We start from the raw sequence: 115,343 nt of genomic DNA, 5'->3' as shown, positions 1-115,343 counted from the left end.
TCCAGGCTAAGGGCATAGGGAATGCCCAAACTCAGCCAATCATCTGCATCCTGATTATCGGAATTTTTGAAAGGAGTAGTGTAAAGGCTTTTAATATCAGAAGAACTAACTTTGGGAAGCAGAAACTCTGCCCCTGTTTCGTCAAAAAGGCTAAAAGTTTCACCTTGGGCGCTTGAGGGACTGAATAGCAGCATCACAATAGGAACCAGGATGCTTAACAAGGCAATTCCTCCCACATATTTGACCCAGTTTGGCAGATTTTGAATAGAGGGTTTATCGCTCGCTTTCCGCTTGGTAAATTTTCCATCAAGCAATTTCCCTTCAGGCACCTTGAGGCCTTCTTCATCGACTGCCAGTACTTCTGTAGGCGTATTTACATTCTTGAAGCTGAAGAAACCCATGGACTTCAACTGTATCCCGGACTGATTGGTGATCTCATCAGCTACTTTCCTCGAAATCATAACAGAACCCGGAACAGAAAGGCTTTCAACCCGAGACGCCATATTTACTCCATTCCCGATGATATCATCTTCTCTTTCAATGATATCTCCCAAATGAATCCCGATTCTCAGGGGGACATTGGGCTCGGCATGCTGTAAGTCTTTTTGAATGGAAATTGCACACTTAACTGCTTCTACACAGCTATTGAAGATACTCAGACTACCATCTCCATAATACTGTACGATCTTTCCTTTGTGCTTTTTGTGATAGATGTCCATTACCTCCCTGTGCCTGTCTCTGAGGCGAATAGCTGCCGCTTCGTTATCCTGCATCAAAGCAGTATAACCCTGTATATCCGTAAACATGATGGCGGCTAACAGGCGCGTATTACGTTCAGTCATCTAGGAGGCCTTGGGCATTAATTTCTCAAATTACAACAAATCCGTAAAATCTTCTACGATTCTTTGAATGTAATTTCAATCTATTCTTAGGCAGTGCAAATTGCCCAATTTCTACTCAAAATAAAAAGACTTAGGAATGTCAGAATGGAGATAGAGTTTGGTTTCAGTATCATTTTCCTGAGCTATGCCCGGAGTACTCCTTCCATTTTCAATATAAGATTCCATCAAATCAGCCAGTTTCTTTGCGATTTTTGGATGCTGTCGGATTACATTATCTGTTTCCTCGATATCTCCTTCCAGATCGTACAATTGCAAAAGGGGTAAGTCCATTTCTTTTGCTTTTTTGGGAACAGGCTCACTCCAGCCTCCGGAACCCGGGCAAAAGATCATTTTCCACTTGCCCTGCCGAATAGAGAAAGAGCCATTGATGGAGTGATGGACCGTCGCTTCACGGATCGGCTCAGCCTGACTTTCCCCTAATAGTGCAGGAAGAATACTATAACTGTCCTCTGCCTCATTGGGTGCCATAGAATCGGAAGTGATAGCTGCCATGGTCGCCATAAAGTCTGTATGACAAATGACTTCCTGACTACGTGTTGAGGCCTTTATTTTTGCAGGCCATTTTGCGATAAAGGGAACCCGCATCCCTCCTTCAAATATATCTGCCTTGTGTCCCCGGAAAATATAGCTGGGATCATGACCAAAGCTTGCCAATTCTTCAAAATCAGCCATAGGAGAACAGCCATTATCACTAGTGAAAATTATCAGGGTATTTTCCTCCTGCCCGGCCTTTCGGACGGCTTCCACAATTTGCCCTACCACATCATCTACCATCATCACAAAATCGCCATATTCATTGGTTTTACTTTTTCCCTGAAATTCCTCAGTTGGAAGGATAGGAGTATGAGGAGCAGGTAGGGGAAAGTAGAGAAAAAAGGGATTATCTTTTTGAGATTGATCCGCTATATAACTCACTGCCTTTTCTGTGATTTTTGGCAAGACTTCTATATGCTTGAAATCTGAACCTATTGCCCCCTTCCTCCAAAAAGCCTTTCCATCCATTTTCTCTATCGTATCTATTTCCTGGGTGGTGGAACGGTCGTTTTCAATGTAGATGTAGGGAGGGATATCCAGAGAAGCCGTAATTCCAAAAAAGTAATCAAACCCATTTACGTTGGGGCCGTTTTTAACAGGCTTTCTGATATCTACGACTCCTGCAGAGTCCTTTTCCCATCCCAGGCCCAAATGCCATTTACCAATACAGGCAGTATGATAGCCTTTGCCTTTGAGTTTGGAAGCAACTGTGCTTCGCTCCGGGGCGATCAATGGCTCCGACCAACTCCAGGTAACCCCTTCTTTCATGCTTGTTCTCCATGAATATCTCCCGGTCAGAATTCCATAGCGAGTAGGGGTACAAACCGCTGATCCACTATGAGCATCTGTGAAATGCATCCCATTCTGGATCATAGCATCCAAATGTGGCGTATGAATGCGGGAGTCTTCATTTAAAGCAGAGACATCCCCATATCCCATATCATCGGCGAGGATGTAAATAACATTGGGTAGTTTTTCTTTTTTGGCTGGAGCTTCACAGCTTAACAGGCAAAACAGCAGGAGACTTGAACAGATAAAAGCAAGATTTTTCATGAGGAAAGAATAAGAGCATGTCTAGCTAAATTATAAATTCTCAGGAGAAATCACGCATCTGGAACTCTTGCTTTAATAAACTCTTCCCTAATCTGTTCAATCTGTCTGAGGAAATTCGCTGATTATTTCTCCCTGCTCGTCAAAAAACAGAATGCGGGCCACATCCAGAGAGTCTACAAACAGCTTTATCCGTTCCTGGCCCTCCTTGTCTTTCAAACTCAATTGAGGGATTTCATTTTTACTCCCTAAAAACAATCTTTCGGAACCCAGTTTTCCGGCCTTTCTCATCTCCCGAATCTCTGAAACGATCTCTTTTTTTCGCGCTTCCGAAAGATCCTCGTATCTGTATTCATGCATCAAATCCAGGTTTCGCTTAAAACTTCCATCCCCTTCTCTGTCATAAATGCTCAGGCCAGATTTCACCAGACCATGAATATTTTCTTTATGCTCCAGGTTAATGACCTGATTATCGCGATGCCTGTCAAAGGATAAATGTCCGGCTCCAAACTTTCTTCCATCTTCCAGCTCTTTGCTATTATAAATCAATCCTCCTATTTCATCTCCTTCTTCATTGAAAAATATTATTCCGGCGAAATGCTGTCTTTCTATCATCTCCACAGGATAGGCTTTCCCACCAACTCTGGGAGCAGCTATTCGCTGTTTATTTGAAATAGCCATGACTACCGTTCCATCCTCATTTACAATGTTTATTCTTTCTGCCTCTATGAGTGGATCATGCCCTTTATTGGAGAAAGTATAGAAAGTAAATCCTATAATAATAAGGCTTGAAAGGAGGTTGGTAGCGATCAGGAAATGGACAGTAGTTTTGGATATAGTCATAGGGTTTCGTCTTTCCTCGAAAGACGATTCAGCCTGAAAGATGTTACGGTTTGAGCTTGAGGAAGAGATTTGAAAAGAGGATAGTTATTTGAAGAAAAAGACCTGTTGGGATTGAGCGTCCAATTCTACGGATAGTTTCAGGCGACTTCTGCCATCCATTTCAAAGCCTCCCAACAGTTTTTCCTCCTCATATATTTTACAGAAATCTCGGAGGCCAGAATAGTAAAGAGGGACTTCTATCTTTTTGGAGATTCGTTTTTGGGTCGGATTAAATACTACCAGTGCAGCGGCTTCTTCAGCTCCCGGCTTTACCATCAACCAATAATCCAAATCCCTGCCATCCGCTCTGCGAAGGTGAATTAAATCTCCTTCCAGAATTTCTCGATGTTTCTTATACCAATTCACACTCTCCACCACCATATTTTTGGTCTCTTCTGTGTCAAATAGTCGAGGCCCTCGATAACAAGCCTGAACGCCTGCAGATAAATTGGAAAGTATGATGGTCTTATAGTGCTCGATATGTTCATTTAGCGGTTCTATGGTTGCAGCAGCTCCTCCTCCGTGATATTCTGTTAGTGGGACAAACATCCAACCCATGCTCACGCCTTTTGTCCAGGTTCCATCAAATATATTCTGTCGGGTATGAATCAATTGCTGGGCTCGAGGAAGGCTCCAATTTACTTCCCGATACCCCATAGCGCATTTATTGCCACCAGCGAGATAATAATAATCAGGGATATTGAGATAAATCCCATTTGCGCGACACCACTGGTAGAAATCAGCGATTACTTCATATTGTTTCCAGCGAGAATCTCCATAGCCCTGATGGCCGGGATGATCTTCCGACATACAATAATCTCCCGGATAACTCCCATCATGCTCCAGCAAGCTAAAGCCGCTTTTTGCGTAAAAGTTGTATAGTTTTTTGAAATAGCTTTCTCCCCATTCACTGCCGATACAGGGAGAATTCCCGAAAGTAGCTGTTTCTCCTTCCTTCATCACGACATCTATCTCTGGCGAAATTCTGCGTGAAGCAAGCAAAGAATATCCCCCAATCTCTACCCCTTTACTTTTTGCATAGTCAGCATAGGCTTTCATTTTCTCCACATATTCCTCACTGTCATCTTCTATATTAAATCCACTTCCAAAAGTCAGGATTACCATTTCAAAACCGGCTTCTGCAGCCTGATCTATCGCCAGCTTTACCCTTTCCCAATCTGCAAAACGAGCATGCATCATGAGGGGATTCTCGGTGGACCAGGGAGCCAGTGTCCGATACATCCTTCTTTGTGCCAAACCATTTCTTTCCCGATCATAGCTATCAAAAGGAAGGATAAAGGTGCGAAAAGAAGTAAAGGATTCTCCTGCCTGTATTTCCAAATCCGGCCCAATTTCCGGTTTCATCCGAAGCAGACAAGGAGTTCGTCTTAAGTAACTGACCTGCGAACTATAGTCCGGATCTTCTTCCCAATGTACCACATGATGGTTTGCATCTCGGGCCTCCATACTGGCAAAGGCATAATCGGTTTCTACATGAATATTGGGTGGGGGAATGTCATATTCGCGGGTTTCTACTGTTGAAGCATATTCTACAGCCGCCAGAATTTCGGAACTAAAAGAATCGAGGCGAATACTTTGTGAGGATTCATTTCTCAGTTGAATCCATTTGGCCATCAACGGAATCCCATCATATAATTCATAAAAAACCGAAAGACTCCACGCTTCTCCAGATGCATCGGGGAGTGAATAGTTCATTTGGACCTGAACACCTTTAGGGGGCCAGTTTAGCTTTGTATCATGATGCCGGACTCTTTTCCATTCGAAGGGAGCTTCTGCTTTTCTTTGGCTAAATCCTATAAATTCCAGGGCTTCTGGATTTGCCTCCAATTCAGGAAGCCAGGCTTCATCCAGGTAGGCGTAATTTTTCTGTCCTTTTAAGCCACCGACTTCATATTGTTTTCCATTTATGCTAATCTCCGCCTCTGCTTTTATCCCTCTGAGAAGATTCTGATCGCTTGATAGCAAATCCAGTGATACGGTTGCTAGATTTGGTCCCAGGTAAAAGCTACGGGAAAGTAAGCCATTGGAAATGATCAGACGATCTCCTTGTTCATTCCTGAAGAGGCCTGCCTCCAACTCTACTTTTTTTACCAACCAATCCTCATCCAGGCCTTCTTCATAAGCACCTGAAAGTATAGGTAAATCCCTGATGGCTTTATTTTGAGCAAAAACCTGAGCAAACGATAATAAAAAGATCAGGCAGAGCAAGTTTTTCATTTAGTATAGCTTAAAGGCCGAATAATGCGGGCAACCAAAGACTTAGGCCCGGAATAAAAGTTACTGCCAGCAAGGAAATAAGCATGGCGATAAACATCGGCATAATAGGTCGAATCACCCTTTGAATGGTGGTTTCGGCTACTCCTACACCCACGAATAAAACAGATCCGACCGGAGGGGTACAAAGACCTACACAGAGATTGAGGACCATAACAATCCCGAAATGCGTGGGGTCCATGCCCAATTCAGTTACTACGGGCAGAAATATCGGAGTAAAAATGAGTACAGCAGGCGTGATATCCATAAAGACCCCGACAAATAGCAGGATCATATTGATAATAATCAGGATGACTATTTTGTTGTCGCTTATGGAAAGCAAAAGCTCGGTGATATCCTGAGGGATATTTTCGTAAGCCATAATCCAGGACATACTGATAGAAGTCGCAATGAGCAACATCACAATCGCAGTGGTACCAGCAGAACTCAGGAATATGTCCGGTAAATCCTTGAGGGAGATTTCTCGATAATAAAAGGTAAGGGCAAGACAGTACAAGACGGCTACAGCCGAGGCTTCAGTTGCAGTAAATATACCTGCGATGATACCGCCTATAACGATGATCAATAGTAATAGACTCAATGAGGCATTCAGAAAGGTCGTAGCTACTTCTCTCAGTGAGCTTCTTTTTCCTGCCGGAAAGCCTTTTCGTTTGGCCATTACACCTGCTACCAGCATGATCATAAAGCCAGTCAAAATGCCGGGCAAATATCCAGCAACAAATAAAGCGGCAATACTTACTCCGCCACTGGCCAGGGAATAAACAATGAGGACATTGCTGGGAGGAATCACCAAACCGGTGGTCGCAGATGTGATATTTACGGCTGCTGCATAATCCCGGTCATAGCCTTCTTTTTCCATCGCTTTTCCCATGAAGCCTCCGATAGCTGATGCCGCTGCAACCGCAGAACCTGCAATAGCTCCAAATAACATGGCCGCCATAATATTTACATGTGCCAGGCCACCCGGTAGAGCTCCTACCAACGATTTGGCAAAATCGATAAGCCTTCGGGCTATTCCACCTCGATTCATAATCTGGCCAGCAAGGATAAATAAGGGAATCGCAAGCAGTGAAAAACTATCCAGGCCTCCTCCCATACGTTGGGCTACTGTGGTAAAGGCTGGCATAGCGGGAATACTTACCAACATAGTGAATACACTACTCAGGCCAATACTCCATGCAATAGGAACTCCCAGGGCCAGGAGAATCAGGAAAGTGAGAACAAGAATGAGGATTTCCATTTTCTTTGTGTTTAGGCTTGAGGCTGATTAAGACTGAGGATATCTGCGAATTTGAAATAAACAATCAAGAGACCGCTGAGGGGAATGACTGCATAAACAAAATACATGGGGATTCCCATGGCTGGAGAAGCTTGTCCCAGGGTATAGGATATATAGATGAGCCTTCCTCCGCCTAGTACCATTACCAAAACCGCAAAAAGAATAATCAGGCTACTCACCAGGATACTTAATCCCATTTGTCGATTCAAATTTAGTTTGGGTTTCAGCAGTTCAATGGCTGGATGCATCTTTTTGGTGCTGGCATAAGCCGCTCCCAAAATGCCTATCCATATCAGTAAAAACCTGGCCAGTTCTTCGGTCCAGCTTGCCTGATCGGAAAATACAAAGCGGGTAAATACTCCCCAGAGGACATCCAGGGTCATTAAGGCCATCAGGAAGATCAGCAGTACACTCAGGTACTTAGTAATAGTAGTTCTCATTTCAATTCAGATATATACTTAATCTAAAGAAAATTCAGGGGATTTTGATGCATGGAAGCAATTTTCTTAATCCAAAGGAAGTGGCAGTTTGATTCCCCTCTCTTCACTTACTTCTTTCAGATCATTTACCACTGCTTCAAGCAGAGGTATCCCTCCCTTTTTTCTTTTTGCAAGAGCTTCCCGTTCCGGATCTCCATGGATCAATACCTTTTCCTGATCAGGAAGGAGATGCGTGGCTCGCATGACCCGTATCCAATCATCTACCTTCGATTTAAATTCATCAGGATCGGTAAAACTGCCAATGTCCCAGGCACCCATAAAATGACCGATTCCTTTCCCTACTTGCTCTTTTACATTGGGGATGCCGACTGCGAAAGTAGGGACAAAGGGTCCCCAATTGGCCCCACTCAATACTCCACATAACAAATCCACCATAGCCGCCAATCCATATCCCTTATGGCCTCCGCGGGTTTTATCAGAACCCAAAGGAGACAAAGCAGCTCCTTCCATAAAATCCATGGGATTCAAAGCGGATTTTCCATCTGGTCGGATCGCCCAACCTTCGGGCAGGGATTCCTGCTTTCGCAGTTGGATTTCAACTTTACCAAAACTTACTGTGCTAGTCGCAAAATCGATAACAATGGCAGCTTCTTCATTCGCTGGAAATCCGATAGCGATAGGATTGGTACCCAACATCCTCTCGGCACCATATAATGGAGCTACTACTTTGGAAGTATTGGTCATGGAGATACCGATCAGGTCTTGTTCGAGTCCCTGTTCTGCATAATAGCCAGCGGCGCCATAATGATTGGAATTCTGGATAGATACCCAACCACTTCCATGTGCCTGAGCTTTATCCATCGCGATCTCAAAACTGCGGGGAGCAATAACAAGTCCCATCCCATTGTCGCCATCTATACGGGCGACACTGGTTCGGTCATTTATCACCCGCATATTGGGTCTGGGATTGATAGAGCCTTCCGATAAATAGTGGCAATAGGTTTTTAGGCGAGCAATTCCATGAGAATCAATTCCCCGGAGATCACTGTACATCAAAACTTCGGCTGCCAATAGCGCATCTGCCTCCGGCATACGAAAAGACTCAAAAACCTGAGCCATAAAATCCTGCAAAACCTCTGCATCAAAGGAGTATTGGGCTTGTGTAGTAGTTTCAGACATAGGTAAGGATCTATTCCAGGAGATCGGGATGAGCATGTACAATGTCCTGCCAAATGGGTTGATAGTTGAACCAACCTGCAATTGGAAATCCCAATTCATTGTCTCGGGTGTTTCTGGCAACTTCTGCAGAAATCGGGAAGATTTCTGTACCAGTAGCTTCCGCCATCAATTGAGATTGGCAGCATCGTTCCATACAGATAAACCACCAGGCAGCCTCTTCGACCGTATTCCCGACTGTAAGCAATCCATGATTTTTCAGGATAGCCGCTTTCTTATCTTGAAGGGCCTCGGCAATTGCATCTCCCTCACCGAGATCCAAAACTACTCCCTGATAATCATCATACAGGCCATGATCTTCGAAAAAGGCACAAGAATCCTGCGTCAGAGGATCCAACAAACGACCCAAAGCAGAAAATGTCTTGCCATAAATGGAATGAGAATGCGCTGCAGCTATAACATCTGGCCGGGCATGATGTATGCGAGAATGGATCGCAAAGGCTGCCTGATTCAACATCTGGTGTTTCCCTTCGACTATTTTCCCTTCTTCATTCACCAATATCAGATCGGAAACCTTCATGCGGTTGAAAGAGATCCCAAAAGGATTTACCCAGAAATGATCGCTTAATTCAGGATCACGCGCGGTAATGTGTCCCGCAACACCCTCTGAAAAGCCAAATTTTCCAAATACTCGCAAAGCTCCAGCCAATTGTTGTTTACGGTGTTGCCTTTCTTCTTCAAGTGATCCGGTTTTGGGCATCATGCCTACCAGATGGGGAGGATTTTTTATTGCCATGTATGAGTAGTTTAAGTGTCCTATCTTTGAGTTTCATATTAGCAAAATTCGAAGCCATTCGGAATTTTATTTTATCTTAATCCCCTATGCAGAATTTTCTCAAGCGTCCCTTTGCCTACCTCGATCCTATGCCTCACAGGATCCTGTTGGCGCTTTTCTGTTCTGTATTTGCTGCTATCTTCCTCAATATCTTTGAGCCCTTTGATCTCGATAGCTGGACCATCCTGAAAAATTATAAAAGCAGATTCCCAATCCTCCTTTTTTCTCTGACAGGTTTCCTATTCCTGGGATTCACTCAAATTGTTCTGAGAAAACTTTTCAAGATACACAGCTTCAATATTGGAGGTTTTTCGCTTTGGTTTGCTGGGGAGTTGATTCTTTTGAGTATTCTAAATCACAATCTCTTTGGAGATGCACGCGAAGATTTTGGAGAGATGATGTATGAATTTAGTCTGACCTTTAAATACACCTCCCTGGTTCTCCTGATTCCATATTTCATCAGCTTACTCTATTTTTCTTCGAAAAGCATAGAAATCCCCTCAGAAGAAAAAGAGAAAATTTCAAGTCCAGACAAGGAAACGGGCATTAATCAGGTTCACTTTCAGGCGGAAAATGAAAGAGAAGTTCTCTCGATCAAGCTGGATCATCTCCTCTTTCTAAAATCAGAATCCAATTATGTAGCCATTTTCTACCTATATAATGGACAGCTGAAAAAACGTCTGATCCGTAACAGTTTAAAGAAGCTCGAACAAGAGTTGAAACCTCCCACCCTGATCCGGGTACACCGGTCTTATATGCTAAACATTCTCAATGCAGTCAGTGTGACGAGAAACCCCAAATCCTATCAGGTTTTCCTGGAAAAAGCAGAGGAATATCCCATTCCGGTTTCGCCTACTTATATGGAAAATTTTGACGAAAGACTCAAGGAGTTGAATAATTGAGGGTTTTTTCGTGCTTCTTTATCCCAGTATAGGCAGATTCATCCCTTTTAATGGATTATGTCTTTCTATGCGCTTACTTTAGAGAAAAAATCACCATTCCCATGAATAGAACTTCACTACTCAGCGTTATTGCTGCTTTCTTTTTTCTCGCAGCATGTAGCAGCACAGCACAAAAAGCAGATGCTAAATTTGCCCATCAACTAAGCTTCGGTCCCGGAGAAGAAGATGCGATCCGGACAGCTTTGATTTCCTTAAAGGACGATACCGAAATCACCCTCAAAGCAGGCACCTATTCTTTTGAAAAGCTTTCCATTCAAGGCAAGCTCAACAATATTTCTATCAAAGGTGCCGGCCCGGAACAAACCATTATTGATTTCTCAGGACAAGAGAGTGGGGGAGAAGGAATGCGGGTCGATGATGTCTATGATTTTCAGATAGCAGATCTTCAATTGAAAGAATCCGCAGGAGATTTGTTGAAAGTAAAAGACAGCGAGAAAGTACGCTTTATCAATGTACATACCGTTTGGGCGGGAGAGCCTGAGATCACAAATGGAGGATATGGCATTTATCCGGTTTTGTGTAAAGAGGTTCTCATCGATGGTTGCTATGCCAGAGGAGCTTCTGATGCAGGTATTTATGTGGGACAAACGCTGGGAGCGATTGTTCGCAATTCTAAAGTAGAGTATTGTGTAGCGGGGATAGAAATTGAAAATACCCAGGATGCTGATGTTTACGGAAATGTAGCGAACAATAATACGGGAGGTCTGCTGGTATTTGATCACCCGGGCCTGAAATACCATGGAAAGAATATCAAGGTTTATGACAACCACGTTTTTTCCAACAACTACCGCAATTTTGCTCCGGCTGCCAATAGTGCGACGGGGGTAGGTAATCTTCCTCCGGGAACGGGCATCATGGTATTGAGAACCTCCGATGTTGAAGTTTACAACAACAAACTTGAGGACAACAATACCATGTCTGTGGGTATCCTGAGTTATATCTCTGTTGATCCCAACATTATGAAGAACGCGCCTGATTTCGATCCTATTCCCCGCAATATTTATTTCCACGGCAATCAAATCAGCAAGCAGGATGTATTTCCTGAAGCGGTGAAGGAGCATGAATTAGCTTCTATCCTGGTGGGACTCCACGGAGAACTAAAAAAATCAGGTATGTATGAGGCTGCATCTCTTCCACATATCCTCTATGATGGAATTAGTCTGACCGAGGGAGACAACCCCAATAATATATGTATTCAGGAAGCTGAAGGTATTGGTTTCCTCAATATGGATATGGGCAATCAATCTCAAAATCTGAGCTTTGACCCAGCACCTTTTAACTGTGACGGAAAAACAGAAGCCTAAACATGAGATTAAGATCAGTAACTATTTGGTGCAACATATTCTGCCTGCTTTTGATAAGCTGCGGAAAACATGAAATTGCTCAGGAAGATCAGAACCCCTTCTTTGAGAAATTATCTGAGCATAAATTTTTTGTAGGGGAATTAGCAGATTTGAAACCTGCCGAAGGGGTCCTGCCCTACGAACTCAATACCCCATTGTTTACTGATTATGCGCATAAGGAGAGATTTGTTAAGGTAGCCTCCGGCAAAGAGATTCGGATCCAGGGAGAAGAATTGATCTATCCGGAAGGCACCTACCTTATCAAAAACTTCTACTACTGGAAAGATGAGCAGGATAAAACTCAGGGTCGCCAATTGATTGAAAGTCGGGTGCTGCATAAAACCGGAGATCTTTGGGAAGTGGCCAATTATGAATGGGACGCTGAACAAAAGGAAGCCTACAGAAATATTTTAGGGGCAAAAAAAGAAATCGCGTGGACCGATACAAAAGGACAAGCTCGCAAAGTATCCTATGTAATTCCCGACAACAATGATTGTAAAAGTTGCCATAAGTATAATGGTAATGTAAAGTACATCGGCCCTAAACTTCGAAATCTCAACAAAGAGATTGCCTACTCTGAGGGGAGCATGAATCAATTGCAGAAATTTCAGCAAATGGCCTGGCTCCCGGCTTCCTTTAGCCTGGAAAATAGACCTAAACTCCCAAACTGGGAAGATGATAACTATTCTTTAGGTGAAAGAGCGAGAGCTTATCTGGATGTAAATTGCGCACATTGCCACTCTCAACATGGTCCTGCCAGCAATACCGCTTTATTTCTCGAATACGAAGAAGAAGATGCTCATAGACTGGGAATCAATAAGGGACCGGTCTCCGCAGCACAAGGTTCAGGCAACCTTATGTACAACATTACTCCCGGGAAAGCAGATTCCTCTATTCTCGTTTATCGGATGAATTCTGTAGAGACGGGAATAGCCATGCCAGAGATCGGTCGCAATCTAATTCATGAGGAAGGAGTGGCCCTCATGCAAGACTGGATCAATAGTCTCAGGTAAACCCGTTAATAATGACACTTGGCGCATAAGTACTTTTTTCCTCACTATTCCTTAAATAATTTCGATATTAGTTGAGTATTACGCTCAATTTCCCCCCATTCGGCTCAGGAAATTTGAACACAAATCTAAAAAGGCTCCAGCAACAAACTGGATTCACCGGGCTTTCTATGCTGCGCACACTTATACTTATTTGCTCCCTCATCTCTGGACCTTTGCTGTTACTTTCCCAGCAAATCGATCCGGCCAAGAATCTTCATCAAAACCATGAGGTCTTTGAAGTAAACAAGCTTAGTCCCAGGAGCAGCTTTTTTGCTTTTGAAAATGAGAGCCTGGCTACAGAAGATCGTATGGAGAAATCCCAGCGATATTTATCCCTCAATACCTATTGGAAATTTAATTGGGTTAGAAATCCTGAAGATCGACCTAAAGACTTTTATAAAACAGATTTTGATGACAAAGACTGGGACAGATTTCCCGTCCCGGCCAATTGGGAGGTTCATGGATTAGATCATCCTATATATTTAGACGAAAAATATCCCTTCAATACCCAATGGCCCAAAGTTCCTGCAGATTACAATCCGGTAGGTTCATACAGACATGAAATTGAATTGCCCGAGAACTGGAAAGATCAGGAAGTTTTCCTTCATTTTGGCGCTGTAAAATCTGCCCTCTATGTTTGGGTCAATGGACAGGAGGTTGGCTATTCTCAAGGGTCAAAGACACCCGCAGAATTTCATCTTAATCCCTATCTGAAGGAAGGCAAGAATCTCATTGCATTTCAGGTTTTTCGTTGGTCAGATGCCAGCTACATAGAAAGCCAGGATATGCTAAGGCTTTCCGGAGTTGAGCGAGAAGTTTATCTCTATTCTCGGCCCAAAGTATATATCCAGGATTATTTTGTAAAAACGGATTTGGACGAGAACTTCCAACATGGGGATCTGAGTATTGATTTTGAACTGCATAATACCAGCGATCAATACCAAAGGGATCAAAAACTGGAAGTCTGCCTTAGCGCTCCTAATGGAGAAGAATTAGCATCGAAAATGCTTTCATTCAATCTTTCTCCCAATCAAAAGAAAAAGCAAAAACTCAGCTTTCGACTATCCGATATCCAACTTTGGTCTGCAGAAACTCCCAATCTGTATAAACTCCGGATAAAATTGAATGCTCTGGATAAACAAAAAGCTGAATTCATTCAGTTGAAGCAAGGTTTGCGGAAAGTGGAAATTAAAGGAGGTCAATTATTGGTAAATGGCAAAGCTATTTATATCCGGGGCGTTGATCGCCATGAGACCGATCCGCATCGGGGGCATGTGATTGATCGGGAGTTGATGCTCAAGGATATCCGCTTGATGAAGCAAAACAATATCAATGCAGTCAGGACCAGTCATTATCCTAATCACCCGGAATGGTACAAACTCTGTGATCAATATGGTTTGTATGTGGTGGATGAAGCCAATATAGAGAGTCATCCCTTAGCAAATTCTGAAGAAACTCAAATAGGAAATGAGATGAGCTGGCTTCCTGCACATATGGCTCGTACCCAGGCCATGTTTGAGCGAGATAAAAATCATGCTTCTATCATCATTTGGTCTCTGGGTAATGAAGCTGGTCATGGAAAAATCTTTGAGGTCATGTATCAATGGCTCAAGGAACGAGATCCTTCTCGACCCGTACAATACGAACCTGCTGAAAAAGAATCCTATACGGATATTTTCTGTCCCATGTATCCTCGCTTCAACAAACTGATGGACTATGCCAAGAGTAATCCGGATCGTCCGCTCATCATGATTGAGTATTGTCATGCGATGGGAAATAGTGTAGGCAATCTGCAAGATTACTGGAACATCATAGAAGAATATCCGGTCCTTCAAGGAGGCTTTATCTGGGATTGGGTCGATCAATCTCTGGAATACGAAAATGAGCAAGGCCTCAAATACCTGGCATATGGACATGACTACCACCCAGATTTACCCACAGACGGAAATTTTCTCAATAATGGGCTTGTAAATCCCTATCGAGAAGCGCATCCACATCTGGAAGAAGTCAAGAAGGTTTATGCGCCGCTTAAGTTTGCTCCCCTGATTTTGGAAAAAGGAATCTTTCAGGTCCACAACAAATATTTCTTTAAAGGAAATGAGGACTGGGTATTTTCCTGGAAGCTCAGAGAAGAAGGCAAAGTGATACGTAAGGGAAATATAGGCAAACTTCTGGCCGGCCCAGGTGAAAAAAGAAGCTTCCGGGTACCCATCAAAGATTTGGAGATGAAAGAAGGCTCCGAGTATCTGCTGAGTTTATATGCAAAGACCGAAAGTTCCAGTGAACTCATTCCTGCAGATCATATCGTCGCCTGGGATCAGTTTGTCCTGCAAAAGAAAAAACTCCTTTCTCAAAATCATAGAGGCTCCTCTGTTGAAAAGCTAAAATTCAACCAACAGGGTGATGAAATTCAGATCACAGGTAAAGACCTCAAATTGAGGTTCAGGAAAAAAACCGGAGACCTCTTATCCTATAGTTATAAAGACCAGCAATTGATAAAGGCTCCCCTCAAGGTCAACTTCTGGAGACCTCCTACTGATAATGACCTCGGAAATGGTATGCATGAATGGGCAGCCTTCTGGCGGGAGGCGGCTTCACAGCTAAAGTCCAGTCTGTTGAGAATTGAGGAAGTAGGCGAAAATATCCAATTGGAAGTCGGTCTGGAATCAAAAACCCTAGACAAACTCCCGATAAAAATTCTCTATAAAATATATCCCAATGGACAGATGGTTGTAGAATACCGATTCAGTCCCAAAGAAAAAGAGCTCCCATTGATCCCCCGTTTGGGTCTTCAATTGCAAATGGATGAGCGTTTTGAATATATGGAGTGGTATGGTAGAGGACCGCATGAGTCTTATTGGGATAGAAAGACTTCTGCAGAAGTCGGGATTTGGAAAGGGCTCGTTTGGGATCAGATACACCGCTATTCAAGGCCTCAGGAAACTGCAAATAAAACCGATGTCCGTTGGATGAGTTTGAAAGATAGAAGTGGAACAGGACTAAAAATCGAAGCGGTTTCAGAATTTCTCTCTATGAGTGCATGGCAACTAGACCAGGAAGATCTGGATTTTCTGGCGGGGGCCAAAGGAAGCGCATCCGCTTCAGGTCTGGTTCCGCTTACCTCTAAACATGGGGCTGAACTTTCTCCCAAAGATCACATCATCTGGAACGTAGACCTCAAGCAAATGGGAGTAGGAGGGGACAATAGCTGGGGGGCACCCGTTCATCAGGAATACACAATCAGCCCCAAAGAGTATTTTTACAGTTTCAGGATCAGTCCGATAGTTGATAAAGAGTAGAAATCTCTTTACTGCATAAAAAAAACCGGGCACTCTTCAGCACCCGGCCCACCTTATTCAATTAAGAATTAATTTTTTAATCAATATAAATGTACTCGGCTTCCCATAATTTGGGTCCCAGTTCACTGGTGCAGGCATCACTACTACTTCCTCCGCATTTGCAGGAAGCATACTGTGAGGGCCGCTCGCACGGACATTCTGCGACTTGCCAGCATGCAAAATAAAGTTTGGGTTTTACGATTGGATAGAGCTTGTTTTTTACTCTTTTCACTTCAGAGTAAAGCGTGCCCTTTTTTCCTTTTCCTGTTACCTTACGAACAAGATAAAAGTTGCCATCGATGTTGTGGAAATCGATTCCCACAACCCTAAGACCTGTTTTTACTTGTTTATTAATGAGTGATCTGTTGATGTCGGTATAGCTAAAACCATTAGCCGTTTTTTTTACCGTTGCCAGGGCTTTTGCTTCAGGGCTAAAGCCAGACAATCCTAGAATCAACATAAAGCCCAGCAGGCTTGCGATTGAGATTTGTGTTAGTTTGTTCATGAATGAGTGATTTAAAGATGATAGAATTTCAATCTTTTCATCACTTGGTATCCATGCCCAACTAAAATGTAACTTCTACTGGATTTTTTGGTGGGAACTAATCAGCTATTTTTTCTCACAACATAGGTAAATCCGTTTGATTGCCGGAGGCACTCTAGCTTATAATACAGGCTAGATAATTCACGGGCCTCTGCATGATTCAATCGTCTTTTAGCCCGAAGCCCGAGATATCCGATCCAGGATTTTAACCTAAACATCCCTCTGATCGAAGCTGCAACCAGACCTCTCAGGTATTTAAATGGAAGGGGATAAAAGAGGACCATGAGGTGGTAATCTATTCCAAAACGACTTCCTCCCGCCACTTTCTCCAGACTCATATTGTTGATGCTGGAATAATGTTCCAGGGCCTTGAATGAAAGATGGGAATAGGAGATTTCATGAAAACACTCCATAAATGCGACATAGCCAACAAATAGACCTCCGGGTTTTAGCACCCTTGCAACCTCAGCATAGGCTTTCCCTACATCCGGGATATGTTCCAGAACTGCATCCATAATGGCCACATCGAAGGTATTGTCTTCGAAGGGCAAATTTTCGGCATCCGCTACAACTGTGTGTGCTCCTCCTTCAAAAGGTTCAACGCCTACCCATTCCCCTCCGACAGCTTCAACAATTTTTCGATTTCTGCCATATCCACAACCGATATCTACTACCTTCTTGTTTTTGCAAAGCACCTTGAGATCATAAATAGGCTGATTAATAAAAATCTCACAATCCGGAGCCTGATCTTTAAGTCCTAAATATCGAACCCCTTTCCCGGGATCGGGATTTTCTCTATTCATTACGGGAGCTTGGGATTCTTTTGCCATTACAGGTGTAGGATTTTGACTCATGTTTTGCTAGTGTTTGCAATGAAAGTTCAATATGGCAAATAATTCTTTTTGAGAGAACAAATCTGCTGATATAGGTAAGAATTGAATAACATTCATCGAAAAAGCAGCAAAAATCTGCCTTAAAGTAGCGCTTGACCCTTTATGAAACAAAATGCCTGTGTAAGATCGTCTGGAGAATCATCTATTCAACCACATAAGCATGGTACGGCTTACCATTTCCGGTGCATCATGTTGGACAAAATGTCCTGCTCCCGGCACTGTAACCAGGGTTAAATCTTTCTCCAACCATTTCCAGGTATTATTTAGTCCTCCTGGCAGCAATGCCCAATCATCCAGGCCATGAATCATCAAGACCGAACATTTGACTTTGGGGATGGGAGCATTATTGCTTTGATAGGGCTCTTTGGGATAATTGGCTTTATAGAAATTGAGCATGCCTTCGAAACTGGAGCGCTTAAAAGCTTCGATATAATATTTTTTGGCCTCCTCGTCATTTAGCCAAGCTGCCAGTCCTTCAGCCGTCAATTTTTTATGCGCATCTGCCTCCTGAAATTTTCGAGCATATTCGCTGTTTTTCTGTTGTTCAGGATTGTTTGCCAATTCGTTTGCCATGCCCTTAGGGTGGGGGAGGTTACAGATGATAAGTTTTTCAACCAAATCCGGACGATAAATAGCCAAGGACCAGGAGATAGCTCCCCCCCAATCGTGTCCTATGATGATGGCTTTCTTCTTGCCTTCTGCTTTGATTACCGCCTCAATGTCTTTCATGAGATTCACCATTTTGTAGGCTTCCACTCCTTCGGGCTTATCGCTTTTATTATAGCCTCTCAAATCAACAGCTACCACCTTATGTGTTTTGGACAGGGCTTCCATTTGATTTCGCCAGCTGTACCAAAAGTCGGGAAAGCCATGAATCATCACTGCAAGGGGACCTTCTCCCATACTCACATAATGAATCTTTACCCCATCATTATCCGCATAATGGTGGCTCACTTTTTCCATTACTCCCCCTTCCTGGGCGCGTAGATTCAAGCCTAATACTAGCAGGCTCCCTATAAGTACTATATGTTTCATCTTTTTATTGATTTCTTTCAAATACAATCTTCCCATCCACTATCGTCATCTCTACCTCCATATCTAAAATCTCGGCAGGATCAATCTTCATGAGGTTTTTATCGCAAACCACAATATCTGCCAGTTTGCCTGCCTTTATTGAACCTCTGCTGTCTCCATCGAAAGCAGCTTTCGCATTATTAATCGTATAGGCCTTTAATGCTTCTTCCATACTGATCTTTTGCTCGGGGAACCAGCCACCTTCTGGCTGTCCGCTCGTAGTGGTTCGATTGACAGCCGCATGAATGAGATATTTGGGATGCACATGATAATAGGCAGCCATGGTTCCCGGCCAGTCCGAGCCAAAAGAGAGACTTGCCCCATTATCCAATAAACTCTTAAATGCATAGGCCCCTTTGCACCTTTCATGTCCTATCCGTTCTTCCATCCAACGCATATCGTCAGAGAGATGATAGGGATTTATTTCTGCTATAACATTGAGTTCTTTAAAGCGGGGGAAATCATCCGGGCGGATCACCTGGGCATGTATGACTCTATAACCAGAAAGGTCTTTCCCCAAATCCTTCATCAAACGCTCATAGGTATCCAACATCAGACTTACACCTCTTGTCCCAATCGCATGCACATTGGCGACAAAACCCGCTTCCTGAGCAGTAAGGAGATAGCCGTACATCTTCTCCATATTGGGGGTTGCGTAATCCTCATCATCGGAGGTATGATGGCGGTAATGTCCGTAATTATCCGGCTGGTCATCATAGGGCTCAAAAAAGAGGGCACCGTGATTGCCCATAATACCATCTATATAACCTTTAAATGCTCCATATCTTAAATAGGTATCTTCCTTTTTGCTAGCAGGATTTACCCCCATGCTCATACCCGCATCTTTCATCTCCTGCGCACGAGCCAAATCCGGACGCATCCAGATTCGAGCCGTTAATTCTCCGCTTTCATATAGCTCCTGAAATCTTTCGGTCTGATCCGGTCGTGTGATGTCATGAATTTCGACTATGCCACTTTCTCTGAGCACTTTTAATGCGGCTTTATTTTCATCCAGCAATCGACGACTGGATTTCTCTTTGATACTTTCTTTGATTTTTTTGAAGGCAGGTGAATTTGCATAAACCAAGCCCGTTGCTCTGCCTTCTTCATCCGTTTCCATCCCTTCCAGAATTTCCGCCTCCAATCCTGCAGCTTGTAGCGCCATTGAATTTGCCAGGTACAATTGACGATTATAGTTATTGATAAATACCGGATGCTCAGCACTGATTTCATCAATTACTCCTTTATGCGGTTTCCAGGCCTGCTTTTTTGCTCCGGATGCTGTAGCAGAGGCGTCGGCCCATTGCTCATAGGCTCCCCACAAGCCACCGGTAATCCATTCCCCTTTCTCAAGGATGTTTACTACTCGCCCTATTTCTGCTTTCAATCCAGGATCGTCCGATACTTTCAACAAATTGGCATCATTGATCAATTCGCCTGCACGATTGAAATGGGTATGTCCATCAATAAACCCCGGCAAGGCAAATTTCCCCTGCAAGTCGATCATCTGGGTTTCTTTTCCTTGATAAGCAGCCGGATCGGCTGCCTTATCCAAAACTGCAACGATTTTGTTTTCCTTGATTACAATAGCAGTTGCCCAGGGCTGAGCTTCCTCCATCGTATAAATTTCTCCATTAAATAAAATGAGATCAGCCGCTTCCTTTTGGGGTCCACTACAGGAAATACAGCAGAAAAGGATAGGGAGTAAGTAGTAGTAATAGGCTTTCATGAGCAAAACATAAAAATGCTGATGTTCTGTTTAAATGTACAGAGAATTCAAACAGAACACCAGCATCTTTAGCTGAAGCTATTAGGGAGTAACGAGGGTATCTGAAGCCGTCGAATCTATAGAACTATAGTCGATCGCTTTCAATTCCCCGATTTTCGGGATAATCTGAATCAGGAAACGCTGGTTTTTGCTTTCATCCTGTATATCCCTTCCAACGCCACTCTCTCCACTACCAGAGATCATGACTTCATAGCGATCCCGATCAAAGGAAATACCTTCTGCGTCCCAGAGATTGTAGAGAGATAAAGCCCTTTCATAACTCAGCTCATAATTTCGAGTATAGTTATCCGCGGAAGCCATACCTTCTATCACAAGCAGATATTTGATATTGTCATCAGGTTCCAGGCCATCTACAAGCCCCTTGAGGGCCTTTCCTGCCTCGATGAGAAGTTCACGATATTGTCCCTTGATCTCGGACTTTCCTTTGTCAAACTGAACCTGGGAGCGTAAAACGTGTCGCTTGAATTCTGGTTGGTAGACAAAGTAGCGAGAATCCAATTGCTCGATGGCCTTCTGGATTTCCTGCAACTTTTTATATTCGATCTCCATAACCAGGAGGCGGGCTTTCTCATCATTGAGTTGCTGAATCAGGGTACTGGCATACATTTCCTCATCGCTAAGGCGGCGTTTCAATTCTTCCAGTGCCAGACTTTGCTTATCCAGTTCCAGGCTCCTGACCCGAAGTTCTTCTTCGGTCGTTACCAGGGCGTTCTGCCTGTCGAGAAAGAGTTTGTAACTCAAAACGAACAAGGCAAGCGAGATGATGAACATGGCCGTCATCAAGTCTGCATAGCTCACCCAAAAGAGGCGGCTACTGTCTTTTTTGGCTTTTTTGCTCATCCGCCGAAGGTATTAATGAGATATATGACTCCACAGCCGATGCCAGTAAGGAAAGCGGCGACACCAGAGTAAACAAAAAACTGGAAGGCTCCGGAATTCATGAAGCTGCTGTTTTGTGCAGTAGCGACCGAACTCAGTCTACTATCCAGTGTATTCATTTTATCTGTAAGCTCGATAACCGAATGGCGTTCTTTCCCCAAATGCTCCAACAAACGGGTATTTACTTCCAGGCTTTTGTTCTGGAGTAATTCAACATCTCCTCTAATTTTATTGAGGTCTTTATTTAAGGCCTCTGCAAAGGCTTTATTATCCGTATTACCAATAGAAGCCAAATATTGATCCATCTTCACATAGGCTGCCTGGGTACTTCTTTCCAGGGCCTGAATGTTTTCCCCGACTACGGTTTCCATTTTGCGGTTCACCTGACCGAAGTGGGTTCCGAGTTTCTCAGAAAATTCTTCTGCTTTTTTAGAATAGGAATCAATGTAAGCGACTTGTCTGTCAATCAGAGAATCATTGACTTGCAAAAAATTCCCCATGCCATTGAGCCCCTGTTCTATGCTCCGTATCTGGCCAAAGACTCCTTTGAGTTCCTTGAATAACCTCAGGGTTTCTGTCAAGGAATCATTCATATGAGATTGATAACGGGCAAAACCATCATTGAAGGCCGCCAAATTATCTCTTAGGGTGTCTATAGGTTGATCTGCATCTTTTTTGAGGGTAGGTAAAATCTGAGAGCGAAGGAAACTAAAGTAGTCATAGAGTCTTTCATCCCTTACATTTTTACTTTCCTTAAAGCGAAGATTACTCAGGACCGTTAAGCCCAATCCTACGGCACTACCGATCATACCGATCAAAACACCTCCTACAAATGACTGGATAGCATCATTGCTCACCCCTTCAATGGAAATTTTGATCAAACCGATGATTACTCCGGTAAAGGTACAGAGGAGTCCGATATATAAAGGAAGGGCGACATTTGATTCTATCCCTTCTTCTTTGGAATAGGATTTATCCTCGGCCATATCCTTTAACATATCAAAATCTGCCGCTCCCTTATTTCGGGTGAGGTAGGCATTGGTATTTCGAAGGATATTTTGGAAGGTTTGGCTAAAGCCTGGATTTTCTTCTACGAGCTCAATGGTTCCACTGATGAGTGCACCATCTTCTCCGCTTTCACTTACAGGAACATTCTTGCTTTTGAGGGCAGATGCCTTAGGGAAAATAGAGGATAGGCCATTAATAGCTGCTGAGTTTCGGAAAAATACAAAGAATTGAATGACAACAATGACTGCCACAATTCCCATTTCCACTAAAAATAAGGTATCCATAGGGTGTGAGATGTGTTGTTTAACGCGATTATGTTGTGGTTAATCTGATATCGATTAGAAAATATACCTTTGAGGGGGGAAAGACATAATTACGAAAATATAGGCACAAAGTTGAAAAATACGCACATTAATGTCTATAAATTCCCCTTACTCAGATCCTGATTTTGCAGAACGTATATGTATCATCTCCACTTTTTGTACCAAAAACAGTATCAAAAGGAAAGATATCGGATGCAGGATGCCGGCTATAATAAACACTGGCCCATAGCCAAAATTGCTAAGCAGAAGCCCTACAAAGAAACTAAAGACTACTCCCCCCATAGAACCTGCTGCTCCAACCAGGCCTGCGATCGAGCCCACAGAATGAGAAGGATACATATCAGCTGTCAGGGTTTGCATGAGGGTAGAAAATGCCTGGTGTCCAAACATCGCCATGCTAAAGAAGACGATCGCCATACTTAAGGGAACTCCTGTGATGAATAAAGCTATAGGCATTAAACAGGCTGCGATAGCCAGACATATTTTCCGGGAGCGGTCCAGGCTTATATTCTTTTTGATCAAATAAGTGCTCAACCAACCCGCAAGGAAACTTCCTGCTCCAGCAAAGGCGAAAGGAATCCAGGCATAATACCCGATTTCTTTAATATCCAATCCTCGGGCATCAGCCAGGTATTTGGGCAACCAAAAAATGTAGAAATACCAGGCAGCATCTGAGAGAAATTTCGCCAGAACCAATCCCCAGGTCTTTTTAAATTTAAACAGGTCTACCCATTTTACTTTTGGCCCTTCTGTTTCTTCTTGAATTTGGCCCGCTTTTATATAAGCTTTTTCTTCCTCAGAAACCCGTGTACTATTCTCCGGTTTTTGGTACATCCTAAACCAGAAGAAAGCCCAAATGAATCCAAGACTTCCCGTTAGGAAAAATACCCATCGCCAATCCAGCTCCAGAATGATAAAAGCAATCATCGGCGGTGCAATCACGGATCCCAGACTGGAACCTGTATTGAAAATTCCGAATGCCAGAGATCGTTCTTTAGCCGGAAACCATTCAGAAACAACTTTTGCAGAAGCTGGAAAGCCTCCTCCTTCACCCATTCCCAGTAAAAACCTCGCGACGCCCAATCCCATTACTGTGGACATAAGGCCATGGATAAAATTCGCAATAGACCACCACAAAATCATCACCAGATAGCCCAGGCGTGAGCCCATGATATCAATAAGTTTTCCTCCTACCAGGTACATCAGGGAATAGGAAATCAGGAAAAGCATCTGCAAGCGGGAATATGCTACTTCCGATATAGTAATACTTTTTTGAATCTCAGAGATTGCAACTGGTAAGCTCTGCCTATCGAGGTAGTTGAGGGCGGTGGCGAGTGCGAGCAATCCGGCTATCCACCAACGGAAATGGGGAATGCTCTTTTTTAGTGTAGTAGTCATGTATGAGCAAAGTTTTTCGGAGCGTTTATGGACTTATGGGATCATTCTGCTTTAGGTTCCGGATTGACAGCATCTGCCGATTTTATTCCCAGTTCGTTTTCTATGTCTTCTATGATGCCCAGAGAAATGTCATGTCTCCCACCGATGTATTCATTTTCCAGCCAGGTGTCTACGAAATCCAGCAGGTCAAAAATACCGCTCGTTTTTCCCCCCAGGCAAAGGATATTGCTGTCATTGTGCTGTCGGGTCATCTTTGCCTGATAATGGCTGTTGACCAGGGCTGCACGTATGCCTTTGAACTTATTTGCTGCGATACACATGCCAATCCCCGTTGAGCATATAAGGATTCCTCTAGAATATTCTTTTTGCGAAATGGGAGCTGCTACTTTTTTTACATAATTGGGATAACGGACGATTTCTGCACTTTCCGATCCAACATCTATAAGTTCATATCCTTTTTCCGCTAAATGCTCCTTGATTTTAATTTTGGCCTCATAGCCTCCATGATCACAGCCGATCAAAATTCGTTTATCAGTATTTGTATCCATGTTTGGCTTTTTAGGGTTGATTAAAGGATTGGATAAATGGCAGTAAAAATTCTGCGCCTTGTTGAGCTGCGGTTTCCGGATCAGGCTTGGGCAAGATCTCCAAAGACAGCCAGCCTTTGTAGTTCATCTCCTGAAGTGCATCAAAAATTTCCTGAAAGTCTGTATGTCCCTGCCCCGGAGCCAGACGATTGGAATCTGCCAGATGTACATATTCAATATGTTCGGCATGCCTGATCAATTCTGAGGCGATCCCGCGATCTTCAATATTCATGTGAAATACATCTGGCATGAGCTTGAAATTGGAAATACCGGCTTCATGGATGAGTTCAACTCCTTCTTCTACCGAGTTTATGAAATCAATCTCATATCGATTGACCGGCTCCAGGATCAATTTCACTCCCTTTTTACCCGCATAAGCACAAAGATCCTGAAGCATATCTAAAAATAGACCTTTGGCAAGCTCCCTGGATCTGTCCCCAATTTGCCCCCGGGCTCTCCCAATATTTACCAATTGTCCGAAATCAGCTGCCAAATCGATCAATGCGTAAAAGATTTCCTTAATCTTCTTCCTGGCTTCCGGTCTTTCATCCGTAAACATAAAGCCTGTTTCTGCATAAACCTGTCCCGTAGAGATCGCAGAAATTTCCATCCCTTCCTCATTTAGCCAGCCAGATAATAGGCCCGGATCAATCTCATCTGCATGTTTTAGGGCTAACTCAACCCCATCAAAACCGAGTGCGCGGGCTTTGCGGATAGAATCCTCAAATCCTCTGAATACAACAAAAGCACTCGGAAGTGCTTCGGCAGCAGCAATGGCAAGTGATAGGCGCAAGGGTTTAGACATTTTTCAAAATACTGATTATTTCATTGTGGCCAAATTTGGGGCTTTAGCAGAGTAGTATCTTATTTACCCGGATCTCCGAAAGTGGCCAGAACTCCTCCATCAACATAAATGATTTGCCCATTTACAAAATCCGAGGCTGAAGATGCAAGGAATATGGCAGCACCGATCAAATCATCCGGTGTTCCCCAACGGCCTGCAGGTGTTCGGCTGAGAATGTATTCATTTAAAGGATTTCCTTCTGCACGATAAGCAGTATTGATAGGAGTAGCAATGTATCCGGGTCCAATCCCATTCGCCTGAATATTATGCTTTGCCCAATCTGTAGCCATGCTTCTGGTCAACATCTTCAGGCCTCCTTTGGCAGCCGCATAGGCAGCAACTGTATTTCTTCCCAATTCACTCATCAAAGAGCAAATATTGATGATCTTTCCCCCTCCAGCCGGAATCATATGTCTGGCAGCGTATTTCCCCACTAAAAAAGGAGCGGTAAGGTCCGTTTTGATGACGGCTTCCCAATCCTCTTCCTCCAATTCTTCCAAACTGTTGCGCCGGATGATCCCGGCATTGTTTACAACCACATCCAATCGACCTGAATCTTCGACAATTTTCCCTATGCCTTGTTCCACCTCCTCCTTAACAGTGACATCGAAAAGGGCCGGATAAACGATGAGGTTTTCCTTTCGGAATTTTTTTACGGCCTGGGAAAGCTTATCAGGATTGCGTGCGTTTAGGTAGACTCGAGCGCCCGCCTCGGCATAGGCTTTTGCAATCGCTTCCCCAATCCCCTGACTCGCGCCAGTTACCACAACACATTTCCCATTTACATCAAAAAGATTCATAGTAATGATTTATATGATCTTAAAATAGACTTTTCGCTCACTGCTAGCAATATTATCTTTTTGTATCTTTCGAGATAAATTGATCTAACACATAAAACTACTCTCTATGTCCTTCTTCTCCTGCTATAAAGGTGATCATCCCGCTTATTCGATCTATTTTATCATCCTAGTTCTAATAAGTATATGTTTTTCCCCTCTTTCGAGTATAGCCCAGCACCATAGTATGGGGCCAGATTTGGACAAGGAAATGGACCTTCGTACAGAAGCGCTGGGTACATTTTCAATGGAGATTTCTTCTAAGGCAGATCAGGTGCAGGCCTGGTTTGATCAGGGGATACAATTGAAATATGCATTTGCTGTAGACGATGCCGCTCGTTCTTTTCGAGAGGCCTGGAAACGAGATTCAACCTGTGCGATATGTTATTGGGGAGAGGCATGGGCATTGGGAGCCTATCTAAATGGAAAGCTTTCAAAGAAAAAAGCTCCTTTGGCACTCGAAGCCATTCAAAAAGCAGATAAATATGCAAATAAGTACGCTAATCCGGTAGAGAAAGCCCTCATCAAAGCCATGAAGGTTCGCTATATCGAGGATTTTGAACCAGAAACAGCTCCCCTACAGGATACAGCCTATGCGATGGCGATGAAGAAAGTGTATGAGAAATTCCCTTTTGATCTGGATGTTGCAACCATCTATGCCGAAGCATTATTCCTGCTTGAACCCCGGAGAGGTAGCCGAGATATCAATGATCCGGATGTCATGCGCATTCATAAGATTTTGGAAAAAGTTCTGGAAATAGATGTTCAGCATCCTGGAGCTTGTCATCTGTATATACATGCCACCGAGTCCACCCAAAATCCAGAAAGAGCATTGGCATGTGCAGAGTATATCGGAAATGCCATTCCGGGAGCCAGTCATTTAAATCATATGCCTTCTCATACCTATAATGAATTAGGCATGTGGCCCGAAGCAGTCAAAGCCAATTTGCAAGCCTGGCATTCAGATCAAAAAGCGAAGGAGGGCAAAGCATTTGCCATTTATCCCAGTCATAACCTTCATATGCTTCTCTTTGCGGCCAGCTATGATGGGCAAGGAGCAGTGGCTATTCAGGCAGGGAAAGATTTTGCCAAGGTAACCCACAATAATATGTATTACGCATTGACTTTGATGCGTTTTGGGCGCTTCGATGAAATGCTGCATTTGGGGAATCGTCCTGATGGAACGTTTTCGGGCGCAGTCTGGGATTTTGCGATGGGGTATGCACACCTGAAACAAGGCGAAGCTGATTTTGCCCAGGTATATTTGAAGCGCGTAAAAGTTGTAGCAGATACAACCGAGGCTACTTTCAGAGACCATAAGGTTAGCCATTTGTTGAAAATTGCTGCGGGCATTCTGGAGGGCGAAATGGCCTGGCAAGCAGGAGAGAAGGAAGATGCAAAAGCTATATTTCAACAAGCAGTCATACAGGAAGATTCTCTTCGTTGGGATGAACCAGAGCCCATGCCTTTCGATTCCCGTCATTGGTTAGGGGCTTTGCTTATGGATATGGAAGATTTTGCTGGTGCTGAGAAAGTCTATCGCATGGAACTGGAAGATCATCCCAACAATGGCTGGTCCCTCTTTGGTCTGATGAAAGCCCTGGAAGCTCAGGGAAAGGATATCAAAGAAGTGAAGAAGGAATTTGAGAATCGTTGGTCGCGATCAGATATCTGGTTGAAGAGTTCCCGTTTCTAAAAAAAGTATTTATCGAGCATTTGCCTGGGTTTATTATTCAATAATGAACCCCCTGTCCTGTATTGTTCCAAAATTTTCGGCTTCTCAAAGGAATTTTCATGCTTTATCGCCAAATTGTTCGTTATAGACAAGAACAGACACAATTACCTGCATGACTGATTTGCTGAAGAAAATAGGAAAGCATTGCTCTATTTTCCTTTGTTTCTACTTCTTATTTGGTATGGCCTATACCCAAAACAAGCTCCGCTATTATCATCGCGATTATCTGAGTGGCTCCTGTACGGAAGCCGAACTGGAAGAGTGGCTTTCTGACCTGGATGCATGGTCCCCTTTTCCCAAATATGAAGACAGAACGTCCTGGGGAGAACTCAATGATAGCATCAAAACGCATTTAGAAGCAGCCGGAGCAGCACGTGCTGATTACTCATGGCCTTCTATATCTGCCCGTACTTATCTGGATTTTATCAGAGAGGGGAATCGAAATACGTATCAGGAAATTTCTTTTGAGCGCCGATATGCCCTTATGGATTTGGTTTTGGCAGAAATGGTAGAAGGCGAGGGCAAATACCTGGATCAAATCACGAATGGTATCTGGAGTATATGTGAAGAATCCTTTTGGGGAGTACCGGCACATCTTTTCATGCAAAAAGCCGGAACCGATCTAGCGGATGTTGAGGATCCTGTAGTTGATCTTTTTGCAGCCGAAACCGCAGCCTTATTGGCCTGGACTGAATATTTGCTGGGAGCCGAACTGGATTCCATTTCGCCCATGATCAGAAAGCGGATGAGGCAGGAAACAGATCGAAGGATTCTCACCCCATTATTAGAAGTAGATGATTATTGGTGGATGGGTTTCGCTCCCAAGGACAATTACCTCAATAATTGGAATCCCTGGATCAATAGCAATTGGATTACGGCTTTACTGATATTTGAGGAGGATGAATACAGACGGGCCAAAGCCTTGCATAAATCCTTGCGATCCCTGGATGAGTTTTTGAATGAATATGCCAAGGATGGGGGCTGCGATGAAGGTCCCAATTACTGGAGTAGGGCAGGGGCTTCTCTTTTCGATTGTCTGGAACTTCTTTATTCCTCAACGGGAGGAAAACTGGATATCTATCAGAAACCTGTACTGCAAGAAATGGCGCGCTATATTTATCGAGCGCACATAGCAGGTCCTTATTATATAAACTTTGCAGATACCCACGGAAAGATCACCGTCAATTCAGAACTCATCTATCGATTTGGGAAGCGAATCCAGGATGAGGACATGATGGCTTTCGCAGCTTATACCTATCAATTGCAGAAAAGCTTTACCAAAGGATCTATTGGACGGAAATTACATGAGATCTTCAATTTTGAGGAATTAGCTGCTGCAAAGGCGAAGCCCGCTTACCTTCAGGATGTCTGGCTAGACGAAACACAGGTAATGTTGGCGCGTTCGGAGGAGGGTAGTACCCGAGGCTTCTTTCTCGGAGCCATGGGCGCCCACAATGATCAAAGCCATAATCATAATGATGTCGGAAGCTTTATTATATATGTGGATGGGAAACCGGCCATCATAGATTTGGGGGTAGAAACCTACCGCAAGCAAACCTTCTCTAAGGATCGCTATAAAATCTGGACCATGCAATCGGGCTATCATAACCTCCCAACCATCGGAGGAGTGATGCAGGAGTGGGGCTTAAAAAGAAAGGCGACCAACGTCAGGTATAGCCAGGAAGATAGTCTGGTAAACTTATCTATGAATATAGAAGAAGCTTATCCTGATTCAGCAGGTCTCAAAAGCTGGCATCGATCCTTTAGTTTTGATCGGAATGCTGAGAGTATTCAGTTGGCGGAGTCCTACGAACTGGAAAAAAGAGGTCCGGATATTATGCTGAGTTTCATGAGTCCTGGCCCTGTCCGCATCGAGGAATCTTATATCACCATCTATCCCGGAGGGGATTTTTATGCGCCTCGAAAATTGAGAATGAGTTTTGATCCGAAAAAATTTGAAGCAGTAGAGGAGAAAATTGAAGTAGAAGATCCAAGACTTAAAAGCATCTGGGGGGATTCTGTCATCCGTGTCCTTTTAAAACTCAAGCGAGTGAAAACGAAAGATGCATTCTCTTTTACCTTTAGTATATCAGAAACCCAATAATAGAATCGTCATGCAAGAAGTAATTCCTCCTGAAATCTACAAAGAAATAGAAGCCATGATTTACAGTGAGAAGAGTGTGGTAGGTATAGACGCCAAGCATACCCACATTCTCATTTTGTATAAACTCATGGAGATCGAAAAGCGGCTGGATAAATTGGAGAAAGCCCAGGCTAAGGAATAGTTTTCCTGTAATTCCATTCCTGGCAATTGTTCATATTTTGGCTGTGGCGTTCAGGATACGCCGTCTAGAGAGAATCCCGTATTTTGATCAATTGCTGGATGGCCGTCTCCGCAGCCCCATGAACCGTTTGATGATGCCCATTCAGGTTCATCGCTTCGCCTGCAAAGAAGATTTTCTCTTCTATTGGCTGAGCAGCTATTTCCCGTGCATTTCCTATCCCCACTTTACTAAAGGAATAGGCGCCTCTTATGAAAGGATGTTTGCCCCAGTCTACAATATGGGCATCTAGAAAATAGGCACTGGCCTGACCGCCATACATTTCATCCAACTCTCCCAATAAAGCCTCTATGATCTCCTGATCAGATTCCAAGGAACTCAAGTATTCCGCCTGTTTCCCCATCACAAAGGCTAGCAAAATATGATCCTTCCCTTTTTTCGCCCAACTTTCATCCGCATAAGCAGCACAAATTTTACCGCCGGCTATATAGCCCTCATAAAACTTTTGTCCGAATTTTAAGAAGATTTTCATTCCCGCTCCCATACCTATCTTCTCAAAGGCTTCGATTTTATACGCGGGAAGGGGAGGCAGAAAGCTAATATCTCCTTCTTTCAAAACGCTTATAGGAACCGTAAGAATGACTTTGTCTGCCGAATAAGCATTTCCCATTCCGTCCTCAACAAGCATCTTATCCTGTCTGTACTCAATTTTCTTAACAACAGTATTCAGTTGAATGGAATCCTGAATTTTAGCAATGAGATGTTTATCGAATAGATCGAAATAAGTCTCCCGAAATTTGTAATCCTTAAATCCCGCACTGTAGGCTTCTTCTTCCTTTTTTGTCCATTTTGCAGAAAGTTCAGAAGCATCTGCGCCATAGTCCCCTGCCAATTGTTCAATGATATATTTATACTCCTCCCCATAGCCTTTGAGCCTGGCATATTCCAAAAAGGAAACATCAGAAGGATTTTCATCTTCCTCCAATTCATCCTCCAGATAGCGAGGAAGTTTCTTCTTTAACTTTCCTTTGAACCAATAATACTCTTTTGATTTATCTCTTTTGATCTTTGTAGTAGTCTGCTTTACCAGCTCTCCTATGATAGATTTTTTCCCATGCAACCACTCGGCCCCACTATCCAACGAAATATCTGAAAAGCCTTCTACTTTCCCCAGACGTCCTCCAATTTTATCAGAAGCCTCGAGAATCTGAAAATCTATTCCCTCTGCCTGACAAAGATATCCGGCATATAATCCGGCTACTCCTGCTCCGATAATCAGGACCTTGCCAGCAAAAGTTTTGTCAACAAAAATCTTTTCTTGATTCATTAACTCCATAATCTATCCCAGGATCTGATTTTATCCCATTCAGTTGTGGGTCTAAAGTAAGATTCATCTTCTGGATCCAGGTGTTCCTTTATGACTTCTTCATTTAGATCAACTCCCAGACCCGGACTATCGGGAACATGAGCAAAGCCTTTTTCGATCATCCTATGCTCCGTTTTCACCAAATCCTCCCAATAGTCCAAATCTACCGAATGATGCTCAAGGGCCATAAAGTTTTGCGTAGCTGCGGCACAATGAACATTGGCCATAAAGGAAACTGGAGTTCCTGCAAAATGCATAGCCATGGCAATTCCTTTTTCCTCTGCATAATCTCCAATCTTTTTCGTCTCTAATAAACCACCAGCCGTAGCCAAATCCGGATGAACAATGTCAATGGAGTAATTATCAATAAGTTTTATAAACTCCTCTTTTAAGTAAATGTCTTCTCCAGTTGTAGTGGGTGTTTGAATAGCGAGGGAAATTTGCTTCCAATGCTCTGTAAATTTCCAGGGAATCAGATCCTCCAGCCAGGCTAGTCGATATTTTTCTACCGCATGACCTAAACGAATCGCATTGTTGTGATCAAAGTGGCCATAATGATCAGAAGCTAAGGGTATGTCATAGCCAATTTTTGCCCGGACCTTCTCCACCCTTTCCATCATAATATCCAGGCCTTTATCTGTAATCTGTACCTGGGTGAATTGATGTTCAGTCCCCCCATAGGTCATGGGTTCATTTGTCCACTGCCTCCCAATGTCCCAAAAATTATTGTTGACGGTCGCTCCTTCCTTGCCTTTCAGCAATTCGAGACCAAAGTCCATTTTCAGGAAAGTAAAGCCTTGTTCATCCATACGCTTGTTTACCCGGGCATTGAAATCCTCTTCATTCTTTCCCATCGGAGTATCTGCATACAGCCTTACTTTATCCCGATATTTACCTCCCAACAACTGATAAGCCGGCACCTCATATGCCTTTCCAGCCAGATCCCAAAGTGCCATTTCAACCGCACTTACGCCTCCTCCCTGCCGACCATGAAAGCCAAACTGTTTGATACGTTTGAAGATCATTTCCACGCTACAGGGATTCATACCCAAAATTCGACTCTTTAAAAAGAGGGCATATCTCCAACTGGCCTGATCTCGAACTTCTCCCCATCCTGATATCCCCTGATTGGTGTCTATTCGGATGATGGGACAACGGGCATGGCCATTCATAACAACCGCATAGCGCATATCGGTGATTTTCAAATCCGAGGGTGCTGAGTAGCGATTTATTCCAGAAGTGGTATGGGCCAATGTTTCCTCAATCGGGCTAAACATAAAAGCCCCCAAAGCAAGTCCTCCCAGAGAAGCTTGTTTCAGAAAGTTTCTTCGATCTTTTTTTTGAGGATTTTTCTCAGGGATATCAAGTCCCCATTTCTGTAGGAGTTTTTCAGAAGGAGTAGTCATAGATTACAGATTTTATAGCAAGGGAATTCCCTTAACCTAAAATACAGAATCTATCTTCTATTATCCAGCAAACTAGTTGGAAGAGATAGCGAAAAACAATCTGGCGCTGATATAAGGAGATACTCGACTTTGGAAATTGTGCAAAACGAGATTATTGTTATCCCAGGAACGGATTCGATCTCTGATAGGCAAATTTACTCCTGCATCAACTCCAATCCCAATATATTTACTCAACATGCGCTCATAGCCTACATATCCATGCAAGGTGATGCGTTGATATAAAGAATTGGAAAAGAGATTTTCCTCATCCAGAAAATAAGAACCTGTGCTTCCTTTGATTCCTATGATCAGACGATTGCTATTGCTAAAGTTTCGGATCAATTGGGCTCTGACCGGCAGGAGCATATCTACGGTCCAATTATGATTGAGTTTTTCCTTATAGGTAAAGATGGGAATAACGGCTAATCTGAACTGATAATTCAGGTTCAAGCCAAATCCTATGGTTTTATTTCGGTTCGTGCGTTCAAATACAGCCGCTGCTTTATATGCATGTGAGGCAGGATTGTTAGAGAAAAAACGAGTAGAGGAACTACTAAAAGCTGCCTGAACTTTCAAATCCCACAAACGCCCCATATCATGTAATACGATCAGTCCAAATCCGCTTTTCTGCAAGGATAGTCCGGAGCCCCATCCCTGATCCAAACCATCCCACTCTCCATCATCCATCGTATAAAAACCCGATGACATTTCATTTCTATAGGAAAGTTCACCCAGAATCTTAGTCTCTTTCCCGAGGAGAATCGGAAACCTCATCTGGAAATCGATCATTTGGCTGGGTTCATCATCGGGTGCAGACATAGCCTGTCCCTGATCTCCCAGCACCCAACTAGGTTGAGAAAGTGTTTGGTAATTGAGCCTCAGCAAGCGTGGACCAGAAATATCCTGCGCCTTGCAAGGTTTGATACCTGCAAACATAGAGAAGAGACAGCAGCACTTAAGTAAAGACCATAGTCCAAACTTGCGGCTTCGCCGGGGTATGAAAGTAGTTGATCCTTGATTCATTTCGCCTAAGAAAATGCTCCAATCAGATGACGTACAACGTACAGTAAAAACGAAGTAAAAATTCTTATAGTATTTGGGAGTATGTGTTTGCTTTCGACAGGGGGAACCTTTATATAGACTGTGATATGGCAAAAAAAGTTGCACTGGTGTAAGGATTTTTTTCAATTGCCTGAAATTTTCCAAAAACGCCTCTTTTGAGCTGTATTGACAGCTTTTTCATTCGTCCATGATAAGCAGCATTACGTCGAAGAAATCCCATAGTTTCTGGGTTTTAACAAAAATTTATGAGAATAAAATATATTTTTACTAAACCTTAAAGGACTTCAGTCGTATTTCAAGTATCTCACCGAAAGCACAGTCTATCCCCACACCCAGGCCCGTCTAATTGTTTAGGAGCTCAATTTTCAGAGCTTACTCGGAAGTCACGTATTATCCCTTATTCGCGTCATTATTTGCATCACCGAAAGCCTATTAGGAAAAAAATAGGATGGAAATTCTTTGTCGAATTTTCTCTAAGATGTAGAACCCTAAATATTGAACGATTTTATGAAGACTTCTTTGTTAATTATCGGCACCTTGCTTCTCGCTCAACTCTCTTTCGCACAATCTTATAGTGTCGAATTGGCAGAGTTACCTACCACTCCTGGCGAATCTTTGGCCTGGGATGGAGCAAACAATGCACCTGAAATTAAGTTTCTTTCGACTCAAAATGGATTTTGGGGAGGATTGAAAAAAGGGAGAATTTTTGTGGAAGGAGATCACAAATATTCTATTGTCAAGAAAGGTACACGCTATTTCCTTTACAATGATTCTAAAGCTACTCAAATGGTACGTTACACAAATGCATACCTCGCTTTAGACGGCACAGAATTGAAACGCAAAACAAATGTAACCGGTGATCGAATCAGCATTATTCATCCAGACGGAACTGTACTTGCTGAAGGAAAGATCAAATCTAAGTTGCTTGGGAAACATACCCTCGCATTAAATGTCCTGCAGGACTCTCCTTATACGGAGGAAATTACGGCCCTGCTATCTGTGGACCTGGTAGAAACCCTGAAAAACAGATATGATTGGACTCCGGTTGTATACACAGCAGATTCGAATTAAGATTTCATCACACTTATATAAAAGCGTTAGATTAGACCAGCGGCAAACTCGATTAGAGTTTGCCGTTTCTTTTCTGGTCTCGTCAGGTACTTGAAAGGGTTGATGATTATCCTCTGTAAGGCGTTGGTATACGCTTATATATCTTCCGAACTTTGGCTCCATTGGCCTCCCAGACCAAGACCAGTTCTTCGGCTGTATAGGATTCTACTTCATATGGGATTGGAGGATTGACTCCATTCAAATCATATCCATTAGCACTTTTGCAGAGGAATACGATTTTATCTTCTCTTATATCTATGGTCCAAAGTCCTCCCATCTGTTGGCCGTCCTCTACTTCTTCATAACTTCCGTCTGCCCACATACGCAGTTGGTAAACATTTTCTTCCCCAAATCCAGCATCTCCTCCAGCCAGTTCCCAACTCATGATCTTTTCACTTTTGATATCTTCCAGTAGTCCTTCAAGCGCTGTATCAACTTGCCCGGGAGCAAAAGCAGTAGAAAGAACAAAGATGCTCAGGAGACTGATAGTTGGTAAAACCAGTTTCGCCCAGGCAGTAGATTCTCGTTTGATAAAAAGCATAAGGGGTATTGTTTATGATTGAATGTTACTTTCTAAAAATCCAAGAAAAGTGCCAGCTGCCAGAAAATCGGGCAAAACAACTGCTCGTCAGGGGGTTAACAAAATTCATTTAGTACGAAAAACGAAAACATTTTCTCAATTAGAGAAAGTGAGAATCATTTTGGGAAGAAATGCAGACCAAATCCGTAGAGGTAAAAAGGAAATGTCGCATATACGATACTCTACAATTCTAAATTATTTTACCTAGCTTACTATTAGAGACGAATAAGTTGAGCCAATCAAAAACCGGCATATTATTCTTTAGTAGAAATCCTTTTCAGGAATCCCGGCATAAACAAATCCACAAGGATAGAGAAAAGAATTTCAAAGCCCTCCATTTGATGTATGATGGGGTAAAGAAAGCTATTGCTGCTTCTGAAATTCCTGTAATTGAATTGGGCCATGAGTTACAATCCGGAAATTCTTTTGCTGAAAGAATGTGTGAAGGGCTGAAGAGCTTGTTTGCACAGGGTTTTGATCACCTCATCGTTATAGGAAATGACTGTCCACGTCTGGAAGCTGAAGATCTTTTACTGGCGAAAAAGGAATTGCTTTCGGGTAAAAGTGTTTTAGGCTATGACCAGGATGGAGGAGCCTACCTATTCGCTTTTTCAAAAGAGGACTTCAATGAAGCTGCTTTTCTCCAGCTTCCCTGGCAAAGCGAAAATTTAGGAAAAGCCCTATGTGAGCAGCTTTCTTCTGTAAAGGAAGTAGTTGAACTTGAAGACAAAGAGGATATCGATAATGTAGAGGATCTTCTTTGGCTTATTTTGTCTCTTAGGATCTCTCAGGTCCTCTTATTGCTCCGCAAACTTTTCCATACCGTACTCAGGGAAGAAAAGGAGCTACCTGTTCATTTCTCCCGAATACCAGGTCCGGAACAGTCATTACGTGCTCCTCCTTATTTTCTCTCCCTTTAATCTCTTTTTGATACCTAAAAGAGACATACACCTATCAGGATGCCCTGAATAGGTCTATGTGCACATTTGGTTCCCGAATCAGTCTGAATCAAGGCTGATTTGCCGCATGTATTTCACCTAAATTCTACGAACATTTATGACACGCTACAGGGTCCTCTATGGACTTATATTTATATGGAGCATTTTTGCTCCCCAGCAGGCTTTTAGCCAGACCCAAAAAATCTCTGGCATCATAAAAAGTCCTGAAGGCATCATCATTGGTGCCAGTATCCTCAATAAAGAAACTCAGCAAGGAGCTATAAGCGATCAAGAAGGGAAATTTTCTTTAGCTGCCAGCCTCGATGATAATATCCAGATCAATTACCTTGGCTATGAGCCCTATGAATTTGTCGTCAAACAGATCGGATTTTATGAGATCATGCTTAGTGAGGCTAGTCTCGAATTGGATGAAGTCTTTATCACCGCTCTGGGACTGGAAAGAAAAGCAGAAGATCTGGGCTATGTGATTCAGAAAGTTGATGCAGAAGAACTCACAGGCGTCAAGTCAGTCAACTTCCTCGATAATCTCGGGGCGAAAGTAGCAGGTTTGACCGTCAATCAGGGAGCCACAGGCGTAGGTTCATCTACTAAAGTTACGATTCGGGGAGAAGCCTCTTTCACCAATAATAATCCTCTCTTTGTAGTCGATGGAGTAATCATCAACAATAATTCCATCCTTAACTTTACCAATGAGGCGGCAGCAGGATTTCAAGAGGTTGATTTTGGGAATGGAGCCATGTCTGTCAATCCCGATGATATAGCATCTGTATCTGTATTAAAAGGCCCGGCAGCAGCAGCTCTTTATGGAACCCGCGCCTCCAATGGAGTGATCATCATTACGACTAAAGATGGTTCAGAAAAAAAGGGAAGGGGCTTCAGTTTTAGTTCCACCACCTTCCTTGATAAACCCTTTCAGCTTCCGCGTTTCCAAAATGAGTATGGACAAGGAAATAGTGGGGAATTTGCTTTTGTTGATGGATTGGGTGGGGGAATAAATGATAATATCACCTATAGCTATGGTCCTCAGCTGGATGCCGGTTTATTGATTCCACAACATGACAGTCCGGTTACTTTGCCAGATGGAAGCGTAGTCAGGGGAGGGGATGTAGCCGTTCATGGAGGTTTGCCCATTACACCTACTCCTTTTACTTCCAGTCCCGACAATGTCAAAAACTTCTACGAAACAGGAGTTACCACGATCAATAATCTGGCTTTTTCAGGCGCATCTGAAAATGGAAACTACCGTTTGTCCCTGACAGATTTGCGAAGTGAGTCTGTTATTCCCGGAGTTGATCTGGATCGCAAAACGGCTTCAGCTCGGCTGGCCTTTCGCCCAATAGAAGGATTAGAGATCACATCCAACATCAACTATATCCACAGCCAAAGTCGCAACAGACCCGCCAATGGATACGGATCAGAAAATATCAACTACTCTATCGTAGCCTGGTTGGGAAGACAAACAGATCTGGAACCTTTACGAGATTACTGGCAACCTGGTCTAGAAGATGTGCAGCAGTATTCTTTCAACTATACCTTTTTCGACAATCCCTATTTCATCCTGCTCGAAAACCGAAATTCCTTTCAAAGAAATCGGGTATATGGAAATCTGATGGCATCCTATAAGTTCAATGAAAATCTGAGCCTGAGAATAAGAAGCGGCATGGATTATTCTGATGAAGGCCGGAAATTCAGACGAGCCTTTAGTTCCAATAGATTCAGAAATGGAGCCTATGCTGAACATAATGTCTTTTTCAGAGAAATAAATACGGACTTCCTTCTTAACTATAATCGGGAAGTGGGGGACATTGGATTTGACCTTTCTTTAGGAGGAAATCGCATGGATCAAGAGGCTGCTACCGTACAAACGCAAGCGACCTCTTTGGCACAACCCGGAATTTTCACCTTATCCAATGCAGCATCGCCCTTAGAAATATTTGAATTTGCTTCCCAAAAGAGAATCAATAGTTTTTATGGGCTTTTGAAATTGAGCTACAAAGATTTTCTCTATGTGGATGTGACGGGACGAAATGATTGGTCAAGCGCATTAGCCTCTCCCTTTTCAACCGAAAATGTATCCTTCTTTTATCCTTCGATCTCTTCCAGCCTGATTCTATCGAGAATTCTCAACCTTCCTGATTGGTTCAATTTTGCCAAAGTTCGAACTAGCTGGGCACAAGTTGGCAATGACACCAATCCTTTCCAAACGGCAGGTGTATTTCAGGCACAAACCCCTTTCAATTCTCAGCCTACTTTCAGCGATCAAAATAGGATAGCCAATGCCAATCTCTTACCCGAACAAACAAGTTCTGTAGAGCTTGGAGCGGAGTTGCGATTCTTCGGGGATAAACTGATTGTTGATGCGACCTATTATAATGCGCTCACTGAAAATCAGATCATTTCTTTGCCCATAGCGATTTCTTCTGGATACAATGAGCAAGTCGTAAATGGAGGGGCCGTTCGTTCAGAAGGAGTTGAATTGATTCTTGGACTAAGACCGATCTTCAATCGAAATTTCAAATGGCGAATGTTCTTCAACTTTAGTAAGAATGTTGCCAGGGTTGAATCCCTTCCTGTAGAAGCCGATCGACTAACACTGGCCTATACACGGGTATATGATAATGTGAATCAAACCGTCTGGTACCAGGTCAGAGAAGGAGATAGAATTGGAGATATGTGGGGTACGGGCTATTTGCGAAATGAAAATGGAGATTTTGTGGTCAATGAGCAAGGGCGTTTCATCGTAGACAATACCCTCAAAAAATTGGGTAACTATAATCCTGATTTCATCCTGGGTTTCAACAATCAGATTGAGTTTCAAAATTTCAAGCTGGGCTTTGTGGTGGATTGGAGACAAGGAGGAGAACTGATCTCACGTACCCAGGCTTTGGCAGGGGTAGGAGGGCAGTTGGAAGAAACCGCTTTCAGGCCTGAAGGAGGAATTATCATTGATGGTGTGCAGAATATCGGTTCAACAAGCGAACCCAATTATGTTCAGAATACAAGGCCCATTTCTCCTGAGGCCTACTATCGCCAATTCTATGATAGAAATCATGAGGAGAACAATACGTATGATGCGACTTATGTGAAACTGCGGGAATTCAGCCTGGGATATAATTTCCCTATTACTGGCAATATCGAATCTCTGAGAGTATCACTGATCGGTAGGAATCTTTTTGCCATTTCCGACATCCCACATTTCGATCCCGAACAATTAGCTGTCCAAGGCAACAATTTTGTCCTGGGGGTCGAGGATATGTCCTATCCAACTGTCAGAAGCTTTGGTGTCAATCTCGGTATTGAATTTTAGGAATAAATCTCTTTGCAACTTTTTAGAAAGGTTGCGCAAAATCGGAATGGCCCAACCAACTCCAGCGCGCTTATCTGAAATAAAGACTAATTATGAAAATCATACACCTTATATATATAAGCTTAATTGCAATACTGATTTCCTCCTGTACGAATCAGTTTGAGGAAATCAATACAAATCCCAATGCTCCCATAGATGTAGAGTCGAGTTTATTGCTGCGACATGTCCTCTTTGACTATGCGGAGCAGATGTCTTACGAAGGTTTTGTAGCCGGAAATCTGCTGGGGCAGTATTTCACCGCTATAGACTTCAACCTCTTCGATAGACATAGTTTGACCGAAACACAGTTTGGGGGAAATCCCTGGCCCATTCTTTATACAAATCTCAGGGACAATGAAATCATCCTGGAGAAAGCCCGATCAGAAACGGCAGCCGAAGTCTATGAGGGCCCGGCTTTGATCTTAAAAGCTTACCTGACTGCTGCTCTCACCGATATGTATGGAAATGTTCCTTACTCAGAAGCCTTAGCGGGTAAAGATGGGACTATCACTCCGGTCTATGATAATCAAGAGGATATATATCTGGGCGATAATGGAATTCTGGACAATCTGGATAAAGCCATTATTGCCCTTAACAATTATCAGGGAAGTATAGCACTCGATGGAGATATTCTTTTTGAGGGTGATTTGAATGCCTGGTTGCGCTTTGCCAATTCTCTTAAGCTCAAATATCTCATGAGAGCCAGTGAGCAAAGAGACAGCCGGACTTTGGTGCAGGAGATTTATGCAGAAGGAAATTTTATCAGTGAAAATGGGCAGAATGCTACATTCGACTTCACCAATACAGAACCGAACAATTTCCGTCTGGCTACTGCTCGTATCGGAGATTTCAATCTCTTCATCATGTCTGAAACCATGGAGGAAATCCTCAAGGATTTGAATGATCCTCGCATGGCTGTTTTCTTTCGCCCTACCTCCAATAATCCCAATGAATTCAATGGTTTGTTGAATGGGCCGGATGCTTCCCAAACCTCAATCTCTGTGGCCGACTTTTCATTGTCGGGCAGCATATTCAGAGAAAGAACCGGAGACCTGGACGCCAATTATATGACGGCTTGGGAAACTCACTTCCTTTTGGCAGAAGCCGCAGCTCGTGGCTGGATCAATGCTGATGCACAAGCTTTGTATGAAGAAGGAGTCAGGCTGGCTTTTGAGTATTGGCAAACGGAATTACCGGCTGACTACCTCACAACTGGAAATGCTGCCTACGGACAAAACGGAGCCAATCCCCTTGAGCAGATCATTACGCAAAAATGGCTGGCAAATATCGTCAATGGCTATGAAGGCTGGATAGAGTATCGCAGAACGGGCTTTCCCCAACTTAAAACGATCTCTGCCAGTCTGAATAATGACCTGATCCCGGTACGCCTTCCTTATCCTACGGATGAGGCGGCTTTGAATGCAGCGAATTACAATGTTGCAGCTTCTGCTACCGATGGGAATAGCGTTAATTCACCAGTATGGTGGGATGTGGAATAAAGAGAAAATGATTAGAACTACAAAAAAACTGTCATCCCGCAATCTGTCCACACAGATGTCCGGGATCCCTGGCAACTATAAAAAGTTAGCTAGAGGTCCCGGCTCTTGGAGTAAGGAAGGGATGACAGAAATGTTTAATCTAATATTCAGGCATGGATAGCATCAGCCTACAATGGATATTGCTCATCGGCTCAAGCCTGCTGATCTTTTTCATCTCCCCCTGGGCGAAAACGAAGGAAGATTTCTTTCGGGGAAGTAAAAACGATCAGGCTCCAGGCTTCTGGATTTTGACGAGCAGTCTGGTCATCAGTTGGCTATTTGCCAAGTCCATCACCAATGCTGCCAATCTTGGGATGAGCTTTGGGATGGTCGGTGGTGTGGCCTATGCTGCTTATTATCTCTCCTTTTTAGTAGCAGGAATTATTATTTATCGGATGCGTACCAAAGGCGGTTTTACCTCCTTGCATCATTTTCTCGAAAGTAAGTATGGAAGTAGCGCGGTGCTGATCTTTTCTCTATTGATCGGCATCCGCCTACTCAATGAAGTCTGGTCCAACAATTTGGTAATTGGTTCATATTTCGGGCAAAGTGGAAGTAGTCCATTTTATCTCTCCATTATGGTATTTACCCTCCTGACTGTCGCTTATACTCTAAAAGGAGGCTTGAGAAGTTCCCTGCTAACGGATCTTATCCAGATGATCCTTTTTGGGGTTTTGCTTTTCGTGATACTCGCTATCATTCTCCCAAAAGAGAATGGCGATATAGGGAAATTTGTGAGCAGTGGGAGCTGGACGATTGCTGGTGGATTGGACCTCTTTTTTGTTGCTATCATACAAGTCTTCAGTTATCCCTTTCATGATCCAGTACTGACTGATCGAGCATTCATCAGTGATCCTAAAACGACCTTAAGAAGCTTCATTTTTGCGACCCTACTTGGCTCTCTGTGTATCCTGCTCTTTAGCTTTGTAGGAATCTATGCTTCTTTTCAGGGCCTGGAAGGACAGGCTCCCGTGGAAGTTAGCAAACTACTAGGCCTGGTTATGATGCTGGCCATGAATTTCATCATGGTTACTTCGGCAGCTTCAACCCTGGATTCAGCTTTCAATTCCTTCGCAAAACTCTTTGTCATTGATCATCGACTGTTTGCCGACAGGCAAATTTTCTTTGGTAGATGGGTAATTGCAGGAGTAGCGATTCTGGGAAGCATACCTGCGTTTCTGGGAGCTGAAATACTTTCTGCAACGACCATAAGCGGTACCATGGTTCTGGGATTGAGTCCGGTTTTTCTCTTTTGGAATAAAACTTTCCCCCGCATCTCTTATTACCTCAGCATAGGAGTGGGCCTGCTCTTTGGATTCTTACTGGCTGCCGATCTCTATCCGAAAACATGGGTATTCTTTGAGGGGAAATATGCGGTTTTACTCTCGGCCAATATTCTGGCTATCAGCCTTTGCTTCCTCCTTTTTTTCACAGCAGCTCTTTTCACCAAAACTAAAACTTATGAAAGCATCGCATAATATAGGAAGCCTCCAGGGCAAATTATTAATCTTTGGAGGTGTCTATAGCAATCTTCAAGCTTTGGAAGCTTTGTATGAGATTGCCAAAAAAGAGAAAATCCCTCCTGAAAACATCATTTGTACCGGGGATGTAGTCGCCTATTGCGCTCAGCCAAATGAATGTGTCGCACTAATGAAAGATTGGGGCGTACATGTCATTGCGGGAAATGTTGAAGAAAACCTTAGTAATGGGGTAGAAGATTGCGGCTGTAATTTTGCAGAAGGCAGTCGATGTGATATGCTTTCCCAGCAATGGTACCCTTTCGCCCGAAATGAAGTGAATGAATCTTCCCTGAATTGGATCAAGGCTCTTCCCTTTCATCTCGACTTTATTTATGCGGGCAAAAAGTTCGGAGTGGTACATGGCTCCTATGATGTCATCTCCGAATACATTTTTTCCTCTACTCCCTGGGAAGTCAAGCAGGAGTATTTTGATAAAGCTGGCGTGGATGTGATCCTAGCTGGTCATTGTGGATTGCCTTTTTCAGAGGAAAAGGAAGGCAAAGCATGGCTAAACCCGGGAGTCATCGGGATGCCTGCTAATGATGGGACCCCAAGAAGCTGGTACATGATGCTGGAAGAAGAGGAAGAGAGTTTCTCATACAGCCATCATGCCCTAGAATACGATCATGTACAAAGTTCGAAACGCATGCGTCTGAAAGGACTTCCAGATGCTTATGCAGATACACTTATCAATGGCCTATGGGACAATAATGACATCCTGCCCGAGGAAGAAACTTCTCAGCAAGGAGTAAGGATCACCCTGGCCGATCCTCCGGGCTATATAGCCCCTACACCTAATCCTTCACCTTTAAACCAATCAAAAAAGAATATGTCAAATACGTATTATAATCCCAAAGACCTCAACAAATTCGGCGATGTTTCCGAATGGCAACCCGAACTGGGTGAAAAGTATTTTGAGTACTACGGTTCTGTCTTCAAAGACGGAGAACTAAGCGCCAGAGAAAAAGCTTTGATCGCATTGGCCGTATCACACGCCATCCAATGCCCTTACTGCATCGACATGTACACCAAAAATGCAGTAGTTAAAGGTTATGACGAAGGACAAATGATGGAAGCCCTCCATGTAGCAACAGCTATCCAAAGCGGATCTGTGCTCATACATGGCGTCCAAATGATGCAAAAGGCTGAAGAAATCATGATGTAGGTTCCATTCCTACTTTTTGTCAGTAAAAACCGTCAAGTCTTGAAGGTCAACACGCTCAACTGCTAACGGCCAAGACTTCTTTTAAGCATAGAATTTAACAAAACATATAATGGCACTTACAACTAAGTCCCTGAAAAAAAGTAATAACTCCCTGGCTAATCCTGAGCGTCAATGGGAGATCCTGGAACATACCGAAGGCATGTCTTTCAAGCCGTTCAAACAGGAAATGGAAGGACTTGATCTCTTTCCCCTAAAACCCAGCGGCATAGAAATCCTGCAGATCAATGTTGGCAAGATGTGTAATCAAGTCTGTAAACATTGCCATGTGGATGCAGGGCCGGATCGAAAAGAGATCATGACCCGTGAAACCATGCAGCTTTGTCTGGAAGCAATCAAGAACTCGGATATCCATACCGTAGACCTGACGGGGGGAGCACCCGAAATGAATCCGGACTTTCGCTGGTTTGTAGAAGAACTCTCAGCACTAGGCAAGCATATCATAGTCCGTTGCAACCTCACCATCATAGTAGCCAATAAGAAATACTATGATCTGCCTGAATTCTTCAAAAAACATAACATAGAGGTAGTCTCTTCCTTGCCCTATTTTGCAGCCAAAAGAACAGATGCTCAGAGAGGGGAGGGGGTTTTTGAAAAATCCATCCGTGCGCTGAAGATGCTCAATGAGGTAGGCTATGGAAAAGAAGGTTCTGAACTCAAACTAAATCTGGTCTATAATCCATCCGGAGCTTTTCTCCCGGATCATCAGGAGGCCTTGCAAGCCCAATTCAAGAAGAAACTCCAGGAAGGCTATGAAATCGACTTCCACGAACTCTTTGCCATTACCAATCTTCCTATTAGTCGCTTTCTTGAATACCTGATTCGTACCGAGAATTACGAAAGCTATATGGAAGAACTGGCCAATGCCTTCAATCCCATGGCCGCGGAACAGGTCATGTGTAGAAATACCGTTTCGGTAAGTTGGGATGGCTATCTCTACGATTGCGATTTCAATCAGATGCTGGAGCTTAAGTTGGAAGGGAAAGCGCAGCATTTGAAAGACTGGAATACGGAGGAAATCGGCAAGAGAAATATCATCCTGGGTCAACATTGCTATGGATGTACTGCAGGTGCCGGTTCCAGTTGTGGCGGAACAACTGCATAAATGCAGGTAAATCATCTTCTTTTGGGGGCAGATAATTATCTGCCCCCAGGGGAATTTATACCGCTTGAAAAAAATGTTTACCTTTAGTCTATAAGAAACTATCTACTATTTCACGATTCTCATGAGACAGTTAACATTTGCTATTGCCCTATTTTGGGCTTTCTCGATTTCCTGTACACCGACAGAAAAAAATGAAACAGAAAGTCCCCAATCTGATTCTCCTTCTAAATTAAAAGCCCTGATCATAGATGGTCAGAATAATCATGGCGTTTGGCCCAAAACCACCATGATGATGAAAGACTATTTGGAAGAGACTGAGCTTTTCGAGGTTGATATTGAACGAACAGCTTTTACCTATCAGGGTCCTCATTCTGACCCAAGTGTTGGAGGGGAAGAGAATAGAAAACAACTTATTGCCCAGTATCCGATAGAAGGAGGCAAGGCAACAGAAATGACAGAAGAGCCTCAGGCAGATCCGGATTTTAGTCCTGATTTTAATGCGTATGATCTGGTCATTTCAAATCTGGGCTGGAAAGCCAGTGAATGGCCTGATGAAACTAAAGCCGCTTTTGAGACCTATATGGCAGAAGGAGGTGGACTGATAGTTGTGCACGCTGCTAACAATTCCTTCGGAGATTGGGATGCCTATAATGAAATGATTGGCCTTGGCGGTTGGGGAGGAAGAGGCCAACATACAGGGCCTTATGTATATATAGATGACAATCGGGAAATGGTCAGAGATGAAGGGGAAGGGGAGTGCGGTTCTCATGGTTTGCAACATGAATATCAGATCACGATTCAAAATACAGAACACCCGATTACCAAAGGATTGCCTTTGCACTGGCTACACACCAAAGATGAACTCTATGATCGTCTTAGAGGTCCTGCAAAAAATATGACCATTCTCGCTACGGCCTATTCGGATGTAGATAAAAATGCCTCCAACTTCTCCCCCCTAAAAGGAACCAATCGGAATGAACCTATGCTAATGACGATTGATTATGGAGAAGGTCGGGTATTTCATATGGTCATGGGACATACAGATTATTCATTGGAATGTGTGGGTTTCATCACCACCTTTAAACGGGGGGCTGAGTGGGCTGCTACAGGAGAAGTTACCCAAAAGGATATTCCAGAGGATTTTCCCATGCCTAATAAGTCCAGCCAAAGAAAGTGGAAGTAAGTTTATGAAAAATGTCATCATAGCAGGAGCCAGCGGAATGGTAGGTTCGCATGCACTTGAATATTGCTTGGAACACCCGGAAGTAGGAACGCTAACTTCTTTGGTCAGAAAGGCCAGTGGAAAATCTCATCCCAAACTCAAAGAGATCGTTCACGATAATTTCCTGGATTACAGTTCCATTATAGATGCTTTTAAGAATCAGGATCTAGCTTTATTCTGTATTGGAGTCTATACAGGAGATGTTGGCAAGGAAAAATTCAGGGAAATAACGGTCGATATTCCGCAGGCATTTGCAAAAGCGCTGCAATCACAAAATGAACATATCAATTTCTGCTTATTGAGTGGTGCGGGGGCAGATCGGACAGAAAAAAGCCGAACCATGTTTGCCCGGGATAAAGGAGCGATTGAAAATATCCTGGATGCTATGGATTTGGGCGAATTTCATTCCTTTCGTCCCGCCTATATTTATCCGGTAGTTCCGCGAGATGAGCCCAACCTCATGTACAGAGTCTCTCGCTGGCTGTATAAACCTCTGATTTCTAAGTTGGGAAAAAATTCGTCCATCAAATCCACTGATCTTGCAAGGGCGATGGTGAAACTTGGTCTTGAAGGTGGGGGTATGAAGATTTTGGAAAACAAGGACATCCTGGATGTATTGAGCTAGTCTTTCCCCTTAAATTCCGTCCATACTAACTCTCTGATCTTTCGATTGGCTGAGATTTCTTCGCCTGAATTGGAGCATACGACAATCATCAGATCTTCTTTCGGAAAGAAGCTGACAACTGCATTATGTCCCCAACTTTCGCTTCCCCGGGTCCATATTTCTTCCTCCCCGTCATCATGTGTAGAAATAAACCAAGCGAATGCCGTTTCAAGGCCCTCTCTTATTTTCACTTTTTGATTGAGCATATATTGGCTGGAACTTTCAGATAATAATTCAAACTTGAGATAGGCAAGCATTAATTTGGATAAATCCGAAGCAGTAGAATAAATGCCATTTGATCCAATATATCCCCAATTCCTTCTCAAGGTTTTTTTGGAAAGACGCTCAAGGGTTGAAGCCACTTTTGCATATTCGCCTTCCTCAAACTCTCCCCAGAAACGGCTTTGAGACATCCCTGCTTTCTCAAATATATTTTTCCGGATAAAGGTCTCATAGCTTTCCTGACTTACAAGTTCAACAATCATTGCAAGCAGTTGATAATTTACATTACTATAGGACCAGGATTCTCCCGGCTGATATGCTAAAGGGAGGGACAAGAGTTTTTCCAGGGCCTTCTCTCTATCAGTGACCCGGTCAGCGGCATAACTTTGTTTGAATCCGGAAGTATGTGTCAGCAATTGACGAAGGCTAATTTCAGCTTTATCAGCAGGGATATTCTCAAAATATTTATCCAGTTGATCCTCAAAATCCAGCTTCCCCTTTTCGTACAGTTGCATGATGCCTAGAGCAGTTATGGTTTTAGATATAGAAGCTACATTGAAGAGATGAGAACTATCTATCGCAATACGGCCTTCCTTATCAGCATGTCCATAATGAGCATTGAAAACCTGCGAACCTTTCAGATAAACCTCTACTGAGCAGGCATAGCTATCCTTGATTTCATTTTTAATTTCGCGATTCAGCTTTTCTCTGTCAATATTTTGGGCGTAAAGGAGGCTGCAAAGAAACAGAAATACGAATAGTAGTTTTTTCATCTTTCTATGGATTCGGATTAAGGGCCTTTTTCTTTATACGGCATTCTTTCCGTAAATTCTCTAAAGAATGAAAAAAATGTCAGGCGAAGTTTATCCCAAAGTGTATTTGTATCGCAGAGTGGTTCAGGCCAAACTCTACATAGATGCACATTTTTCGGAAAAACTGGACCTGGATGCCATTTCGGATGAAGCTTATTTCTCCAAATATCACTTTCTCCGCCTCTTCAAAAAAATATACGGAAAGACCCCTTACCAGTATTTGATGTCAGTACGTATGGCTCGGGCAAAAGTATTGCTAGAGCAAGGCAATTCGGTATCTGAAGTATGTTTTTTGGTGGGTCATGACAGCCTCACTTCTTTTACCGGCTTATTTAAACGAAAGACCGGCCTTAGCCCCTCACAATTTCAAAAGGAACATAAACTCCTCAAAGCGGATCAGGCAAAAACCCCCCTGAAATATGTTCCCAACTGCTTTGCAGAATTTAACGGCTGGACAGAAAATAGCAATTTTGAAGAAGTTAAAGATTGAATCCCTTGCCATCTTTGGGACATAACAGATTAAACACTTCAATATGATTGCAAAATTATCACACGCCAGTATTTATGTACTGGACCAGGAAAGTGCTTATGATTTCTACGTCAATAAGCTGGGATTCAAGGTTCATACTGATGCACCCATGGGACCGGATATGAGATGGCTGACCGTAACTCCTCCCGAGCAACCTGATTTAGAAATCACCCTTATGCCGATTAAAGCGGGCATGATGTACGATCAGGAAACGGCAGACGCATTGGCTACGCTTGTCAAAAAAGGAACCTTTGGGTTCGGGGTATTTGAATGCAATGACATTTATGCCACCTATGAAGAACTCAAGGCTAAGGGAGTTGAATTTAAGAAAGAGCCGACCAAAGAATTCTATGGAATAGAGGCCTTATTCAAAGATGATTCCGGAAATTGGTTTTCCCTAGGACAAAAGAAAGAAGCCCCTCAATCCTGAAACGCATAAGAACGCTTTTTAAGCATGAGTCTGAGATATTCGCTCTGAGTGTCTCAGGCTTTTTTGTTGGGATAGAGACTTTACACAGGCCTTGTCATTGCGAGCCGAAAACTTCGGCGAAGCAATCTCCTTGGCTACAAAAGACTATCTGGAATCAAGGGGATTGCTTCGCCCTTGATAAGGACTCGCAATGACAAGCATGTTGTCGTTTTATGTCTTAAAACTTAATCAGCTGATACCCCTCTTGCTGCAAGTTCATAATCACAGTCATAGCTGAAAGTGCTACTTCCACCTCAGGCATCAATTTATCTCTGGGAACTGCCCGAGAGTATAAAGACTGTCCGCATTGATAGAATTTTGCTCCGGCAGCAGTAAGTTGCTCAATCAATTTCCGATTGGGATTGGGAACTCCAAATTTTGCTTCATAAGCTTCATCCATCAACAAATCCCAGGAAGCTTTATTATGTACAATACCTACCACATGCAGCTTTTCGGCAGGCACACCCGCTTTCGCATGCATATTCATAAATCTAGCCAGACTGTTCAAGGCTAAATTTAACCGCTCAGGATCATCCGGACTATTATAAATGTCAAACATCACCCGATACTCAATATCTTTAGCAGTCTCAAACTCGGGATTGGGCACATGCCAGACAGCCCCAAAGTCAGGCACCAAAGGCCCGGGAGATTTATGAGGGGCCTGAGCGGAAAGAGAAGTACTCATTGCCAGAAAACTAAATAAAATAAGAAAGCGCATGTCGTTTCGTTAAATGAAGTCCCAAGATAAGCTTTATCGATTTTTTATGCTATCTCTTCATATTTGACTAATGATGTAAGGTTTAGAAAAATTGGGGAGCAATTTGGGTTTTGAATGGGTCAAGAAAGGAGATATTTTAGGCCTCGAAAATAAAAACGCAAGATGAAAAGGAAAGTATGTGTGATCACAGGTACAAGAGCCGAGTACGGCCTGATGTATTGGGTCATGCGGGAATTGGAGCAAAATCCCTCTATCGAATTGCAGATCATAGCTACCGGGATGCATCTGTCCCCGGAATTTGGGCTTACCTATAAGAAGATCGAGGAAGATGGTTTTCCCCTCCATAAAAAGATTGAAATTCTGCTTTCTTCGGATACGCCTGTCGGTATTTCCAAAAGTATTGGCCTGGGCGTGATCAGTTTTGCCGAAGCCTTTGAAGAACTTCAACCCGATATCATAGCCGTTTTAGGTGATCGATTTGAGATTCTGGCGGCGGCTCAGGCAGCCATGATCAGCCGAATCCCAATTGCTCATTTTCATGGAGGAGAAGCAACAGAAGGTCTGATCGATGAACCTATTCGGCATTCGATCAGCAAAATGTCTCACCTGCACTTTACGGCTACAGAAGAATATAAAAACAGGGTGATCCAATTGGGTGAGCAGCCGGATCGCGTTTTTAATGTAGGTGCGCTTGGAATTGAGAATATCAACCGATTGGAGCTCTATAGCAAAGAGCAGTTTGAGGAATCCATAGGTTTCAAACTGAATAAGAGAAACATCCTGATAACCTTTCATCCGGTTACCCTGGAACATGCAACTGCCCGCCAGCAGTTTCAAGCCCTCTTACATGCCCTGGATAAGGTCGAAGATTGTACCTTAATCTTTACCAAGCCTAATGCAGATACAGATGGAAGGATCATTATAGAAATGATTGATCGCTATGTGAGTGAAAATTCCCATAAAGCTGTAGGTTTTACTTCTTTGGGACAAATCAGGTATTTATCTGCGCTCCAGTATATGGATGGGGCCGTGGGGAATTCATCCAGCGGTTTGATAGAAGTGCCGAGCTTTAAAATAGCGACCATTGATATAGGAGATCGACAGAAAGGAAGGATAAAAGCAGATAGTGTCATTTCCTGCGAACCTACGGAAGCCGCTATTTCCTCTGCCCTGGATAAAATGTTTAGCCCGGCTTTCAAAGAAAGCCTAACAGCTGTAAAAAATCCTTATGGCACTGAAAATCCTTCCAAATTCATCGTAGAAAAAATTGCAGAGGTTGAATTGGAGGGAATCCTGAAAAAAGAATTTTACGACCTAAGATAAAAGCATGAGAATAATTTTTATAGGGGCTGTTGAATTTTCATACAAAGCACTGGAAACCATCATCCGGGAAGGCGGAGAAGTAGTAGGGGTGGTAACCAAAGCTGAGTCCAAAGTGAATGCCGATTTCAAGGATTTGGCACCTCTCTGTGAAAAGCACAACATTCCTTATAAACATGTTCGTAGCATCAACCATCCCAACAATATTGCCTGGATGCAGGAGAAAAATCCGGACATTCTCTTTTGCTTTGGATGGAGTTATCTGCTGAAAACGGAAGTATTAAATTTGGCTCCGATGGGAGTTATCGGCTATCATCCTGCAGAGCTTCCCAAGAATAGAGGTCGTCATCCTTTGATCTGGGCTATCGCTTTAGGCCTTCCTTCTTCTGCCTCGACTTTCTTTTTCATGGATGAGGGAGCGGATACCGGAGATATTCTTTCTCAGCAAATATTTAGCATAGAAGAGGAGGAATATGCGAAGGATATCTATGAAAAAATGCAAAAGACCGCTCTGGATCAGATTGCAGCCTTTCTTCCCCAACTAGAAAACGGAACCTATAAAAGAGAAGTACAAGACCACAGTCTGGCCAATAATTGGAGGAAGCGAGGCTTTAAAGATGGTTTGATTGATTTCCGCATGAGTTCGAGGAATATATACAATCTGGTGAGAGCCCTGAGCAAGCCCTATGTAGGGGCAAGTATCATGTATCAGGAAGAGGAGGTGAAGATTTGGCGAATTGAAATCCTCGATTTCGCGCAAGTGAATCTGGAATCGGGCAAGGTTCTGGATCATGAAGGAACTCATTTGCTGGTTAAGACCGGAGATGGAGCTGTCAGGATCACCGAACATACTTTCACTGAATTACCCCCCAAAGGAACATACCTATGAAAAAAGTAATCGTCATTTCTGCCCATCCGGATGATGAAACCCTGGGATGCGGAGGCACCTTATTGAAACATAAAGCTGCAGGAGATGAAATAGCCTGGCTGATTACGACAGGCATGCGGGCAGAATTGGGATTTACGGAGGATAGGATTCAGCAAAGAGATCAGGAGATAGATCAGGTAGCTGAGGCTTATGGGATGACAAAAGTGTATAAACTCAATTACCCTACCACCCAACTCACGTCCAATACTCAGTTGAGCATGATTCCGGATGTATCCAAGGTATTTCAGGAATTCCAACCCGAGATCATTTATGTACTCAATCGATCTGATGCTCATTCGGATCATAAATTCACTTTTGAAGCGGTAGCAGCTTGTACCAAGTCCTTCCGCTATCCTTCGATTCGAAAGGTTTTGATGTACGAATGCATTTCAGAAACCGAATTTGCACCAGCTTTACCCGAAAAAGTCTTTATCCCGAATTACTACGTAGACATTTCGGATCATTTCGAGCAGAAGTGCGAGATCATGAAGATTTTTGAATCCGAATTGGCCGAGCATCCTTTCCCCCGCAGCCTGAGAAATATAGAAGCCCTGGCAACTTTCAGAGGAGCCAGTGTCGGCTTCGAATATGCCGAAGCCTTTCAAGTCGTCAAGATCATTGACGCCTAAAGATTTTTTTGGGAAATTGTAGCAAAGGAAATCCCTTTATTTTTATGCCTGATACCTACGAAATACACCACCGTTTCCGGATCAAAGCTCCAATTGATGAAATTTTACGAGCCATTGGCAGCAAAGAAGGCCTCAATTCCTGGTGGACAGAAGATGCTATAGCAGATCCAAAACTAGGAGCTGAGCATACCTTCTATTTCGCTGAGCATAGTATTGAGTGGAAAGCTGAAGTCAGCAAACTGGATCCTGCTACAGGATTTGAGTGGACCTTTGTACAGGCTGATGAAGACTGGACCGGAACTCAGGTGGGATTTGAATGGGAGAAAAGGGAGGAAATGTACCACATCCATTTTTACCATATTGGCTGGAAAAATCCCAATGAGCATATGTACATCACCAATTATTGTTGGGCTTTGTATTTGCGTTTGTTGAAAAGGTTTGTGGAGAGGGGAGAGGTAACTCCTTATAAAGATAGAACTGACTATTAAAATGAATTTCGAAGAATTTAGTGCAACATTATCTGCTGAGGCTGCACCTGCCTTGTCTCAACATTTAGAAGCCCTTTGGTGGGATGCTAAAGGAGAATGGGATAAAGCCCACCATTTGGCGGATCGAGTTATTCAGGACAGCGATGGCGACTGGATACATGCTTATTTACATAGAAAGGAAGGAGATTCCTTCAATGCCGGTTATTGGTATAATCGTGCTGCCAAGCCCAGATTTCAGGGGAGCCTGGACGAAGAGTGGGAGGAATTGGTGAGGTACTTTTTGCAAAAAGGATGAAGATGCTCAAAACCTGCTTCGTATGCCTCTTCTGCTTGCTAGCTACTAGTCAAATACGGCTTCGATTTCCTCTATAGAAAGCTTAAAAATAGAAAGGCTTAGTTGATTCAACTCCCTGAGCGTTCCCCTAAAGTGGAAGGTTCGATGAAAGTGGGTTAAACAGTCCCCTGCTTCCAAAGATGCTGCTGGCGAAGAACTTTCGATTTCATAAAACGGACCTAATTGATCCCCATTCTCCAAGGGGCCATCATTATAGGCATTGACTGCGTCACCCTTAAAGGGTTCTTCCTGAATTTCCCATAAAGAATTCACATAAGGCGCATTTTTTTTAGAAAGAGAATAGTGGGCAACAGTCAGGACACCATTTTCGGCATCATAGCTTCCGCTTATAGGTAAAGCCCTTTGGGGGGAAATACCAATCTTGCTTCGCTTATTGCCGTCTGCCTTAAAAAACATCACCTCCTCTTTTAGGATAAGGCGATCGGCAGGAACTTTTCCGAAATAATCATCGGTTACAATTTTGCCTAAATCCGATTCACTGCCGGCTTTAAAGGGCACGATAACGGTCGTTGAGGGGGATGGTTTGAACATGCTTAGAATCCAAATTGAGAGCATGCCGGATGCTCCATTCCAGACCTGATCCCCAGTATTCTGAATGCTATTCTCGGTTTCAAATCCAATCCATTTTGTATTTTCTGGAATTTTGACCGATAATAATTCTTCGGTTTTGGATCGATCCATCAATCGAACTACCCGATCGACCTTTAGCTTAAAGTCCGTACCCGAGTAGTTTGTCAATTCCATCGATTTTTTAAAACGAGCTTCTTGTGAGGTTTTTGATACCAACTCAAAAGGCTCCGTATCAATTTCTTTGGGTACGTACCAATTGTCGAATTCAAAGGAAGCCCCCGCTTTGAAGAATATAGAAAACTGCCCACCTTCGGGTCCTAACCAAAATCGCTCTTCCCCTCCCGTAGGATTAAAGTGCTCCTCTATTTCGCCCGATTCAATCAGTTCATAATTGAGCCAGCCAAAACTTTTCCCGCTTTCCCCTTCAGCAGTACTCGTCATTACCCGCCCTTGTAAAGCGGGAGAAACAATTACTTGCGCATCTTCGTCCTGCAAAAGTAAAAGGTCATCGTAGTGTTGCCTAAGAAAATTCAAGTCATAGCCAAAGCTGCCTTTTGAATGATCCGTTTTTTCCTGCCTATTCTGCTTTGCTTGCTCCTGATTTGAATCAGGCGTACAAGCCAATAAGACAAGAAAGGCACAGAGGGATATTAGCTTATTCATCGAATTTCCATTAAATGTTGGCCTTATCATTTTAGGAATAGGGGCAATGCTCCATTCTTAGGGCTCCATCTTTTTCCTATTTCGATCACTTAAAATCTGCACCCCCATGGTCTTGCCCTTCTCATTGATTTGGCCGAGTTTATTCTCCAGGAGATCATCCAATTGATTTAACTCCGTTTCCAATTCAGCTGAAACTGCCTGATACACCTCTTCCGCCTGGTCGGTAGGTTTATAGTCACCTCGCTGCTGGTCAGCCATAAGAAAGGCCAAACGGTTATTGATGCGGATGCCGTAATTGAGGGGATCCTGATAGCTCTGGTTTTTGGTCATATGGATCTTATTCTCAATGATAGACATCTCTTTGTCCAGTTCTTCGGCAAGCTCAAGAATATCTTTAAACTCTTCTTTGCCTCCCAGTTTTTCCTTATAATAATTGAGGTCCTCTCTAATGCTGCGGATGTCCCGGATTGCCTGATTCGCATCGCTTACTCTATCCCGAACTTTCAGCAAGAAAGCCAATTGTTGCTGATAATCTTCCAGAGAAGTCTCCAGGCGAGGGTCCGGAATAATCTCGAACTCGCATCTTGATTCCTCCTCATCTACCTTCAAGATAGCTGTATATTTTCCGGGCGCTGCTTTGGGGCCTCTATTAGGAGAGGAGTAGAGGATCATTCCCTCAAACTCTTCAAAACCCGGATAGCGCATATCCCAGATAAAACGATTCTTGCCCTTTTGCAGCTTCAATCTTTGTTTCATCCCCTTAGCATTTGTGGCAAAAGTTTGAATGCTATTTCCATTCATGTCCTGGATTTCCAGGCTAACACTTTGTTTGTCATAGTCTTTGATAAAGAAATTGAAGAGTACGCCGTTGGGATGATTTTCTCCCTCCAATTTTAGGTTAGGAGCTCCCCATCCGCCCCCTTGTGCCATACGATAAGCTGGCTTGGGCGTATAGAGATGCTGAGATTTCTCCGCTATTTCTTTTCTTAATTGGCGCAAGGGTCCCAAATCATCTATCATCCAGAAACTACGTCCGTGGGTAGCTGCTATCAGGCTTTCATCCCGTACATGTAAATCTCGAATAGAAGTAATGGGCAGATTTAACTGAAAGGGCTGCCAATTTTCGCCATCATCAAAGGATACATACATGCCCCATTCGGTGCCTGCATATAAGAGGCCCTCTCGAACAGGATCGGCACGAACTGCACGGGTATAATGAGTAGGTGCTATGCCTGTGACGATTTTTTCCCAGCTCCGACCATAATTGGTGGTTTTGTAGATGTAGGGCTGATAATCGCCAAACTTATAATGTGTGGCCGCCAGATATGCACTTCCTTTCTCAAAAGGATGCACATCTATACAATTCATCATATTTAATTTGGGCGAGTCTTTTGGCGTAACATTCTGCCAGCTCTTGCCATTGTCCCTACTGATGTGGATGAGGCCGTCATCACTTCCAGTCCAAATAACTCCGGGCTCTAATTTGGATTCAGCAATGGCAAAAATATTGGCATAAAATTCTGCACCTGTATTATCCTGGGTAATGGGTCCCCCTGATGACATAATGGTTTGAGGGTCATTGCGGGTGAGATCAGGGCTGATGACTTGCCAGGATTGCCCTTGATTGGTCGTCATATGCAAAAAGTTAGAACCCGCATACAAACGCTTGGGATCATTGGGGCTAAACATCACAGGGAAATTCCAATTGAAGCGATACTTCATGACCTCTGCTCCGGAACCTGCAGGATTATCTGGATATACATTCACAGATCGGGTTTGTCCCGTGCTATGATCTTGGCGCATCATATAGCCTTTGTAGGTACCTCCGTATACAATGTCCGGATTCTGAGGATCAGGAGCTAAATGCGCACTTTCCCCACCAGCTGAGGGCTCCCAATCTCGTTCTGAAATCGTTCCTCCTGCTGAGCGATGCAAAATCCTAATGGTACTGTTGTCTTGCTGGGCACCATAAATGCGGAAAGGAAAATGATTATCCGTGGTAACCCGATAAAATTGAGAAGTGGGTTGATTATGATAAGTCGTCCAATTTTCGCCCGCATCATAACTCACCTGGGCACCTCCATCATCTCCTATAACCATCCGATTATTATTTAATGGATCAATCCAAAGATCATGATGGTCACCATGAGGAGTCCTTATACTACTAAAATTCTTTCCTCCATCATTTGAGCGCCAAAAGCCTACATTTAGCACATAGACCCGATCTTCATTCTGGGTATCGGCATAGATGCGGCTATAATACCAGGCGCGTTGGCGAAGGTTGCGATTTGCACTGGTTTTCGTCCAGCTTTCTCCTCCATCATCCGAACGAAAAACTCCTCCATCTTTGGCTTCAATGATGGTCCAAATTCTGTTTGAATTGAGTGGAGAGACCGTAACTCCTATAATTCCAATAACTCCTGTAGGAAGTCCTGGGCGATCGGTAAGTTTTTCCCAGCTATCTCCTCCATCTTTACTTTTCCACAAATGGCTATCTGGACCTCCTGAGTCCATGCGGTAGCCATTGCGTTTGATTTGCCAGGTGGAAGCGTACATAATCCGGGGATTATTGGGATCGAAGGTGACATCTACGGCTCCTGCCTTATCACTTACATAGAGGATTTTCTCCCAACTTTCACCCCCATCCTTGCTTCTATAAAGTCCACGTTCTTCATTGGGAATCCATAGATTTCCCATAGCTGCTACATATAGCACATCCGAATTCTGAGGATGCACCACCATTCTGCCTATATGCTCTGTTCCTTTTAAACCAATAAACTTCCAGCTATCACCTGCATCCGTTGATCTCCATAAGCCATTACCAGAAGAAACATTGCCCCGCACGGTTTGCTCACCTTCTCCTACATAGATCACATTGGGATCACTCTGTGCTACGGCTATGGCTCCTATAGAACCGCCAAAATAGCCATCCGAAATACAGGACCAACTATTCCCACCATCTGTAGTCTTCCATACCCCTCCTCCGGCTGTACCCATATAGTATAAATTGGATTTGCCAACAACTCCTTGGACAGTCCCTGAACGGCCTCCTCGAAAGGGTCCGACGAGGCGCCATTGCATCGTATTGTAAAGCGCTTCATCAAAGCCTGAGATTTGAGTCGAATTCTTCTGAGCCTCTGAAATAGGTATAGATAGTAAGAAAGCGAAGAGTAAGAGTAGTAGTTTTTTCATGTCTTTAGGCGATTGGAATAAATATGCCGGTTTCCGGACTTAGCATATCCTTTACAATATGGCAAATTTATTTGAGCTGAGCTTTCCCAACAAAAAACAGGTACAAGAAAAACAACTCCCACAGGTTTTGGCCTAAGCTTTCAAGATTAGCCAGTAAGATTTTCTTAAAAGAGCAGCCTGGATATTTGGAGCGTAATTTATAGACAAAGAAGCTAGGAGAATTATGTATCCTCCAGCTTTTTGACCAGTTCGCGGCTGCGAACTGTATCATAGATGATTGTGAGAAGCGTGATCTTTTTATTCTCGTCGAACTCGAGGATATCGACCACTTCAAAATTGACCTTTGATCCATCTCTTAAGGTCCAGGCATAATCGAATTGCAAGGCAATATTACCTGTACTGGCATCTTCAAAAATTCCTTTGATGTGGAGCTCAGAATTTTGGGTATCGGCAAATAATTGGGTGTAAAAGTCTTTGCAATCCTTTTTCCCATAGACAGGTGAAATAACGATAGCATCTTCGGCAAAAAGACCCAGAATTTGCTGCAAGTCTCCTTTTGCCAAAAACGCTATATACGCTTGCGCTATTTCAGGTTTATTCATTTAAGAAAGCTTATTGATTGGCTGTCCACCAGTTTGTTTTGGGGATATCTTCTTCCCCTAGAATAATGGGTTCTCCGATTTGAGGCGTAGCGATCTCCACACTCATTTCCTGAGCAGCTTTCGTTACACGCTCAATAGGATCTGTCCAACTATGGGAAGCCAGGGTAAAGGCTCCCCAATGAATGGGAACGATCATTTTTGCTTTCACGTCTATGCCTGCCTGTACCGTTTGCTCGGGCATCATATGCACTTGCGCCCAAAGCTTATTGTATTGCCCGCATTCCATGAGAGCTATATCAAAGTCTCCATATTTATCCCCGATTTCTTTGAAATGCTTGCCATAGCCTCCATCTCCACTGAAAAATATATTGCTACTTTTCCCCTGCAGCACCCAGGATCCCCAAAGGGTAGCAGACTGGTCCGTCAATCCTCTGCCGGACATATGTCTTGAAGGTGTAAATGCTATGGTCAGGCCGTTGAATTCTTTTTCTTGCCACCAATCCATTTTGCTGATTTTATCTTCAGCGATTCCCCAACGTTCCAAATGATTATCAACACCCAGGGGAACAAAGAAATGTTCAGTTTTCTCTTTCAACTCTTTGATAGACTCATAATCCAGGTGATCGTAATGATCATGAGAAATAATGACTGCATCAATTTGGGGTAAATCCGCTATGCTGATCGGCATTTCGCTATTATAGCGCTTTCTGCCCAGTAGGGGATGGGGAGCCGCATATTGCCCGAAGACCGGATCAAAGAGGATGTTCTTTCCATCCATTTCCACCAAGAAAGTAGAATGTCCAAACCAGGTCAATCTGCTGATCGAATCCGGTTTTTGAACAATGCTTGCTGCTTCAATCTTTTTGACTTTGATATCTTCTTTGGGAGATACATTGGGATCAGGCTCCAACATTTCTTGCAGCATCTTCTGAATGCTGTGGCAATCTACTTCCATCTTTATTTCCTCTTTATTCAGGAAAACACCTTCATCAAAATGCCCCGTCAAGCTATACGCCTGTAATTCTTCCTCAGTCGCTTTTCCCCCAAATTGAGGACTTATATTGATAAACAGAATGCCTGTTATCAAGGCAATGGATAGGATTGAAACGAAAGTAATCAAGGTCCATTTCAGAATTTTTCTCATGGGATTAAAGCTTATGGATTTGTTCGAATGATCCCAGATAAATTATCTATTGTCCTTCCTCTCAATTTCTTATACCTCTGGAATACTACAAAGTAATGCCATTGCTTGCTCGAATCCGTATACAAATTCGCGAAATTTGTATACATTTTGACGTTCCAGCTTTATGAATTCCCTTTCCCCAACATCATTACTACAGGATAAAAAACAAAAAAAAGGAGAAGAATGACTTGATTCCTCTCCCTTTTCAAAAATTTATTTAGCTATTCCTTCTCAAGACTCACAAATACGCCATAGGAAAAAGAGGCTTCCTCCGAACTAAACATAGATTGGATATGCCCATATAATTTCCCCTGATCGTAATGCAGGCTAAACACACATCTGCTTTCTTCCTCATTTTCTTTTTCAGGCAGGGGAATGTAAGCGCGAAAACTCCCTTCTAGTTTTTGGTATTGGTTGAATGTTGGATAATTCAATTCCTTCCAATCTTCTTCTCCGACTTTCAGCTTTATCCCATCTCCTTTATTGCATGACAAACGTAAGGGTATACTTCCCTCTATACTTGCTATCTCCCCTTTCCACTCTCCCAATAGTTCTGGAGCATCCTGATAAGGCGTTTCGAATACTGCTGCATACTTTTCTCTATCCATACCGGAATCAAAATCAGGCAAGATATGTCCCAGGATCATTCCGGCAGCCTGATCTGCGTAGCCATTGATGTGGGTATTTGTGAGGCAAACGATCACGATATTTTTTTCAGGAACCATCATCAACATGGCATTTGCTCCGGTGATATTCCCATTGCTGATGATCAGACTTCCCGTATTGAAGAAACCAATTTTGAACATGCCCGGAGCTCCCTCATAGGTATGCATGAGATCAATACTTCTATCGCTGAGGATTCTTTTACGTCCTTCTTTCCGGTTTTTTAGGTAAAAAAGTCCGTATTCTATAAGATCTTCTGCTGTAGAATAATAGCCCCCGCCTCCATAGGGGAGAAAGTGATAAGGATCTATCGCTCCTTCCCGATTGTACAAGCTTACAAACTGATCGGCCTTATCATTTTGGTAAGAAGTATGGCTGTTTTTCATCCCCAAAGGCTGGAATACTTCTGATTGCATGTAGGCTTCCAGTGATTTTCCACTCTGACGTTCCATAACTAAGTCCAGGATGCCATAAGAATAATTGGAGTATTGCTGAATCTTGCCCGGAGGAAAGGTTACATGCCCGATTTTATCTATGAATCTATCTTTCTCTTCTTCCGAAAAGGCAGTGAAAATCTGATCTGGATAGGTAGTCCAGCCATGTGGGATACCGGCACTCATATTCAGCACATGCTTGAGTTTTATATCAGATGCAGGGCCATGATAATTTTTCAATTTTGCAGGAGCAATCAGGGGATTAATTTCATCTTCCAGAGATAATTTGCCTTGCTCCACCAAAGTCATAGTACCCGTAGCAGCCATAGATTTCGCCAAAGAACCGAGGGCATAGATGTGTTGCGGCTGGGCTTTGACATTCTTTTCTTTATTCGCCCAACCAAAAGCCTCCTTCCATATCAGTTTACCATCCTGGGCAACAGCGATGGACATAGAGGGAATATCCCCGCCTTCTATCCAGGATTGAATTTGTTCTTTGATCGGATCAAAGTCCTGAGACTCAACAAGATTTTGTCCCAAAAGGAAGGAATGAGTGAGGGTCAATATTACAGCAACAAATAGGATGTTTTTGAACATGATAGTAAAATTAGGTTGGCTTCAATGGATTGAAATTAGGGCTGCTTTGTCGAAGCAATGGTACAATTGACCTTTATTTTTCCTAAAAAAGGTTTTCGTAGGTCAATGTCTGCGTATATGAAGGAAAGCTACTGATATGGAAATCACACAGAATCTTCAGGATGGAATACATACAAGCGCACAAATAAAAAAAGGCTTGAAAGAGCAGGCTTTTTTGTTAGGCTATGATTTTCTGGTCTATCCTCCCACGCATGAAATCGCAATCCTGGAAGGCTTTGAGGTGAAGCACAGTTTTAAGGTTGAGCCTCGTTTGATGCAGGTATTGATATGTCTGGCGGAAGATGCCGGAAATTTGGTTCCCCGTTCTGAATTGATAAAAAAAGTCTGGAACAACTATGGTGGGGCAGAGGAGGGTTTGATGCAGGCCATTTCCAAACTTCGAAAATTCCTGCTGGATGATGCCAGACAGCAGCAGGTAATTCAGACCATTCCTAAAAAAGGCTATCGCCTGGTCCCGGCAGTCAAAATCCTTGACAAAAAAACCCTGGCAAAATTGCAGGGAACAGAGGGAGAGGAAATCAGAAAAGAAGAAAAGCTAGGTGCTTTTACCGGATTCATTGAACGCCTTACTCGGCCCCGATTTTTCCTTGCCTTTTTATTTCTATCTGTAGTCGTCATATTTATCCTCTCTATCCTTTCTTATATGAGTTTTTGGATCGCTGTAGCTCTCTAAGCGTCAATTGATCCAATAAGCCTAAAGAAGAAAGTTACGATTAGCACCTAAAAGGTAGCTGAACCGTAACTTTCGCATCTATGTGCATCTGCTGCCTTAGAGAATTCTATGAACAGCTGACACAACTTCAATTCTATCCCTATTCATTGTGTCTGGGTTGTGCCATTACGTTAGTCCGTCTAATTCTTCTTTTGTGATTCACGGTATTTAAGGACGGTTTGCGGAGAAACCCTATCCATGATAAAATCCTTGTGCTTTTCAATATCCAGGCCTGCATCCTCATAACTTTTTAAGCGCGAGGCTCTTATACGATGCTGAATGAAATCAGTATGTTTCATGGGATCATATCCGGCGTCCATGTATTGCTTGAGGAAATCTGCGCTTACCCGACTTGAGATAAACTTGCTGTATTTATCATGATCAAGACCTGCTTTTTCATACTCTTTCAGGAAGGAAGCCTTTACCCGATTGTGGATGTACTTTTTATACTCCTCCAAATCATAACCAGCCTTTCTGTATTCGGTGAGGTAAGAGGAGGGCACTCGGCTATTGATGTAACTCTTATATTTATCGACATCCAAACCAGCATCCTTGTAGGATTGCAATAGTTCAGGTTTCACCCGATTCTGAATAAAGCTTTTGTGGGTTTCCAGATCAAAACCTGCATCATCGTAGGCTTTGAGGGATTTGGCGTGAATGCGGCTTTGGATATAACTTTTATAGGTATCCAGATCATAACCCGCATCATTATATTCTTTAATCAATGCTACCGGTACTCGACTTTGGATAAAGCGTTCGTGTTCTTCCAAATCCAGGCCTGCATCACGGTATTCAACCAAAGAAGCTGGTTTTACCCGTGCCTGAATGAAGCTTTTACTCTCTTCTAAGTCAAAACCGGCATCTTTGTATGCCTGAAGAAGGTCTGGCTTTAATCGACTCATGATATAGGATTTATTTTCTTCTAAATCCATTCCAGCATTTTCATAGGCTTTGAGTAAATCAGGTTTTACCCGAGACTGAATAAATCTTTTCTGTTCTTCCAGATCATAACCCGCATCTTTATAGGCTGCCAAAAGACCTGGCTTTACCCGGCTGATGATATAGGGTCTGTGTGCGGTCAAATCAAGACCTTCTGCCTCATAGGCTTTCAATAAATCCGGTTTCACCCGACTACTGATGAAGTTTTTACTTTCTTCTAAATCATATCCGGCTGCTTTGTAATCCTTTAGCAGCTGAGCAGGAACCCGACCATTGATAAAGTTTTTATGCTCTTCCAAATCCAAACCGGCATCATTGTATGAAGCGAGCAATTTGGGTTTCACACGGCTATTGATGAATGACTTGTGTTTTTCCAGATCAAGTCCTGCATCATTGTAGGATTTAATCAAGTCAGCTTTTACCCTTGAGCGGATAAAGGCAATATGATCCCCTACTGCCAAACCTGCATCCTGGTATCCTTTAACCAAATCAGCTTTTACTCCATCTACCATCAATGTCTCCAAAGACTTTTCATCAAGACCCAGTTTCTGCAATTCTACCAGATTCGCGACAAACTTCTCTTCATTTCTCACGAAAAATAGCCTAAACATGAGGTCATCCGATGCTTTACGGACCCCTTTGCTTGCAAGATCTCTGCGATAGGAATCACTTCCTTCAAACTGGAAGCTTCCTTCCCCTTTTTCTCCGGAAAATGATCCTGTAAAATTGAGTTTACCCGCCTTTCTGCTCATGCTGAAAGAAGTGGTAGAAGTAGTTACACGAGGGCTGAAATCACTATGCTCATAGCAATCGAAATGCATCCAGTTCCAATCATTTTCTGAAATCTCACGGATAATGCGGAGGCATAATTCATCTTCTTTGAGTTTCGCTTCCCAATTTCCTTCTATCGCTTCAGTCGAAACGGTCAGGGAAGGAAAGTTCGCAGGAATCAAATCCTTTGTCTCTGATACTATATTCGATTTGGGAGTTTCCTCTTCAAGCAGAATTTCTGCTTCATTCGTTTCTACATATTCTGTTTCCTGTTCTTCAAATAGTAAAGGAGAAAGATCTGCAAATTCAGGAGCCCTTTCTGCTACCAGTACAATGCTGCTAAGTGCAAGCAAAGGAAGCAGGAAAGCGTATTTCCAAACGGATAGGAGGGAGGATTTTTTCGTGTTCATCATCAAGATTCGTTTTTTTAATAAAGATTGGCTGTAATTGAGGACCAGTTGGCTGGAAGCGCCGGGAGCGGAGACACGAAGCAGGCTAAACTGATAAGCCGTTTTATCCGTGCCTTTTCTGACCATTTCATCATCGGTCAGGTATTCCAGATTTTGCTTGATCTTTTTCTTGTAGATCCAGGCAAAAGGATTGAACCACTGGAAAATGACCAGAAACTCCGAGAGGAGGATGTCAACACTGTGCCGCTGGTCAACATGAATTCGTTCATGTGATAGAATCTGCTGATACGTCGAGTGATCGAGGGGTTGTGGATTGATAAATATGAAATTGAAGAAAGAGTAAGAAGCTTTTCCTCGATTTAATTGGACGATGATGTATTTCCCATCTTTATTCTTGGGGAGAATTTGAATATGGTGAATAAGGGAAAACATTTGTACCAGAAAGCGAGCAAACATAAAGGCCGCCCCTAATACATATATAAAGAATAGGTATTCATCCCAGCTATAAGAAGAAAGCAAGGTCCAAACAGCGTTTTCTGCTTCTATTGGGAGGATCGCTTCCTCTCTGAGGGGAGCTGGCTCAAGATTTGTCCATCCTTCAGCCTCTTCAGCTGGTAGTACAAATTGAGATTCTACTTCCAGGCTATTACTTTCTGTCAGGGGAAAGGGAAGAGAAATTTCCTGAGGGACACTCATTTCAAACTGTATCTGCGGGAGGAAAATCGCCGCAAGCATACAGGAGATGAGAACCCATCTATTGAGTTTATAATGAGTTTCTTTTTCGAGCAGGAATCGATAGAAAAGCAGAGCAATCGTAATGATCGCACTTGCCTGAATCAGTTGTGTAATCATGATTTGTTCTTTTTGATCAGTTCAATGATATCTTTTAATTCAGCCTCATTGATCTTCTCCTCTTCTGCGAAATAGGCAACCAGGTTTTTATAGGAGTCATTGAAATAGTGCTTGATAAAGTTTCCAATCTCCTGTTGCTGGTAATTGTCCCGTGACAGGACAGGATAATAGCGGTGGGCATTCCCAAATGATTCACTACTCACAAAACCCTTCTTTTGAAGGACCTTGATAATGGTCGCAACCGTATTGTAATGGGGTTGGTCCGGTAGTTCTGCAATAATCTCTTTGATGAAAGCCTTTTCAAGCTTCCATAAAGCCTGCATGATCTGTTCTTCCCGCTTTGCTAATTTTTGCATGGATTGACTAATTTGATTCCAAGGTACTACTAATGAATTAGTAATACAAAGAAACCATTAGTTATTTCTACTAATCAGTTAGTAGATAATGCAAAAAAGGAATTCTGATCTACGAAATGAAAGCTATAATCTATCAAATAATAATCAGGACCATCCGGCTCCATATCCCTGCCAGGGCCATGGAATAGCCAATAATATGATGAGTAAGCCGATCAAAAAGAAAATAAAGGTTGTTTTGAACTTCTTGGCATCTGTATCAGCTTTCTTTGCTCTGCCTGAACCTATAGAGATCAATACAACAGCGATCAGCATCATGAGCGAGTGCTCAACCAGAAAGAAGCGGGCCACTTTGCTACTCATAGACTCCGCAGCAAAAACAACTTTGGGGCTCACAAAAAACAGAATCAGTCCAATGAGGAACTGTACACCTACCAGAGCGGCAACGATCGTATTCAGTTTGCGGTCCGGAGAGTCTTTAAATTCTTTGCCGCCTTGCCATTTCATCAAGGCATTGACGATAGCGAATAACAAAGCTCCGAGTACGAGCCAGCGAAATCCGGAATGGGCGTGTTTGAGAATATTGGCGAAAGTGTCCATAGAAATTAGGGGTTAGGGAAGGGGGCATTCCCCTTCTCAGTCTCTGCAAAATTAACATATTTTTCAAAGGGTGAAACAGCCGACAAAAAAACTTGTAGTTAGCCCGTTTATTCTTTCTCTATCTATAGGTCTATAATTATTAATGCAGGAAACATGGAGTGGTACATTCCTATTACCATTTTGCCGGGGATCGGCATGATCATTATATCAACTGTCAATCAAATGCTAAGCCTGAGCAATGAAGTCGGAACTTTGCTGAATGAGGACTGCAGCAGTTTTCAGCATTTTATTGCAGATAAAAAAATCAGGCAATTAGGTTTATTAACCAAGGCCATGACTTTGCTTTATATAGCTGCGGCCTCTTTTGTATTGTCAGGTATTCTGGGAGTTGCCTCTCCTGCGATGGAAAACCTTGATTTGCCCAGCATCATTCTGGTATTCGCTTCGGCCATGGTACTTGCAGCCATTTGTTTGCTCATTGTATATGCCTTTAGAACGGTTTCAATTCGCAAGCTCCAATTTGAACAGATTTCCAAAATCGTAAAGGAAAAAGACCGACAGAAGTGATCTTATTTATAGGCTATGGTAAAGGCTGGCTCATGATCAGGTCTTCATCGGAGAACTAAAAGGTCCAGCGATTCAGGATTTTTTAATGGTGTCAGACTTTTCCCTCCTTACTGTATATCCGGCCCTTCAAATTGATACGAAAAATGAAATTTACCATTCGCGCACAGAAAACGACCGTTTAAGCCGAATAATCGTAATATTTATTCCCCGGGAGCTATTTTTCCGACGATTGGGGTATTACGGTTTTCAAAACCGATATTAGATTGATTTTTTACAGGGAAAAACATCCACAAAGGATGAGTAATTCTGTTTAGCATCTATTGATCAAGACCCCGCATTGTAGAACATAAACATGCGGTTTTGACTATTTATGGCAATTCATATCAGAACAGAGAGCTCGGCGGCAGTCGAAGCATATCTCTATTTTCCTCCCTTTTTATTTCCCGTAAAACATTCTATGTATTAAAAAGAGGAAGAAGCTTCCTCAAAAGGCAGATAGATCCGATTAGGTACAACGCATTAGCGGGAAAGCCCTCCCTGCGCTCAATAGGAAATATAGGGAATTGTACGCTACGGACTGTTTACTTCTCTTGTTTGCTACCCAACCAGGATTGTATGTTCAGTGGTTCCGGAAATATACCGGGTGTAGGCCTTAGCTGAATGTTAAACTGATTGTATTTCATGACGACCTTGGGAGATAGGTCCTCATGAATGCAATCAGTCCTTTTTTTAGGCTGTAAGTTTTCCTTTCCCCTACCTACTTATAGAAAACTTGGGCATCTCTGAGCAAGATTGCCTATTTTAAGAATAAGAAACTCTATTGCTATGCCTACATTTTCCCTTAGCATCAACAAAGAAAAACATAGTGTCGAAGTTGACTCGGGTACACCTTTACTCTGGGTCCTACGCGAACACCTGGGACTTACCGGCACCAAATACGGATGTGGTGTTTCCCAATGCGGGGCCTGCACCGTGCACCTAAACGGAAATCCTGTCCGTGCCTGTGTCATGCCGATAGATGCCATCAAAGCCGATCAGGAAATCACAACCATCGAAGGCTTATCCGAAAAAGGAGATCATCCTCTCCAGAAAGCCTGGGTAGAAGCCCAGGTTCCCCAATGCGGCTATTGTCAGTCTGGCCAAATCATGCAAGCGGCCAATCTGCTCGAAAACAATTCCAAGCCAAGTCGGGAAGAGATCATCAGCCATATGAATGGAAATCTCTGCCGCTGTGGAACCTATATGCGCATCATGAAAGCCATCGAAATTGCTTCTGAAAACATGTCTTAAATCCGGTAGCTATGAAAAATTCAAACTCTCATACCCAAAGCCGGAGAAAGTTTCTGAAGAACAGTTCCGGAGTCGCGCTCTTTATAGGAGCTTCAGGTCTCATCCCTTCCTGGGTCGCCTGCAAGGATGTCAAAGCCATCAATAAGCAATTGGAAATGCACAGGCTCACGGCCTGGGTCCAATTAGCCGAAGACGGTTCACTTACCATCTTCAATCCCGGAGCCGAAATGGGGCAGGGTTCCATGACCGCCCTTCCTTTGATTTTTGCAGAGGAGATGGATGCGGATTGGTCGAAAGTAAAGGTCGCTTTTTCGCCCCAGGAAGCAGAAATTTATGGTTCAGAATACTGGAGCTCGCGAAGGAAAATCATGCTCTCGGCAGGTAGTCGAACTACCACCGGTTATTATCCCGTCTTGCGCAAAGCCGGTGCACAAGCTCGACATGTCCTGATGCATTCTGCCGCAAAAAAATGGGAAGTAGATATTGCCGAACTTAGCACTAAGCCGGGCAAAGTCCTTCATAGTGCTTCAGGAAAAGAAATGGGCTACGGAGAGATTCTTCCTTTTCTCCAAATGCCTGATGAACTTCCTGAGTTTTCAGAAGCGGACTTAACAGATCCCAAAGACTTCCGTTTGATCGGCAAGGATGTGCCTAGAACAGATATTCCTGAGAAAGTAGACGGTTCGGCCAAATTTGCCATAGATGTCCGTCTGCCCAATATGCTCTACGGAGTTTACGAAAGGGGCAAGCTACATGGATCAAAGCCCAGTCTACAGAATCAAACAGAAATTGAAGCCATGCCGGGCGTAGTGAAGATTGTAGAGATTGAGTATGCGATAGGGGTGATAGCGGAAAGACTGGAGCAAGCCCTGGCAGCCAAAAAGGCGCTCAAGATAGATTGGAGCGAAGCTACAGCTAGTGGATTCAATTCTCAGGAAGCTTATGCGGCCTACGAAAAAATTGCCAGCAGCAATAAAAAGGGAGATGTGGTCCGAGACATCGGGAACTTTCGTCAGGCAAAAGCACAATCCGCAAAAACCTATACGGCCGACTTTAAAAATGATTATGTCTATCACGCCCAGATGGAGCCCTTAAACTCTGTCATACAAGTAGCCGAAGACGGCCAATCCGCAGAAGTCTGGGTCGGCAGTCAGCAGGGTTTTACTCCCAAAATGGGCGTACCCAAAGCTTTGGGTATTCCCCCCGAAAATGTGAAAGTCAACCTCATGTATCTGGGAGGAGGCTTGGGCAGAAGATCCCTGACCGACTTCATCACCGAATGCGCTTTCCTCGCCAAAGAAGTGGCTCCCCGTCCCGTCAAACTCATGTGGACGCGAGAAGACGATTTGACCTATGGGTGCTACCGCCCTTTATCCCTGCAAAGACTAACTGCTACTACTGATAAAGACGGAAATCTCACCGGCCTTTCTCATTATGTGATTGGCGACGGTCCTAATCTGACCTCCAGCGGCATTTTGAACGAATACTATGACATCCCCAATAAATATTATGAGTTGCGGGAGAAAGAGGAGGGAATCCGCTTGAAACATTGGCGTTCCGTGGGACATAGCCCCAATAAATTTGCGATCGAGAGCATGATCGATAGAGTGGCCCATGATCAGGGTGTTGATCCGGTGGAATATCGCCGCCGACTCATGCAGAAATTTCCCAAAGCTTTGGCTAGCCTGGAAAAAGCCGCAGAAATAGCGAACTGGGAAAATTCCTCTACACAAGCTCGCGCCAAAGGAGTCGCCTTCCTAGAAAGAAGCGGCACCCTGAGTACGGGCATTTGTGAAATATCTGTGGATGAAAGTACGGGCAAAATCCGCGTACATCATTTCTGGTCGGCTCATGATGCGGGCGTGATTGTTCAACCCGATATTGTGAAAGCCCAGATAGAAGGCGGCATCATTATGGGCATGAGTTCGGTCTTTTCCGAACAGCTCACCATCCAAAATGGAGAAATCCAGCAAAGCAATTTCCACGACTACCAGCTTTTGCGGATGGCCGACATGCCAGAAAGCATAGAAACCGCTTTGATCGATTCGACCGAAAGGCCTATGGGAGTAGGGGAGTCCAGTACACCTTTGGTGGCTTGTGCCGTAGCCAATGCTTTCTTTAGTTTGACGGGAAAACGCTTGCAGCATTTGCCCTTCACGCCCGAAAGAGTTTTGGAAGCCTTAAAGAGCTAGGCTTCGACCAATTGCAGACCATCCAGCGCCCAGGGCATCAATTCCGAGACCGTGGGATGGACCAGCACGACTTCCCGATATTTTCGGCAGGGGATACCGCTATGCATGATGGCGGCAAACATATTGATGATCTCATCTCCCCCTACGCCCAGAATGGCTACGCCAATGATGAGGTCTGTATCTGCATCTACCAGCAGTTTGGCAAAGCCCTTGATTTCACTCATTTCCTTGGCCCGGCTGATGCGGTTCATGGGCCGTATGGCGCGCAGCACTTTATGCCCTTTGGCTAAAGCTTCTTTCTCAGACATGCCTACCCGACCCAAAGGAGGATCGGTAAAGAGTCCGGCAATGTGTATGCGTTGGGATATACTCCGCGTCCCACCAAACATATGGTCGAGCACGATTTCGGCATCATTGACTGAGGTATGGGTAAAAGCTCCATGACCATTCACATCTCCCAGGGCATAGACACCTTTTACATTCGTCTCGCAATAATCATCGACTTCGATATAACCTTTCTCATTAGCCTTGATTCCTGCAGCTTCCAGATTGATCGTATTGCTATTGGGTCTGCGTCCGGTAGCAATGAGGAGATGCGTCCCTTTGATCGTCTCTTTCTGCCCTTCTCTTTCTATGTCGAGTTCGATATTTCCTGCTTTGCCTCTTAGCTCCAGACTATTTGTTCCTTTCAAGATTCTTATTCCTTCCTCTTTCAGAAAAGCCTCGACCGCATCCGCGATGTCCTTGTCTTCCCGGGGCATGAGTTGAGCATTTCTCTGGATGAGTGTCACCTTAGAACCAAAGCGTCTATAAATCTGAGAAAACTCCAGTCCGATATAACCGCCCCCAATCACAATCAGGTGTTCCGGCAATTCCTCCAAATCCAATACACCCCCGCTATCCATCCAGGGCACCTCCTCTATGCCCTTGATGGGCGGAACAAAGGGGCGAGTACCCACATTGATGTAAATCTTTTTACCCTCGATGACTTCCTCGCCCACCCGTATCTGCTTAGGACCTTCGAACCTCCCCCATTCACGGATCAATGTCACATTGGGGGTATTCTCCATCCAGCGAGTCAAACCATTGCTGGAGCCATTGCGGATACTGTTCATGCGTTCGCGTATGCGATCATAATTGATCTCTATGGGCCCTGTGCTAAATCCAAATTCCTCGCCTCGCTTGGCAACATAGATGGACTTCGCACTGGCTACCAAAGCCTTGGTGGGCGTACAGCCGTAATTCACACAGCTACCGCCTACTTTTCCTCCTTCGATGACGGCAATGGAGTCGCCGGTGGGGATAAGTTTGCCGAGTAGCGTTCCGGTGGCTTGTCCGGTACCGAGGATGATGTGGTCGTAGGATTGCATAAGACTGAATTTGGGGCTGAAGGTCTGGGATAAAGTTTAGATGGAATATCGTCTGGCTGACAGTAGGAAGCAATAATAGGGAGGAGAAAATCTAGGGGACTGAATTTTTTTGAAAATTTTTCAGCTCGATGTTGACATCGACCTATGCTGTGGGTACTAATAAAAATGAAAGAGCTTATCTCGGCTCAAGGAATCATCTGCTTACTACATCAAGGACATGGACAAGTTTCTACCTTATATCAATCTTTTTGACGAATCGCTTTCAATTAGTTTGAGCCCGCGCATAAATGGAAAGAGCGTATTTTCCGAAGAAATGTATTATATTGATTCTTTGGTTCGAAAGCAGGCTGTCATGGGTACGGGTAAAAAACTTGGGGGCAAGGATCTCAAACTTATTGCTCAAATAAGAAGTGGTGGGCTCGAGCGTGAGCGCGCCATGAGTATATTATTTAAAAAATTCAAGCATTTCGTTCATCGAGGCATGGGTCGATTTAAGCTAAATGAGATTGAGGCTCAGGAAGTTTACATGGATAGTCTTCTAGCTCTTTCTTCGGCGATTGAGAGAGAAAGGTTTATGGGAGAAAGTAAGCTCTCCACTTATTTATTCAGAATCTTCGAGAATAAATCAAAAAATAAGGTACGAGATCGAATGCGAAATCATGTATCTCATGAATGGATTGAGGACATACCTGGTCTCCCCAATATGGCTCAAAACATACTTCAAGAAATGATACAGGAAGAAGAAATGGATTGGCTCGAGAAATTTCTTGATAAAATGGGAAGTCGTTGTCGACAAATATTGATTATGCAAGAATTTCAAGGCTATTCCATGGAAGAAATTGCCAAAGAGTTGGGGCTAAAATCCGCTCGTGCCGTATCTACTTCCCGCTACCGCTGCATGGAAAAATTGAAAGCAGTCCTTAGTAGTACAAAACGCATCAACCCTAACCCAAAAGAATCATGAAAGATCATAATTATAATATAGAGTTCGTAGATCGGTATTTAGCTGGAAAATTAGAGGCGAAAGAGAAGAAAGAATTTGAGCTAGCCATGAGTGCCGATGAAAAATTAGAAGCATATGTAAAAGAGCTTCTGCGAGTGAAAGCAACTACACATCTGGCAGGCAGAGAATCCTGGAAGAAACAGATTCGTAAGGAATTCTCTTCACCGACTACCAATAGAAATCGATTATTGATAGCAGCTATTTTCATTTTGCTAGCTGGCATTGCCGGGATTCTGTGGTTCCAGACAAATTCCGTTCAAACTCAAGAAGAACTTATCGCCAGTCAACATGAATTTGTCCCTGCTCCTGAAATGAGAGGTGAAGGTATAGATTCCCTTCTACAGGATGCATATATCACTTATAATTTAAAAAACTTTCCGGAAGCTATAAAGAAATTTGATTCGATATTGGCCATGGATAGTGTTCCTCAGCGGGACGATATCTATTTCTTCAAGGGGATGGCTTTGATGGAGGAGAAGAAAATTTCTAAAGCTATTTCGGTTCTAAAAAATGTTAAACGAGGAGAATACTTAAATCCGGCAAAAAAGTATATAAAAATAATTAGCAAACAATCTCCTATGTTGGACTAATGCAATGCAATTAAATTATTCAATAAATCTTTAAATCATGCAAATCCATTTTAAATTTTTGAGGCTCTCAATATTCACCTTTTTAATCATTATCTCTATAAGTCTTCAAGGTCAAATTCTACTAGCAAAAGTAAATAAAAATCGCAAAAAGGGTGGTGATCCGTGTCAAATTTGTAATGAACCTGATATTTGGCTTCCGAACCTAATAATTGAGTTTAAACCTAATAAATTCCCTTTTAATATCAACAATGTTTCATTAATCAATGCATCGTCTATTTTGCCAAATTCTAATATTGGAGGGAGCCAACCTTTAGGAGGTGCAAATAGCACTTGTAATAACTTTGTTTTTAGTAATGTGAAAATTCTATCTAATGGATTAATTCACCCAAATCAAACGATCTTCGCTAATTCTCAACTCCTAGATTCTCAAGGGAAAATCACAATAGGGATATCAATGAAAGCAAATCTTTGTACAAATGATCGCCCCAATTCAAATGTTGAATTATGCTCATCATATAAGGTAGTACTAGAGAAAACAGAATATAATTCACTTGATCAAACATCCCGTATTGAAAATTTATATGGGGTATTGAATAATCTAGATTACGAATTTGAATGCATTTATAACAACTCCACCCATCAAGTTTTAAGAAATGGATTTAAGAATTTAGCCACTAGTAACAAAATACTGCAAGAAAATAACATTGAAGAAACCTCAATTATAAAAATCTATCCAAATCCATGTTCCAAAATTCTAAATTTGACCATAAAAGGCACTATAAATTTAAATTCAACTTTCCACTTATTTGACTTATCAGGGAAAGAACATAGGCTGTTACCACAGCGTTTTACTTTCTTAAACAAAAATAATGTTTTAATAGACGTATCATTCTTACCTAAGGGACCATATTTGTTGAAAAAATACTCTGGTCAGAAAATAGAAGTAGTAAAATTTCTAAAAAATTAAAATTGACTTGTATGAAGAGTATCAGAGCTCTTTTCTTTTTAATAATTCTTTTAAAATCTGGCATTTGTCTACCTCAAGGTGATGTCAATCTAATCAACGATTACAAAGAAAAAGTTAAAAAGTTGTTTAAAGCCCATGATCAATTAGATAGTATTAGTTATTACCTAGAAGAAATAATCAGGATAGGATCAAAAAATAATTATTATGATGACTATATGTTCGCTTTAATTGCAAGTACTAACATTTCATATATCCAAGAAGATTATGAATCTATGAAATGTTATGCTCTATTAAGTTTAAACGAAGGAAACAAAAAAATTCAATCGAAAAATAAATACTATGGGTCAATTTCTAATAATTTAGGGACATATTACTCTACTATAGGGGATTTAAAGAAGGCAATTTTTTACACTTCTAAGGCAGTAGAGTTTTATTCTAACTCAACTCGTAACCGAGAATCGTTTATATATTTGATGATCTCATTAGAAAATTTAGGAATACATTATGGAGATCAAGGAGATATCGAAAAAGCAGTCCCATTTTATAAACGAGTAATTTCATTAGTTGAAGACTCATTGAATCAAGAAGACAATACTTATTTCTTAGAGTCCATAATATCATGTAATTATAATATTGCGATAGACTATTTTTCAGAAGGAAAAGTAGAGGAGTCAATATTTTATTACCTTAAAAATCTAGAGCTGTTCAAAAAATTTAGAATTACAGACGAAAGGCTTTTAATAAAGAACTATATAAGTCTTGCAAATAGCTATAGAAGCATCAAACGTTTTGAGAAAAGCTTCAAAAACCTAGAACTCGCAAAACTTTATCAGGATAAGTATTTTCGGTCTCACGGCCAAGTACCACGAGAAGAAAATCATTTTAATGTTTTAGCTCAAAATCTAGCTGATGTTGGAGATTTCCAAAATGCAATAATAAATAGCAAAAAATCTATTGAAAGTTGTTTGGAAACATTTCCTCAAAAAAAGGGGAATCCAACATGTGGCGATCTTTATGCAATACTTGGAGAAATTTATGACAAAGCTGGGGACATTCATAATTCTCTGAAATACAATCATGTCGCGCTGAATTACTATTCTAATTCTGGAAATCATACAGGAAATTATCACATTAAAATCCCACATTCCGAATTTGAAATTATCTCTCAATATCTCCTTGAGATTGTAATAAATAAAATTTTTGGCTTAAAAAAACTTTACAATTTTGAAGGAGAGACATTAAATCTTTCAAGTGCGTATTTGTATTCCCAACTTCTTATCCAGCTTTCTGACCGGTATCGTAAACAACTTCAAACTTTAGATGCTCAACTATTCATTTCTAATGAGTTACGCCCAGCCTTTGAACAAGCCATAGAAATAGCTTTAAAGCTTCATGAAATAACAGGAGAAGAAAATTATCTGGAAGAAGCTTTCAAAATTGCTGAAAAGAGTAAAGCAGTATTGCTTGCGAATTCACTAAATGATACTTACGCAAAGTATTCAGGGGGAGTACCCGATACCTTATTATCTAAAGAAAGAGAACTCAAAGCCAATCTTTCCTTTTATAAAAATCAAATCTTCAAGGAAAGAAATAAGGATGAAGGAATTGATTCCTTTAAAATTGATCGCTGGGAGAGAAAGATATTTCAACTGGAAAGAGAACAGGAAAACTTTACTGATATACTTGCTGAGAGCTATCCTGATTATCATCTTTTTCTAAACCAGGCAGAAAACACCAACATTAAAGATTTACAGAAGGGCTTGAATTCAAATACCTTATTAGTCGAATTTTTTGCAGGAGATAGCTCACTCTTTATTTTCTATTTAGACAAACAAAGGCTGCGTTATAAGGTAATTTCTTCTCCAGAAAACGTTTATAAGCATATAGAAGAATTCAGCAAAGAATTTCGAGTAGAAGGAGAGGACACTCAAAGTTTTTCAGATTTTAAAAATTCTGCCTTTTCTTTATTTGATGAGCTAATCGCTGAACAAATCTCTGCTTTTGAAAAGCTTATCTTCATTCCGGATGGACAATTGGGCAAAATTCCTTTTGAGTTTCTTCTTACTAATAAAGAGAACTCAGCTTCTTTTAAAAATCTGGCATATTTAGGTAATAGTATTGATATGCAATACGCATATTCTGCAAAAATACTGTTCCAGGATCCATTGAAAAGAAACAGGAAAGTTGCTCCTAAAATCTGGGGCGGCTTCGCACCTTATTTTGAAGGGGAAAAAAGACTGGTATTCAATGGGCAGGAGGTCGAAGAAATAAATTCCATAATGCAAGGGGATATTTTTCTCGATAAAGAAGCAAATCTGGAAAATACGAAGTCAGTTATAGATCAATACAAGATTCTGCATTTCGCCACTCATGGCTATTCTCAAATGGAGAGACCCATGTATTCTCGCATTGAATTTACCTATCAAGACAGCCTTGAAGATGGGGTATTTTATGCACACGATCTAATGAATCATAAAATCAATGCAGATCTAGTAGTACTTTCCGCCTGCGAAACCGGAGAAGGGAAAGTAGCAAAAGGGGAGGGGATCATGAGTTTTGCCTGGGCTTTTCGCTATGCCGGAGCTCCCAGTATTTTGATGAGCCTCTGGAAAGCAGAAAGCAGCGTTTCCCAAAGAATCATGTTAAGTTTTTATAGCTACCTCAAAGAGGGAAAATCAAAAACCGAAGCTCTGAGACTGGCCAAGCAGGATTACATCCAAAATCCTATTGCTGGAAGAGCACATCCCAAATACTGGGCGAATTTCATTCTCATCGGAGATGATGCGCCGATATTTATTGATCCAAGAGTGAAGTGGGTATGTTTAGCAGGTCTGCTACTTTTTATTGGGCTTGTTCTGCAGCTATTCTTTAGCCCTTCAAGTAAAAATGTTTGATTAACGCTCCTGCCAAAACTTCACATTCTCCTCGCCCTTCAATTCCATGGTTGGAGTTCCTCTGGACAAACGCACGGTACCCTCTACACAAATACATTTACCCTCTAACTCTAAATGTGGCTCATAGGAAAAATTGACGCGATTGTCTTTCCAGATGGTAGCAGTAAAAATCTGCTTGGGGAATTTCTTGTCCAGATTGAGGAAAATATGCCCATTGCTGGTAAGCTTTGTGCTAACGACGGTTCCGCAGATATTGATCTTGGTTGGATCGCCATATTCTGCAAAATTTTTGGCGGTAAGGGTGTTAAAATGGTGAGGAGGTAAAGACTCTGCATCCAAAGGCAAAACATCGTCCTGCTGCGAATCGGGCAACCAATCTTTGGCCCTATCCTGAGCTTCAAGTGTGCTTTCTAAATTATCGGGCAAACTGGCGAAGAAATCCAGGCCGGTGATTTTCTCAATCTGATCAATGGGAACGGCCATGGTCTCGATAGGCTTATCGATCTCCTTGTTCGGCATAAGGAATCCGATGGCTTTTTGATTATCGAGGTCGAGCACTACCTTGAAGTAGAACTTGGGAATGCTGAGCTTATTGATGCTGCGTTCGATTTTGGGAAGGCCGGGAGTCAAAACAGGACCCGAGACGATGTACAATTGAGTTTTTGGGTGCTTGTACATATAGCCCCGGATGATTGATTCCAGTTCTGCCCAGGTACCACGATTGAATTCTGGGACCTGAGGGCTCATGTTTGAGTAAAAATAGGATTCGGAGAGGGCTATTTCTGACCAACGAAAATCTGCTGAGGGGGCCAAATGTCCTCTATCATAGCCAAAACCATCATATTCAAATTCTCCATCACCTTTGGGATATTTGAGAAAATAGTCTTTTTCGACTGCTGTGCCCGTTTTCACTTTGGGATCTTCGCGAAAGTCATTGCTACGGGGAACATTGCCCTTGATGACATCCGGAAGCAAAATATGAGCAACCCATTTGGCCTGTTCATGTTCTTCGCTATACACCAGGCTAAAGGCTTGATGTACAATCAACTCTTCCCCATCTTTCAAAGCGGGATTTCCAAGCTCATGCAGGTCTTTTTGAATGCGTTTGAGTTTGAGCGCTTCAAGTTTTAGCCCCAGTTCCTTCTTTCTGTTTTCTATCTGAAAAAGCTCATTTTCATATGTGCGAATTTCCTGATCCAGATTCTGGGCCTGAAGGGAAGTGCTAAAAAAAAGGAGGATAAGGATGGACCGAAACGTATGGCTCATTATTGCGTAATTTCTTCTTTAATTTTTGGACAAACCTCAATCTATAAAATTGATCCGAAAGTCCGTCCTAGAATTGAAACGCAGGAGCCCCTCTTATTGGTATGAGAAAAGAAAAATACCTCTCATAAGAGGTGTTTTTATCAGATTTCAACCGCAGCAGTTTCAGGAAGCATGTCTCATAGGATCAAAAAAGACTGTACTCCTTAACTTCCTTTACTAAGATTTGCACGAATGCGACTAAGTTGGGTAGGGGAGATACTCAAATAGGAAGCGATATGATATTGGGGGATTTCCTGCTCCAGTCCAGGGAAATTTGCCTGAAAAATGGCATAACGCTGAGTAGCATCTTTCAAAGCCATTTCCAATTCCTTACGCTCTTTCTCCAAAAAATAATGCTCGGCTATCTTTCGAGCTAGCCGCTCCAAATCATGGAAATCATCAAAGTGTTTTTCCAGCTTCTGATATTCAGCTGCCCAGATATCACAGCTTGTCAATGCCTGTTGAGGAATGAGGTTCTTTTCCCCAGTCAATAAAGAGGTATAGGCTCCGATCAAACTTGGGCCAACAAAGAATTGCTTGTTATATTCTTTGCCTGCTGCATTGGTGAAAAATGCCCGCACGCAGCCTTTACCCAAAAAAGCCAATTCGCGTGCATAGCTATTCTCTTCAACAAAGTATTCCTGGGGAACTAATTTTCGATGCTGAAACAAAGGTCTTATCTCTTTCCAGGTTTTGTCAGAAAGAGGGGAGATAGCCGAGAAAAAGTCCCGAATGAACTCCATGATTAAAATTTCTGATGCAAGCTCAATTGGAGTTGGCCTTTGCTGATAGAATTGGTGGTCTGCTGCATATAGCCAAACTGGATTCGGGAATTATCTGCTACTCCTACTCCTATCGCTCCATACGTACGGTTTACCCCAAATATCTCTACCATTCTACCATTACCCAGGTCTTTCTTTTCTCCATTAAGGAAAATCTCATTATAGAGGGCCAAATACCAAATGCCTTTCCCCAAAGTTTCCCCTTTGAAGGGAATATTCAAAAATAGATTATACCGCCAACGAGTAGCCATATCTTCACGTCCTTCAATAAATCTTTGTTCGTAGCGGAATCTATGAGTTAGCAAAAAACGTTTACCCACTTTCTGAGGGAGTAAGGCTTCCTGATAAATCCTGTTTTCACCCGTAATAGTTGTACTTTCTCCAAATTCACCCCCTCCAATATAGGCATACCCCAAAGTAAATTTCACATTGGCATCTTTCGGCTTGTAGGTCAATCCTCCCCGTAACATCAATTGCTGCAAATCGCCAATGATATTCCAATTCCGATGTTGAATATCTCCTTGAAATCCCCAGGGACTTTCATTGATGGTCGTGTTCCAAAAAAACATATACCAGGCACCAAGCTGATCCTCATCAACCTGGGCATGAGAACTAAATGGAATCCAAAGTGCGATTGAACATGCGAGTATACGTAGGGTCTTCATTTTTTAGCAAAAATTATAGCGTTACCAAAACTAACTGCAAGTATAACACTTTAGAAGAAATTCGCTTATCTCGATTCTAAAATAATGAGAGAATTCTGCTATGTAAATGAAAAGCCAGGAACAGCAAGCATAGACATTAAAATAAGTACATCCATGACTGCAGGTTTCCAATGAGAATATTTCGATAGCGTTTTTAGAAATAAGACTTATTTCGCCAAAACTCCCAATTATCCCAATGAACCTTTAAGCTTCTGAAGTCTCGAGCCAAATAATTTAAAACTTTGCTATTGGTCGCCAGTTTAAAAGGCTCAAGTTTGTCGTATCCATCAGGATTGGAATCCGCTGGATGATGGGTAAAATGAATAATTTCAATAATTTGCCTACGATCTTGTCCCTCTATAGTTGCTGTTGCTGCAAACTTTCCCCTTGACTCATCTCCTTCTTTCACAAAGAGTTCTAGTAATACTTTTTGTTTAAGTGGAATTGCAAAATCAGTAACTATCTCTTCCCAAAGAATTTCATCTGTATCATGCCTTTGTCCGCTAAATTTAAAGACCAAATCCTCCTGAGAATTTTTTACGATATCTACCTTTATACTAAAAGGAAATTCACTCTTCTCTATCGAATTATTCCAAATCTCTGAAATTGTCAACTCCTCCCAGTTTTGATCCCACTCTTGTAGATAAGCAAAATCTGTTTCCAGGTAAAACTGGGCTTTAGAATACCATTGAGAGATACAAGTATTGTCTAGAAGCTGGGCAGATACATTTCCCTTACTGGCTATCCCTCCTTCAAAGATGTAGGGAGACTTTAACATAAGTTCGAGGCCCTGGCTACAATAATTTGGACTAAAAAGATCACCTGCTCCACATAAAACTTTTGCATGCCTTTGCCCGGGACTTCCCCCCTGATATTCAATCCTGAATTCGCCAATCAAAGGGTGGAGATCCAGACCTTCCCAACTACTGATTTTTCCTAGCTGATTATCCTGACCAAAGAGCTTAGTTACAGCTTCGGCAGGTCTTCCTTCAGTATTGTCAAAGCTGCTTTGGAAAACCTTTTCACCTTCAAGCCGATATGATTCATTCGTGCAGTTAAGTTCATCCTTGGGGCTAAATGGCGGATTATTTTCACAGGCGACAATAATCAAGCTGATTAAAACTGTGCGAGACAATAGTTTCATAGCTAAAATCTAGCGAATTCCAATCAGCAATTTTGTTGGGGAGATGACAATCTGAACCGGCTTAAGATGCAGTTCAGGGATATTCCTTGATCACGTTAATATCCCGTGCTTCGGCTATGCGCTCTATCCCCAATTGGGCCATATTATTTTTCAAGTCATCCATGAGGATAGTGGTAGTATGTTCTCCTCCATATTTACCCAAAGCAGCTACCCCATACATATAAGCCCTTCCGCACAATACAAAGTCTGCTCCCAAAGCAAATGCACGAATCATATCCAGGCCAGAGCGAATACCACTATCGTAAATCACTTTCACTTTCCCTTCAACGGCTTCTACCATTTCCGGCAAAATATCAATTGGTGCTGGAGCTCCATCAAATTGTCTTCCTCCATGATTGGAAACTCCGATTCCGTCTACTCCAATGCTTACTGCCTGTCTGGCATCTTCCGGATGCAAGAGTCCTTTAAGCAGCATCGGCCCGTCCCAGCGATCTCGCACAGCTTTTACATATTCCCAATCCAAATCTCCCCGAAATTTAAAGCGAACAAATTCCTCTACCACGGCCAGGTCTTTGGAATCGCTATAAGATTCAACAGTTCTCAATCGAGGGAGACCGTTTAAGACGGTTGCAATGGACCAGGCAGGATGAGTGATTCCCTGCCAGATAAACTGAGGCGTAATTTTAGGAGGCGTTTTAAGTCCTGCCCTTTTGGTTCTTTCTCTTCGGCTGGGGGCAGGAACGTCCGCAGTAAGGACAAGAGCATGAAATCCATTATCCCTGGCTCTTTTCAGAAGACTATCTCTCAGGTCTGCTGCTTTGGGAGGATAGAGTTGAAACCAGCCCATATCTCCCGAGTATTTCCCAACAGCTTCTGGAATTTGAGTCGCTACAGTACTCAAACAGAAAGGAACTTTCATTTTCTGAGCCATGCGAGCCAGGATCTGTTCGGCTTTGGGCCACATCATACCTGTAAGTCCCACCGGAGCGACACCAAATGGAGCGGCATATTTCTTCCCGAATAGTTCAGTAGTTAAGTCGATATTAAGTTTACCCCGCATAAATCTCGGGCGGAGGCTAATATTCTCCAATCTTCGGCGATTGCGTTCTATTGCCTGCTCATAGCCTGTGCCTGTCTGTAGATATTCCCATGCGACATAAGGCAGGCGTTTTTTTGCCTTTACTTCCAGGTCATATATACCTGGATAATCATTCATTAGCCTTGCTGCTACTTTTTCATAGCTCATAGAACCGGAATCTTATTTCGGCAGCGAAGTTAGCAAATTATGAGAGATCCCGGTCTATTCAATATATCGTCTGGCTTACAATTGTATGTTTGTAGCCTCCCTACTTTCGTATGAAATTCAAATTATTGTTGATAAAGCTATATGAACGATCAAAACAAATCTTTGCAAGCTCAATTGGACGCAAAAAAAGCATTATGGGCTGAGAAGGCATCAGATCAGGTGAAAAGAGCCTATAAAGAAGGCATAGATGCTGTAGTAGAATCAGGAGTTGAGTCTCTGGCCAAACAAGTAGGTGATCAGGCTCCTGACTTTAAGCTAACAAATGCGGCTGGAGATGAAATCCGTTTATCAGATTATCTAAAAAAAGGGCCTGTTGTTTTGACCTGGTATAGAGGAGGCTGGTGTCCGTATTGTAATATCACTTTACGTCAGTTACAGCTTGAACTTCCCAATTTTCAGGCGAGAGGAGCCAGTTTGATAGCCCTGACACCAGAATTGCCCGACAGATCTTTAAGTACACAGGAAAAACATGCCCTGGATTTCGAAGTACTAAGTGATATCGGAAATAAAATAGCAAGGGTCTATGGGATAGTTTTCAAACTCACAGAAGAAGTAGGAGAGATGTATCAGAATGCTTTTGATTTGCATGGCTATAATGGGGATGAAAGCAAAGAGCTCCCATTAGCCGCTACCTATGTGATTGGGTCGAATGCTAAGATCGAGTATGCCTTCCTAGATGCAGAATACCGAAATCGGGCCGAACCTTCAGAAATTTTAACTGTGCTGGAAAGAATTCAAGCCTAAAAAAAAGATCGGCACATCTTCATGCGCCGATCAAATAGATACATAAAGCTTAGGATAAATGTATCACTAACCTCAAATCATCAAATGAGGGAATCGGATAATTCTTGGTCATAGTTCGACCTACATTTTTATCAATAGATCTTATAATCTTTATCCCGAGATGTTTCTTTTGTGTGGTTGTGCGGACAGTCAGATTAGAAAAAGTCCGAGAAGATACCGACAGATTGAAAATGGGGGCGAGATTCATCTGTAGTAGTTTATAGATCAATCCGACATCTTCATGTCGGACTCGAAAGTATAAAAGTAGGGAATGATTTACAAAAAAATCTGAAATGTGTTCGAACACACGGCTGCTTAAGCCAGATTTCCTCCAGATTGAGTTTCTAGGTAGAATTACTAATATTCAGAAATAGGAGAAAGGACGTAAAAATCTATGCCTTCGGAAACTTAATTTGCGTGAGTAATTAAGGTTATGAAAATATATGTCAGAGATTCTTTTCATTGATGACAATGAGGCCGATTATTTCCTCTTTGAGATGTTATTGAAAAAGAGAGGGATAGATCAGAAAATAATATGGCTGGATAATGGCGAGCTTGCTAGAGAATATCTCTTTCGGGAAGGCCAATTTGAGGGGTTAGGGAAACTCCAGGCCAATATTATTTTTCTGGACCTGAACATTCCCCGCATAGATGGATTTGAATTGCTGGAACTTCTTCGCCAACATCCCCAGGCGGAAGAACTATCTATCATCATCCACAGTAGTTCATCTTTTCAAAAGGATATTGAAACGGCTTATGAACTGGGAGCCAGCCTTTATCTCGAAAAGAAAATTGACGTGGATGAGTATGAAGTAAACATTGCCCGAGCCCTGGAATTTCTGAAAGCTCAAAAACAGACAGGAAATCCCGGCTAAATAGAAATAGGCAAAACTCCCTATAAGAATTAGGTCTTTTTACCGATTTTTTTTGAACAGTTGAACAATTATTTTTGTACACCCATTTAAAAGAATAGTGAGCATACAAAATAGCACTATCAAAAACTGAGTCTTGTAGCGAATATGTGTTAAGTTTTATGGTTGAGTTTCCTTCTATCCTAACAGAAGGAATGTGTTAACAAGGTTGTAGAATATCAGGGTTATATTGTGTTTCACAAGTGATTATTATTTCCTTGAGCGTAGGGAGTCCCGATTGAGGGATCTCCCTTTTTTTTACAACGATTATTCAATTATCCATTATAAAAAAATATTTCTTTGTAAGAAAATTTTTTATCTTGCCATTCATTAGAACCTGGGATACTTCAAATTTCCTGTTCCTATTCATTCCCGAACAAATATCATGTGTAATTGGAGAATTACTCTCCTAATCGTGTATTATGTCGGGGAAACCAATAGTCGTTTACAGCAATCCAAACCCGCGTTTTGAAATCCTTATGAAATCTCTTGATCCATTGATTAAGAGAGATTTTGAGTTGATCTACCTCGCAGAAGAAGAAAGCATCGAATCTCTCCTTCCTGAGATGGCACTGTTTTTATTTGATATGGGAATAAATAAAGAGGCGAGGTTAGCGGAAATTGAAAACAAACTGATTCGGAAAACTTTAAAGAAAATACCTGTTCTTATTATTGGGAATGGTAAGGATAAAGAACAACTAACAATAGGGAAGAAGTTGCGTGCATTGGCCATCCTGAATCCACCAGATGAGCCTGAATCCATGAAAATGTTGTGGCTGCTGATCAGGAGGATTCTGAAGAAAGAAACTGAATGAGTGGCTATAGTCTTTTTACAAATTCCCTTTGACTTAGGTTTTCCAGGATTTTCAGGATGTGCCCCTGATCGAAGGGTTTATAAATCAAGCTATGAATGAGTCTGTGATTATCTGAAACCCTTCTAAGTCTCGAAGAAATATCTGTAGTGCAAAGGTAAATTTGTGGAACATCATAGGTTTGGCCAGCCAAATCTTCCAGACGATTTAGAAAATCTCCCAAATTCAGTCCAGGTAAATAGGTATCCAGGAGCAATGCATGGGGCATTTTTTGCCTCTGTTCTATTTGCTCAGAGATAAATTTCAAGGCATCTCTGGCCTCATCGAAACGAATCAGATCAAGCTGGGGAGCAAGTTTAAGCAACATCCTTTCATAGGAATATGCTTTTACCACATCGCCTTCCAGTAGGCAAATCTGGAATCCATCCTTCATAGACATTTTTTCTTCAGTGGGCGGGCTTTTCGGGCTGTGGATCATACAAAGGTAAGGAGGACACTCCTAAAAAAAATGAGCATTTACACCTAATTTCTGTTATACGCAGAATAGCCTAGCAGCCTTTCCAGATGGAGGAGAAAATTTATGTAAAAAAAAGTATTAACTTGAGTATGAGCGACTTCAGACAAAGATCGGCAGAATGTCGACGCTCTTTTTACTGAATTTGCCAATAAAACGCCCATGGAATGGTTGGTAGGTATTGCATTGCTGGTCTTATCGGCTTTGATCCTATGGATTATTGTCCGACAGTATCTGCTATTGCAAAAATACAAAGAGCTGATTCCAGAGGTAAAGGACTCCCAGGATGATAAAGAATTGCTTGCAGGAATCATGCGAAATCTACCAGGCATGGTTTATCGCTCCAAACATGATGGAAAATATACCCCTCTCTTTGTAAGTGAAGGGGTAAAAGGGCTTATAGGTTTGAGTCCTGAGGAGGTGAAAATTCAGGGAATTACGGGTTCTCAATTAATTCCTGAGGAATTTCTGATAAAGCAATTGGAGAAAACCCGAAAAGCAGTTAAGGAGGGAGGGATTCATGAGTCCATATTTCCTTTCGATATCAATGGTAAAAGGATATGGGTACTCAATCGTTTCTTTGCAAGTGGTATTTCTGATGATGGATTTCCTGTAACCGATGGTATCATCATCGACATCAGTAAGCAAATTGAAAGTGAGGAGGCTTTGAAGGAGAATAGCAAGATGCTTTCTCTCATCTTCAATGGAACCAAAGACTATATGGGCCTTGTCAGGGTAGGAGAGGAGGGCCTGATGGTTATGTCGGTAAATGAAAGCCTGATTAAAGGTTTTGCACATTCGGGTGTAGATATACAGGAAGCCAACGAGCGAGAATTAAGTTTAAAAGAGTTTTTAACCCTAACCCTGGAGTACCAACAAGATTTGGTGGATATGAGGCTTCGGCATATCAAAGATTCAATAAAGAGTGGAGAGACTGCCTATTTCGAAGAGACGATCAGGAGACCGGATAGAGGGGTAGCTTTTCTGGAAACCCAGGCTATTCCTTTGCGGGCACGGGGAGATATCGTAACACATGTTTTATATGTTTCTCGGGATGTTACACGCAAACGTTTAGCAGATGACACCCTGCTTTCAGCGGTCATAGATGCAGAAGACAAAGAGAAAAACCGTATTGCAAAAGAGATTCACGATTCTCTTGGACAATTGCTGACTTCGGCAGCCATGAATTTTAAACGCTTGCGCAAGCAAATCGAGGGACATGAAGAGATGAAATCCGCCTACCAGGCAGGTTTGGACAATTTGCATACGGCCATTGAAGAGAGCAGGAACATCGCTTATGGTTTGATGCCAAAAGCCATTCATGATTTTGGATTGGTACTTGCTCTGGAGTCCTTATTAGAAGGATTGCGCAAAGCCTCTGAGATTGTTTTTCTCTTCAGCCATAATCTGGGAAGTGAAAGACTTGGGAAAAAAGTAGAAAGAAGTTTATATCGCATCGCTCAGGTGAGTCTTGACAATATCCTGAAACATGCCAGAGCCTCTGAGGTAAGTATACAACTCCTGAAACATGAGGGAGGTCTAAGTTTTATGATTGAGGATGATGGCGTAGGTTTTGACAAAAAAACTTTTGTTTTAGGTAATAGTATGGGTTTCAACAGTTTAAAAACCCGTGTAATGTCTCTTATGGGGACCCTTGATATTGAAAGTGATATGGGGAAAGGAACCTTAATACATGTTGAAATTCCTTTATTAAAAGCGGATGAAGCCGATTAAAATAATATTGGTTGATGATCATTCTTTGATTCGGGATGCCATACGGGCGCATCTGAGCACAGAAAATTATCAGATAATTGCTGAAGCTGGCAATGGCAAAGAAGCCCTGGCTATCATGGAAAATGAATTGCCAGATATTGTCTTTATGGACATAAATATGCCGGAGCAAGATGGAATTAGTACAAGCCGGGAGATCAAAAAAAAATATCCACAGGTCGAGATTATTGCCCTAAGCATGTTGCAGGAGTCTCAGTATATCCGGCAAATGTTTGAAGCGGGAGCCAAAGGTTACCTTTTAAAGAATTGCAGCGAAGAAGATTTAAAACAAGCCATTGAACATGTACTTGAAGGGAAAGTTTATTATAGCCCTGAAGTTTCTGACAGCCTTATTCAAGGCTTTGTTCAACCCAGGCAAAACACCACTGCCGGTTCCGTCAGCATAAAACTCACCAATCGGGAAAAGGAAGTGCTGGCTTTGATCGCACAGGAATTTTCAAATCGGGAGATCGCCGAAAAACTCTTTATAAGCATCCGAACAGTAGATGCCCATCGGCGAAATTTATTGGAGAAAACCGGTTCCAAAAATGCGGCTGGTCTTACCCTCTTTGCCTTGAAAATGGGATTGATCGATCCTAAATGAATAGGGATTTTCCCTGAAACACTTATCCCAACTCATCCGATATAAAAAGCTTCCCTTCCTTTATGAGAGCCAAAGCTTTGGGCAATTCTTCTTCCGCAGCATGAGTGGTGATATATGCCTTTGCCCCTATGGCCAAAATTTCCTCTGCTAAAACAGCTTCATTATAATCAGACATAACAATTAGATCCTGTCCGGGAAAGGCTTCTATAAAAACTCTAAGAATAGGAATAGCACCTTCCCAAAGACTTGACATTTCTATGATAATAATATCTACAGCTAGATAGTCAGGAAGCCTGGGCTTGGGTTCGGCCTGATCTAAGAGAAAACGCTCTGCAGCGGCTCCTTCTGGTAAAATGTGGTTGACTTTATCCAAAAGGTTTTCAGAAAAACCGAAAAGAGCCAGTTTTATGTGCATAGCAGTTGAGGAATCGAAAGTATTTCTAAAACTAGAACCAAATATCCCCAATAGAATCAGTCCTTTCGCCTAAAAAGACTAGGTATAAGTACCTAGATTTTTACCGATTAAGAAAAAGTCATTCCTTCCCCTGACTTTTCTCAGCATGTTTCCAAAAGAGGAGAGGGATATTAGATCAAAATCAAATTGATCAGACAATGAAAACTTATCTATTTGCCACCGATTTTTCCAAACATGCTCACGAAGCTTTGCTTTATGCCATCCCTTTTGTAAAAAATATGAATGGAGAGTTATTGCTGTACCATACCTATGACTTTGCCAACCCATATGTAGAAGTTCCTCCTTACTTATTAGATAAGTTGACAGAGGACAAAGAGAAAGCAGCCATAAAGGAATTAAGGTCACTTCAAGCCTACGTGGCCAAGATTGATCCTGAGCTTCCCTGTACCTACACGACTTCTCTGGGACCTTTCGTTTCTAATGTCATAGGTTATGCAAAAGAAGAAGGCATAGCCGCTATTTTGATGGGAACCAAAGGAGCCAGCGGATTAAAAAAGATCTTTGTAGGGAGCAATACAACTGATGTTTTGGGAAATGCCCAATGCCCGGTTATCGCCATTCCTGAAAAAACTCATTTTCAAGGTATAAAGAAGATCGTATATGCTGCTGATTTTCGAGATGAAAATGGTTTCATCTTAAGGCAGCTACGTGATCTCGCCAAAAAATTCGATGCAGAGATTGAGATTCTGTATGTGGTGATTGAAAATGCAACCCTGGATATGGATGTATATGACTGGTACCAGGTGGCCGTCCGGGAAATTCTGGCTGATCAGCGGGTGAGTTTTAAAGTAGCCCGGGAAAAAGATGTCAGGACAGGCATTTCGAAATATTTAGCCAATCATCCAGCAGATCTTCTGGTCATGGCTACCCATAAAATGAACTGGTTCAAGCGATTGTTCAAACCCAGTGAAACCAAAAATCAGGCCTATCAAATTCAAGCTCCTATGCTGGTATTCCATGCAGGAGTTGAAGAAAAAGCATTACTCAGTTCCTATGGCTCTTGACTCGAAGGGCTATTAGAGAATATTCCATAAGTAGCAGCTCTCCCCTGTCCAATTCCGGACAGGGGATTTTTTTATTTTGAAGGAAAAAGCTGAGATTGGTGCTAAAGCCATGGCTCTATGCGTAAATTCCTCAAGATATTCATTCCAATCCTCTTACTAATATTCCTGGGTCTTAATCTCCTGATTGATCAGGTGGATTATCAACCTTATTTCCAGACAGATTATTACCGAGAAAGTCGAGATAGACTGGAAAAGCTTGCCCAGGAAACAACTTTAGCCCAGGGTCCATTAGAAGCCGGTTTCGCTCGTTTGAGTATTACGCCCTCTATAGCTCTTTCAGCTGAGGAAATCGAGATGGGGAGATTTCTGGGTTTGCCTCTGGCTGGATATGGAGATCGAGAAGGTGCTCCCGTTGAAGGGGTACATGATAGCCTCTTTGTTTCAGCTACTGCGCTACGCGTGGGGGATCAGACCCGTGTTCTTATGAGTGCCGATCTTTTGATCATTCCTCCTAATATTGCAGAAAAAACAAGCTTACTATTAAAAGAAAGAACTGGATTGAGTCGAGATCAGCTTTTTTTCGCAGCTACTCATACACATTGTGCGATGGGAGGCTGGTCTGATAGATATGTGGGAGAACTTTTTGCCGGGAAATTGGATCAAGAGTTGATCGATTGGTTGAGTGAGCGATTTGCGGAGGTCATTGAAGAGGCAGTGGCAGATATTCAAGCGGCACGGATGGGTTCTACGAGTTTTCAGGCGGGAGAAATGGTATACAATCGACTGATAGAGGAGGATGGACGGGAAGATGGGGAATTTCTCATGCTAAAAATCCAACAGTTAGAAGGGAAAACAGCCCTCTTGGGGAGTTTTGATGCTCATGCGACTACCTTACCTGGCTCAACCATGGAATTTAGTGCAGATTATCCTGGATTTTGGAGAAATAAGCTGGAAGAAAGTGGCATTGATAGGGCCATTTTTTTTGCGGGTAGTGTGGGAAGTCACGGACCGGAAGGAAAAGGAGATGGTTTTGAACAAGCCAGTTATATTGGTTTGGCACTGGCAGATAGTGTATTGAAGTATATGGACGAAATAAATCTGCAGGATAGCAGCAGTCTGTCTTCTTTAACGCTTGAAATGGGAATGCCGGAATTTCAGGTTCGGGTTTCCGAAGGAATGAGCCTGGATAGTTATGCTAGCAGCCAGTTATTCCCTACCCTGGGAAAAGTCCATGTACAGGCATTGCGAATTGGAAATCTCATCTGGGCTACAGCTCCCGGAGATTTCAGTGGAGAACTGGCCATTAACCTGAAAAATGCGATGTACAGGAAAGGATTCTATTCTCTTATAAGCAGCTTCAATGGAGGATATACCGGCTATATCATTCCTGCCAAATATTATCATTTCGATAGCTATGAATCTCGCATGATGTCCTGGTTTGGGCCTGGGAACGGACCATATATGGATGAAATGATCCGAAGGTGTATGGAACATCTCAGCGAGCAGAAGTAGAAGCTAATTTTGTCTGCGAAATAATATAGGATAAATCCTCAACATGCCTTAGAGAAAAGGATACATTGTTTTATCTCTGCGTTAAAATAAGATCAGCAAAAGAATAGGTAGGGAATCACAAACTTTGACTATTTCTTTTCTCCTTTATTTCTGCAAGGCTTACAGAATCTGAATGATTATTCAGGTGAGTACGTACGTAGTTTACTATATCCCTGAGCTCCTGATCAGAAAGACCTACTGCAAAACCAGGCATGATATCATTGTATTTCTTCCCTTTCACCTCGATCTCTCCAGCCATCCCAAATAGAGCTACTTCAATCAGTTTTGATTTGTTGGATACTGTCGCTGTCTCTAATAGGGGAGGACTAAAGTCAGGAATTCCTTCTCCACCGGGTAAATGGCAAGATGCGCAGTTTTCTCTATAAGCCTTTGCCCCAACTACATCTGGTACCCTCGTATCCTGAACAAACATAGGTATAGGCTCACTATCTTCAGGGAAACTGATCAGGTGAGCATAAGTCTCTTCCTCATTTGGCTGGAGTACAGAAATCTTCAATACCCGATCATTGCCGTTTTTAGGTACATTGTCATACATCCATCCGAATCGAGGGATGTGCCAGTCTGAATTGCTGGTAACGAGATATACATCCCCGGTAGAGGACACACACAAATCTCGAAGACGACCAAATTGTTTCTGCAGATAAATACTTTCATCTACAATTTCTTCCCCCGTTTCATTAAGCTCAAATGCCCAAAGTGCCCGTCCCTTTAAAGTTGTGAGGAGGAGTTTGTTATTCCATTCAGGAATGGCTGTATGACCATAAAAATCCAGGCCTGCCGGAGCAATCGTTGGAGTCCAGGTATATATGGGTTCACTAACTTTTACGGAATCGCAAAAAGCCATTTCGTTTTCTTTATCGCAATATCCTTCCACAAAGGGCCAACCATAATTGGCACCCGCTTTGATCAGATTGATTTCATCATCATTATTTGGGCCATGTTCAGATGAGTATATTTTCCCATTTGCTGCAACCAGCCCCTGAGGATTTCTGTGCCCCATAGAATAGAAATAACTATCGGGAATAGGATTGTCTTCCGGAACACTTCCATCCAGATTCATTCGAAGAACTTTGCCTGGTAGCGTCAGCTCTGTCTGTGCATAATCAGAGACGATCACATCGCCTATAGCAAAAAGGAGCTTATTGTCATCACTTATCGCGAGTCTGGAACCATTGTGTGCGATTCGAGCAGGAAGATCATGTAAGAGGGGTTCTGGCTGTATCAGGCTATCTTCCTCAAATGAATAGGAATATCGCAGAAATCTGGCTGCTACATAATTGGGATTCCCATTGCGGTTAAATTCTCCGGTAATCGTAGAGTCGATATAGTTGTAGTGCATGTATACATAGGGCTCCTGTTTGAAATTCGGATGCAATACCAAGCCTAAGAGGCCGGGTGTATTGCCCCCCGAAAAAACTTCCGGGATATGTAGTACCTTTTTCACCTTTCCTGTAAGGGGATTCATACGCATGATATTCCCCTTTTTTTCCGTGAACCAGAGATGATCATCTGCTCCCCAGCTGATTTCCCAGGGTTCTTCCAAATCATTTACTACCTCACTGACCAGGAGTCGGGTTTCAGCTAGCTGGATGATAAATTTAGGCTTCTCAAAAGAAGGACGTTCCTGAGCACTTTTACTTTCGCAACTACTCAATATGAAGAGGAGGAACATCATGCTGATGCTCAGCCCTGCGAGATTGCTTTTTTGTAGTCCAGCCATAGTTCCTAGTACATCAATTTCAGGGGAAGATTCTGCTCAACGATCAGTCTGCCTGAGTTTTGGATGAGATTGTCTGCATGTGAGTTATTCTTGGCGCCCCAAAGTCTGGCCACCAGTTTCACCCTATTATTCTGAAATTTATTATCAGATATGGCCACATTAATGATTCCGTAGGTATTGATCAAAACTCCCGTCTCTTCAGCTGCACCACTATTTGTGAAGGTACATCCTTTTACTATCAAATTCCCTCCAACAGTAGACTCATCATATCCTCCTCGATAGTAATCAATGACATTACGCTTAATTCCTTCGAATTGGCTATCTACTATGAAAACATTTTCCGCATTGTAATCTCCTCTGTCATCATCTTCGGCAGAAAGCTCAAGACCATTATTACAATTTTTGATAGTAGTGGAAGTGAACTTGATATACTCGGAAAATGAGAATTTATAGGCTTTGAGTACATAGTCGAAACCGGATATTTCTGAGTCTTCTACCTCCAGATTGTACAGGCTGGACATGTTTTCTTTTAAGCTGGCAAATGCGTAATTCTTGCCTGATCCCTTCAAGATGACCGATTTTAACATGAGCTGAGCCTGGGGATTCATTTCAAATGCAGCTGTTTCAGCTGCTCCTGTATACACAAGGGTAGATTTCTTCCCCGCATCAGCAGATTGCAGTTGCAATTTTTTATTGATTTTCAGCCCTGAGCTAATTTCATATTGATCTGCTGTTAATTCGATGATGTCACCTGCTTTAGCATTGACTACTGCCGCAGCTAATTCCTCAGAAGTACTCACAGCATGGGTTTCTGGATCTGATGCAGCAGGGGAGGGATCATACCAATTCGTTCCATATTTAGAGAGATCCATGATATTGGGTTTTTGGGCATTCGCCCCATGTACTGCCCCAACTGAATTTCCTCCTTTACGAGAATTCCCCAACAAATCTTTTTCAATCTGATCAAATCCAAATCCATTGTGTGCTTCAATATCATTCAAATCAGTGGAAGGAACCCAAACATTTTCTTCTAACTCCTTCAGAGAGAAATCCTTCTCGGCCAGTCCTTCAACTCCTCTAAATGCGACTCCCTGATTTTGGATTATATTACTTTGAAAATCAATCCCATCGATAGAGTCATAACGAAGAAGGGGCATATCATCTCCTTTATCATTGTAAATGATATTATTCGCGACAAGTGTACGAATGGGAGTTTCAGATCTGATTTCAGAGGCAGGAAGTACATCCTTTTGGTCGATGTTTGAGCCTACCCCCAATTGCCAGGGAGACTGACAATTCACCCAGGTATTATAGGCTACCACGACATCTGTAACCTGGATATAGCGGTTTAAAGGTGATTTAGGAATTCCATTCATTACCGCGAGCGGTCCTCTGAATATTTCTCCGCGAAGGTTATAGAAATAGTTGTTGGTTACCCAATGCCCGGTTCCGATAAGCCTTATTCCACCAGCATGAGGTGATTTTTCGTCCCCAATGAAATAATTGCCATCCACGGTGCAGTAGTTTCCATGACGAGTTACGAGAGATCCCTCACTTTTATAGAACACATTATTTCTAAATTCATTGAAATTGGTTTTACTGGAAATGATCTCGACTTCTCCATTACATCTTTCAAATAGATTATTTTCCACCATCGTATAACTTGGTGACATAGAAGTGAAACTATTCCCAATCTGGATGGTCTCAGCACTAGGTCCTCCTTTGGGAGGTCTGGGGCCAAAATGATTGTTGTTGATCTTGTGGTAATTGTTAATGCTTGGATTTCCAGCCAAATCTACCCTGATCGTAGGTCCCCGATTTGATTTACCTGCGAGGTAGGAATGATCAAGTTGGTTATGTCTTCCTTTGAATAGGACCCAGAGGTCCTGTTTATTCCGTTGAGATTTGTTGAAGTCCTTAATCACACAATTTGTCACCCGACTGTGATTTGCCAGCATATCCTCATCGATAAAAAACTGGATAACAGATCGAGATGGGGATGCTCCCTGGCTAAAATAAAGTCCATCTACCACCAAATATTCACCTCCCAGTTTCAGATCAGATTTCCCCTGAATCAGCACCTTCCCAGCTGTTTCAGCTCTTAGGCTAATGGGCTTGTCCTTGGTTCCCTTTCCGATAAAGCGTATTTGAATATCCTTCCATTCACCATTCGCCATGACAATTTCGGTCCCTGCTTTCGCCTGTGAGATGGCTTCCTTCAGTTCATCGGCATTGGAAACCAATACGGATGTATTGCTTCCATTTTGTTGACAAGCACTCAGGAATGCGAATGCGATAAATAATTGTAGTAGCTGTTTTAAGTTTTTCATTCTATATAGTCTCTCTGCTTTAGGAAATAGATAAGGATTATTAGGTAATATTAGAATATTCAGGGATGAAAGGATGCATGATTCTTATGCCTCTTTCCAAAGTTTCTGGACAGCTGCCAGGTCTCTTTTCATAGCCTCAAAAACAAGCTTATGGTCTATGGTGATTTCATAACGGCCTTTATCTGCGCCTCCCAGGGGATATTCCAGATGAAGGCAAACCGGCGGTTTTAATCCTAAACTTTTCAATAGCTTAAAATAGGCTGTAAAGTCAACCATTCCTTCTCCAATAGGGACATTGACGATCTGCCACTTGCCCTTTACTTTGCCCCATTTAAAATCTTTAAGAACGATGGTTTTAATTTGGTCTTTGAGCAATTTGACTCCATTTGACCATGACCTTCCTCCCTCTGCCACAGCATGTCGTATGTCGTATTGTGAGCCGAAGAATTGCGGATGGGCTGTTTCCAGGATGTGTTTCACTTCCCAAATAGAAGCACCAATGCTTGTTCCGGAATGATTTTGATAGCAACCTATGATCTTATGCTTTTTGTTCACTTCACTCAGCTGCTGAATTTTCTCTTTATAAAAATCCAATGAATCTTCAAGAGAGATGCCTTCCTTAAATTTGAACCAGTTACTTCTGTAATATTTCACTCCTTCAGATGCTGCCGTTTTAATGACATCCATATCCATAGGATTAGCCACATCTGAAATAGCAGTAGTAATCATTTCACAAGAAAGTCCTGCCTTTTTGATTTCACGAATGGCTTTTGGAAGATCAGATTCAACATTTTCCGGAAGCACATGTCCTTTGGGTCTGACAGTAAGGTCCAGTCCCTTGAAGCCAATCTCTGCCGCAATTTCCGCCGCCTCTTTATAATCCAAAAATTGCAGATGCTTGGAAAAAACATGCACTTCCAGTTCTTCTTCAAGCTGATTAAACATGCTGGCGTGAAGAGGGAACTGGGTAAATGTTGCCAGGCTTCCTGCGGCTCCCAATTTCTTGAGAAATGATCTTCGGCTAGTAGTCATAATGGGTTTGGTAAATTGGTTAACCAATTTTCATTAGCCAATATAGCAATAGTTCCGCGAGTAATTCAAAAAACATAGAACTGATTGCCAATCTATCGCTAATATGGATTGTTAAAGCAGAGTTACTGCCCAAATCATTCCTTAGGCGTATCACTTGCAGGGCCAATAGATGAAGCCCTAAACCAGACTTCTGTATAGGAACCATTGGCGTATTGTTGCTCAACATCTCCGCCATAAGTTTCAGATCCAGTCCCCCAAACCATATTTAAAGAAGGATCTCTTCCATTGGTTTGATTATAGGCTCCCTGTTTGAAGAACTGTAATTCTCCTGCATAGGCATTTGCTCTTTCAGTCCCATCCTGGCCGATCGGAACATACAAGTCCACAATTTGCTGAGGAAGATCCGATGCATTGACATATTCAGATGAGATGAGGCTTTTTGTAAAGCTTTTTGTCTCATGCCCTTCAGATTCAAATTTGAGTTGCATGATTCCCTCAGAAACGAGGATTTCATAGCTAAACTCTTCCCCTAACTCAATGCCATCTTCAGGTTCAGCAGGATAGCTATCGGGAGCGCTTCCGACTACTGACATATCATTGCCCCAAATAGCCGTTGAAAAATCCCATCGTCCCGAATTATCCCCTTCCGTATTGATTTCGTAATTCCAGTATAGAGATCCTTTCGAATGGCCTGGAAACTTTTTGTAGAAGATTTTCAGGGGTTCATTTTTATGTCCTTCATCACTATGAATTTGCCCAACTACAACTGAATAGGAGGCCGCAACCCTTGCATCACCGGAAGTCGATACATGCATTACTTTTAAGCTAGCGGTCAATTTACCTCCGCTTTCAGGAGTCCATCTTTCCTTTTGACCCAATTCTGTTCGCGTATTATGCGAATTGGGAGAAGTTATTCCTCCATTGGGAGCTTTATACACAATCCATTTGGCTCCATCATCCACCGTATAAAAATAATCCTTGTGTTCTAGCTCCTTTACATCTTTAAATACCTCTCCATTGCCTAGCATAATGGACCATTGATCAGCAGAAGATAGTATATCGGCTGGATAAATGGGTTTGCTATCCTGAGAGTCTGTTGCGGATTCTTTAGTAGAAGTACCACAACTCAGGAGGGTGATGCTCAATAGGAAAATAAAAAGGAGGCGAAATGGGATTTTCATAATAGAATCTATTAGCGAAGGTATATAGTAGAATTAAAGGTCTGAGGAAGAACGATTCCCCTGGAGCGAATTATTGCCAGCAATATTTGTCTTAGTCAAACTTAAATTGTTCTTTCACATTTGCCGAGAATAATTGGTGCACCAATTTAGGCACAAAGCTCCTAAAACCCACAATATCAGATAAAATAATCCATTGTATGGTGACAGGCAAAGATTCGGATTCGATATTGAGAGCTTAAATCCCATTGATAAATAACCAAGATAAAAGACTTTCATGAAAGAGGATACACGGAAAAAACTCGAAAAAATAAGCACTGCGACCATAGCTACCATCCTATTCAAAAGAGGATTGAAATATCAATTTATTCAGGATGTCTCACCTCTGAAAAAGATGGACAAGTCTATGGTAGGGGAGGCTTTTACCTTAAGATACATTCCCGCCCGGGAAGATCTTAATCAGGTCGAGGTCTTCAGAAATCCGGATCACCCCCAACGAAAGGCAGTAGAGACTTGTCCAGCAGCTGCAGTATTGGTAATTGATAGTAGAAAAAGCGCCAGAGCAGCCTCGGCCGGATCAATTCTCCTTACAAGACTAATGGTTAGGGGAGTAGCAGGTGTGGTTACCGACGGAGGATTTCGGGATGCTGATTTGATCGCAGAATTGGATATGCCCACATTTCATCAACGCCCAACAGCTCCTACCAATCTTACCCTCAACCAGGCTATAGATATCAATGTTCCTATCGGATGTGGTGATGTGGCGGTTTTTCCCGGAGATGTGATTGTCGGTGATAATGATGGCGTAATGGTTATTCCCGCGGCCCTGGCTGATGAAGTTGCAGAAGAAGGAAGTCGAATGACCCTTTTCGAGGACTTTGTAACAGAAAGGGTGCTTGCGGGCCAAACGATCATTGGGCTATATCCGGCTACTGACCCACAGACCTTGATTGAATTTGAGGCATGGAAAAAAGAGAAAGGAATACAAGAATAGGACAAACCAAATTTATCCTAAGGTAGGAAGATGAGGTTTAAAGCCTTTTCCTATGAATTTTACATACAAACTGGATATAGAATAGCTTAGCTGAAGGCAGAATAGCAGCTCTTTGGGCTATGATTATATGTTTTTTGTAATTTAACAGAATCCAAGCTGATGAATTTAAAAGCAAGTTTCACATATGAAGTTAGAAGTCCTCGCGAATAGAGAAAAGCAAGCTATCCAGAATGATATTATTTCAAAGATCCAGCATTTAATCAATTACAAAAATCTGGAACCGGGAGATAGACTACCACCAGAGAGGACAATGGCCGAAAAATTTGGTGTTAGCAGAAGAAGTTTGAGTAAGGCGATTCAGAAACTGGAATTCTACGGATTATTAAAGTCAAAGCCCCAAAGTGGAACCTATCTAGCCAATATTGGGAAGTTGGCTATGAATGGAATTATTGACAATATTTTAGAACTAGAAGAGCCAGATTTTAAGGCATTAACTGAAACCAGAATTGGACTTGAGTTAGAGATTGTACAGTATTCTGCCAAAAGGAGAACACAGAAAAACCTGGAGAAAATAAAAACAGCCTTAGACGCCTTTTCAGAAAAGATTCTTCAGGGCAATGATTCCTTACAAGAAGACATTCTTTTTCATCTCGAAATAGCCAAGGCCAGTGGAAACTCTGCCTTGAGTACGCTTATGCATTTAATTACTCCCGAAATTGTAGGAACATATGATCGGGATCGAATTTGCGAAGGGGACGAGGCCTTATCTGAAATTAAAAAGCACGAAGATATTTACCTCGCTATCAAAAATAGAAATTCTGAACTGGCGAAAGAAAAAATGGCCATTCATTTTACTCGGCTCAGAGAGTATTTGAGCAATATGTAGGCATTTCCCCTTCGATACTCCTATCTCTTTTTGTACAATTCTCTTCTGACTTATTTCCTTATTCCCCAATAAGGACCTTCCCACTTATGCCACCGAATTGACAATAGTTCGTCTCTGCTACAGTTTCGAGCTTCATAGTTTTTCATTTCAGCTTTAATTGGGTATACTTGTAAAATTGGTGCACCAATTTTAATAAGCCCAATGATATCGCTCTTTTTATCAGAAGATCTCTAATAACTCAAGCCTAAAAATCGGCTGTAAATGTATCCGTTTTTAGGCTGTTTAAGCTCGTATATCTATATCTGCATACATTGATTTCAACAATAAAGCGTAAGTTTCTTCAAGGACTTTTACTGTTTCTACCTGGTATTTTCCTTTTGGGATTCAACATTGGGACAGGAAGTGTGACAGCAATGGCCAAAGCCGGAGCCAGTTATGGCATGTCCTTGCTTTGGACGATTGTTGCATCCTGTCTGACGACCTACTTCATGATCAATTTGTACAGTAGGTATACCCTGATCACTGGCGAAACAGCTCTTCAGGCTTTTAGAAAACATATACATCCTGGACTTGGGATATTTTTTATTGTGGCACTTACGGCAGGGGTAATGGGTAGTGTGATGGGAGTGATGGGGATAGTTGCAGACATAAGCCACATTTGGTCCCGCTCAATTATTGAAGGAGGGATAGCACCTGTCTATTTTGCAGCATTTTTTTCCGCCATCGTGTATTTCATTTTTTGGAATGGAAAAACACAGTTTTTCGAGCGCTCCCTGGCAGTCATCGTGGCGATTATGTCTGCCTGTTTTTTGCTCAATTTCTTTATCCTGATGCCACCCCCGATAGAAATATTGAAGGGCTTGATTCCCAATATTCCGGAAGTCTCCCAGGACCAGGCAAAAGGCCCTTTTCTGGTAATCGCATCCATGGTCGGAACCACTGTTTTTTCAGGACTTTTCATCATTCGAACTACCCTGGTAAAAGAAGCGGGCTGGGAACTTAAGGATCAGAAAAAACAACGCAATGATGCCATCTTTTCAGTAAGCCTGATGTTTGTAATCAGTGCCTCCATTATGGCAGCCTCAGCTGGAACTTTGCATATCAATGGATTGGAACTGACAAATGTCTCTCAAATGCTGGAATTGCTGGAACCTCTGGCTGGCAAAATGGCTGTTTCGATATTTGCATTTGGCATCATAGCAGCTGGCGTATCCTCTCAATTTCCAAATGTATTAATGTTGCCCTGGTTGCTATGTGATTACAATCAAACAGAGCGACAAATGACCCTGCCCAAATACCGATGGATGGTCTTGGGTATTTCCCTACTGGGTTTGGTTGTACCTGTTTTTAATGCGCCCCCCATATTTGTCATGATCGTCTCTCAGGCGTTTAATGCCGTCATACTACCCTTAACCGTAGGGGCGATTTTTTATCTGGGAAACAGAAAGGACCTATTGGGCGAATACCAGAATTCCTTTACAACAAATACTATTCTCCTGGCCATTCTTCTTTTTTCCATTTTCACTTCGATCATTGGGATTAAAGGGGTTTGGGAGTCAATCATCCAATAAATGAGAGATTTAAAATCATTAGCTCATATTCCCCTCAAGCAAAAAAACAATAGAGTGTGGCGAACCTATGAAGGAGGAGCTTTAATTGATCGTTGGAAAAAAGAGGCAAGTGAGGAGGATGGGAGTTTTCCGGAAGAATGGATCATGTCTACCATTTCAGCCCGGGGAAAAGGCCGCCCTGCAAATGAAGGTCTCAGCATTTTGCGGAGTCCGGAAGGTGAAATTTCTCTAAAAGAACTGATTGATTCCGAGCGGGAACTCTTTTTAGGGAAGCAGTTAGCAGAAAAGTATGGTACTACCGGAGTCTTGATCAAAATCCTGGATTCAAAAGAGCGACTTACAATTCAAGTACATCCTGATAAGAAGTATGCCCGGGAAATGCTGGGTTCTCAGTTTGGAAAAACAGAATCCTGGTATGTACTGGGAGGGCGTGAAATTGAGGGAGAAAAGAGTGCCGTTTACATGGGCTTTAAAGAAGGAGTAACTAAGGAGAGCTGGAGAGAACTCTTTCTCAATCAGGACATTGAAGGCATGCTCAAATGTCTGCATCGATTTCCGGTGGAGTCAGGTGATGCTTTCATGATATATGGAGGAGTGCCTCATGCCATAGGAAGTGCTTGTTTTTTATTGGAGGTGCAGGAGCCAACAGACTATACTATGCGTGTGGAAAAGATTACACCTGCAGGCTTGGTAATCAGCGATGACCTGATCCATCAGGGAGTAGGTGAGGAGAAGATGTTGGATTGCTTCCATTATGATCCATGTTCGTATGAAGAAGCCCTTAAACGGTGGAAGATCATCCCTCAAGTGCTCGAGAAAGGAGTAGGCTACCAACTCAGTACGATATTTAATGAAACCCATACAGATTGTTTTGGAGTCAGCAAGCTCGATTTGTCAGGCCGCTATGTTCATAAAGGAAATGGCAGTTTTTATGTAGCTGTGATTTACTCAGGCAAAGGATGGATTCAGTATGATGGCCAGGAATATGAATATGAGCAGGGAGACGAAATATTCTTTTCAGCGGCTATGGATGGAGTAGAATTTAATTCCAAAATAGATTCAACGATCCTGCTTTGTTATCCCCCTACTTGATAAAGTGAAGGCCATATTTTCCATAAACCCAGGCATACACCTTCAGAAGTTAAAACAGAAAGATTGTTCTCAAATTATTGTCTTATAGAATCTGTAAAAGAAACGGAGAATTTATGAATCCAAATACGCACGCTGATCATCTCATCGAAGCCCGAGAAATTTTGGAAATTACCGCAGTACAAATGGCGGCGGAAAGAAGAAGCTCAGAAAATCTACGGAGTATTCAGGCTGCACAAGATGATTTCCGGGAGCAAAGACTTGATCAGGCAGAAGCCCTTGAGGAGGATTTGCTCTTTCATTTGGAAGTGGTGGCTGCAAGTAAAAATAGTGTACTTAAGTCCCTATATCTTAAGATTTTCCCTGACCTATTTGATTTGTTCAATAGCAGAAAGAAACAGGATCTCAATAGTTTCTTTGAAGCGATTTATGAACATGATAGCATCATTGAACATATTAGCAATCAAAATAAAGTGGGCGCAGCAGAAGTCATGAAACTGCATTTAGAAAAAAGTAAAAACTGAGCTTCCCAAGCTATCCTTTATCAATCAGGTCTACTATACATCCCAATTTGTCTAGCAAATCAAGGTATTTGTGGATAAAATATTTAGCATAATGCTAATTTTGTTTATATTTTCGATGCAAATTGCCAATTAATTTGGCTTTTCATCCTTAATCATCAACAAATACAGTTTTATGCAAAGAATCCTACACCCTCTTTGGCTAATTGTCTTTCTACTTCTCGGACAAGGCCTATTCGCTCAGAATAGCCTGAACAAAGCTGAAAGACAGAAAGCCATAGCCCATTTAAAGGCTTCCCAAAAAGAACTGCTCAAATCGATCAAGGGCCTATCTACTGAACAGCTCAACTTCAAACCCAATGAAAATTCCTGGTCCATCGCAGAATGTCTGGAGCACATTACTGTTTCAGAAAAAGGCTTGTTTGGGCTGTCCCAAAAGACCCTGGAAGGAGATGCAAAACCTGAGCTGCGAAAAGAATTGAAGTTTTCAGATGAACAGGTAGTGGGACTGATTACCGATCGTTCCTTTAAAGCCAAAGCTTCAGATGATCTGACTCCCAAAAATCAGTTTGGGAATAGCACAAATACAAAAGTGGAATTTAAAAAATTGCGCAAGCATAGCATCAAATTTGTCAAAACCAGTGATGCAGATATGCGCAACCATTTCTTTGATTTTCCCTTTGGCAAGGTAGATACCTATCAGTTGATCATGTTTATGTCGGGTCATTCGGTTCGCCATACAGATCAGATAAAAGAGATTTTGGCTGACGCTTCTTTTCCCCAAAATTAGGAGCTAAGATTCTGACAAAATGAGATTCTGTTGTAAGGGAGATAAACTCAAACTTGCAGCAGAATTTTTTTTGATTTTTTTTTCAGCTTTTTGTCCCCTCTTTCAAAAACAGCTTCGTCATCTAGAAAAATCACCTTAAAATCTTAGATTCTTATGAAAAAATTTCTGGTAATTTACCACGCTCCCGCAGAGGCTATGGCACAAATGTCTACAGCCACCGATGAAGAAAAAGCCAAGGGAATGGAAGCCTGGATGGCATGGAAAGCAAAAAGCGGAGATGCTGTTGTCGATTTTGGAAATCCCCTAATGAGTGGTAATGCTACTGCAGAAGGTAGTTCCTGGACCCAAAGTGATAAAGGAGTCAGTGGGTATTCTATCATTCAGGGTGAAAGTTCTGAGCAAGTTCAGGGTCTTTTCACTGATCACCCTCACTTAAGCTGGCATCCTCAGGCAAGCATTGAGGTACACGAAGTAATTCCTATGTAATTTTATTAACCTTCAACCAATAACATAAAGAAAATGAAAGACTACATGCTGATATTCCTGGGAGCGGATTATTCCGAAATGAACCTTTCCCCCGAACAAATACAAGCACGAATGGGAAAATGGTTTGCCTGGAATACGAAAATGCAAGAGCAGGGAATCGTAAAAGACGGACATGCCCTACACCCGGAAATGAGAAGAGTAAGTGGACCTGGCAGAACCGTTACAGATCAAGCTTCAGCAGAATTAAAAGAACTGGTTGGCGGCTATTATGTCGTTCAAGCCAAGGATTTTGACGGAGCCATAGAAGTAGCTCAGGATTTTCCGGATTATGACCTGGGAGGAACTGTTGAAATTCGCGAAATCATGGTTTTTGACCAAGCCTAATGGAAGACAAAATGATAGACCATCTCTTCCGACATCAGTACGGAAAGATGGTCTCCATTTTAACGAGAATATTTGGATTACAGCATCTGGAGATGATAGAAGATGCTGTCCAGGATACCTTTATCCGGGCCATGATGAGTTGGCGCAAACAAATTCCGGATAATCCGGAGGCCTGGTTGACCCAGGCAGCCAAAAATCGCATCCTGGACCTTTTACGCAAACTAAACGCAGATCAAAAACGTGAGTTCAAGATAGCCAGCGGGAGTTCCAGCCTGGCTATCAATGAACTCTTTTTAGAACACGAAATAGGGGATAGCCAGTTGCGCATGATTTTTACCGCTTGCAATCCTGTCCTAAACCCCAAAGATCAAATCGCTTTCTCGCTCAAAACCATTTCCGGATTCAGTTCTCAAGAGATAGCGGCCTCTTTACTCCTAAAAGAAGAAACCGTAAAGAAACGATTGATCCGAGCCAGAAAAGCCATCCAAAAAGCCAATCTCTCTTTCGAGATCCCTATGGGGCAAGAGTTGTCCCGGCGTCTTGTGCGGGTGCTTGAAGTCATCTACCTCATTTTCAATGAGGGCTTTCACTCCAATAAAAAGAATATCCTCATTCGTGAAGACCTCTGCGGAGAAGCCCTGCGCCTCTGTAAACTCGTTCGCCAAAATCCCAATACCGCTACTCCAGATGCCCATGCACTATTTGCTCTGCTTTGTTTTCACTCTGCCCGTTTGAAAAGTAAAGTAAATGAGCATCAGGAAATCATCAGCCTCCGGTCCCAGGATCGATCCAAATGGTATGGCCCTCTCATCATTTTGGGACATTCTGCCATGAATCAGGCAGTAGAAACAGAGGCTTTCAGTGTTTATCATTATGAAGCAGCAATTGCCAGTGAACATTTGAAGGCCAAGACCTATGAGGATACCAATTGGGACCAAATCCTGATATGGTATGAGCAATTGCAGAAGATATCTCCCTCCCTTTTTACTCAGCTCAATATTGCAGCCATCCATATTCAGAGGGGGGCATTTAGTCAGGCTGAACAATATTTGATGCGCCTCGATCCAGAAAGTCTGGAGCAAAAAGCCTATCTCTACTTTGCAACCTATGCAGATCTTTTGAAGTATCAGGGGGATCCAGAAGGAGCTCTTAAACAGCTCGAAATTGCCATTGATCTCTGTAGTAATGAGGTGGAAAAGCAATATCTACTCAAGAAAAAAAACGAGATCTCCTAAGCTAAATTTGTCTATTCTGAAAAGAGGTCCTCTGCAAGATTTAAATCGGTCTTATGAAAAAGACAGATGAAGGCTTAACTTATACCTGTAAATTCAAGATAAGATGAAACCTACTTACTACCTCTTAATCAGCCTCTTACTGCTATCCACTTCATGCAAGGATTCTAAGCCTCCCTATGAGCCAGTACCCAAATCTCTGGAATACCAATCCTGGGAAGATACCCAACAACCTACAGGTAGCCCTACTTATTTGGCTTTGGGAAATTATGCCAAAGTCCTATGCTCGGCAGTCTTTGTTTCGGGCAGAGAAATAGATGAAGCAGCTGTAAATAGCAAAATGGAACTCTTTTTCTCGGAGGAGCAGGAGATTCAATATTTTCTGGATGAAAATGAAAAGAGAGTTAAAGTGGGTATAGAAGGAGATACGAGTAGAAGTGCAACTTACTATGGAGACCAGGGCTGTATACTTGATAGTAAAAAGGGAATTCAGTTTAGTCCGATAGCCGTTAGCTCCCAATTGCCTCCTGCCGAAGGCATGGATTGGCCGATGGGAGATCGGATTTCGCAGGAGATACCCAGGATTAATGAGGAAAAGTATGCAGAGGTATTAGAGAAAGCATTTGCTCCGGAAGCTTTTACAGCGGCTTTTCTGGTTGTTAAAGACGGAAATATCCTTTTGGAGCAATATGGAAACGGAGCCCACAAAGATATGCAATTGGAAAGCTGGTCCATGGGCAAAAGTCTTACAGCAACTTTGATAGGCAGACTTATGCAAATGGGGGAATTGAAATTGGATCAGAAAGCTCCCATAGCAGAATGGCAGAAAGAGGGAGATCCCAGAGGAGAAATCAGCATTAGGCAATTGCTCAATATGAGTTCGGGACTTCGATTTGCTGCCCATCGCGATCCCGATCGCAAAATTCCTTTACTCGAATTACCTCACTTATACATTTACATGGAGGCCCTGGATGTATTTGATTTTGCGGTAAACAGACCCCTGGAATATGCGCCGGGAAGTACAGGCAGGTATCGCAATTGCGATCCGCTTACCTTAGGCAAGATTGTGAGGGAGAAAGTTGAAGCTATGGGAGAAAATTACCATCAGTGGCCACAAAAGGAACTTTTTGATAAGATTGGGATTCGTAAGCAGGTAATGGAAACGGACATTAAAGGAAATTTCATTTTGACGGGTTTCGATTATGGTACTGGACGAAACTGGGCAAGGATGGGTATGCTATACCTCAATGAGGGTAGGTGGATGGGGGAGAGATTGCTTCCCGAAGGATTTACAGATTTTGTTTCGACTCCTGCTCCGGGCTGGGAAGTTCCTGAATACGGAGGCCAATTTTGGCTCAATGAAGGAAATCGTTGGGCAAGCTTGCCAGAGGATGCCTATTTTATGGCGGGCGGAGGTGGACAAAGGGTCATTATCAGCCCTTCCGACAATATGGTCATAGTTCGGCTTGGGCATAGTAAAGGAGGCCCTCATGTGGTCGAAAGTATGAATGCCGCCATTTCAGCCCTCATGGAAAAATTATAGAGAAAGAAAACTTATTCTTGTATTCCTAAATCTGCAATCCGGTAAATCTGATTTCCATTCATTTCCTGATCGGGAACCTGGATCTGTATAAAAGGCTTTTGAGTAGCCGCATGACAAGCATTGCAGGAAGTAACCAGCATTTTATAGGAATTTTTGAAATGTGTATAGCTCTTTTGGTGAATGCTTTCTTCTACTTCCACCAAAGCAGGTAAAGGCATGCGTCTTACAAGTTCGGATACTTTCTGCCCTTCTTCTTCGATATTGCTTTCCTGCAATTCTTCTATCACTTCTTCAATTTCGTGGGTGTAAAAAGAGGCCAACTCCCAATTCTCATTTGTTCCTGCATACCAAAGCTTTGTTCCAAAACGCTGAAATCTTTCCATGGCATCTAATAAAACTGCCTCTGAATCATGTGCTCCTTCTAGTTTTTGGCTTTGTACTTTCTCCAACTGTTCCTTCAAATCCTGAATTTGGGACCTACTACTTACTGCCTGAAAGCAAAAAAGACTACTTATACCTACAAGCAAGAAGATATATAGGTGGTTCTTGTTCATAGGTCGAAGCTAGGCTCCTTCTGTATTTTTTAAAAAACCAAATACTATAAATTATTACGCATATATATTCTTATTTTTCATAATAAACCTTCTGCGATTCTAAGCCTATCCTCCTTACAGCAATATTCGTACATTATAGTTCCAATAGATTCTTTAATTCTATGGACAAAGCTCAGGTAAAATTCATTTCATCCGGAGAACGTTAATTATAACTCAGCCCATGTCCGTATTTGTATAAAGGCTTTTCGGAATCATAAGGAACATCTTCCAGTTGGTTATTGGCGGCTTCCACAGAGGAGGGAATTTCAACGGGCAGTTTGCCACTGGGATTGAAATTCCCAAATATCATTTCGAGAATAATTTCCTCCTGACATTCGAAATCAGCAATCATGGCTTTACTGGCAGCATCAATTTCAGGAACTACGGGCGGGCGAGTAATGGTCAAAACCGTTATCGTAGGTTTTGATTGAGTTCTAGTCAAAATTTCAGCCTTTTCATCCTCTTCAAAATCAAGTCTTCCTTGTGGAATCATAAATTCTAATAAACTGCTCCCTTTTGGAGGAGAAGAAGGAGTCCCCAATTTTTGAACAATCACATCTGCCTCATCCATATCATCCACAATTTGAGGGAATTTTTCTGCTAAGCTTTCCGATTCCATCCCATGTAGATAGACCTTTGTATCCGGAGAAAGGGGAAGAAAGTCCGCTTCATTTTTCAGCAAAACCATGGATTTTCTTTGAGCTTCTTTTCCTTTTTCTACAAAGGTGGGATTACCAACAATATCCGTCTTGTCCGGATCAACGAAAGGATCATCAAAAAGTCCCAGGGTAAATTTATCTCGCAACAATCTCCGAACGGAAACATCCAGTCTTTCTTCGGAAAGACTTCCCTCCTTTACCAATTCTACCACCAAATCTACTCTGTACTCTCCGCCAAAAAGATCACAACCGGCATCCAGCACTTTTTTGATTCGATCTTTTTCTGATAAATGTTCTACTCCCCAGGCAGAAGCTTCTTTGACAGCCGCATCAGAGATGATTCCCCAGTCCGTTGCCACCACTCCTTCAAAACCCAATGAATCCCTTAATAAGCCCTGAATGATGTCTTTATTAAAACTGAAACCCACTTCTTCAAAGCCCAATCCTTTGGGTATGCCATAATAGGGCATATACTGAGCGGCATGAGCAGCCATCGAACCCTCGGTAAAAGGCTTCAAGTGATAGTCGAATTTATTTCCGGGATAGACCTGGCCTTTACCCGAAGCAAAGTGAGCATCCCAGCCATCTTCCTGTGGACCCCCACCAGGAAAATGCTTAACCTGACAAGCTACGCTTGTATTCGATAAGGTATCTCCCTGAAATCCCAGTACATAAGCCTTAATGAGCTTAGCACTCAAGTCAGCATCCTCGCCGAAGGTTCCATTTACACGGGCCCATCGGGGATCGGTAGAAATATCTGCCATAGGATGTTGGGCAAGACGAATGCCAATCGCCAAATATTCCTGTCGGGCTATATCTCCAAATTCATGCACCAAAGCGGAATCCCTGGTTGCAGCCAGGCCCAACTGTGAAGGCCAGGTAGAAATCCATTTATTCTCCGCGCTTGCTCCTGCCATACCCGTCGCTCCATGTCTGGGATCAGAAAGTAGCGTAATCGGAATGCCCAAGCGAGTCCTTTCAGCTAAGTCCTGGAGATTGTTGTTCCAAATGGCATAATTTTTTGCGGAGGTTCCAAAGAGATTTTGGACCTGATTCATTTTATACTTCAGGATAGTCGTTGATGTGTTCTCACCCATAATCGAAAAAGGGTCTGAAGGAGTGGGAATCTCCATCAGAGAACCATCCGGATTCATCGCCAAAAAGTGGGCAAACAACATCCCGGCTTTCTCTTCTACATTCATTTGAGCAAGCAGATCTTCTATGCGTTCTGCTTGTGGCGCACGAACATCCTCATAGACATCCAAAGCCCCATTTTTGTTTAGGTCCCGAAAAGTATGCCCATCGATGGTGAGACGTGGAGTGGGTTCACCTGCTAATTTCATATTCCGGGAGGACTCCATGCCCCATTTGATACGGAAAATGACAAAAGTGATCAAGAGGATAAGCAAAAGCCCTCCAAAAAGGTAGCCGAGTAGTTTAAAAAACTTTTTCATTTGGGGTAAAATATGGGATTTACTCAAGATAGCCAGCAATTATCCATTGCCCAAGTGTTTAGAGTAGAATAGAGCCTCACAACTGTTTTCAGCTAAGCCCAAACTTTCCCGCTAAATTTTTCGTCTATTTGTACATAGTATCTTCCCGGCTATCTCCACATTCGCACTTATGGATCTTGGTCTTCAACTACTGTTTTTCTTCAGCGCATTAGGAGTTTTCAATGGCTTCCTGATGAGTTGCTATTTTCTCTTTATTGCCAAACCCTCCCGTATCCAGAATCGGTATTTCGGCCTGATGATTCTGATGCTAAGTCTCCGTATTGGAAAGTCAGTTTGGTATTACTTTGATAACAGTCTTTCGAAAACTGTTTTGCAAATAGGACTTTCTGCTTGTGCGTTTATCGGTCCTTTTCTCTATTTCTACTTAAAGAGTGTACTAAAGGGAGAGGAAAAAGTCAGGAAAGAAGTTCGGCTAGTACTTCTGATTTTATTCGGAGGGATTTTATGCATAGGAATGCTTTTTCCTTATGAAACAAAACCGGAATACTGGAATCCGGAAATCACCCAGGGCATCTATGCGATATGGGTATTATTTGTTCTGGCATCAGCTTATGAGCTCCGGAGGCTAATCCAAAAAATCTTTAGTCAGGATAATCCTTTAGAGCTAGCAGAGAAATGGCTCCTGATCGTATTTTTCACCAATCTTCTCATTTGTTTGGTTTTCAATTCCATCTTGTACCTGGGTTTTCCTACCTACATTTTTGGTCCTATTACCTTTTCTTTTGTCTTTTATATTCTATTGGGCTTCTTGCTATTCTTCCCCAAAAGTCAGGAGATCGTCAAAGGAGAGAGAAAGTCCTATCAAAAGAAGAGGATTGCCAGCAATCAATTAGATCAAATCGAAGATGGGCTCATGCAGTTGATGGAAGAGGAGAAATTGTATGTCCAGGAAGACCTAAAACTCGAACAACTCGCACAAAGACTTTCTCTTTCCCCTCACACCCTTTCACAATTTCTCAATGAGCATATGCAAAAGAGCTTCTCGGATTATGTGAATGAGCATCGGGTGGAAGCTGCTTGTAAACTTTTACAGGAAGAACATAAATACACCGTCGAAGGGATTGGTAATATGGTAGGTTTTCGTTCCCGTTCTTCTTTCTATGCTGCTTTTAAAAAACTAAAAGGTAGCACTCCCTCTCAATTCTCCAAAGGTCTGAAACTGACCTGATTTTGTTTGGAATTATAGATTCAGACAAAATAAGAGAGAATTAGGCCTGTTTTCTGGGAAAATTCTCCTAGTCTTGGAGAAAAATCACAGCAATGAAGGAAATCTTAGTCAGTTTACTTTTCTCGATCCTCTTTAGTTATTCCTTTAGCCAAACAGAAAGAGACAAGGTCGAAATTCCCCTCAATGATTATATGGTCGGCACTTCCTATAATTATCCCGATCAAATCCGGCGGGCTTTTGTAGATTCGGCGACCTTATATCTGGACCGAAGAGGAGAAGTCTGGATCACTAGTCCTGATAAATATGCCGCTTTATTTGAAAGCCGCCCAAAAGGGGAATTCAGTGGGAGAACAAGCAAGTTACTTTCTGTCGAAATCTTCAATAACATAGCACAAGCAGAAATCGAAGTTTTGATTCCTTCTATAGAAGCTAGATTTATCGACCTCATTCTGCTGAAAAAAATAGAGGAGGAGTGGAAGATTATTAGCAAAACAGCGACGCGTTACTCAACGGCATCTTCCTATAAAGGACCAAGGCAAAAAGTGCTCATGGAAGGCTTGAAGAAACCCTGGAGCATGGATTTCATTGATGCCAATGAAGTGATCCTGGCAGAGAAAAACGGAGAGCTGCTACGGATCAATCTGAAAACAAAGGAAAAGCGGATCATCAAGGGCTTTCCCAAAGACTTATTTACCGATCTTTTGCTGGATGTGAGTAAATATCCGCAGGGAACCTATCCGAGCAGTGAAGATGGTAAGATCATCCGGGCGAATGCGGGCATATTGGAGGTACTCCTTGATCCGGCCTTTAAAGAGAATCGTCGGATCTATGTTTCTTATGTAGCAGAAAAAGGCGACCGATATGCGCTCAAAGTAATACGAGCCATTTTGAAAAATGACCGATTGACACAAATTGAGACTTTGCTTAATCCCGGCCCTTATGTGCCAGGTGTTTATCATTTTGGAGGCGGCATGTGTTTTGGGAAGGATGGCAAACTCTATATTACGGCGGGCGAAAGGTTGTTCTATGAACATTTGGCCAAAGGATTGCCCATAGCTCAGGATGTAAGCGATGAACGTGGGAAAATTTATCGCCTCAATCCTGATGGAAGTATACCCGAGGATAACCCGGACTTTGGACCAGATGCCGTAAAGGGTCTATATGCATTTGGAATTCGAGCAGCTCAGGGAATCACTATGCATCCGGAAACAGGAGAATTGTGGTTCAGTGAACACGGAACCATACAGGGAGATGAAATCAATCTCTTACAAGCAGGTGCCAATTACGGTTGGCCAAATGTTACGTCAGGAAGACTTCGCTCCAAAGGCTATGAACCTCCTTCTTTAGAAAATCCTGTTTATACAGATCCCATTCACTATTGGCAGCAAACGGTAGCACCTACGGGCCTTGTTTTTTATACAGGTGAAAGTTTTCCCGAGTGGAAAGGAAACCTAATTGTACCCGGTCTTTCGCGAGGCAGTCTTTGGAGGCTGAGTTTGGAGGGAAATACTGTCAAATCCGCCGAGGAACTTTTTACTGATAAGCATGTGAGACTCCGGAAAGCAGAAATGGGTCCGGATGGAAGGCTGTATATCCTGACCAGCGAAGAGAATGGGAAAATCATTGAGATTGTGCGGGAGGAATAAAGGTGTCTTCTCCATTTCCCAAAAAGCTTCTAAAACTTCTCTAGATAGGAGTCGGAGATTTTTAATATATCCGCAAAAAGCAGAACTTGAATGTCGGGCCTTTAAGGTATTATCATACCCATGTCTTTGGAGGCCCGACCTCTAGATAAGATAGAGAACGTATGAAGTTCGACCAGCTCCTTTCAAAAAAAGTTAATAGATATTTACCCCATATTTTCCTGATTGCTGTTAGCATTGGTACGGCCAACTATTTCATTCATGGTCTGTTCAACTGGTTCCAATGGATCATACTTTCTGTTTCTACCTGCTTTCTCATCGGCTATAGCCTTCTCAGCATAGCAGCACACAAAAGCAGACTTCAACAATATTTTCAGGATCAATGGAAATTATATGTGAGCTTGATTCTGGGATTCTTTTTAATCGGATTTTTGGCCTCCGAAGTGGAAAACATCATCAAGAATCTGATATTTTCACATGAAGCCTATCGAGCTTTTGCTGCGGGGAGCACCTACCTGACTAATGGGATCATATCCATGGCGCTGGGGCTGAGTTTCTTTCTAAATAATCAGTTGTTTCCGTTAGAAGCCAAAGCAGAAATCAGACCTCAATCTATGTCAAAGGAGCAAGAAGCCCGGATGGAGGAGGGCTACCCCATTGCAAAAATACCGGTCAGACAGGGGGAAAGTATCTTGCTCATTTCAGTTGAAAATATTGTCTATTTCGAGGCCTTCGATAATTATTCTTTCGTCTTTGACCTCAAGGGAAATAAAATGCTCTGCGATTATTCATTGCTTTTTCTGGAGAAACGACTCGGCAAGGAGTTTATGAGGATCCACCGTAAGTTTATTGTGAATACCGTCCACATCAAACAAATCAAACCTCACCTTAATAGTCGATATGTCATTTTATTTGACCGACCAGAACTTAAGGCGATCACCAGTAGTAAAAGCTATTCTTCAACGATCCGTAGTCTGATAAAGATCGAATAGCATTAGGTAAAAAAAGAGACTGCCCCTGAAGGAACAGCCTCTCTGAGATCATTTTTGCATCAATTCCTTATCGACTTCTGTAACGGTCTCAACCTCCAGAATCTCGATCCATTTTCCATTTCTCAAGGTGTACACCCCTGAACCGACTCCCCGATAGGAAGGGCCTCTTCCCATGGGGTAGAGGGACCATTTAAAATTGACCAGGACATTGTCTTTCGATAATACTTCAACTTCCAGCTCAGGAATTTCCATCCTCTTATTGGGAAATTGTTTGAAAATCACCTGAAATCGATCTCTCAAGGCCTGTTTCCCGACATAGTTCCCGTCCGTTCCATACATTCGAATGTCTGAGGAAAAGTTTGCCAAAAACAATTCCAGATTTCCTTCATTAAAAGCATCGATGGTAGAGAGGTAAAGTTCTTTCACGGGATGATCCTTCTGAGCAGGTTTCTGCGCGTATGCCTCCATTCCGACCAAGAAAAGGAGGACACAAGTGAAAGCGAATGTGGTTCTCATAAATTTGGGATTAAAAGTTTTAGCATTCACTTTCCGCTAGAGGGAAAATATGGAATAAAATGAATGCCTGGTGATACATAAAATTCAATCCCAAGTAGCAGATTGTCAGGAAATTGCAAAAGAAGATTCGGGTGAAAGGACTGGATAAATGGCGAATGAACCGTATGGGAAGGTGTGTGCATTAGAGAAATGTCTCAGCATCGAGGGATTTCTCAAAAGATGTTGGAGAAGTATTTGTTTTGGGCCTAAAATGAGAGGCTGATTCATCCTCTCCTATCCACTCCCATATTGCTCTTTTTAGATCACTTTATCTTATTCAAATCCATAGGACTATCAATTCCTATCAGTTTGACAATTTCATGATTGTCATCCAGGACAAACTGTATTCTCTCCTTCAAATTATCTACCAGAAAGCTATGATCCCCTTTAGGAATTAATTTAAGTTTCCCTCCTCTACCGACTACTTCTGCGTATAGATTTGAATCATTCATTGAAACCCTGATTTCTATGGGGCCATTTTTATAGGTGCCTGTATATTTTTTGTAGGTACTACTATCGATTGTTGCTTGACTTTTGGAATCAGGAAGAAATTCAATGACAGATTCATAATTCGAAGGGGCTATGTTCCTGCTATTATGTTCTTTTAAGTAATTCAATGCCAGGCGATATCCAGTATCAAATGCTTCTTCACTTGAGACTTTCACATTCGGAAGTACACCTACTTGTTCAAAACTGGTCTTTGTAACTGCATTTATGGTAGTTTCAGAAGCAATGGTCACAGAGAATCTATCATTGATTTTATGGGTCATCGCTCCATTTCCTGCGCCCATCGTTATTTCTCCAATGACGGTGGCTCTTTTCAGGTGTTTTAACATATATGCTAAAGATTCAGCAGCAGAAGCACTTCGACTATTTACCAATACATAAACAGGAATATTGGGAAGTCTTTTTCCCGGGAGGTCTTTTTTGGTATAAATGCCATGTCGACTGTCCTGATATCTATAGTAATAATCAGACAAATGAATGGGTTCCCCCTCGAAAAGATAACTAATGAGATAGGCTACAACATACTGTCTACGATCTGTAGACTATAGCTGTAATGCTCGTAGGCCTTCTCAAGGGAACTGAGGGAGGCTTCTTCTTGATATTTCAGTTCCCAGTTCTTCGCCAGGGAACTAAGGAGAAGGTAGAGGGGTCTTTGAAGCCAAGGCTGATCTAAGTTGAGGGGATCCGGTTTGGCAACTTGGCTTTTTGACAAGCCGATGCTTGTAAGTCCTTTGTGATAAAAAGCAAAGGCTTGTTCCGGCATTTTTTGAACTCTATAAATTTCGCCTAATTTCTGATACGTCAGGCTAATATTAGCGTCCTGTGATTCTTGCCGAACTTTTAGGGCCTTTTGGTAGTAGCTTTCTGCGAGGGGGTAATCTTCTAATTTTCGATAGAGTTCTCCATA

100 protein-coding genes and 1 pseudogene (2 of these 101 running past the window's edge) are annotated in these 115,343 nt (G+C 42.4%); 52 read left to right on the top strand and 49 right to left on the bottom strand.

Features of this window, described 5'->3' with window-relative positions:
- The 8 genes from R8P61_35510 to R8P61_35475 all read right to left on the bottom strand — a co-directional run.
- Positions 1-842 carry the 5' end (the start) of an adenylate/guanylate cyclase domain-containing protein gene (locus R8P61_35510; GenBank protein MDW3652439.1) on the bottom strand. The gene continues 1,741 nt to the left of window position 1, outside the view, so the window shows 842 of its 2,583 coding nt (coding positions 1-842); it begins with the start codon at positions 840-842; its stop codon lies beyond the left edge, outside the window.
- A gap of 111 nt (positions 843-953) precedes the next feature.
- Positions 954-2,489 (bottom strand): arylsulfatase, encoded by a 1,536-nt coding sequence (locus R8P61_35505; protein MDW3652438.1) that lies wholly within the window; start codon positions 2,487-2,489, stop codon positions 954-956.
- A 96-nt stretch (positions 2,490-2,585) separates the two neighbouring features.
- On the bottom strand, positions 2,586-3,329 hold the full coding sequence (locus R8P61_35500; GenBank protein ID MDW3652437.1) for a hypothetical protein: 744 nt from the start codon (positions 3,327-3,329) through the stop codon (positions 2,586-2,588).
- 84 nt (positions 3,330-3,413) lie between these two features.
- Positions 3,414-5,606, bottom strand: a complete 2,193-nt coding sequence (locus R8P61_35495; GenBank protein ID MDW3652436.1) for an alpha-galactosidase — start codon at positions 5,604-5,606, stop codon at positions 3,414-3,416.
- Positions 5,607-5,616: 10 nt separating this feature from the next.
- Positions 5,617-6,903, bottom strand: coding sequence for a TRAP transporter large permease subunit (locus R8P61_35490; GenBank protein MDW3652435.1), 1,287 nt, complete (start codon positions 6,901-6,903; stop codon positions 5,617-5,619).
- A gap of 11 nt (positions 6,904-6,914) precedes the next feature.
- Positions 6,915-7,382 carry a TRAP transporter small permease gene (locus tag R8P61_35485; GenBank protein MDW3652434.1) on the bottom strand — a complete coding sequence of 156 codons (468 nt, stop codon included), beginning with the start codon at positions 7,380-7,382 and terminating at the stop codon, positions 6,915-6,917.
- Positions 7,383-7,448: 66 nt separating this feature from the next.
- Positions 7,449-8,561: an Ldh family oxidoreductase gene (locus R8P61_35480; GenBank protein MDW3652433.1), complete on the bottom strand. Its 1,113-nt coding sequence runs from the start codon at positions 8,559-8,561 to the stop codon at positions 7,449-7,451.
- A 10-nt stretch (positions 8,562-8,571) separates the two neighbouring features.
- A complete protein-coding gene (locus R8P61_35475; protein ID MDW3652432.1) occupies positions 8,572-9,354 on the bottom strand; it encodes a class II aldolase/adducin family protein in 783 nt (260 codons plus the stop codon).
- A gap of 86 nt (positions 9,355-9,440) precedes the next feature.
- Between R8P61_35475 and R8P61_35470 the strand changes: the two genes are divergently transcribed.
- From R8P61_35470 to R8P61_35455, 4 genes are all read left to right on the top strand, one after another.
- On the top strand, positions 9,441-10,295 hold the full coding sequence (locus R8P61_35470; GenBank protein MDW3652431.1) for a LytTR family DNA-binding domain-containing protein: 855 nt from the start codon (positions 9,441-9,443) through the stop codon (positions 10,293-10,295).
- Positions 10,296-10,396: 101 nt separating this feature from the next.
- On the top strand, positions 10,397-11,659 hold the full coding sequence (locus R8P61_35465; protein MDW3652430.1) for a parallel beta-helix domain-containing protein: 1,263 nt from the start codon (positions 10,397-10,399) through the stop codon (positions 11,657-11,659).
- A gap of 2 nt (positions 11,660-11,661) precedes the next feature.
- Complete coding sequence (locus R8P61_35460; GenBank protein ID MDW3652429.1) at positions 11,662-12,711, top strand: SO2930 family diheme c-type cytochrome; 1,050 nt, start codon at positions 11,662-11,664, stop codon at positions 12,709-12,711.
- Positions 12,712-12,878: 167 nt separating this feature from the next.
- A complete protein-coding gene (locus tag R8P61_35455) occupies positions 12,879-16,049 on the top strand; it encodes a glycoside hydrolase family 2 TIM barrel-domain containing protein (protein ID MDW3652428.1) in 3,171 nt (1,056 codons plus the stop codon).
- Between the two features lie 76 nt (positions 16,050-16,125).
- Here the strand turns inward: R8P61_35455 and R8P61_35450 are convergent, their stop codons facing one another.
- The 10 genes from R8P61_35450 to R8P61_35405 all read right to left on the bottom strand — a co-directional run bounded on the left by R8P61_35450 (position 16,126) and on the right by R8P61_35405 (position 26,227).
- The gene (locus R8P61_35450) at positions 16,126-16,593 is read right to left on the bottom strand and encodes a hypothetical protein (GenBank protein ID MDW3652427.1); all 468 of its coding nucleotides are present in this window, start codon (positions 16,591-16,593) and stop codon (positions 16,126-16,128) included.
- A 101-nt stretch (positions 16,594-16,694) separates the two neighbouring features.
- Positions 16,695-17,486: a class I SAM-dependent methyltransferase gene (locus tag R8P61_35445; protein ID MDW3652426.1), complete on the bottom strand. Its 792-nt coding sequence runs from the start codon at positions 17,484-17,486 to the stop codon at positions 16,695-16,697.
- Positions 17,487-17,663: 177 nt separating this feature from the next.
- The gene (locus R8P61_35440; GenBank protein MDW3652425.1) at positions 17,664-18,560 is read right to left on the bottom strand and encodes an alpha/beta hydrolase; all 897 of its coding nucleotides are present in this window, start codon (positions 18,558-18,560) and stop codon (positions 17,664-17,666) included.
- Between the two features lie 4 nt (positions 18,561-18,564).
- Positions 18,565-20,328, bottom strand: coding sequence for an amidohydrolase (locus tag R8P61_35435; protein ID MDW3652424.1), 1,764 nt, complete (start codon positions 20,326-20,328; stop codon positions 18,565-18,567).
- A gap of 81 nt (positions 20,329-20,409) precedes the next feature.
- Complete coding sequence (locus tag R8P61_35430; GenBank protein MDW3652423.1) at positions 20,410-21,228, bottom strand: hypothetical protein; 819 nt, start codon at positions 21,226-21,228, stop codon at positions 20,410-20,412.
- On the bottom strand, positions 21,225-22,559 hold the full coding sequence (locus R8P61_35425; protein ID MDW3652422.1) for a hypothetical protein: 1,335 nt from the start codon (positions 22,557-22,559) through the stop codon (positions 21,225-21,227). Before R8P61_35425 ends, R8P61_35430 begins: the two co-directional genes overlap by 4 nt.
- A gap of 147 nt (positions 22,560-22,706) precedes the next feature.
- Complete coding sequence (locus R8P61_35420) at positions 22,707-23,996, bottom strand: MFS transporter (protein MDW3652421.1); 1,290 nt, start codon at positions 23,994-23,996, stop codon at positions 22,707-22,709.
- Positions 23,997-24,037: 41 nt separating this feature from the next.
- The gene (rpiB, locus tag R8P61_35415) at positions 24,038-24,544 is read right to left on the bottom strand and encodes a ribose 5-phosphate isomerase B (GenBank protein ID MDW3652420.1); all 507 of its coding nucleotides are present in this window, start codon (positions 24,542-24,544) and stop codon (positions 24,038-24,040) included.
- Between the two features lie 10 nt (positions 24,545-24,554).
- Positions 24,555-25,388: a sugar phosphate isomerase/epimerase family protein gene (locus R8P61_35410; protein ID MDW3652419.1), complete on the bottom strand. Its 834-nt coding sequence runs from the start codon at positions 25,386-25,388 to the stop codon at positions 24,555-24,557.
- A gap of 59 nt (positions 25,389-25,447) precedes the next feature.
- Positions 25,448-26,227, bottom strand: a complete 780-nt coding sequence (locus R8P61_35405) for an SDR family oxidoreductase (protein ID MDW3652418.1) — start codon at positions 26,225-26,227, stop codon at positions 25,448-25,450.
- A 106-nt stretch (positions 26,228-26,333) separates the two neighbouring features.
- On the opposite strand from R8P61_35405, the gene R8P61_35400 reads away from it, so the two are divergent.
- The 3 genes from R8P61_35400 (at position 26,334) to R8P61_35390 (ending at position 30,283) form a co-directional block, all read left to right on the top strand.
- Positions 26,334-27,959 (top strand): hypothetical protein, encoded by a 1,626-nt coding sequence (locus R8P61_35400; protein ID MDW3652417.1) that lies wholly within the window; start codon positions 26,334-26,336, stop codon positions 27,957-27,959.
- A gap of 151 nt (positions 27,960-28,110) precedes the next feature.
- Positions 28,111-30,102, top strand: a complete 1,992-nt coding sequence (locus tag R8P61_35395) for a heparinase II/III family protein (protein MDW3652416.1) — start codon at positions 28,111-28,113, stop codon at positions 30,100-30,102.
- A gap of 10 nt (positions 30,103-30,112) precedes the next feature.
- A complete protein-coding gene (locus tag R8P61_35390; protein MDW3652415.1) occupies positions 30,113-30,283 on the top strand; it encodes a hypothetical protein in 171 nt (56 codons plus the stop codon).
- 64 nt (positions 30,284-30,347) lie between these two features.
- On the opposite strand, the gene R8P61_35385 is transcribed toward R8P61_35390, so the two are convergent.
- The 3 genes from R8P61_35385 to R8P61_35375 form a co-directional block, all read right to left on the bottom strand.
- Positions 30,348-31,607, bottom strand: coding sequence for an NAD(P)/FAD-dependent oxidoreductase (locus tag R8P61_35385; protein MDW3652414.1), 1,260 nt, complete (start codon positions 31,605-31,607; stop codon positions 30,348-30,350).
- On the bottom strand, positions 31,607-33,052 hold the full coding sequence (locus tag R8P61_35380) for a mandelate racemase/muconate lactonizing enzyme family protein (protein MDW3652413.1): 1,446 nt from the start codon (positions 33,050-33,052) through the stop codon (positions 31,607-31,609). Before R8P61_35380 ends, R8P61_35385 begins: the two co-directional genes overlap by 1 nt.
- 72 nt (positions 33,053-33,124) lie before the next feature.
- A complete protein-coding gene (locus tag R8P61_35375; protein MDW3652412.1) occupies positions 33,125-34,027 on the bottom strand; it encodes a DUF6268 family outer membrane beta-barrel protein in 903 nt (300 codons plus the stop codon).
- A 633-nt stretch (positions 34,028-34,660) separates the two neighbouring features.
- Between R8P61_35375 and R8P61_35370 the strand changes: the two genes are divergently transcribed.
- Complete coding sequence (locus R8P61_35370) at positions 34,661-35,224, top strand: hypothetical protein (protein ID MDW3652411.1); 564 nt, start codon at positions 34,661-34,663, stop codon at positions 35,222-35,224.
- 106 nt (positions 35,225-35,330) lie between these two features.
- On the opposite strand, the gene R8P61_35365 is transcribed toward R8P61_35370, so the two are convergent.
- Positions 35,331-35,804 carry a hypothetical protein gene (locus R8P61_35365; GenBank protein ID MDW3652410.1) on the bottom strand — a complete coding sequence of 158 codons (474 nt, stop codon included), beginning with the start codon at positions 35,802-35,804 and terminating at the stop codon, positions 35,331-35,333.
- 269 nt (positions 35,805-36,073) lie between these two features.
- Here R8P61_35365 and R8P61_35360 point away from each other — a divergent pair, with 269 nt between their 5' ends.
- The 9 genes and pseudogenes from R8P61_35360 to R8P61_35320 all read left to right on the top strand — a co-directional run bounded on the left by R8P61_35360 (position 36,074) and on the right by R8P61_35320 (position 47,380).
- Positions 36,074-36,763, top strand: coding sequence for a DUF2064 domain-containing protein (locus tag R8P61_35360; GenBank protein ID MDW3652409.1), 690 nt, complete (start codon positions 36,074-36,076; stop codon positions 36,761-36,763).
- Positions 36,764-36,899: 136 nt separating this feature from the next.
- On the top strand, positions 36,900-40,109 hold the full coding sequence (locus R8P61_35355) for a SusC/RagA family TonB-linked outer membrane protein (GenBank protein MDW3652408.1): 3,210 nt from the start codon (positions 36,900-36,902) through the stop codon (positions 40,107-40,109).
- Between the two features lie 92 nt (positions 40,110-40,201).
- The gene (locus R8P61_35350; protein ID MDW3652407.1) at positions 40,202-41,647 is read left to right on the top strand and encodes a SusD/RagB family nutrient-binding outer membrane lipoprotein; all 1,446 of its coding nucleotides are present in this window, start codon (positions 40,202-40,204) and stop codon (positions 41,645-41,647) included.
- 152 nt (positions 41,648-41,799) lie between these two features.
- A complete protein-coding gene (locus tag R8P61_35345) occupies positions 41,800-43,164 on the top strand; it encodes a sodium:solute symporter (GenBank protein ID MDW3652406.1) in 1,365 nt (454 codons plus the stop codon).
- Positions 43,058-43,777 (top strand): annotated as a pseudogene (locus tag R8P61_35340) (metallophosphoesterase family protein). The gene R8P61_35345 and the pseudogene R8P61_35340 overlap by 107 nt, the downstream one beginning before the upstream one ends.
- A gap of 258 nt (positions 43,778-44,035) precedes the next feature.
- Positions 44,036-44,371, top strand: a complete 336-nt coding sequence (locus R8P61_35335) for an arsenosugar biosynthesis-associated peroxidase-like protein (protein ID MDW3652405.1) — start codon at positions 44,036-44,038, stop codon at positions 44,369-44,371.
- 109 nt (positions 44,372-44,480) lie between these two features.
- Positions 44,481-45,533, top strand: a complete 1,053-nt coding sequence (gene arsS, locus R8P61_35330; protein MDW3652404.1) for an arsenosugar biosynthesis radical SAM protein ArsS — start codon at positions 44,481-44,483, stop codon at positions 45,531-45,533.
- Between the two features lie 121 nt (positions 45,534-45,654).
- Positions 45,655-46,716, top strand: coding sequence for a ThuA domain-containing protein (locus tag R8P61_35325; protein MDW3652403.1), 1,062 nt, complete (start codon positions 45,655-45,657; stop codon positions 46,714-46,716).
- A gap of 4 nt (positions 46,717-46,720) precedes the next feature.
- Positions 46,721-47,380, top strand: coding sequence for an NAD(P)H-binding protein (locus R8P61_35320; GenBank protein ID MDW3652402.1), 660 nt, complete (start codon positions 46,721-46,723; stop codon positions 47,378-47,380).
- Here the strand turns inward: R8P61_35320 and R8P61_35315 are convergent.
- Positions 47,377-48,414 (bottom strand): serine hydrolase domain-containing protein, encoded by a 1,038-nt coding sequence (locus R8P61_35315; GenBank protein MDW3652401.1) that lies wholly within the window; start codon positions 48,412-48,414, stop codon positions 47,377-47,379. The genes R8P61_35320 and R8P61_35315 overlap by 4 nt on opposite strands.
- Before the next feature lie 67 nt (positions 48,415-48,481).
- Between R8P61_35315 and R8P61_35310 the strand changes: the two genes are divergently transcribed.
- Positions 48,482-48,943, top strand: a complete 462-nt coding sequence (locus R8P61_35310) for an AraC family transcriptional regulator (protein ID MDW3652400.1) — start codon at positions 48,482-48,484, stop codon at positions 48,941-48,943.
- A 43-nt stretch (positions 48,944-48,986) separates the two neighbouring features.
- Positions 48,987-49,412: a VOC family protein gene (locus R8P61_35305; GenBank protein MDW3652399.1), complete on the top strand. Its 426-nt coding sequence runs from the start codon at positions 48,987-48,989 to the stop codon at positions 49,410-49,412.
- A 217-nt stretch (positions 49,413-49,629) separates the two neighbouring features.
- Here the strand turns inward: R8P61_35305 and R8P61_35300 are convergent, their stop codons facing one another.
- Positions 49,630-50,169, bottom strand: a complete 540-nt coding sequence (locus tag R8P61_35300; GenBank protein ID MDW3652398.1) for a DsrE family protein — start codon at positions 50,167-50,169, stop codon at positions 49,630-49,632.
- A gap of 162 nt (positions 50,170-50,331) precedes the next feature.
- On the opposite strand from R8P61_35300, the gene neuC reads away from it, so the two are divergent.
- Genes neuC through R8P61_35275 form a run of 5 tightly spaced genes read left to right on the top strand, consistent with a single transcriptional unit; the run spans position 50,332 to position 53,829 of the window.
- Positions 50,332-51,492 (top strand): UDP-N-acetylglucosamine 2-epimerase, encoded by a 1,161-nt coding sequence (gene neuC / locus R8P61_35295; GenBank protein MDW3652397.1) that lies wholly within the window; start codon positions 50,332-50,334, stop codon positions 51,490-51,492.
- Positions 51,493-51,496: 4 nt separating this feature from the next.
- On the top strand, positions 51,497-52,378 hold the full coding sequence (locus tag R8P61_35290) for a formyltransferase family protein (protein ID MDW3652396.1): 882 nt from the start codon (positions 51,497-51,499) through the stop codon (positions 52,376-52,378).
- Positions 52,375-53,046: a PIG-L family deacetylase gene (locus R8P61_35285; GenBank protein ID MDW3652395.1), complete on the top strand. Its 672-nt coding sequence runs from the start codon at positions 52,375-52,377 to the stop codon at positions 53,044-53,046. Before R8P61_35290 ends, R8P61_35285 begins: the two co-directional genes overlap by 4 nt.
- A gap of 44 nt (positions 53,047-53,090) precedes the next feature.
- A complete protein-coding gene (locus tag R8P61_35280; GenBank protein MDW3652394.1) occupies positions 53,091-53,534 on the top strand; it encodes an SRPBCC domain-containing protein in 444 nt (147 codons plus the stop codon).
- Between the two features lies 1 nt (position 53,535).
- Positions 53,536-53,829 (top strand): hypothetical protein, encoded by a 294-nt coding sequence (locus R8P61_35275; GenBank protein MDW3652393.1) that lies wholly within the window; start codon positions 53,536-53,538, stop codon positions 53,827-53,829.
- A 45-nt stretch (positions 53,830-53,874) separates the two neighbouring features.
- Here R8P61_35275 and R8P61_35270 read toward each other — a convergent pair whose 3' ends face one another.
- The 5 genes from R8P61_35270 to R8P61_35250 form a co-directional block, all read right to left on the bottom strand.
- Entirely contained in the window at positions 53,875-55,122 is a 1,248-nt protein-coding gene (locus tag R8P61_35270) for a DUF6786 family protein (protein ID MDW3652392.1), read from the bottom strand.
- 57 nt (positions 55,123-55,179) lie between these two features.
- On the bottom strand, positions 55,180-58,314 hold the full coding sequence (locus R8P61_35265) for a glycosyl hydrolase (protein ID MDW3652391.1): 3,135 nt from the start codon (positions 58,312-58,314) through the stop codon (positions 55,180-55,182).
- Positions 58,315-58,535: 221 nt separating this feature from the next.
- Complete coding sequence (locus tag R8P61_35260) at positions 58,536-58,916, bottom strand: nuclear transport factor 2 family protein (GenBank protein ID MDW3652390.1); 381 nt, start codon at positions 58,914-58,916, stop codon at positions 58,536-58,538.
- A gap of 10 nt (positions 58,917-58,926) precedes the next feature.
- Entirely contained in the window at positions 58,927-60,060 is a 1,134-nt protein-coding gene (locus R8P61_35255; GenBank protein ID MDW3652389.1) for an MBL fold metallo-hydrolase, read from the bottom strand.
- 260 nt (positions 60,061-60,320) lie between these two features.
- The gene (locus tag R8P61_35250) at positions 60,321-61,793 is read right to left on the bottom strand and encodes a serine hydrolase domain-containing protein (protein ID MDW3652388.1); all 1,473 of its coding nucleotides are present in this window, start codon (positions 61,791-61,793) and stop codon (positions 60,321-60,323) included.
- 136 nt (positions 61,794-61,929) lie between these two features.
- Between R8P61_35250 and R8P61_35245 the strand changes: the two genes are divergently transcribed.
- Positions 61,930-62,526: a winged helix-turn-helix domain-containing protein gene (locus R8P61_35245; GenBank protein ID MDW3652387.1), complete on the top strand. Its 597-nt coding sequence runs from the start codon at positions 61,930-61,932 to the stop codon at positions 62,524-62,526.
- A 179-nt stretch (positions 62,527-62,705) separates the two neighbouring features.
- Here the strand turns inward: R8P61_35245 and R8P61_35240 are convergent, their stop codons facing one another.
- The 3 genes from R8P61_35240 to R8P61_35230 all read right to left on the bottom strand — a co-directional run bounded on the left by R8P61_35240 (position 62,706) and on the right by R8P61_35230 (position 66,490).
- Positions 62,706-65,537, bottom strand: a complete 2,832-nt coding sequence (locus R8P61_35240) for a M56 family metallopeptidase (GenBank protein ID MDW3652386.1) — start codon at positions 65,535-65,537, stop codon at positions 62,706-62,708.
- Positions 65,534-65,893: a BlaI/MecI/CopY family transcriptional regulator gene (locus R8P61_35235; protein ID MDW3652385.1), complete on the bottom strand. Its 360-nt coding sequence runs from the start codon at positions 65,891-65,893 to the stop codon at positions 65,534-65,536. Before R8P61_35235 ends, R8P61_35240 begins: the two co-directional genes overlap by 4 nt.
- A gap of 144 nt (positions 65,894-66,037) precedes the next feature.
- The gene (locus tag R8P61_35230) at positions 66,038-66,490 is read right to left on the bottom strand and encodes a cytochrome B (protein MDW3652384.1); all 453 of its coding nucleotides are present in this window, start codon (positions 66,488-66,490) and stop codon (positions 66,038-66,040) included.
- 153 nt (positions 66,491-66,643) lie between these two features.
- Between R8P61_35230 and R8P61_35225 the strand changes: the two genes are divergently transcribed.
- The 3 genes from R8P61_35225 (at position 66,644) to R8P61_35215 (ending at position 70,539) form a co-directional block, all read left to right on the top strand.
- Complete coding sequence (locus R8P61_35225; GenBank protein ID MDW3652383.1) at positions 66,644-67,057, top strand: hypothetical protein; 414 nt, start codon at positions 66,644-66,646, stop codon at positions 67,055-67,057.
- Between the two features lie 825 nt (positions 67,058-67,882).
- The gene (locus R8P61_35220) at positions 67,883-68,347 is read left to right on the top strand and encodes a (2Fe-2S)-binding protein (protein ID MDW3652382.1); all 465 of its coding nucleotides are present in this window, start codon (positions 67,883-67,885) and stop codon (positions 68,345-68,347) included.
- Positions 68,348-68,358: 11 nt separating this feature from the next.
- On the top strand, positions 68,359-70,539 hold the full coding sequence (locus R8P61_35215; protein MDW3652381.1) for a molybdopterin cofactor-binding domain-containing protein: 2,181 nt from the start codon (positions 68,359-68,361) through the stop codon (positions 70,537-70,539).
- Here R8P61_35215 and R8P61_35210 read toward each other — a convergent pair.
- Entirely contained in the window at positions 70,536-71,909 is a 1,374-nt protein-coding gene (locus tag R8P61_35210; GenBank protein MDW3652380.1) for a mercuric reductase, read from the bottom strand. The genes R8P61_35215 and R8P61_35210 overlap by 4 nt on opposite strands.
- Before the next feature lie 217 nt (positions 71,910-72,126).
- Here R8P61_35210 and R8P61_35205 point away from each other — a divergent pair, with 217 nt between their 5' ends.
- From R8P61_35205 to R8P61_35190, 4 genes are read left to right on the top strand one after another with little or no spacing between them, the layout of a single operon-like run.
- The gene (locus R8P61_35205) at positions 72,127-72,873 is read left to right on the top strand and encodes a sigma-70 family RNA polymerase sigma factor (protein ID MDW3652379.1); all 747 of its coding nucleotides are present in this window, start codon (positions 72,127-72,129) and stop codon (positions 72,871-72,873) included.
- Positions 72,870-73,502 carry a hypothetical protein gene (locus R8P61_35200; protein MDW3652378.1) on the top strand — a complete coding sequence of 211 codons (633 nt, stop codon included), beginning with the start codon at positions 72,870-72,872 and terminating at the stop codon, positions 73,500-73,502. Before R8P61_35205 ends, R8P61_35200 begins: the two co-directional genes overlap by 4 nt.
- A gap of 37 nt (positions 73,503-73,539) precedes the next feature.
- A complete protein-coding gene (locus R8P61_35195) occupies positions 73,540-74,469 on the top strand; it encodes a T9SS type A sorting domain-containing protein (GenBank protein ID MDW3652377.1) in 930 nt (309 codons plus the stop codon).
- Between the two features lie 11 nt (positions 74,470-74,480).
- Complete coding sequence (locus tag R8P61_35190) at positions 74,481-77,363, top strand: CHAT domain-containing protein (protein ID MDW3652376.1); 2,883 nt, start codon at positions 74,481-74,483, stop codon at positions 77,361-77,363.
- On the opposite strand, the gene R8P61_35185 is transcribed toward R8P61_35190, so the two are convergent.
- The 5 genes from R8P61_35185 to R8P61_35165 all read right to left on the bottom strand — a co-directional run bounded on the left by R8P61_35185 (position 77,364) and on the right by R8P61_35165 (position 82,544).
- The gene (locus tag R8P61_35185; GenBank protein MDW3652375.1) at positions 77,364-78,629 is read right to left on the bottom strand and encodes a DNA/RNA non-specific endonuclease; all 1,266 of its coding nucleotides are present in this window, start codon (positions 78,627-78,629) and stop codon (positions 77,364-77,366) included.
- Positions 78,630-78,832: 203 nt separating this feature from the next.
- Positions 78,833-79,411 (bottom strand): Crp/Fnr family transcriptional regulator, encoded by a 579-nt coding sequence (locus R8P61_35180; GenBank protein ID MDW3652374.1) that lies wholly within the window; start codon positions 79,409-79,411, stop codon positions 78,833-78,835.
- A gap of 2 nt (positions 79,412-79,413) precedes the next feature.
- Positions 79,414-80,115, bottom strand: a complete 702-nt coding sequence (locus R8P61_35175; protein ID MDW3652373.1) for a DUF2490 domain-containing protein — start codon at positions 80,113-80,115, stop codon at positions 79,414-79,416.
- A gap of 193 nt (positions 80,116-80,308) precedes the next feature.
- On the bottom strand, positions 80,309-81,298 hold the full coding sequence (locus R8P61_35170; protein ID MDW3652372.1) for a hypothetical protein: 990 nt from the start codon (positions 81,296-81,298) through the stop codon (positions 80,309-80,311).
- Between the two features lie 73 nt (positions 81,299-81,371).
- The gene (locus tag R8P61_35165) at positions 81,372-82,544 is read right to left on the bottom strand and encodes an alpha-hydroxy acid oxidase (GenBank protein ID MDW3652371.1); all 1,173 of its coding nucleotides are present in this window, start codon (positions 82,542-82,544) and stop codon (positions 81,372-81,374) included.
- Positions 82,545-82,685: 141 nt separating this feature from the next.
- Here R8P61_35165 and R8P61_35160 point away from each other — a divergent pair, with 141 nt between their 5' ends.
- The 3 genes from R8P61_35160 (at position 82,686) to R8P61_35150 (ending at position 85,113) form a co-directional block, all read left to right on the top strand.
- Positions 82,686-83,348: a peroxiredoxin-like family protein gene (locus R8P61_35160; GenBank protein ID MDW3652370.1), complete on the top strand. Its 663-nt coding sequence runs from the start codon at positions 82,686-82,688 to the stop codon at positions 83,346-83,348.
- Positions 83,349-83,830: 482 nt separating this feature from the next.
- Complete coding sequence (locus tag R8P61_35155; protein ID MDW3652369.1) at positions 83,831-84,262, top strand: response regulator; 432 nt, start codon at positions 83,831-83,833, stop codon at positions 84,260-84,262.
- 458 nt (positions 84,263-84,720) lie between these two features.
- Complete coding sequence (locus R8P61_35150) at positions 84,721-85,113, top strand: hypothetical protein (protein ID MDW3652368.1); 393 nt, start codon at positions 84,721-84,723, stop codon at positions 85,111-85,113.
- 4 nt (positions 85,114-85,117) lie between these two features.
- On the opposite strand, the gene R8P61_35145 is transcribed toward R8P61_35150, so the two are convergent.
- Positions 85,118-85,543 carry a hypothetical protein gene (locus R8P61_35145; GenBank protein MDW3652367.1) on the bottom strand — a complete coding sequence of 142 codons (426 nt, stop codon included), beginning with the start codon at positions 85,541-85,543 and terminating at the stop codon, positions 85,118-85,120.
- Between the two features lie 243 nt (positions 85,544-85,786).
- Here R8P61_35145 and R8P61_35140 point away from each other — a divergent pair, with 243 nt between their 5' ends.
- Both R8P61_35140 and R8P61_35135 read left to right on the top strand, forming a co-directional pair.
- On the top strand, positions 85,787-87,358 hold the full coding sequence (locus R8P61_35140) for a histidine kinase (GenBank protein MDW3652366.1): 1,572 nt from the start codon (positions 85,787-85,789) through the stop codon (positions 87,356-87,358).
- Positions 87,345-87,998, top strand: a complete 654-nt coding sequence (locus tag R8P61_35135; GenBank protein MDW3652365.1) for a response regulator transcription factor — start codon at positions 87,345-87,347, stop codon at positions 87,996-87,998. The genes R8P61_35140 and R8P61_35135 overlap by 14 nt, the downstream gene beginning before the upstream one ends.
- Before the next feature lie 22 nt (positions 87,999-88,020).
- Here R8P61_35135 and R8P61_35130 read toward each other — a convergent pair whose 3' ends face one another.
- Positions 88,021-88,413: a hypothetical protein gene (locus R8P61_35130; protein MDW3652364.1), complete on the bottom strand. Its 393-nt coding sequence runs from the start codon at positions 88,411-88,413 to the stop codon at positions 88,021-88,023.
- 197 nt (positions 88,414-88,610) lie between these two features.
- Here R8P61_35130 and R8P61_35125 point away from each other — a divergent pair, with 197 nt between their 5' ends.
- The gene (locus R8P61_35125; GenBank protein ID MDW3652363.1) at positions 88,611-89,477 is read left to right on the top strand and encodes a universal stress protein; all 867 of its coding nucleotides are present in this window, start codon (positions 88,611-88,613) and stop codon (positions 89,475-89,477) included.
- Positions 89,478-89,594: 117 nt separating this feature from the next.
- A complete protein-coding gene (locus R8P61_35120; GenBank protein ID MDW3652362.1) occupies positions 89,595-90,989 on the top strand; it encodes a hypothetical protein in 1,395 nt (464 codons plus the stop codon).
- Between the two features lie 115 nt (positions 90,990-91,104).
- Here R8P61_35120 and R8P61_35115 read toward each other — a convergent pair whose 3' ends face one another.
- From R8P61_35115 to R8P61_35100, 4 genes are all read right to left on the bottom strand, one after another.
- On the bottom strand, positions 91,105-92,769 hold the full coding sequence (locus R8P61_35115; protein MDW3652361.1) for a PQQ-dependent sugar dehydrogenase: 1,665 nt from the start codon (positions 92,767-92,769) through the stop codon (positions 91,105-91,107).
- Between the two features lie 5 nt (positions 92,770-92,774).
- Complete coding sequence (locus R8P61_35110; protein ID MDW3652360.1) at positions 92,775-95,099, bottom strand: chondroitinase-B domain-containing protein; 2,325 nt, start codon at positions 95,097-95,099, stop codon at positions 92,775-92,777.
- 84 nt (positions 95,100-95,183) lie between these two features.
- Complete coding sequence (locus tag R8P61_35105; GenBank protein MDW3652359.1) at positions 95,184-96,131, bottom strand: TIM barrel protein; 948 nt, start codon at positions 96,129-96,131, stop codon at positions 95,184-95,186.
- Between the two features lie 134 nt (positions 96,132-96,265).
- A complete protein-coding gene (locus R8P61_35100) occupies positions 96,266-97,312 on the bottom strand; it encodes a polysaccharide lyase family 7 protein (GenBank protein MDW3652358.1) in 1,047 nt (348 codons plus the stop codon).
- Between the two features lie 274 nt (positions 97,313-97,586).
- Between R8P61_35100 and R8P61_35095 the strand changes: the two genes are divergently transcribed.
- The 10 genes from R8P61_35095 to R8P61_35050 all read left to right on the top strand — a co-directional run bounded on the left by R8P61_35095 (position 97,587) and on the right by R8P61_35050 (position 106,805).
- Positions 97,587-98,303: a ribonuclease activity regulator RraA gene (locus R8P61_35095; protein ID MDW3652357.1), complete on the top strand. Its 717-nt coding sequence runs from the start codon at positions 97,587-97,589 to the stop codon at positions 98,301-98,303.
- A 184-nt stretch (positions 98,304-98,487) separates the two neighbouring features.
- Complete coding sequence (locus R8P61_35090; GenBank protein ID MDW3652356.1) at positions 98,488-99,189, top strand: FadR/GntR family transcriptional regulator; 702 nt, start codon at positions 98,488-98,490, stop codon at positions 99,187-99,189.
- A 314-nt stretch (positions 99,190-99,503) separates the two neighbouring features.
- Positions 99,504-100,760, top strand: coding sequence for an Nramp family divalent metal transporter (locus R8P61_35085; protein MDW3652355.1), 1,257 nt, complete (start codon positions 99,504-99,506; stop codon positions 100,758-100,760).
- Positions 100,761-101,852 (top strand): type I phosphomannose isomerase catalytic subunit, encoded by a 1,092-nt coding sequence (locus tag R8P61_35080; GenBank protein MDW3652354.1) that lies wholly within the window; start codon positions 100,761-100,763, stop codon positions 101,850-101,852.
- A gap of 113 nt (positions 101,853-101,965) precedes the next feature.
- A complete protein-coding gene (locus R8P61_35075) occupies positions 101,966-102,373 on the top strand; it encodes an FCD domain-containing protein (protein MDW3652353.1) in 408 nt (135 codons plus the stop codon).
- Between the two features lie 172 nt (positions 102,374-102,545).
- Positions 102,546-103,160 carry a DinB family protein gene (locus R8P61_35070; protein ID MDW3652352.1) on the top strand — a complete coding sequence of 205 codons (615 nt, stop codon included), beginning with the start codon at positions 102,546-102,548 and terminating at the stop codon, positions 103,158-103,160.
- Positions 103,161-103,313: 153 nt separating this feature from the next.
- Positions 103,314-103,646, top strand: a complete 333-nt coding sequence (locus R8P61_35065) for a hypothetical protein (protein ID MDW3652351.1) — start codon at positions 103,314-103,316, stop codon at positions 103,644-103,646.
- 33 nt (positions 103,647-103,679) lie between these two features.
- On the top strand, positions 103,680-104,030 hold the full coding sequence (locus R8P61_35060) for a YciI family protein (protein ID MDW3652350.1): 351 nt from the start codon (positions 103,680-103,682) through the stop codon (positions 104,028-104,030).
- An 11-nt stretch (positions 104,031-104,041) separates the two neighbouring features.
- Positions 104,042-105,265, top strand: coding sequence for a sigma-70 family RNA polymerase sigma factor (locus R8P61_35055; protein ID MDW3652349.1), 1,224 nt, complete (start codon positions 104,042-104,044; stop codon positions 105,263-105,265).
- A gap of 103 nt (positions 105,266-105,368) precedes the next feature.
- Positions 105,369-106,805: a serine hydrolase gene (locus R8P61_35050; GenBank protein ID MDW3652348.1), complete on the top strand. Its 1,437-nt coding sequence runs from the start codon at positions 105,369-105,371 to the stop codon at positions 106,803-106,805.
- A gap of 11 nt (positions 106,806-106,816) precedes the next feature.
- Here the strand turns inward: R8P61_35050 and R8P61_35045 are convergent, their stop codons facing one another.
- Together R8P61_35045 and R8P61_35040 are read right to left on the bottom strand one after the other, a co-directional pair.
- On the bottom strand, positions 106,817-107,359 hold the full coding sequence (locus R8P61_35045; protein MDW3652347.1) for a hypothetical protein: 543 nt from the start codon (positions 107,357-107,359) through the stop codon (positions 106,817-106,819).
- 202 nt (positions 107,360-107,561) lie between these two features.
- The gene (locus tag R8P61_35040) at positions 107,562-109,511 is read right to left on the bottom strand and encodes a glycoside hydrolase family 3 N-terminal domain-containing protein (protein MDW3652346.1); all 1,950 of its coding nucleotides are present in this window, start codon (positions 109,509-109,511) and stop codon (positions 107,562-107,564) included.
- Positions 109,512-109,680: 169 nt separating this feature from the next.
- Between R8P61_35040 and R8P61_35035 the strand changes: the two genes are divergently transcribed.
- The 3 genes from R8P61_35035 to R8P61_35025 all read left to right on the top strand — a co-directional run bounded on the left by R8P61_35035 (position 109,681) and on the right by R8P61_35025 (position 113,374).
- Positions 109,681-110,739, top strand: coding sequence for a helix-turn-helix domain-containing protein (locus R8P61_35035; GenBank protein MDW3652345.1), 1,059 nt, complete (start codon positions 109,681-109,683; stop codon positions 110,737-110,739).
- 92 nt (positions 110,740-110,831) lie between these two features.
- Entirely contained in the window at positions 110,832-112,385 is a 1,554-nt protein-coding gene (locus R8P61_35030) for a PQQ-dependent sugar dehydrogenase (protein ID MDW3652344.1), read from the top strand.
- 161 nt (positions 112,386-112,546) lie between these two features.
- The gene (locus tag R8P61_35025) at positions 112,547-113,374 is read left to right on the top strand and encodes a LytTR family DNA-binding domain-containing protein (protein ID MDW3652343.1); all 828 of its coding nucleotides are present in this window, start codon (positions 112,547-112,549) and stop codon (positions 113,372-113,374) included.
- Between the two features lie 48 nt (positions 113,375-113,422).
- On the opposite strand, the gene R8P61_35020 is transcribed toward R8P61_35025, so the two are convergent.
- From R8P61_35020 to R8P61_35010, 3 genes are all read right to left on the bottom strand, one after another.
- Positions 113,423-113,890: a nuclear transport factor 2 family protein gene (locus R8P61_35020; protein ID MDW3652342.1), complete on the bottom strand. Its 468-nt coding sequence runs from the start codon at positions 113,888-113,890 to the stop codon at positions 113,423-113,425.
- A gap of 302 nt (positions 113,891-114,192) precedes the next feature.
- A complete protein-coding gene (locus tag R8P61_35015) occupies positions 114,193-114,942 on the bottom strand; it encodes a S41 family peptidase (protein MDW3652341.1) in 750 nt (249 codons plus the stop codon).
- A gap of 8 nt (positions 114,943-114,950) precedes the next feature.
- On the bottom strand, positions 114,951-115,343 hold the end of the coding sequence (locus R8P61_35010; GenBank protein MDW3652340.1) for a tetratricopeptide repeat protein. The gene runs 1,254 nt beyond the window's last position; 393 of the gene's 1,647 nt are visible here — the last part of the coding sequence; its start codon lies off the right edge, out of view; the stop codon is at positions 114,951-114,953.

The organism is Bacteroidia bacterium, assembly GCA_033391075.1.
GTDB lineage: Bacteria > Bacteroidota > Bacteroidia > J057 > J057 > JAWPMV01.
This window is presented reverse-complemented; position numbering and strand designations above follow the sequence as displayed.

What these genes read in the sequence shown, in the direction of transcription:
- R8P61_35505 (MDW3652438.1), bottom strand. Translation starts at nt 2,489, where the DNA reads ATGAAAAATCTTGCTTTTATCTGTTCAAGTCTCCTGCTGTTTTGCCTG.
- R8P61_35500 (MDW3652437.1), bottom strand. Translation starts at nt 3,329, where the DNA reads ATGACTATATCCAAAACTACTGTCCATTTCCTGATCGCTACCAACCTC.
- R8P61_35495 (MDW3652436.1), bottom strand. Translation starts at nt 5,606, where the DNA reads ATGAAAAACTTGCTCTGCCTGATCTTTTTATTATCGTTTGCTCAGGTT.
- R8P61_35490 (MDW3652435.1), bottom strand. Translation starts at nt 6,903, where the DNA reads ATGGAAATCCTCATTCTTGTTCTCACTTTCCTGATTCTCCTGGCCCTG.
- R8P61_35485 (MDW3652434.1), bottom strand. Translation starts at nt 7,382, where the DNA reads ATGAGAACTACTATTACTAAGTACCTGAGTGTACTGCTGATCTTCCTG.
- R8P61_35480 (MDW3652433.1), bottom strand. Translation starts at nt 8,561, where the DNA reads ATGTCTGAAACTACTACACAAGCCCAATACTCCTTTGATGCAGAGGTT.
- R8P61_35475 (MDW3652432.1), bottom strand. Translation starts at nt 9,354, where the DNA reads ATGGCAATAAAAAATCCTCCCCATCTGGTAGGCATGATGCCCAAAACC.
- R8P61_35470 (MDW3652431.1), top strand. Translation starts at nt 9,441, where the DNA reads ATGCAGAATTTTCTCAAGCGTCCCTTTGCCTACCTCGATCCTATGCCT.
- R8P61_35465 (MDW3652430.1), top strand. Translation starts at nt 10,397, where the DNA reads ATGAATAGAACTTCACTACTCAGCGTTATTGCTGCTTTCTTTTTTCTC.
- R8P61_35460 (MDW3652429.1), top strand. Translation starts at nt 11,662, where the DNA reads ATGAGATTAAGATCAGTAACTATTTGGTGCAACATATTCTGCCTGCTT.
- R8P61_35455 (MDW3652428.1), top strand. Translation starts at nt 12,879, where the DNA reads ATGCTGCGCACACTTATACTTATTTGCTCCCTCATCTCTGGACCTTTG.
- R8P61_35450 (MDW3652427.1), bottom strand. Translation starts at nt 16,593, where the DNA reads ATGAACAAACTAACACAAATCTCAATCGCAAGCCTGCTGGGCTTTATG.
- R8P61_35445 (MDW3652426.1), bottom strand. Translation starts at nt 17,486, where the DNA reads ATGAGTCAAAATCCTACACCTGTAATGGCAAAAGAATCCCAAGCTCCC.
- R8P61_35440 (MDW3652425.1), bottom strand. Translation starts at nt 18,560, where the DNA reads ATGAAACATATAGTACTTATAGGGAGCCTGCTAGTATTAGGCTTGAAT.
- R8P61_35435 (MDW3652424.1), bottom strand. Translation starts at nt 20,328, where the DNA reads ATGAAAGCCTATTACTACTACTTACTCCCTATCCTTTTCTGCTGTATT.
- R8P61_35430 (MDW3652423.1), bottom strand. Translation starts at nt 21,228, where the DNA reads ATGAGCAAAAAAGCCAAAAAAGACAGTAGCCGCCTCTTTTGGGTGAGC.
- R8P61_35425 (MDW3652422.1), bottom strand. Translation starts at nt 22,559, where the DNA reads ATGGATACCTTATTTTTAGTGGAAATGGGAATTGTGGCAGTCATTGTT.
- R8P61_35420 (MDW3652421.1), bottom strand. Translation starts at nt 23,996, where the DNA reads ATGACTACTACACTAAAAAAGAGCATTCCCCATTTCCGTTGGTGGATA.
- rpiB (MDW3652420.1), bottom strand. Translation starts at nt 24,544, where the DNA reads ATGGATACAAATACTGATAAACGAATTTTGATCGGCTGTGATCATGGA.
- R8P61_35410 (MDW3652419.1), bottom strand. Translation starts at nt 25,388, where the DNA reads ATGTCTAAACCCTTGCGCCTATCACTTGCCATTGCTGCTGCCGAAGCA.
- R8P61_35405 (MDW3652418.1), bottom strand. Translation starts at nt 26,227, where the DNA reads ATGAATCTTTTTGATGTAAATGGGAAATGTGTTGTGGTAACTGGCGCG.
- R8P61_35400 (MDW3652417.1), top strand. Translation starts at nt 26,334, where the DNA reads ATGTCCTTCTTCTCCTGCTATAAAGGTGATCATCCCGCTTATTCGATC.
- R8P61_35395 (MDW3652416.1), top strand. Translation starts at nt 28,111, where the DNA reads ATGACTGATTTGCTGAAGAAAATAGGAAAGCATTGCTCTATTTTCCTT.
- R8P61_35390 (MDW3652415.1), top strand. Translation starts at nt 30,113, where the DNA reads ATGCAAGAAGTAATTCCTCCTGAAATCTACAAAGAAATAGAAGCCATG.
- R8P61_35385 (MDW3652414.1), bottom strand. Translation starts at nt 31,607, where the DNA reads ATGAATCAAGAAAAGATTTTTGTTGACAAAACTTTTGCTGGCAAGGTC.
- R8P61_35380 (MDW3652413.1), bottom strand. Translation starts at nt 33,052, where the DNA reads ATGACTACTCCTTCTGAAAAACTCCTACAGAAATGGGGACTTGATATC.
- R8P61_35375 (MDW3652412.1), bottom strand. Translation starts at nt 34,027, where the DNA reads ATGTTTGCAGGTATCAAACCTTGCAAGGCGCAGGATATTTCTGGTCCA.
- R8P61_35370 (MDW3652411.1), top strand. Translation starts at nt 34,661, where the DNA reads ATGAAGACTTCTTTGTTAATTATCGGCACCTTGCTTCTCGCTCAACTC.
- R8P61_35365 (MDW3652410.1), bottom strand. Translation starts at nt 35,804, where the DNA reads ATGCTTTTTATCAAACGAGAATCTACTGCCTGGGCGAAACTGGTTTTA.
- R8P61_35355 (MDW3652408.1), top strand. Translation starts at nt 36,900, where the DNA reads ATGACACGCTACAGGGTCCTCTATGGACTTATATTTATATGGAGCATT.
- R8P61_35350 (MDW3652407.1), top strand. Translation starts at nt 40,202, where the DNA reads ATGAAAATCATACACCTTATATATATAAGCTTAATTGCAATACTGATT.
- R8P61_35345 (MDW3652406.1), top strand. Translation starts at nt 41,800, where the DNA reads ATGGATAGCATCAGCCTACAATGGATATTGCTCATCGGCTCAAGCCTG.
- R8P61_35335 (MDW3652405.1), top strand. Translation starts at nt 44,036, where the DNA reads ATGTCAAATACGTATTATAATCCCAAAGACCTCAACAAATTCGGCGAT.
- arsS (MDW3652404.1), top strand. Translation starts at nt 44,481, where the DNA reads ATGGCACTTACAACTAAGTCCCTGAAAAAAAGTAATAACTCCCTGGCT.
- R8P61_35325 (MDW3652403.1), top strand. Translation starts at nt 45,655, where the DNA reads ATGAGACAGTTAACATTTGCTATTGCCCTATTTTGGGCTTTCTCGATT.
- R8P61_35320 (MDW3652402.1), top strand. Translation starts at nt 46,721, where the DNA reads ATGAAAAATGTCATCATAGCAGGAGCCAGCGGAATGGTAGGTTCGCAT.
- R8P61_35315 (MDW3652401.1), bottom strand. Translation starts at nt 48,414, where the DNA reads ATGAAAAAACTACTATTCGTATTTCTGTTTCTTTGCAGCCTCCTTTAC.
- R8P61_35310 (MDW3652400.1), top strand. Translation starts at nt 48,482, where the DNA reads ATGAAAAAAATGTCAGGCGAAGTTTATCCCAAAGTGTATTTGTATCGC.
- R8P61_35305 (MDW3652399.1), top strand. Translation starts at nt 48,987, where the DNA reads ATGATTGCAAAATTATCACACGCCAGTATTTATGTACTGGACCAGGAA.
- R8P61_35300 (MDW3652398.1), bottom strand. Translation starts at nt 50,169, where the DNA reads ATGCGCTTTCTTATTTTATTTAGTTTTCTGGCAATGAGTACTTCTCTT.
- neuC (MDW3652397.1), top strand. Translation starts at nt 50,332, where the DNA reads ATGAAAAGGAAAGTATGTGTGATCACAGGTACAAGAGCCGAGTACGGC.
- R8P61_35290 (MDW3652396.1), top strand. Translation starts at nt 51,497, where the DNA reads ATGAGAATAATTTTTATAGGGGCTGTTGAATTTTCATACAAAGCACTG.
- R8P61_35285 (MDW3652395.1), top strand. Translation starts at nt 52,375, where the DNA reads ATGAAAAAAGTAATCGTCATTTCTGCCCATCCGGATGATGAAACCCTG.
- R8P61_35280 (MDW3652394.1), top strand. Translation starts at nt 53,091, where the DNA reads ATGCCTGATACCTACGAAATACACCACCGTTTCCGGATCAAAGCTCCA.
- R8P61_35275 (MDW3652393.1), top strand. Translation starts at nt 53,536, where the DNA reads ATGAATTTCGAAGAATTTAGTGCAACATTATCTGCTGAGGCTGCACCT.
- R8P61_35270 (MDW3652392.1), bottom strand. Translation starts at nt 55,122, where the DNA reads ATGAATAAGCTAATATCCCTCTGTGCCTTTCTTGTCTTATTGGCTTGT.
- R8P61_35265 (MDW3652391.1), bottom strand. Translation starts at nt 58,314, where the DNA reads ATGAAAAAACTACTACTCTTACTCTTCGCTTTCTTACTATCTATACCT.
- R8P61_35260 (MDW3652390.1), bottom strand. Translation starts at nt 58,916, where the DNA reads ATGAATAAACCTGAAATAGCGCAAGCGTATATAGCGTTTTTGGCAAAA.
- R8P61_35255 (MDW3652389.1), bottom strand. Translation starts at nt 60,060, where the DNA reads ATGAGAAAAATTCTGAAATGGACCTTGATTACTTTCGTTTCAATCCTA.
- R8P61_35250 (MDW3652388.1), bottom strand. Translation starts at nt 61,793, where the DNA reads ATGTTCAAAAACATCCTATTTGTTGCTGTAATATTGACCCTCACTCAT.
- R8P61_35245 (MDW3652387.1), top strand. Translation starts at nt 61,930, where the DNA reads ATGGAAATCACACAGAATCTTCAGGATGGAATACATACAAGCGCACAA.
- R8P61_35240 (MDW3652386.1), bottom strand. Translation starts at nt 65,537, where the DNA reads ATGATTACACAACTGATTCAGGCAAGTGCGATCATTACGATTGCTCTG.
- R8P61_35235 (MDW3652385.1), bottom strand. Translation starts at nt 65,893, where the DNA reads ATGCAAAAATTAGCAAAGCGGGAAGAACAGATCATGCAGGCTTTATGG.
- R8P61_35230 (MDW3652384.1), bottom strand. Translation starts at nt 66,490, where the DNA reads ATGGACACTTTCGCCAATATTCTCAAACACGCCCATTCCGGATTTCGC.
- R8P61_35225 (MDW3652383.1), top strand. Translation starts at nt 66,644, where the DNA reads ATGGAGTGGTACATTCCTATTACCATTTTGCCGGGGATCGGCATGATC.
- R8P61_35220 (MDW3652382.1), top strand. Translation starts at nt 67,883, where the DNA reads ATGCCTACATTTTCCCTTAGCATCAACAAAGAAAAACATAGTGTCGAA.
- R8P61_35215 (MDW3652381.1), top strand. Translation starts at nt 68,359, where the DNA reads ATGAAAAATTCAAACTCTCATACCCAAAGCCGGAGAAAGTTTCTGAAG.
- R8P61_35210 (MDW3652380.1), bottom strand. Translation starts at nt 71,909, where the DNA reads ATGCAATCCTACGACCACATCATCCTCGGTACCGGACAAGCCACCGGA.
- R8P61_35205 (MDW3652379.1), top strand. Translation starts at nt 72,127, where the DNA reads ATGGACAAGTTTCTACCTTATATCAATCTTTTTGACGAATCGCTTTCA.
- R8P61_35200 (MDW3652378.1), top strand. Translation starts at nt 72,870, where the DNA reads ATGAAAGATCATAATTATAATATAGAGTTCGTAGATCGGTATTTAGCT.
- R8P61_35195 (MDW3652377.1), top strand. Translation starts at nt 73,540, where the DNA reads ATGCAAATCCATTTTAAATTTTTGAGGCTCTCAATATTCACCTTTTTA.
- R8P61_35190 (MDW3652376.1), top strand. Translation starts at nt 74,481, where the DNA reads ATGAAGAGTATCAGAGCTCTTTTCTTTTTAATAATTCTTTTAAAATCT.
- R8P61_35185 (MDW3652375.1), bottom strand. Translation starts at nt 78,629, where the DNA reads ATGAGCCATACGTTTCGGTCCATCCTTATCCTCCTTTTTTTTAGCACT.
- R8P61_35180 (MDW3652374.1), bottom strand. Translation starts at nt 79,411, where the DNA reads ATGGAGTTCATTCGGGACTTTTTCTCGGCTATCTCCCCTCTTTCTGAC.
- R8P61_35175 (MDW3652373.1), bottom strand. Translation starts at nt 80,115, where the DNA reads ATGAAGACCCTACGTATACTCGCATGTTCAATCGCACTTTGGATTCCA.
- R8P61_35170 (MDW3652372.1), bottom strand. Translation starts at nt 81,298, where the DNA reads ATGAAACTATTGTCTCGCACAGTTTTAATCAGCTTGATTATTGTCGCC.
- R8P61_35165 (MDW3652371.1), bottom strand. Translation starts at nt 82,544, where the DNA reads ATGAGCTATGAAAAAGTAGCAGCAAGGCTAATGAATGATTATCCAGGT.
- R8P61_35160 (MDW3652370.1), top strand. Translation starts at nt 82,686, where the DNA reads ATGAACGATCAAAACAAATCTTTGCAAGCTCAATTGGACGCAAAAAAA.
- R8P61_35155 (MDW3652369.1), top strand. Translation starts at nt 83,831, where the DNA reads ATGTCAGAGATTCTTTTCATTGATGACAATGAGGCCGATTATTTCCTC.
- R8P61_35150 (MDW3652368.1), top strand. Translation starts at nt 84,721, where the DNA reads ATGTCGGGGAAACCAATAGTCGTTTACAGCAATCCAAACCCGCGTTTT.
- R8P61_35145 (MDW3652367.1), bottom strand. Translation starts at nt 85,543, where the DNA reads ATGAAGGATGGATTCCAGATTTGCCTACTGGAAGGCGATGTGGTAAAA.
- R8P61_35140 (MDW3652366.1), top strand. Translation starts at nt 85,787, where the DNA reads ATGGAATGGTTGGTAGGTATTGCATTGCTGGTCTTATCGGCTTTGATC.
- R8P61_35135 (MDW3652365.1), top strand. Translation starts at nt 87,345, where the DNA reads ATGAAGCCGATTAAAATAATATTGGTTGATGATCATTCTTTGATTCGG.
- R8P61_35130 (MDW3652364.1), bottom strand. Translation starts at nt 88,413, where the DNA reads ATGCACATAAAACTGGCTCTTTTCGGTTTTTCTGAAAACCTTTTGGAT.
- R8P61_35125 (MDW3652363.1), top strand. Translation starts at nt 88,611, where the DNA reads ATGAAAACTTATCTATTTGCCACCGATTTTTCCAAACATGCTCACGAA.
- R8P61_35120 (MDW3652362.1), top strand. Translation starts at nt 89,595, where the DNA reads ATGCGTAAATTCCTCAAGATATTCATTCCAATCCTCTTACTAATATTC.
- R8P61_35115 (MDW3652361.1), bottom strand. Translation starts at nt 92,769, where the DNA reads ATGGCTGGACTACAAAAAAGCAATCTCGCAGGGCTGAGCATCAGCATG.
- R8P61_35110 (MDW3652360.1), bottom strand. Translation starts at nt 95,099, where the DNA reads ATGAAAAACTTAAAACAGCTACTACAATTATTTATCGCATTCGCATTC.
- R8P61_35105 (MDW3652359.1), bottom strand. Translation starts at nt 96,131, where the DNA reads ATGACTACTAGCCGAAGATCATTTCTCAAGAAATTGGGAGCCGCAGGA.
- R8P61_35100 (MDW3652358.1), bottom strand. Translation starts at nt 97,312, where the DNA reads ATGAAAATCCCATTTCGCCTCCTTTTTATTTTCCTATTGAGCATCACC.
- R8P61_35095 (MDW3652357.1), top strand. Translation starts at nt 97,587, where the DNA reads ATGAAAGAGGATACACGGAAAAAACTCGAAAAAATAAGCACTGCGACC.
- R8P61_35090 (MDW3652356.1), top strand. Translation starts at nt 98,488, where the DNA reads ATGAAGTTAGAAGTCCTCGCGAATAGAGAAAAGCAAGCTATCCAGAAT.
- R8P61_35080 (MDW3652354.1), top strand. Translation starts at nt 100,761, where the DNA reads ATGAGAGATTTAAAATCATTAGCTCATATTCCCCTCAAGCAAAAAAAC.
- R8P61_35075 (MDW3652353.1), top strand. Translation starts at nt 101,966, where the DNA reads ATGAATCCAAATACGCACGCTGATCATCTCATCGAAGCCCGAGAAATT.
- R8P61_35070 (MDW3652352.1), top strand. Translation starts at nt 102,546, where the DNA reads ATGCAAAGAATCCTACACCCTCTTTGGCTAATTGTCTTTCTACTTCTC.
- R8P61_35065 (MDW3652351.1), top strand. Translation starts at nt 103,314, where the DNA reads ATGAAAAAATTTCTGGTAATTTACCACGCTCCCGCAGAGGCTATGGCA.
- R8P61_35060 (MDW3652350.1), top strand. Translation starts at nt 103,680, where the DNA reads ATGAAAGACTACATGCTGATATTCCTGGGAGCGGATTATTCCGAAATG.
- R8P61_35055 (MDW3652349.1), top strand. Translation starts at nt 104,042, where the DNA reads ATGATAGACCATCTCTTCCGACATCAGTACGGAAAGATGGTCTCCATT.
- R8P61_35050 (MDW3652348.1), top strand. Translation starts at nt 105,369, where the DNA reads ATGAAACCTACTTACTACCTCTTAATCAGCCTCTTACTGCTATCCACT.
- R8P61_35045 (MDW3652347.1), bottom strand. Translation starts at nt 107,359, where the DNA reads ATGAACAAGAACCACCTATATATCTTCTTGCTTGTAGGTATAAGTAGT.
- R8P61_35040 (MDW3652346.1), bottom strand. Translation starts at nt 109,511, where the DNA reads ATGAAAAAGTTTTTTAAACTACTCGGCTACCTTTTTGGAGGGCTTTTG.
- R8P61_35035 (MDW3652345.1), top strand. Translation starts at nt 109,681, where the DNA reads ATGGATCTTGGTCTTCAACTACTGTTTTTCTTCAGCGCATTAGGAGTT.
- R8P61_35030 (MDW3652344.1), top strand. Translation starts at nt 110,832, where the DNA reads ATGAAGGAAATCTTAGTCAGTTTACTTTTCTCGATCCTCTTTAGTTAT.
- R8P61_35025 (MDW3652343.1), top strand. Translation starts at nt 112,547, where the DNA reads ATGAAGTTCGACCAGCTCCTTTCAAAAAAAGTTAATAGATATTTACCC.
- R8P61_35020 (MDW3652342.1), bottom strand. Translation starts at nt 113,890, where the DNA reads ATGAGAACCACATTCGCTTTCACTTGTGTCCTCCTTTTCTTGGTCGGA.